The sequence below is a fragment of the Pseudovibrio japonicus genome (assembly GCF_014651595.1).
Lineage (GTDB): Bacteria > Pseudomonadota > Alphaproteobacteria > Rhizobiales > Stappiaceae > Pseudovibrio > Pseudovibrio japonicus.
Genome location: NZ_BMXE01000004.1, coordinates 284,307 through 399,649 on the forward strand (window position 1 = coordinate 284,307; position 115,343 = coordinate 399,649).

The 115,343-nt window shown below is 53.3% G+C and carries 92 protein-coding genes and 8 tRNA genes (1 of these 100 only partly in view); 31 read left to right on the forward strand and 69 right to left on the reverse strand.

Annotated features, from left to right (window positions below; all coding sequences use genetic code 11):
- Positions 1-331 precede the first annotated feature (331 nt).
- The 7 genes from IE076_RS12930 (at position 332) to IE076_RS12960 (ending at position 11,044) form a co-directional block, all read left to right on the forward strand.
- Positions 332-1,660 carry a CmpA/NrtA family ABC transporter substrate-binding protein gene (locus IE076_RS12930; protein WP_371871508.1) on the forward strand — a complete coding sequence of 443 codons (1,329 nt, stop codon included), beginning with the start codon at positions 332-334 and terminating at the stop codon, positions 1,658-1,660.
- A 76-nt stretch (positions 1,661-1,736) separates the two neighbouring features.
- Positions 1,737-2,813 carry an ABC transporter permease gene (locus tag IE076_RS12935; RefSeq protein WP_189437207.1) on the forward strand — a complete coding sequence of 359 codons (1,077 nt, stop codon included), beginning with the start codon at positions 1,737-1,739 and terminating at the stop codon, positions 2,811-2,813.
- A gap of 9 nt (positions 2,814-2,822) precedes the next feature.
- Positions 2,823-4,586 (forward strand): ABC transporter ATP-binding protein, encoded by a 1,764-nt coding sequence (locus IE076_RS12940; RefSeq protein WP_189437208.1) that lies wholly within the window; start codon positions 2,823-2,825, stop codon positions 4,584-4,586.
- Positions 4,587-4,598: 12 nt separating this feature from the next.
- Positions 4,599-7,046 (forward strand): nitrite reductase large subunit NirB, encoded by a 2,448-nt coding sequence (gene nirB / locus IE076_RS12945; protein ID WP_189437209.1) that lies wholly within the window; start codon positions 4,599-4,601, stop codon positions 7,044-7,046.
- The gene (gene nirD, locus IE076_RS12950; protein WP_189437210.1) at positions 7,043-7,378 is read left to right on the forward strand and encodes a nitrite reductase small subunit NirD; all 336 of its coding nucleotides are present in this window, start codon (positions 7,043-7,045) and stop codon (positions 7,376-7,378) included. Before nirB ends, nirD begins: the two co-directional genes overlap by 4 nt.
- On the forward strand, positions 7,378-10,056 hold the full coding sequence (locus IE076_RS12955; RefSeq protein WP_189437445.1) for a nitrate reductase: 2,679 nt from the start codon (positions 7,378-7,380) through the stop codon (positions 10,054-10,056). The genes nirD and IE076_RS12955 overlap by 1 nt, the downstream gene beginning before the upstream one ends.
- A complete protein-coding gene (locus IE076_RS12960) occupies positions 10,028-11,044 on the forward strand; it encodes a siroheme synthase (RefSeq protein ID WP_189437211.1) in 1,017 nt (338 codons plus the stop codon). Before IE076_RS12955 ends, IE076_RS12960 begins: the two co-directional genes overlap by 29 nt.
- A 307-nt stretch (positions 11,045-11,351) precedes the next feature.
- Here the strand turns inward: IE076_RS12960 and glmS are convergent, their stop codons facing one another.
- Complete coding sequence (gene glmS, locus IE076_RS12965; RefSeq protein ID WP_189437212.1) at positions 11,352-13,178, reverse strand: glutamine--fructose-6-phosphate transaminase (isomerizing); 1,827 nt, start codon at positions 13,176-13,178, stop codon at positions 11,352-11,354.
- A 170-nt stretch (positions 13,179-13,348) separates the two neighbouring features.
- Complete coding sequence (gene glmU / locus IE076_RS12970) at positions 13,349-14,707, reverse strand: bifunctional UDP-N-acetylglucosamine diphosphorylase/glucosamine-1-phosphate N-acetyltransferase GlmU (RefSeq protein WP_189437213.1); 1,359 nt, start codon at positions 14,705-14,707, stop codon at positions 13,349-13,351.
- Between the two features lie 230 nt (positions 14,708-14,937).
- Between glmU and IE076_RS12975 the strand changes: the two genes are divergently transcribed.
- A complete protein-coding gene (locus IE076_RS12975; RefSeq protein WP_209009081.1) occupies positions 14,938-15,921 on the forward strand; it encodes an SPOR domain-containing protein in 984 nt (327 codons plus the stop codon).
- Between the two features lie 100 nt (positions 15,922-16,021).
- A complete protein-coding gene (locus IE076_RS12980; RefSeq protein WP_209009082.1) occupies positions 16,022-16,954 on the forward strand; it encodes a DMT family transporter in 933 nt (310 codons plus the stop codon).
- Positions 16,955-17,030: 76 nt separating this feature from the next.
- Here IE076_RS12980 and IE076_RS12985 read toward each other — a convergent pair whose 3' ends face one another.
- The 4 genes from IE076_RS12985 to IE076_RS13000 form a co-directional block, all read right to left on the reverse strand.
- Complete coding sequence (locus IE076_RS12985) at positions 17,031-17,768, reverse strand: cytochrome c biogenesis CcdA family protein (protein WP_189437214.1); 738 nt, start codon at positions 17,766-17,768, stop codon at positions 17,031-17,033.
- 224 nt (positions 17,769-17,992) lie between these two features.
- Positions 17,993-18,430 carry a universal stress protein gene (locus tag IE076_RS12990; protein WP_189437215.1) on the reverse strand — a complete coding sequence of 146 codons (438 nt, stop codon included), beginning with the start codon at positions 18,428-18,430 and terminating at the stop codon, positions 17,993-17,995.
- A 40-nt stretch (positions 18,431-18,470) separates the two neighbouring features.
- Positions 18,471-21,086 (reverse strand): TRAP transporter permease, encoded by a 2,616-nt coding sequence (locus IE076_RS12995; protein WP_189437216.1) that lies wholly within the window; start codon positions 21,084-21,086, stop codon positions 18,471-18,473.
- A gap of 128 nt (positions 21,087-21,214) precedes the next feature.
- Positions 21,215-22,174 carry a TAXI family TRAP transporter solute-binding subunit gene (locus IE076_RS13000; protein ID WP_189437217.1) on the reverse strand — a complete coding sequence of 320 codons (960 nt, stop codon included), beginning with the start codon at positions 22,172-22,174 and terminating at the stop codon, positions 21,215-21,217.
- 767 nt (positions 22,175-22,941) lie between these two features.
- Between IE076_RS13000 and IE076_RS13005 the strand changes: the two genes are divergently transcribed.
- From IE076_RS13005 to lhpI, 3 genes are all read left to right on the forward strand, one after another.
- Positions 22,942-23,017, forward strand: a tRNA-Lys gene (locus IE076_RS13005).
- 254 nt (positions 23,018-23,271) lie between these two features.
- Positions 23,272-24,420: an iron-containing alcohol dehydrogenase gene (locus tag IE076_RS13010; protein ID WP_189437218.1), complete on the forward strand. Its 1,149-nt coding sequence runs from the start codon at positions 23,272-23,274 to the stop codon at positions 24,418-24,420.
- 179 nt (positions 24,421-24,599) lie between these two features.
- Entirely contained in the window at positions 24,600-25,556 is a 957-nt protein-coding gene (gene lhpI / locus IE076_RS13015) for a bifunctional Delta(1)-pyrroline-2-carboxylate/Delta(1)-piperideine-2-carboxylate reductase (RefSeq protein ID WP_189437219.1), read from the forward strand.
- A gap of 20 nt (positions 25,557-25,576) precedes the next feature.
- On the opposite strand, the gene IE076_RS13020 is transcribed toward lhpI, so the two are convergent.
- On the reverse strand, positions 25,577-26,368 hold the full coding sequence (locus IE076_RS13020) for a transglutaminase-like cysteine peptidase (protein ID WP_209009083.1): 792 nt from the start codon (positions 26,366-26,368) through the stop codon (positions 25,577-25,579).
- 51 nt (positions 26,369-26,419) lie between these two features.
- Positions 26,420-27,799, reverse strand: a complete 1,380-nt coding sequence (locus IE076_RS13025) for an HlyD family type I secretion periplasmic adaptor subunit (RefSeq protein ID WP_209009084.1) — start codon at positions 27,797-27,799, stop codon at positions 26,420-26,422.
- 186 nt (positions 27,800-27,985) lie between these two features.
- Here IE076_RS13025 and IE076_RS13030 point away from each other — a divergent pair, with 186 nt between their 5' ends.
- A complete protein-coding gene (locus IE076_RS13030) occupies positions 27,986-30,319 on the forward strand; it encodes a type I secretion system permease/ATPase (protein ID WP_209009085.1) in 2,334 nt (777 codons plus the stop codon).
- Positions 30,320-30,328: 9 nt separating this feature from the next.
- On the opposite strand, the gene IE076_RS13035 is transcribed toward IE076_RS13030, so the two are convergent.
- The 6 genes from IE076_RS13035 to tpiA all read right to left on the reverse strand — a co-directional run bounded on the left by IE076_RS13035 (position 30,329) and on the right by tpiA (position 36,622).
- Positions 30,329-30,727: a hypothetical protein gene (locus IE076_RS13035; RefSeq protein WP_209009086.1), complete on the reverse strand. Its 399-nt coding sequence runs from the start codon at positions 30,725-30,727 to the stop codon at positions 30,329-30,331.
- A gap of 10 nt (positions 30,728-30,737) precedes the next feature.
- Positions 30,738-32,165 carry a TolC family outer membrane protein gene (locus IE076_RS13040; RefSeq protein ID WP_189437223.1) on the reverse strand — a complete coding sequence of 476 codons (1,428 nt, stop codon included), beginning with the start codon at positions 32,163-32,165 and terminating at the stop codon, positions 30,738-30,740.
- 534 nt (positions 32,166-32,699) lie between these two features.
- A complete protein-coding gene (locus IE076_RS13045; protein ID WP_209009087.1) occupies positions 32,700-33,554 on the reverse strand; it encodes a VOC family protein in 855 nt (284 codons plus the stop codon).
- Positions 33,555-33,577: 23 nt separating this feature from the next.
- Complete coding sequence (gene pyrG, locus IE076_RS13050) at positions 33,578-35,206, reverse strand: CTP synthase (protein ID WP_189437224.1); 1,629 nt, start codon at positions 35,204-35,206, stop codon at positions 33,578-33,580.
- A gap of 178 nt (positions 35,207-35,384) precedes the next feature.
- Positions 35,385-35,750, reverse strand: coding sequence for a preprotein translocase subunit SecG (secG, locus tag IE076_RS13055; RefSeq protein ID WP_189437225.1), 366 nt, complete (start codon positions 35,748-35,750; stop codon positions 35,385-35,387).
- Positions 35,751-35,872: 122 nt separating this feature from the next.
- Positions 35,873-36,622 (reverse strand): triose-phosphate isomerase, encoded by a 750-nt coding sequence (gene tpiA / locus IE076_RS13060; RefSeq protein ID WP_189437226.1) that lies wholly within the window; start codon positions 36,620-36,622, stop codon positions 35,873-35,875.
- Positions 36,623-36,867: 245 nt separating this feature from the next.
- Here tpiA and IE076_RS13065 point away from each other — a divergent pair, with 245 nt between their 5' ends.
- The 6 genes from IE076_RS13065 to lexA all read left to right on the forward strand — a co-directional run bounded on the left by IE076_RS13065 (position 36,868) and on the right by lexA (position 43,482).
- On the forward strand, positions 36,868-38,754 hold the full coding sequence (locus IE076_RS13065; RefSeq protein WP_189437227.1) for a SurA N-terminal domain-containing protein: 1,887 nt from the start codon (positions 36,868-36,870) through the stop codon (positions 38,752-38,754).
- A gap of 143 nt (positions 38,755-38,897) precedes the next feature.
- Positions 38,898-39,935, forward strand: coding sequence for an anthranilate phosphoribosyltransferase (gene trpD / locus IE076_RS13070; protein ID WP_189437228.1), 1,038 nt, complete (start codon positions 38,898-38,900; stop codon positions 39,933-39,935).
- A 13-nt stretch (positions 39,936-39,948) separates the two neighbouring features.
- Entirely contained in the window at positions 39,949-40,740 is a 792-nt protein-coding gene (gene trpC / locus IE076_RS13075) for an indole-3-glycerol phosphate synthase TrpC (RefSeq protein ID WP_189437229.1), read from the forward strand.
- A 55-nt stretch (positions 40,741-40,795) separates the two neighbouring features.
- Positions 40,796-41,299 (forward strand): cyclic pyranopterin monophosphate synthase MoaC, encoded by a 504-nt coding sequence (gene moaC, locus IE076_RS13080; protein WP_189437230.1) that lies wholly within the window; start codon positions 40,796-40,798, stop codon positions 41,297-41,299.
- Positions 41,296-42,510 carry a molybdopterin molybdotransferase MoeA gene (locus IE076_RS13085; protein ID WP_189437231.1) on the forward strand — a complete coding sequence of 405 codons (1,215 nt, stop codon included), beginning with the start codon at positions 41,296-41,298 and terminating at the stop codon, positions 42,508-42,510. Before moaC ends, IE076_RS13085 begins: the two co-directional genes overlap by 4 nt.
- Before the next feature lie 249 nt (positions 42,511-42,759).
- Positions 42,760-43,482: a transcriptional repressor LexA gene (lexA, locus tag IE076_RS13090; protein WP_189437232.1), complete on the forward strand. Its 723-nt coding sequence runs from the start codon at positions 42,760-42,762 to the stop codon at positions 43,480-43,482.
- Here lexA and IE076_RS13095 read toward each other — a convergent pair.
- Positions 43,378-45,930, reverse strand: a complete 2,553-nt coding sequence (locus tag IE076_RS13095; protein ID WP_189437233.1) for a ComEC/Rec2 family competence protein — start codon at positions 45,928-45,930, stop codon at positions 43,378-43,380. The genes lexA and IE076_RS13095 overlap by 105 nt on opposite strands.
- Positions 45,931-46,054: 124 nt before the next feature.
- Here IE076_RS13095 and gltX point away from each other — a divergent pair, with 124 nt between their 5' ends.
- The 4 genes from gltX to IE076_RS13115 all read left to right on the forward strand — a co-directional run bounded on the left by gltX (position 46,055) and on the right by IE076_RS13115 (position 50,331).
- Complete coding sequence (gene gltX, locus IE076_RS13100) at positions 46,055-47,479, forward strand: glutamate--tRNA ligase (protein ID WP_189437234.1); 1,425 nt, start codon at positions 46,055-46,057, stop codon at positions 47,477-47,479.
- A gap of 231 nt (positions 47,480-47,710) precedes the next feature.
- On the forward strand, positions 47,711-49,003 hold the full coding sequence (gene gltA, locus IE076_RS13105; protein ID WP_189437235.1) for a citrate synthase: 1,293 nt from the start codon (positions 47,711-47,713) through the stop codon (positions 49,001-49,003).
- A gap of 190 nt (positions 49,004-49,193) precedes the next feature.
- Positions 49,194-49,646, forward strand: coding sequence for a hypothetical protein (locus tag IE076_RS13110; protein ID WP_189437236.1), 453 nt, complete (start codon positions 49,194-49,196; stop codon positions 49,644-49,646).
- Between the two features lie 199 nt (positions 49,647-49,845).
- A complete protein-coding gene (locus IE076_RS13115; protein WP_189437237.1) occupies positions 49,846-50,331 on the forward strand; it encodes a hypothetical protein in 486 nt (161 codons plus the stop codon).
- 14 nt (positions 50,332-50,345) lie between these two features.
- Here IE076_RS13115 and IE076_RS13120 read toward each other — a convergent pair whose 3' ends face one another.
- Positions 50,346-50,819, reverse strand: coding sequence for a GNAT family N-acetyltransferase (locus tag IE076_RS13120; protein WP_189437238.1), 474 nt, complete (start codon positions 50,817-50,819; stop codon positions 50,346-50,348).
- Between the two features lie 313 nt (positions 50,820-51,132).
- Here IE076_RS13120 and IE076_RS13125 point away from each other — a divergent pair, with 313 nt between their 5' ends.
- Positions 51,133-51,591: a hypothetical protein gene (locus IE076_RS13125; RefSeq protein ID WP_189437239.1), complete on the forward strand. Its 459-nt coding sequence runs from the start codon at positions 51,133-51,135 to the stop codon at positions 51,589-51,591.
- 117 nt (positions 51,592-51,708) lie between these two features.
- A complete protein-coding gene (locus tag IE076_RS13130) occupies positions 51,709-52,164 on the forward strand; it encodes a hypothetical protein (protein ID WP_189437240.1) in 456 nt (151 codons plus the stop codon).
- Positions 52,165-52,355: 191 nt separating this feature from the next.
- Here IE076_RS13130 and lpxB read toward each other — a convergent pair whose 3' ends face one another.
- The 14 genes from lpxB to rpsB form a co-directional block, all read right to left on the reverse strand.
- A complete protein-coding gene (lpxB, locus tag IE076_RS13135; protein ID WP_189437241.1) occupies positions 52,356-53,552 on the reverse strand; it encodes a lipid-A-disaccharide synthase in 1,197 nt (398 codons plus the stop codon).
- Between the two features lie 3 nt (positions 53,553-53,555).
- Positions 53,556-54,425, reverse strand: a complete 870-nt coding sequence (locus tag IE076_RS13140) for an LpxI family protein (RefSeq protein WP_189437242.1) — start codon at positions 54,423-54,425, stop codon at positions 53,556-53,558.
- Positions 54,426-54,442: 17 nt separating this feature from the next.
- On the reverse strand, positions 54,443-55,243 hold the full coding sequence (gene lpxA, locus IE076_RS13145) for an acyl-ACP--UDP-N-acetylglucosamine O-acyltransferase (protein ID WP_189437243.1): 801 nt from the start codon (positions 55,241-55,243) through the stop codon (positions 54,443-54,445).
- An 8-nt stretch (positions 55,244-55,251) separates the two neighbouring features.
- Positions 55,252-55,725 (reverse strand): 3-hydroxyacyl-ACP dehydratase FabZ, encoded by a 474-nt coding sequence (gene fabZ, locus IE076_RS13150; RefSeq protein WP_189437449.1) that lies wholly within the window; start codon positions 55,723-55,725, stop codon positions 55,252-55,254.
- Positions 55,726-55,847: 122 nt separating this feature from the next.
- Complete coding sequence (lpxD, locus tag IE076_RS13155; RefSeq protein ID WP_189437244.1) at positions 55,848-56,912, reverse strand: UDP-3-O-(3-hydroxymyristoyl)glucosamine N-acyltransferase; 1,065 nt, start codon at positions 56,910-56,912, stop codon at positions 55,848-55,850.
- A 67-nt stretch (positions 56,913-56,979) separates the two neighbouring features.
- On the reverse strand, positions 56,980-59,361 hold the full coding sequence (bamA, locus tag IE076_RS13160; RefSeq protein ID WP_189437245.1) for an outer membrane protein assembly factor BamA: 2,382 nt from the start codon (positions 59,359-59,361) through the stop codon (positions 56,980-56,982).
- A 200-nt stretch (positions 59,362-59,561) separates the two neighbouring features.
- On the reverse strand, positions 59,562-60,698 hold the full coding sequence (gene rseP / locus IE076_RS13165) for an RIP metalloprotease RseP (RefSeq protein ID WP_189437246.1): 1,137 nt from the start codon (positions 60,696-60,698) through the stop codon (positions 59,562-59,564).
- A gap of 37 nt (positions 60,699-60,735) precedes the next feature.
- Positions 60,736-61,908, reverse strand: a complete 1,173-nt coding sequence (gene dxr, locus IE076_RS13170; RefSeq protein WP_189437247.1) for a 1-deoxy-D-xylulose-5-phosphate reductoisomerase — start codon at positions 61,906-61,908, stop codon at positions 60,736-60,738.
- A gap of 57 nt (positions 61,909-61,965) precedes the next feature.
- Positions 61,966-62,856 carry a phosphatidate cytidylyltransferase gene (locus tag IE076_RS13175; protein ID WP_189437248.1) on the reverse strand — a complete coding sequence of 297 codons (891 nt, stop codon included), beginning with the start codon at positions 62,854-62,856 and terminating at the stop codon, positions 61,966-61,968.
- Entirely contained in the window at positions 62,856-63,629 is a 774-nt protein-coding gene (locus IE076_RS13180; protein ID WP_189437249.1) for an isoprenyl transferase, read from the reverse strand. Before IE076_RS13180 ends, IE076_RS13175 begins: the two co-directional genes overlap by 1 nt.
- A 23-nt stretch (positions 63,630-63,652) precedes the next feature.
- Positions 63,653-64,210: a ribosome recycling factor gene (gene frr / locus IE076_RS13185; RefSeq protein ID WP_189437250.1), complete on the reverse strand. Its 558-nt coding sequence runs from the start codon at positions 64,208-64,210 to the stop codon at positions 63,653-63,655.
- Positions 64,211-64,307: 97 nt separating this feature from the next.
- On the reverse strand, positions 64,308-65,027 hold the full coding sequence (gene pyrH, locus IE076_RS13190; RefSeq protein ID WP_054664728.1) for a UMP kinase: 720 nt from the start codon (positions 65,025-65,027) through the stop codon (positions 64,308-64,310).
- Positions 65,028-65,092: 65 nt separating this feature from the next.
- Complete coding sequence (gene tsf, locus IE076_RS13195; protein WP_189437251.1) at positions 65,093-66,016, reverse strand: translation elongation factor Ts; 924 nt, start codon at positions 66,014-66,016, stop codon at positions 65,093-65,095.
- Between the two features lie 169 nt (positions 66,017-66,185).
- On the reverse strand, positions 66,186-66,989 hold the full coding sequence (rpsB, locus tag IE076_RS13200; RefSeq protein WP_189437252.1) for a 30S ribosomal protein S2: 804 nt from the start codon (positions 66,987-66,989) through the stop codon (positions 66,186-66,188).
- A gap of 357 nt (positions 66,990-67,346) precedes the next feature.
- Between rpsB and IE076_RS13205 the strand changes: the two genes are divergently transcribed.
- On the forward strand, positions 67,347-68,033 hold the full coding sequence (locus tag IE076_RS13205; RefSeq protein WP_189437253.1) for a hypothetical protein: 687 nt from the start codon (positions 67,347-67,349) through the stop codon (positions 68,031-68,033).
- A gap of 70 nt (positions 68,034-68,103) precedes the next feature.
- Here IE076_RS13205 and dnaE read toward each other — a convergent pair whose 3' ends face one another.
- The 28 genes from dnaE to IE076_RS13345 all read right to left on the reverse strand — a co-directional run bounded on the left by dnaE (position 68,104) and on the right by IE076_RS13345 (position 96,599).
- Positions 68,104-71,538 (reverse strand): DNA polymerase III subunit alpha, encoded by a 3,435-nt coding sequence (gene dnaE, locus IE076_RS13210; RefSeq protein ID WP_189437254.1) that lies wholly within the window; start codon positions 71,536-71,538, stop codon positions 68,104-68,106.
- 592 nt (positions 71,539-72,130) lie between these two features.
- Entirely contained in the window at positions 72,131-72,865 is a 735-nt protein-coding gene (locus IE076_RS13215) for an ABC transporter ATP-binding protein (RefSeq protein ID WP_371871502.1), read from the reverse strand.
- Positions 72,862-74,085: a lipoprotein-releasing ABC transporter permease subunit gene (locus tag IE076_RS13220; protein ID WP_189437450.1), complete on the reverse strand. Its 1,224-nt coding sequence runs from the start codon at positions 74,083-74,085 to the stop codon at positions 72,862-72,864. Before IE076_RS13220 ends, IE076_RS13215 begins: the two co-directional genes overlap by 4 nt.
- 223 nt (positions 74,086-74,308) lie before the next feature.
- Entirely contained in the window at positions 74,309-75,634 is a 1,326-nt protein-coding gene (gene proS, locus IE076_RS13225) for a proline--tRNA ligase (protein WP_189437255.1), read from the reverse strand.
- Between the two features lie 645 nt (positions 75,635-76,279).
- Entirely contained in the window at positions 76,280-76,558 is a 279-nt protein-coding gene (locus tag IE076_RS13230) for a DUF1467 family protein (RefSeq protein ID WP_189437256.1), read from the reverse strand.
- Positions 76,559-76,755: 197 nt separating this feature from the next.
- The gene (gene mce / locus IE076_RS13235) at positions 76,756-77,160 is read right to left on the reverse strand and encodes a methylmalonyl-CoA epimerase (RefSeq protein WP_189437257.1); all 405 of its coding nucleotides are present in this window, start codon (positions 77,158-77,160) and stop codon (positions 76,756-76,758) included.
- A 234-nt stretch (positions 77,161-77,394) separates the two neighbouring features.
- Positions 77,395-79,062, reverse strand: a complete 1,668-nt coding sequence (locus tag IE076_RS13240) for a ribonuclease J (RefSeq protein WP_189437258.1) — start codon at positions 79,060-79,062, stop codon at positions 77,395-77,397.
- A 134-nt stretch (positions 79,063-79,196) separates the two neighbouring features.
- Complete coding sequence (locus IE076_RS13245) at positions 79,197-79,970, reverse strand: biotin--[acetyl-CoA-carboxylase] ligase (RefSeq protein ID WP_209009088.1); 774 nt, start codon at positions 79,968-79,970, stop codon at positions 79,197-79,199.
- Between the two features lie 9 nt (positions 79,971-79,979).
- Positions 79,980-81,422: an NADH-quinone oxidoreductase subunit NuoN gene (gene nuoN, locus IE076_RS13250; protein ID WP_189437260.1), complete on the reverse strand. Its 1,443-nt coding sequence runs from the start codon at positions 81,420-81,422 to the stop codon at positions 79,980-79,982.
- A gap of 18 nt (positions 81,423-81,440) precedes the next feature.
- Entirely contained in the window at positions 81,441-82,967 is a 1,527-nt protein-coding gene (locus IE076_RS13255; protein WP_189437261.1) for an NADH-quinone oxidoreductase subunit M, read from the reverse strand.
- Entirely contained in the window at positions 82,967-84,946 is a 1,980-nt protein-coding gene (gene nuoL, locus IE076_RS13260; RefSeq protein WP_189437262.1) for an NADH-quinone oxidoreductase subunit L, read from the reverse strand. The genes IE076_RS13255 and nuoL overlap by 1 nt, the downstream gene beginning before the upstream one ends.
- A gap of 7 nt (positions 84,947-84,953) precedes the next feature.
- Entirely contained in the window at positions 84,954-85,262 is a 309-nt protein-coding gene (gene nuoK / locus IE076_RS13265; RefSeq protein WP_189437263.1) for an NADH-quinone oxidoreductase subunit NuoK, read from the reverse strand.
- A 112-nt stretch (positions 85,263-85,374) separates the two neighbouring features.
- On the reverse strand, positions 85,375-85,989 hold the full coding sequence (locus tag IE076_RS13270; protein WP_189437264.1) for an NADH-quinone oxidoreductase subunit J: 615 nt from the start codon (positions 85,987-85,989) through the stop codon (positions 85,375-85,377).
- Positions 85,990-86,064: 75 nt separating this feature from the next.
- Complete coding sequence (nuoI, locus tag IE076_RS13275) at positions 86,065-86,553, reverse strand: NADH-quinone oxidoreductase subunit NuoI (RefSeq protein ID WP_057465605.1); 489 nt, start codon at positions 86,551-86,553, stop codon at positions 86,065-86,067.
- Positions 86,554-86,675: 122 nt separating this feature from the next.
- Positions 86,676-86,912 (reverse strand): hypothetical protein, encoded by a 237-nt coding sequence (locus tag IE076_RS13280; RefSeq protein WP_189437265.1) that lies wholly within the window; start codon positions 86,910-86,912, stop codon positions 86,676-86,678.
- Positions 86,909-87,988, reverse strand: coding sequence for an NADH-quinone oxidoreductase subunit NuoH (gene nuoH / locus IE076_RS13285; RefSeq protein ID WP_189437266.1), 1,080 nt, complete (start codon positions 87,986-87,988; stop codon positions 86,909-86,911). The genes IE076_RS13280 and nuoH overlap by 4 nt, the downstream gene beginning before the upstream one ends.
- A gap of 13 nt (positions 87,989-88,001) precedes the next feature.
- Positions 88,002-90,098 carry an NADH-quinone oxidoreductase subunit NuoG gene (nuoG, locus tag IE076_RS13290; protein ID WP_189437267.1) on the reverse strand — a complete coding sequence of 699 codons (2,097 nt, stop codon included), beginning with the start codon at positions 90,096-90,098 and terminating at the stop codon, positions 88,002-88,004.
- Positions 90,095-90,532, reverse strand: coding sequence for a hypothetical protein (locus IE076_RS13295; RefSeq protein WP_189437268.1), 438 nt, complete (start codon positions 90,530-90,532; stop codon positions 90,095-90,097). Before IE076_RS13295 ends, nuoG begins: the two co-directional genes overlap by 4 nt.
- 3 nt (positions 90,533-90,535) lie before the next feature.
- A complete protein-coding gene (nuoF, locus tag IE076_RS13300) occupies positions 90,536-91,837 on the reverse strand; it encodes an NADH-quinone oxidoreductase subunit NuoF (RefSeq protein WP_189437269.1) in 1,302 nt (433 codons plus the stop codon).
- 3 nt (positions 91,838-91,840) lie between these two features.
- Positions 91,841-92,641, reverse strand: coding sequence for an NADH-quinone oxidoreductase subunit NuoE (gene nuoE / locus IE076_RS13305; RefSeq protein WP_189437270.1), 801 nt, complete (start codon positions 92,639-92,641; stop codon positions 91,841-91,843).
- Positions 92,641-93,825 (reverse strand): NADH-quinone oxidoreductase subunit D, encoded by a 1,185-nt coding sequence (locus IE076_RS13310; RefSeq protein ID WP_189437271.1) that lies wholly within the window; start codon positions 93,823-93,825, stop codon positions 92,641-92,643. Before IE076_RS13310 ends, nuoE begins: the two co-directional genes overlap by 1 nt.
- A gap of 14 nt (positions 93,826-93,839) precedes the next feature.
- Positions 93,840-94,442: an NADH-quinone oxidoreductase subunit C gene (locus IE076_RS13315; RefSeq protein WP_189437272.1), complete on the reverse strand. Its 603-nt coding sequence runs from the start codon at positions 94,440-94,442 to the stop codon at positions 93,840-93,842.
- Between the two features lie 104 nt (positions 94,443-94,546).
- Complete coding sequence (locus tag IE076_RS13320) at positions 94,547-95,131, reverse strand: NuoB/complex I 20 kDa subunit family protein (protein ID WP_189437273.1); 585 nt, start codon at positions 95,129-95,131, stop codon at positions 94,547-94,549.
- Positions 95,122-95,487: an NADH-quinone oxidoreductase subunit A gene (locus IE076_RS13325; RefSeq protein ID WP_189437274.1), complete on the reverse strand. Its 366-nt coding sequence runs from the start codon at positions 95,485-95,487 to the stop codon at positions 95,122-95,124. The genes IE076_RS13320 and IE076_RS13325 overlap by 10 nt, the downstream gene beginning before the upstream one ends.
- A 653-nt stretch (positions 95,488-96,140) precedes the next feature.
- A tRNA-Asp gene (locus tag IE076_RS13330) sits at positions 96,141-96,217 on the reverse strand.
- A 46-nt stretch (positions 96,218-96,263) separates the two neighbouring features.
- Positions 96,264-96,340 (reverse strand) — tRNA-Asp (locus IE076_RS13335).
- A gap of 45 nt (positions 96,341-96,385) precedes the next feature.
- A tRNA-Asp gene (locus IE076_RS13340) sits at positions 96,386-96,462 on the reverse strand.
- Positions 96,463-96,522: 60 nt separating this feature from the next.
- Positions 96,523-96,599 (reverse strand) — tRNA-Asp (locus IE076_RS13345).
- A 378-nt stretch (positions 96,600-96,977) separates the two neighbouring features.
- Between IE076_RS13345 and IE076_RS13350 the strand changes: the two genes are divergently transcribed.
- Together IE076_RS13350 and IE076_RS13355 are read left to right on the forward strand one after the other, a co-directional pair.
- Positions 96,978-98,165 carry a peptidoglycan-binding domain-containing protein gene (locus IE076_RS13350; protein WP_189437275.1) on the forward strand — a complete coding sequence of 396 codons (1,188 nt, stop codon included), beginning with the start codon at positions 96,978-96,980 and terminating at the stop codon, positions 98,163-98,165.
- Between the two features lie 301 nt (positions 98,166-98,466).
- Positions 98,467-99,591, forward strand: coding sequence for a peptidoglycan-binding domain-containing protein (locus IE076_RS13355; RefSeq protein ID WP_189437276.1), 1,125 nt, complete (start codon positions 98,467-98,469; stop codon positions 99,589-99,591).
- Between the two features lie 112 nt (positions 99,592-99,703).
- On the opposite strand, the gene IE076_RS13360 is transcribed toward IE076_RS13355, so the two are convergent.
- The 11 genes from IE076_RS13360 to IE076_RS13410 all read right to left on the reverse strand — a co-directional run bounded on the left by IE076_RS13360 (position 99,704) and on the right by IE076_RS13410 (position 111,118).
- Positions 99,704-100,204: a hypothetical protein gene (locus IE076_RS13360; protein WP_244649670.1), complete on the reverse strand. Its 501-nt coding sequence runs from the start codon at positions 100,202-100,204 to the stop codon at positions 99,704-99,706.
- A 323-nt stretch (positions 100,205-100,527) separates the two neighbouring features.
- A tRNA-Val gene (locus IE076_RS13365) sits at positions 100,528-100,603 on the reverse strand.
- Positions 100,604-100,636: 33 nt separating this feature from the next.
- Positions 100,637-100,712: transfer RNA gene (locus tag IE076_RS13370), tRNA-Val, on the reverse strand.
- A gap of 258 nt (positions 100,713-100,970) precedes the next feature.
- Positions 100,971-101,246, reverse strand: coding sequence for a non-specific DNA-binding protein Hbs (gene hbs, locus IE076_RS13375; RefSeq protein ID WP_008546789.1), 276 nt, complete (start codon positions 101,244-101,246; stop codon positions 100,971-100,973).
- Positions 101,247-101,438: 192 nt separating this feature from the next.
- Positions 101,439-103,868 (reverse strand): endopeptidase La, encoded by a 2,430-nt coding sequence (gene lon, locus IE076_RS13380; RefSeq protein WP_189437277.1) that lies wholly within the window; start codon positions 103,866-103,868, stop codon positions 101,439-101,441.
- A gap of 460 nt (positions 103,869-104,328) precedes the next feature.
- The gene (gene clpX / locus IE076_RS13385) at positions 104,329-105,594 is read right to left on the reverse strand and encodes an ATP-dependent Clp protease ATP-binding subunit ClpX (RefSeq protein ID WP_189437278.1); all 1,266 of its coding nucleotides are present in this window, start codon (positions 105,592-105,594) and stop codon (positions 104,329-104,331) included.
- Between the two features lie 257 nt (positions 105,595-105,851).
- On the reverse strand, positions 105,852-106,487 hold the full coding sequence (gene clpP, locus IE076_RS13390) for an ATP-dependent Clp endopeptidase proteolytic subunit ClpP (RefSeq protein WP_054667034.1): 636 nt from the start codon (positions 106,485-106,487) through the stop codon (positions 105,852-105,854).
- Positions 106,488-106,836: 349 nt separating this feature from the next.
- Positions 106,837-108,183, reverse strand: coding sequence for a trigger factor (tig, locus tag IE076_RS13395; protein ID WP_189437279.1), 1,347 nt, complete (start codon positions 108,181-108,183; stop codon positions 106,837-106,839).
- Between the two features lie 232 nt (positions 108,184-108,415).
- Positions 108,416-108,498: transfer RNA gene (locus tag IE076_RS13400), tRNA-Leu, on the reverse strand.
- Between the two features lie 415 nt (positions 108,499-108,913).
- Positions 108,914-110,434: an NAD(P)H-hydrate dehydratase gene (locus IE076_RS13405; protein WP_209009089.1), complete on the reverse strand. Its 1,521-nt coding sequence runs from the start codon at positions 110,432-110,434 to the stop codon at positions 108,914-108,916.
- Between the two features lie 231 nt (positions 110,435-110,665).
- Positions 110,666-111,118 (reverse strand): VOC family protein, encoded by a 453-nt coding sequence (locus tag IE076_RS13410; protein WP_209009090.1) that lies wholly within the window; start codon positions 111,116-111,118, stop codon positions 110,666-110,668.
- Between the two features lie 407 nt (positions 111,119-111,525).
- Between IE076_RS13410 and IE076_RS13415 the strand changes: the two genes are divergently transcribed.
- The 3 genes from IE076_RS13415 to tyrS all read left to right on the forward strand — a co-directional run.
- Positions 111,526-111,864: a P-II family nitrogen regulator gene (locus IE076_RS13415; RefSeq protein ID WP_189437281.1), complete on the forward strand. Its 339-nt coding sequence runs from the start codon at positions 111,526-111,528 to the stop codon at positions 111,862-111,864.
- Between the two features lie 211 nt (positions 111,865-112,075).
- Entirely contained in the window at positions 112,076-113,485 is a 1,410-nt protein-coding gene (gene glnA, locus IE076_RS13420; protein WP_189437282.1) for a type I glutamate--ammonia ligase, read from the forward strand.
- Positions 113,486-114,545: 1,060 nt separating this feature from the next.
- On the forward strand, positions 114,546-115,343 hold the 5' portion of the coding sequence (gene tyrS / locus IE076_RS13425; RefSeq protein ID WP_189437283.1) for a tyrosine--tRNA ligase. 456 nt of this gene lie beyond the right edge of the window; the window shows 798 of its 1,254 coding nt (coding positions 1-798); it begins with the start codon at positions 114,546-114,548; the stop codon falls past the right edge of the window.

The window sequence follows — 115,343 nt, forward strand, 5'->3', positions numbered from 1 at the left end:
AAAACAAGCAGAATTTTACCGCGACATGAATCGATCTGAAATTTTAAACATACATAACACATTGTATTATTGAAGCTTTTACGTATCCCCTCAAGTTGGCACGCATCCTGCAAAGATAGGGGCGTGATGAATTTCTGTGTCCAATGACGGGCACCCCAGGCAAAGCCGCCAATCAGACTTGCTTGCAGCTCTCCCCTCCCGATGAGCCGCAGGCAGCCTCTGTTGGCGGTTTTTTGTTTGCGCGCTTTCCCGCGCACCACCCGAATTTGAGGAGATTGTTTATATGTCCTTTGACAACACCAACATTGTGAAGCTGGTAGCCGGCGTCGTGATGCTTGCGAGCTCCAGTCTCATGTCTCCAGCACAGGCAGAGATGCTAGATGTTGAGAAAGACGAGTTGAAGCTCGGCTTCATCAAACTGACCGATATGGCACCTCTCGCCGTAGCTTATGAGCTTGGGTATTTTGAAGAGGAAGGCCTGTTCGTCACCCTTGAACCTCAGGCGAATTGGAAGGTCCTTCTGGACCGTGTGATAACGGGCGAGCTGGACGGCGCTCATATGCTGGCAGGCCAGCCACTTGCAGCAACTATTGGCTACGGCACTCAGGCACACATCGTCACGCCGTTTTCAATGGACCTGAACGGCAATGGTGTCACCGTTTCCAATGAGATCTGGAAGATGATGAAGCCGCATATTCCAATGGACGAGGATGGCAAGCCGGTGCACCCGATCAAAGCAGATGCGCTTAAGCCGGTTGTCGAGCAGTTCAAGGATGAAGGCAAACCCTTCAACATGGGCATGGTCTTTCCCGTCTCCACCCATAACTACGAGCTGCGCTATTGGTTGGCAGCGGGGGATATTCACCCTGGCTTCTATTCACCAACGGACATTTCCGGTCAGCTGCAGGCAGATGCTCTGTTGTCTGTGACGCCGCCTCCACAAATGCCCTCCACTCTGGAAGCAGGCACTATCTATGGCTACTCCGTCGGCGAGCCTTGGAACCAGCAGGCCGTGCTCAAAGGCATTGGGGTGCCGGTGGTGACCGACTACGAAATCTGGAAGAACAATCCGGAGAAAGTGTTTGGACTGACCAAAGAGTTCACCCAGCAATACCCAAACACCACCCTCGCCCTCACTAAGGCGCTCATTCGCGCTGCAAAGTGGCTGGACGAGAACGACAACGCGAACCGTCCTGAAGCGGTGGAGATCCTGTCACGCTCTGAGTATGTGGGGGCGGATTATGAGGTGATCGCCAACTCCATGACTGGCACCTTTGAGTACGAGAGAGGCGACAAGCGTGCGGTGCCGGACTTCAACGTATTCTACCGCTATTTCGCAACCTACCCCTACTACTCAGATGCTGTTTGGTATCTGACGCAAATGCGTCGTTGGGGGCAGATTGCCGAGCCTAAAAGCGATGCTTGGTTTGATGAGACCGCAAAGAGCGTTTACCGCCCAGACATATACCTGAAGGCAGCAAGAATGCTGATCGAAGAAGGGTATGTGTCCGAACAAGACTTCCCTTGGGAAACAGATGGCTACCGCCCACCAACGCCGGTTGAGGACATCATTGACGGTGTTCCCTACGACGGCAAGAAGCCGAACGCTTACATCGACAGCCTGACCATTGGCTTGAAGTCTTCGGACATCAGTTCATGAACGGCACTGCCTGCAAACATGGAGTGGGCGTGCTGAGGCCCGCTCCCCTTTTCAAAGAAATCGGGATTACTTCGTCATGACCAATATCTCGGAGAGTGCGCCCACTGCTGCCAAAACTAGCAACGAGCGCCTCCGTTCATCCTTACGCAAAGCAGCAAACCTGACGGAGGTGTTGGGTCTGGCTTGGTTCGTTCCAGTGCTCCGCCTTGCTGCGGGTGCCCCCCCCAAAGAGCAGCTTTCGGCACTCAATCGTGTGCTGGTCATCCCGCTTATCGGGGTGCTGTTCTTCTTGTTCGTTTGGGGCGTCACAGCGCCTCGCATCCAAACCTCGCTTGGCGCTATTCCCGGACCTGTTCAGGTATGGGAGCAAGCGGGTAATCTGTGGGCCGATCATGTGCGCGAGCGGGAGAAAGCAGCGGCTTTTTATGAACGTCAGGACCAACGCAACGCCAAGCTTGAAGCTGCTGGTAAGCCCGACAAGATCAAACACCGCACCTACACGGGCAAGCCCACCTATCTGGACCAGATCGTTACCTCGCTCTTCACCGTGAGCCTTGGGTTTATCATTGCAACGCTCGTGGCCGTGCCGCTCGGCATCACCTCGGGACTATCGCGCACGTTTAACGGAGCATTGTCGCCGCTTATTCAGATCTTCAAACCGGTCTCCCCGCTGGCCTGGCTTCCCATCGTGACCATGATTGTCTCTGCCACCTATGCAAACCCATGGAGCTTTATGCCCAAGTCCCTTTTGGTTTCTGCGGTGACTGTGACGTTGTGTTCACTCTGGCCAACGCTCATCAACACCGCGCTCGGTGTGGCGTCCGTTGACAAAGACCTGATGAATGTGGGCCGCGTGCTTCAGCTGTCCACGCTGAAGACGGTCACCAAATTGGTGCTGCCCTCCTCCCTGCCGTTGATCTTTACAGGCCTGCGCTTGTCATTGGGTGTGGGTTGGATGGTGCTCATCGCAGCAGAAATGCTGGCGCAGAATCCGGGGCTCGGGAAGTTCGTTTGGGACGAGTTCCAGAATGGATCCAGTCAGTCCCTTGCGAAAATCATCGTGGCAGTTCTGACAATCGGCATCATCGGCTTCTTGTTGGACCGGGTCATGTTCGCTCTGCAAAACCTGTGCAGCCATGACAGCGGACGATAGGAGGCTTTGATGACGATCCTTGAGATTTCAAGCCTGTCCGTGGGCTTTGGAGATGGTGCAGACCGACGCAACGTATTAACCGATGTGAACCTGAAGGTGCAGGAGGGCGAGTTTGTTGCCATCGTTGGGTTTTCAGGCGCGGGCAAAACAACGCTGATCTCTGCGCTCGCAGGCTTGATCAAGCCAGACAAAGGCGGCGTTATCTTTCGCGGTAAAGAGGTGACAGGGCCAGGGCCCGAGCGCGGAGTGGTGTTCCAGTCTTACTCGCTGATGCCGTGGCTCACGGTGAAAGATAATGTGGGCCTCGCGGTGGACAGCGTGTTTCCGCAAAAACCCCGCGCTAAGCGGGCCGAGCTTGGCGCAGACTATATCGAGATGGTTGGCCTTTCTCACGCTGCGGACCGCCGACCAGCCGAGCTTTCTGGTGGCATGCGTCAGCGTGTGGCCGTGGCACGTGCGCTGGCTATGCAGCCGAACGTTTTGCTCATGGACGAACCGCTTTCGGCGCTCGATGCCCTGACCCGCGCCAAGCTTCAGGATGAATTTGCGGGCATTTCGCAGAAAGAGAAGAAAACCATCATCCTCGTGACCAACGATGTGGATGAGGCCATCCTGCTGGCTGACCGCATCATCCCACTGAAACCCGGACCAGAAGCGACCTTTGGGCCAGAGTTTAAGGTGAACCTCCCTCGCCCACGCGATCGCGGAGCCATGAACTCGGATGCGGAGTTTATGCGCCTGCGCGGTGAGATCACCGATTACCTGCTCGAAATTGGCGCGTCTGCAAGCGGCTCTGCTGAGGAAGATGGCATCAAGCTGCCAAATATCGTTCCGTTTGCACCGAAGACCGGAGCAGATGGCGGGCTTCCAACCGCTTATAAGCGGGAGGCGGAAAGCCCACACAGTGACCGGTTCCTTGAACTTAGTCAGCTGACCAAAGTTTACCCAACACCTAAGGGACCACTCACAGTCGTGGACGAGCTTTCCCTGAAAGTGAACAAGGGCGAGTTCATTTCGCTGATTGGTCATTCAGGCTGCGGCAAGTCTACGGTTCTTTCCATGGTGGCTGGGCTTAATGAGGTCACCGAGGGCGCAATCATTCTGGACGGCAAGCACATTACGCAGGCCGGGCCAGACAAAGCGGTGGTGTTTCAGGCCCCTTCCCTTTTGCCGTGGCTGACAGCCTACGAGAACGTGGCACTTGGCGTAGACAAAGTTTACCCCAATGCAACTGCCACTGAGCGTGAGGATGTGGCGCGTTATTACCTCTCCCGCGTGGGCCTTGGGGATGCAGGTGATACGCTGGCGGCAGACCTTTCCAACGGTATGAAGCAGCGGGTGGGCATCGCACGCGCCTTTGCGCTTTCTCCCAAGGTGCTGCTGCTGGACGAGCCATTCGGCATGCTCGACAGCCTCACACGGTGGGAGCTTCAAGACCTTCTGATGGATGTTTGGAAACGCACGCAGGTGACTGCGATCTGCGTAACGCACGACGTAGATGAAGCGATCTTGCTGGCGGACCGCGTGGTGATGATGTCCAACGGTCCCAATGCGACCATCGGAAACATTATGGAAGTGGACCTGCCGCGCCCGCGCAGCCGGAAAGCACTGCTCAATCACCCTGATTACTACGCCTATCGTGAGGAACTTCTCGATTTTCTTGAGGCGTATGAAGGCGGGGCAAACCCAAGCGAAGAGCAGCTGCGTTCCATCCAGCAAAAACGTGCCATGCGTCTTGATCGCCAGAAGGCGGCAATTGATGCAGCAGAATGAGGGCATGAGATCATGACAGAAAAACTTGTAATTGTCGGCAATGGCATGGCACCGGGGCGGATGCTGGAGCATCTGCTGGAGGCTGATCCAAATGCCTATGACATAACCATTTTCAACGCAGAGCCGCGTGTGAACTACAACCGGCTCATGCTGTCTCCGGTACTCTCCGGCGAGAAGAGCTATGAGGACATCATTACTCACGATGACGACTGGTACGCTGACCACGGCATCACCCTTCACAAAGGCCAGATGATCACCGCAATTGATCGCGCTGCAAAGACGGTGACCAGCGCTGGCGGCATTACAGTAAGCTACGACAAGCTTGTGATCGCCACAGGATCCTCTCCGTTTATCATTCCCATTGAAGGAAAAGACCTGGACGGGGTACTGGTTTATCGGGACCTGGATGATGTGGAAGCCATGCTGGCAGCTGCAAAAGCCGGTGGCCGTGCTGTGGTGATTGGCGGCGGTCTGCTGGGACTTGAGGCAGCAGCGGGACTGAAAGAGCAAGGCATGGACGTAACCGTCCTGCACTTGATGCCCACACTGATGGAACGCCAGCTTGATGAAGCATCCGGCTACCTTCTTGAGAAAGCCTTTGCTGATCGTAGTATCGAGGTTCTGACAAAAGCCAATACCAAGCGCATTTTGGAGAGCGAAGGCAAGGTTGCTGGCGTTGAGTTGGAAGACCGCACAGTGATCGAGGCCTCCATTGTTGTCATGGCCGTTGGCATTCGCCCGTCCACCCAGCTGGCGCAGCAAAGCGGTTTGGACGTCGGGCGCGGCATTCTCGTTTCCGATGACATGCGCACCTCTAACAAGGATATCTTCGCCCTTGGTGAGTGCGTGGAGCATCGCGGCCAATGTTACGGTCTGGTGGCACCGCTTTACGACATGGCGAAGGTGATCGCGCAGAACCTGCTTGGCGGGACGTCAGCTTACAAGGGCTCCGTGACCGCCACCAAGCTAAAGGTGACGGGCATTGATCTTTACTCCGCCGGGGACTTTGCCGAAGGAGAAGGTCGCGAGGAAATCGTACTTCGGGATGCGACTTCGGGAATCTATAAGCGCCTGGTATTGCAAGACAATCGCATCATCGGCGCAGTTCTCTACGGTGAAACCACTGACGGGCCCTGGTTCTTCGATCTTCTTAAGAAGGGCGAAGATATCTCCGAAATGCGCGATACGCTCATCTTTGGGCAGGCGTATCAGGGAGGTATGCCGCTGGACCCCTCAGCAGCCGTTGCAGCCTTGCCGGATGATTCAGAAATCTGCGGCTGCAACGGCGTTTGTAAAAGCACAATTACCTCTGCCATTACAAGCAAAGGCCTGAGCTCACTGGAGGAGGTGCAGGCCCACACCAAGGCAAGCGCGTCCTGCGGAAGCTGCACCGGCCTTGTGGAGCAGCTCATGGCTGCAACGCTTGGGGATGCTTATAACCCGGCAGCCGTAACGCCAGTGTGCGGCTGTACGGATCTGGGTCACGATGATGTACGGCGATTGATCGTTGCCAAGGAGCTGAAAACCATCCCTGAAGTGATGCAGGAGCTTGAGTGGAAGACCTCCTGCGGATGCGCCAAGTGCCGCCCTGCCCTCAACTACTATTTGGTCTGTGAGTGGCCGGAAGAGTATGCGGACGACTATCAAAGCCGCTTCATCAACGAGCGGGTGCACGCCAACATCCAAAAGGATGGAACATACTCTGTGGTGCCGCGCATGTGGGGTGGCATGACCTCCTCCGCCGAGCTGCGTGCCATTGCCGATGTGATCGATAAATACGAGATCCCCAGTGTGAAGTGCACCGGCGGTCAACGCATCGACATGCTGGGCGTGAAGAAGGAAGACCTCCCAGACGTTTGGGACGATCTGGGTAAGGCTGGCTTTGTCTCCGGCCATGCCTACGCTAAGGGCCTGCGCACCGTGAAAACCTGTGTGGGCACAGACTGGTGCCGATTTGGTACGCAGGATTCCACCGGGTTCGGCATTCGGCTGGAAAAGTTCATGTGGGGATCATGGACGCCTGCAAAGCTGAAACTGGCTGTCTCTGGCTGTCCGCGCAACTGTTCAGAGGCTACCTGCAAAGACATTGGCGTTGTGTGTGTCGATAGCGGCTACGAGATCCACTTTGGCGGTGCCGCTGGCTTGCACATTCAAGGCACCGAGGTACTTGGGACCGTGGCCACAGAGGATGAGGCGCTGGAACACATTGTGGCACTGACCCAGATGTACCGCGAGCAAGGCCGCTATCTGGAACGGATTTACAAATGGGCGAAGCGCATTGGCTATGACGAGGTGCGCCGCGTGATCATGGAGGATACGGACAGGCGGAGAGCTTACTTCGACAGGTTTGTGGCCTCGCAGAAGGTTGCCCAGGTGGACCCGTGGTCCGAGCGGGTTTCCGGCAAGGATAAGCATGAATTCAACCCAATGAAAGTTGTAAAGCTGGAGGCCGCAGAATGAACGCACAGACAACCACCTTTGTAGAGATCGGCAGCCTTGGTGACATCCCTATACGCGGGTCGCGCCGCGTGGAGCTCAATGGCGAGCGCATTGCCATATTTCGCAGCGCAGCGGATGAAGTCTTCGCGCTAAAAGACGAATGCCCGCATAAGAAGGGACCGCTATCGGAGGGGATCGTCCACGATGGATGTGTCACCTGCCCGATGCACAACTGGGTCATTTCGCTTGAAACCGGTGAGGCACAAGGGGCGGATGAAGGCCGCGTCCTGCGGTACCCCGTGAAGATCAAAGGCAACATGGTGCTGTTGGGTGTGACACCGGAGGGCGCATGATGGAGGGCACAGTACGCACCACCTGCCCCTATTGCGGTGTCGGCTGCGGAGTCCTTGCCACGCCTCAACCAGATGGCACAGTCCACATTGCAGGCGATCCGGAGCACCCCGCCAACTTCGGCAAGCTTTGCTCCAAAGGCGCAGCCCTTGGAGAAACGCTTGGATTGGAGACCCGCCTGCTCCACCCGCAGGTAAACGGCAAACGGTCGAGCTGGGAGGATGCGCTTGATCTGATCGCGGACAAGTTCAGCACCGCCATCAAAGAGCATGGGCCTGACAGTGTCGCGTTTTATCTTTCAGGGCAGATCCTGACCGAGGACTATTACGTTGCAAACAAGCTGATGAAGGGGTTCATCGGCTCTGCCAACATCGACACCAACTCCCGCCTTTGCATGGCGTCCTCCGTTGCCGGACATAAACGGGCCTTCGGCTCAGACACAGTGCCTTGCTCCTATGAAGATCTGGAACAGGCAGATCTGCTCGTTCTGGTGGGCAGCAATTTGGCGTGGTGTCATCCCGTGCTTCATCGGCGGATTGAAGAGGCCCGCGCAAAACGCCCCCAAATGAAGCTGGTGGTGATTGACCCTCGCGAGACAGCAAGCTCAGAAGGCGCTGACCTGCACCTTGCGATCAAGCCCGATGCGGACACGGCTCTGTTTGGTGGCCTACTCGCGTACCTGGCAAAGAACGGCGCGTTGGACACAGACTACATCCAGCAGCACACGGTAGGATTCAGCGAGGCATTAGAGGCGGCACAAGCGTGGGGTGGCGAAGCACTAAAACGCGCAACACGCCTGTCGCACGCGGAGCTTGAGGTGTTTTACCAGCTCTTCGCAAACACCGAGAAATCCGTGACGGTCTACAGCCAAGGCGTCAACCAATCCAGCCAAGGCACCGACAAGGTCAATGCTATTCTCAACTGCCATCTGGCAACGGGTCGGATCGGCCGCGCGGGCATGGGTCCCTTTTCCATCACCGGACAACCCAACGCCATGGGTGGGCGTGAGGTAGGTGGCCTTGCCAACATGCTGGCCGCGCATATGGAGCTGGGTAATCCAGAGCACCACTCCATCGTCGAACGCTTCTGGACTGCTCCAAAGCTGGCACGCGAGCCCGGCTTGAAGGCCGTCGAGCTGTTTGATGCGGTGGCCGATGGACGCATCAAGGCGCTCTGGATCATGGGCACCAACCCGGCTGACAGTTTGCCCAATGCAAGCAAGGTGGAAGCAGCGATTGCCAGCTGTCCTTTCGTGGTTGTTTCCGAAGTTGCCCAGCAAACGGACACGAGCCGCCATGCAAATGTACTGCTCCCTTCTGCGGCATGGGGCGAAAAAGCTGGCACTGTAACCAACTCAGAACGCAGAATCTCAAGGCAACGGGCGTTTCTGGACCTGCCTGGCGAGGCCAAACCGGATTACTGGCAGCTGACACAAGTGGCGCAGCGCATGGGGTTTACTGCTGCGTTTGAGTATGGCTCACCAAGCGACGTCTTTTGCGAGCACGCAAAGCTCTCGGCCTTTGAGAACAACGGAAAACGCGACTTTGATATTGGTGCGTACGCCGAACTTTCCGAAGAAGCCTATGACGGACTGGTTCCATTCCAATGGCCCGCACCCGATGGGGCCAAACCAGATGCAACGCACTTTTTTGGCAACGGCGGCTTCTTCCATGCCGATCAAAAAGCACGGTTCATTGCTATGCAATGCGCTTCAACTTCAACCTCAACGTCTTACGACCAGGAGCCACTCACACAATCCGATCACTTGACCTTGAACACTGGCCGCCTGCGCGACCAATGGCACACCATGACCCGGACTGGCCTTTCGTCTCGCCTGTGCGGGCATATGCCGGAACCGTCGCTGGACATCTCGCCAGTCGATGCGGAGGCTCTAGGCCTAGCCTCAGGAGATATCGCTCGTGGGCGCAGCGAGCACGGTGAAGTCCTGCTGCGGGTTGTAGCCACGTCTCGGCAGAAGGCGGGCACTGTGTTCGCGCCCGTACATTGGACGGACCAATTCTCCTCCAATGCCCGTATCGATAAGCTGGTGGCAGCTGAACTGGACCCCATTTCCGGACAGCCTGCCTTCAAGCAAAGTAAAGTCTCCGTTGAACGGTATGCGGGCAAAGCCTACGGTTTCGCGGTGACGCGCCAGAAGCCCGAGGTAAAAGGCTTTGACTATGCCGCTGCCGTGCCATGTGCTGGCGGATGGAGGCTTGAGTATGCTCATGATCGCCAAATGCAGCATGCTGAACTCCAGATTGCACTGGGTCTAAGCGGGGCCAAAGATGTACAGTGGGTTCAATATACTGATAGCGCGGGTGGACGACGTGCAGCCGCGTTTGAGGGCGACCAGCTTCTGGCTGTTTTCATGGAAACTGCCCAGCCCGTCGTCTTATCCCGCTCCCACCTGATTGCGGTCTTCGAACGTCCGCGATGGGAAGCCGCAGATCGCCTCTCCGTTCTTTCCGGTTGGCCGTCCGCAGACCAGCCCGCAAAGGGCGCGATTGTTTGTTCCTGCATGAATGTTGGGGTCTACGAGATCCAGAAGAGCATTGCAGAAGGCGCTCACTGCACGAACAGCATCGGCGCAGCCACGGGCGCTGGCACCAATTGCGGTTCTTGCTGCTCCGAACTTTCAAGGATTTTGCATGACCAGTCACAGCTTGCAGCCGAATAGCCGCGCGCAGATTACTCGCTTTCCAAGATCCAAACCCCGCCAACGGATTGGAGCTTTGGCGGTGCTTCCGGTTTTCTTCAAGCTCACCGGAAAAGATGTGCTTGTGATTGGTTCCAGCGATGCAGCGCACTGGAAGGCAGAGTTGCTGGCGGCGACGGGAGCCCGCGTCCATGTCATTGCAGAAGCTGCGTCCTTATCGAGCGGGTTTCGCAAGTACCTCACCACACCAACTGGCAACAGCGTGCGATGGCATGATCGGAAATGGTCGGAGGAAGACCTGAGCGGAAAGGCGCTTGCGGTTGCTGATTTGGATGAGCCAGAAGAGATCGCATACTTTAAGGCCGCTGCAGGCGCTGAGGGGTGTCCCTCCAACGTGATCGATCAGCCAAAGTTCTGCGACTTTCAGTTTGGTTCCATCGTAAACCGCAGTCCCTGCATCATCGGCATTTCAACGGCAGGCGCTGCGCCTGTGCTGGGCCAAAGCATCCGCGAACGCATCGAAGCCCTTCTCCCCCTTTGGCTTGCGGATTGGGGCACGCTTGCTGAGAAAATACGGGCAGAGGTCATGACCGCATTGCCCCAACCTTCCACCCGCAGACGTTTCTGGAAAACATTTGCACAAAAAGCGTGGCGCTCTGTACCTTTACATGATGAGCTGCAAAAGATTTCGCAGGACCTACAGAGCACTATATCTGACGAACATCCAGAAAAGGACAGTCGGATCACCGAGGTTTTTGTCCCTCCCTCGGGGATCGACGACTTAAGACTCCGCGACCTGCGCGCACTGCAAAGCGCGGATATAGTTTACAGCGAACCCACAGTTGCTGACGAGGTCCTACAACTTGCCCGCCGCGAAGCCGTGCACCACCCCCTGATGAACCACCCTGTTTGCCATTCCGACAAAATCGTCGTGATCGTTCGCGAGACGACGGATAAACCGGAGCATTTGTACTTCGCTATGCCATTCCATCAACAAAGGCACGGATAGTTGGAGATCAGATAGCAGATGATGGGTTCTCTGCGAATTTTGATCGAAGACACGATGTGCTTTTCCAAGGGCCAGCAAGTCCCGAACTGTCAGCCAGTTTTTTATATTCCGGATACACACTACCATCTCGGCGCGCTTTTTGCATTTTGAGAATTTGTCATCCAAATACACTTGGCTCTTAGCTGACATAAAAGAACCGCCACTCGTTGCTTGCAATGCAACGAGTGGCGGTTTCAGTATGCTAGTATATGACTTAGTATGATACTTTATTACTCTCCCACACTTCTACACCTTTTCTACGGACCAATTATTCGACAGTAACAGACTTGGCCAGATTGCGTGGCTGGTCAACATCCGTGCCCATGAAGACCGCAGTATGGTAGGCAAGCATCTGCAATGGCAGCGCATAGATGACAGGTGCCAAAATTTCAGGAACTTCCGGCAGAATAATCATCTGATCCGGCGCAACACCGACCGCTGCCGCACCTTTTTCGTCCGTGAACAAGGCAATCTCACCACCACGCGCTGCCACTTCCTGCATGTTGGAAACGGTTTTCTCGTAAACACCATCAAACGGCGCCACAACGAGAACCGGCATATTCTCATCAATCAGTGCAATCGGGCCATGCTTCAACTCACCAGCCGCATATCCTTCGGCGTGAATATAAGAGAGTTCTTTCAGCTTCAGCGCCCCTTCAAGTGCCAGTGGGAAGTTGGTCCCACGACCGAGGAACAGCGCATGATGCTTCTTCGACATCCACGGTGCCATCTTCTCAATCTGCGGCTCCAGCTTCAAAGCCTGCATTGTGTGCGCTGGCAGCTCTGACAAGGCACCTACCAGTTCCTTCTCCTGGTCTGCACTTATATGTCCGCGCTGGCGGCCCGCGAGTACCGCTAAGCTGGCAAGAACGGCCAGCTGGCAGGTGAAGGCTTTCGTGGACGCAACACCAACTTCAGCTCCGGCAAAAAGTGGAAATACCAGATCAGATTCACGGGCAATTGTGCTTTCAGCCACATTCACAACAGCACCGATGGTCATGCCCTGCTCTTTACAATAGCGAAGCGAGGCAAGCGTATCTGCCGTTTCACCGGACTGAGAGATAAACAGAGCCAGATCACCTTCCGCAAGTGGCATCTCCCGGTAGCGGAACTCAGAGGCAATATCGATATCAACCGGAAGCCGCGCGTACTTCTCAAACCAGTACTTCGCAGTCAGGCCAGCATAATACGCAGTACCACAAGCAGAGATCACCAGACGGTTGATCTTGGAGAAGTCAAAATCATTACCCTCCGGCAGACTAACCTGCCCCTCACTGAACTTCAGATACTGGGAAAGTGCATGCCCCAAAACCTCAGGCTGCTCATGAATCTCTTTGTCCATGAAATGACGGTAGTTTCCCTTATCCATCATGGAGGAACTAACGCTGGAAGTCTGAACCGCACGCTCTACAGCAGTATTGTTCTCATCAAAGATCTGGGCGCCAGCGCGCTCAACAACCACCCAGTCGCCTTCTTCAAGGTAGCTGATACGGTCCGTGAACGGCGACAGCGCAATCGCGTCAGATCCAAGGAACATCTCACCTTCGCCGTACCCTACAGCCAGTGGGGAACCGCGGCGTGCACCAATCATCAGGTCATCATGTTTTGCAAACAAAAAAACCAAGGAGAAGGCGCCTTTCAACCGGCCAAGAGCAGCTGCAACCGCGTCCTGCGGAGATTTGCCGCTTTTTACTTCAAGGGAAACAAGGTGCGCAACGACTTCACTATCTGTCTCGGTGGAGAGGCACACACCGGCGCCGCGAACATATTCCTGCAGTTCAAGGAAGTTCTCGATAATACCGTTGTGCACCACCATGATACCGTCAGAGGCGTGCGGGTGTGCGTTCTCAACGGTCGGCGCGCCATGGGTCGCCCAACGGGTGTGTCCAATACCGCTGTTGCCGGAAAGCGGATCGCTCTCAAGCAAAGCTTCCAGATTACGCAGTTTTCCCTTCGCACGCCGGCGAGCCAGCTCGCCATTCTCTACAGTTGCAATACCTGCAGAGTCATATCCGCGATATTCAAGCCGTTTCAGCGCGTCAACCAGCAATGGTGCAACAGGTGTCTGCCCCAAAATACCTATAATACCGCACATATATGTTCTCCTTGAAATCCCCTCTCGCAACTGATGCGAGCACCTTTAGTTTGGCTAGTCTTTAGCCCGAAGCCTCTTTGCGAGGGAAATCAATCCGTGTTTCGTTTCGTTACAACTTGAGGATAAATGATATGAACACTGCTCTAATCGGCAGTGTGCAGCACCACTACTCAGCCCTTTCTTAAAGCCTTAGCCGCAGATAGCTTCTTGCGCATGAGGGTCGCGCGGCCTTCTTTGTTCACCTGCTGGCTTCTACTGATAGCCAATGCATTTTCCGGTACATCGGCAGTCACCACAGATCCGGCAGCAACAAACGCACCGTCACCCAGCTTCAAAGGAGCAACCAGAACGCTGTTTGACCCGACGAAGCTTCCCGCACCAATATCTGTGTGATGCTTTAGATAGCCGTCATAGTTGCAGGTGATCGTCCCCGCGCCGATGTTGGACTTTTCACCAATGCGCGCGTCACCAATGTAGGAAAGGTGATTAACTTTGGCGCCTGCTTCCACTTGAGCATTCTTTATCTCAACAAAGTTGCCCACATGAGCCCCTTCGCCAATCTCAGCACCCGGACGCAGCCGTGAGTAGGGCCCAACCATTGCATCTGAGCTCACATGGGCCTTTTCCAGATGCGAAAACGCACGGATCCGCGCGGCGCCATCCACCTTAACACCTGGACCAAATACAACGTTCGGCTCAACAACTACATCAGGCCCAATCTCAGTATCGTAGGAGAAGTAGACAGTCTCAGGCGCCTGTAAAGTGACCCCGTTCTCCATAAAGGTTTCGCGCTGTGCCTGCTGGAAAACCGCTTCACACGAGGCAAGCTGAGCGCGGTTGTTGATACCCTGAACTTCCTTCTCATCAGCAAGTTCAGAAACAACCCGCATCCCTTTGCTACGCGCAACTTCAACAGCATCGGTGAGGTAATACTCACCTTTGGCGTTGTCGTTTCTGATCTCAGCAATCAACTCAGGCAACACTTTTCCGGTAAACGCCATGATACCTGAATTGCAAAGATTGACGCTGCGTTCATCGTCGCTTGCGTCCTTTTCCTCTCGAATCGCTACAAGTTCTCCATCATTCTCCAAAAGCCGTCCATACCCGAAGGGGTTTGCAGCCTCAAAACCGAGCACCACCACATCAGCACCGCCAGACAGCCGCTTGCGCAGACGGTGCAGCGTTTCTGCAGTTATGAGCGGTGCATCTCCACAAAGAACCAGAACATGATCAGAAGTATCACGATAAGCTGTTTCAGCCGCCTTCACTGCATGCGCAGTACCCAACCGATCCACCTGCACGTGGCAGCTCGCGTGCGGCACATGGCTCAAAATATGCTCTTCCAGCTTGGGCATCTCAGGCCCAACGACAACGGCCACCTTATCCGCGCCGGCACCGACAACCGAGTTCAGCACATGGCCCACAAGCGGAAGCCCACCAATTTCATGCATCACCTTTGGCAGGGTCGAACGCATACGCGTTCCTAATCCAGCAGCCAGAACAATTGCCAAACAAGAACTATTGGACATGCAAACCCCTTGGGTAACCTAGAATTATAAACTGACAGGCAAATTGCACGAGACCTTTGTTATTTCAAAGAATAACCCGGCGCTTTCACCAAGAAAATCAGCGCACCCCGAGAAATAGCAGGCAGAGCTTAAAAGTTCCTCCAGAGCTGCGTTTGCATTTTGTTAACCATAAAACAACAAAGTAATCCATAGTATTACAATAAGATTCGATTTGGAGGCGACTGGAAGCGTTGCTGCTCCCTCATAAAATCAACGAGTTACGAGAAAAGCCCAAAGTACTGCAAGAACGTGTGACCGTGCTTGCATGGGGTATTGCTGCACTCTCGTTTGCGGCCCTTGCTGCCTCTGCAATACAAATGCCGGGTAAGTTTGCGCATCAGGCTCCTACTTATGAGCCCGCAGCACTTCCCCTCCCATTGCCCGGCCCGGTCACCACAACAGCCTCAACAGGCAGAACGGAACCACTGACCGCGGTCCAGATGTATGACAGCACCAGAAAAGTCGAATCGGAAAGTGACCTGCAAAACTCACGTGAGCTACATGCGATACGGGAGGAAATTATCTCACTACGCCGCTCCCTGCTACGCATCACTGAGCAAAATCGCAGACTGTCACACCAGCTCAAAACGCTTGAAGAAGCTACCAAACATGCAAGAGCAGAGCCCAAGCCAAATCTACTACCGCCTAGGAAAGCCGCTAACACCGGGCAGGATCATGTTGCACCAGTTGAAACTCTCCCGGCACCTGAGCTTTTACAGAAACAACAACCTTCTGACACAGCGGGCCCAATACCCGAGATGATACTCTCCAAAGTCGTAGCAGTTCCGAACGCCACACCAACAAAAGAAGCTGCACCTGAACCTGTTGTCGCGGAGCCCTTAAAGACGATATTACCCGCACTGCCCAAGTTTCACAAAACCCCTGCAGCAGGAAAATTACACCAGTCTGGTGCTGGCAAAATCACACGCACGTCCTTCGCAGTTGATCTGGGTAATTTTGATAACGCCACGTCGGTTGAAAGCCAATGGCGTGAGCTGACGGAATCCAAACCACTGCTGCTGGGAGACCTGACAAAACGCGTCTCTGCAACGAGCACGAATGGCGCAACGCAGTACACCCTGACAGCAGGACCCTTTTACAACGCGGCTGACACCGCTCTGGTCTGTGCTAGGCTGGCGAGAGAAAAAGTCAATTGCGCACCCACCACTTTCTAATAGATTCCCAGCATCGTTTACACCTTAGATCTAGGAATGACGTATTTGACGAGCAGCTGAGCTTGTTCTACGCCGCCCAGATCACATTGGAATATTACGCGTGCCAAATTCATCTACGAACTCCTATGGGCCTTCGACCTACGCCCTGTTGTTTCTCATGCCCATATTCATGAGTTCCAATATCATTATTGCCAAGCCCGCCCTGACGCATACAGAGCCATGGACCCTTGCCTTTTTCAGGTGGGGCCTTGCCGCACTTATCCTGCTGCCGTTCACCTACCGCGAATTAAAAGCCTGCCTGCCCCTGATCCGCGAAAACCTCAAGCTCCTCAGCTTCATGGCGTTTCTGGGTATGTGGATCTGCGGTGCAATTGTGTATCTGGCACTAAAGGAGACCTCCGCCACCAACGGCACGCTGATCTACTCTGCAGCCCCCGCCTTGATCCTCGCACTTGAATGGCTCTTTAGAGGCCGCACTGTGGCCCTGCGAGAGTTTGTAGGCATCTTACTCGCAATCGCCGGAGTGTCTGTCATTGTCACTAAGGGCTCTCTGGGCAATCTGCTCGGCCTGCAGTTCAACAGCGGGGACCTGCTGTTTGCGCTATGCACATTGAGTTGGGCAATCTATTCAGTGCTCATCAAGAAGAGCCAGCTTCAGGGCATGTCAACGGTCCCTCTTTTTGCGACCATTGCCATTTTTGGCACCATCATGTTGGCGCCGTTCGCAATCGCAGAAATGGCAATCACGAAGTCAGTACCCAACACCGGTGAAGTCTGGACGTCCATTGCTGGCGTTGTTCTTATTGCTTCTCTTGCATCGTTTCTGACCTACCAGTTTAGCATTCGCGCCGTTGGCCCCTTTGTTGCTGGCATGTTCATGTACCTGATGACACCCTACGGTGTTGCAATGGCAGTTTTGTTTTTGGGCGAGCGACTCCAGACATTCCACTACCTTGGCTTCGTACCCATCATGGCGGGTCTTATGCTGGCAACCCTACCCGCAAATACGCTCAGACGAAGGGTGAGCGCGTAACGCCCTCTCCAATGACCGGACAACAAAAAAGCAGGCCCAAGGCCTGCTTTTCTTATCTCGATATCTGACGGGTAACCTAGCCGATCTGAGAGAAGATCGGGAAGGTATCCAGCAGCCAGAAAGAGAACGCCTGAATGTAGCCAGTTAGGAAACCAACGCCGGTGAGCACCAAGAAGGCACCCATAACCTTCTCAACTTTGCCCATGTGCTTGCGAAAACGTGACATGAAGCCCATGAACGGCCCGGCAAACATCGCGGCAATCATGAACGGCACACCAATACCCAACGCATAGGCCGAAAGCAGTATGACGCCCTGATTAACAGAGGCCTGCGTCCCAGCAATCAAAAGAATACTCGCCAGAACCGGGCCGATGCATGGCGTCCAACCAAAGCCGAACGCAAGGCCCATCAGATAAGCACCACCAAAGCCACCCGGTTGACGGTCAATCTGCACACGCGCTTCACGGTAAAGGAACCCAATCTTAAAAGCTCCGAGGAAATGCAAGCCCATGATGATGATCATGGCACCGGCCAAATAGGCAAGGTACTGCGAGTATTGCAAAACATACTGACCAAGGAACGAGGCACTTGCGCCAAGCAGCACGAACACAGTAGAGAACCCGGCTACAAAGCACATGGCAGCAATCATGATCCTGTTGCTCTGCGCTGCGCTCTTCTTGTGGCTCGTCACCTCTTCAATGGATAGACCAGCGATATATCCCAGATAAGGCGGCACCAGCGGTAAGACGCAAGGTGAAACAAAAGACAAAATGCCGGCGAAAAATGCACCCCAAAGGGTGATGTCTTGCAACATATAGCTTTCCTAATTCCGTTTGGAATGCATCTGCACGATCCAGCGTATTCGCAAAAAGACTGCGTGCTAACATCATAGACCTGCACAGATGAATAACGCTTATATATACAATTTTGCCGGAAGTTGGATGTGTTTTGTCAAACAGGCAAGAAAATCTGCGACACTTTTTGGTGAACGGCAATCAAAAATACCTGATTGCCGTTCACAAATTCAGCGAGTGACCCTTAGGCCTTGTCCCTAACAACCAGAACAGACTGGTTGGCATGACGTACAACGCGGGCAGCGTTTGGCCCAAGAAGGAAGTCCTTAAGCTCAGGACGATGTGAAGAAAGAACGATCAGATCAGTGCCCAGCTTGTTCGCTGCGCCGGTGATCTCTTCATAGATTGTTCCATGGGCAATATGCCCTTTCACATCCAGCTCATCATCAGGAAGCTGGGTATCCAGAAACTGTTCCAGAGCTTCACGCGTACGCTCCAGAGCCTCAGTTTCAAACTCTTTGGCAAAGAAACTACCCACAATCGATTTTCCAAAATCGGGCAGAACCGTCACCACATGAAGCTGGGCTTTATAATAACGAGCCAGATCAACAGCCACGGGAAGCGCAGTTTTCCAGCTACTTTCTTCGTTCAAATCCAAAGGCAGCAAGATATTGGAGTACATTTCCCAACTCCTTAAAATTTATAGTTTGTGGCACAGCCCGCTAAAAAGCGGGCTGTGTTTGGCGTCGGCGTTGAAGCATAACGACCAGCAATAGCAAGAGCAAAGCAGGAATATAGAACAGCTCCTGTGGCATCCGTTCTGCATCAACCTGTGTGCTTACAATCTGAACCGGATTATCCGCGTAAAAATCAAAGTCCTGCAGTTTTTCGGCAAACTCAGTACCTGGGAATGGTTCATCAACCGCCATTGTACCGTTATCATCCATGGTGATCAAACCAGCCGCTTCAAGCCGTGCTTCAGCGCCCTGTTCATCTCCGATAGTGAGCGGCAGTGTCAATGTCAGCATCTTGTCCATGTCGTCAAAATCGGGACCTGCGAGGTTTAGACGCACCATATCACCCGGCTGTGCCTCATCAATCATCTCAACAATGCCGGGACCGGTCGCAGTCACATACGGGCTCTGAACCTGATTGAGCCAGAAGTCCGGACGGAACAATGTGAAGGCGATCAGCAGAAGTGCTGCAGATTCCCATAGACGGGAGCGAGCAAAGAAGTACCCTTGCGTCGCCGCTGCAAACAACATCATGGCGACCACAGCGACAATGAAGACAAAGACTGCCTGGACAGCCGTTACGTCAATCAGAAGCAGATCAGTGTTGAAGATGAACAGGAACGGCAGAGCCGCTGTACGCAGCGAGTAAATGAAGCCCTGAACACCGGTCTTGATCGGGTCACCACGGCTGATCGCCGCCGCAGCAAAGGCCGCAAGCCCCACAGGAGGCGTCACGTCCGCCATAATACCGAAGTAGAAGACGAAGAAGTGAACCGCAATCAGTGGCACAAGGAAACCAGTCTGTTCCCCCAGATCCACAACCACAAGCGCCATTAGCGAGGACACAACGAGGTAGTTTGCAGTAGTTGGCAGACCCATACCAAGGATCAGGCTCATCACAGCAACCAAAACCAGCATAAGCAGCAGGTTACCGCCGGACAGGAACTCAACAAGCGCAGCAATCATCTGGTGCATACCGGTCAAAGACACAGTACCCACGATGATACCAGCAGCAGCCGTTGCAACCGCAATACCGATCATGTTGCGCGCGCCGCCAATCATGCCTTCGACAAAATCAACGATACCCTGCCATGTACGGCCAGCCTGGGAGTCACCGCGGAAGAAGGCCTTCAGCGGATGCTGTGTCACGACGATGAAGATCATCGCCATGGTTGCGTAGAATGCAGAAAGTGACGGTGAGAAGCGCTCAACCAGAATACACCAGATCAGAACAACGATCGGCAGGATGAAGTAATAACCGGTACGGCCAACATCACCAGCAGCCGGGAGTTCTTTTATCGGTGCGTTCGGGTCATCAACCTCAAGGTCAGGAACCTGAGCAGCAATGTAAGCCAGAATGATGTAACCAGCCGCAAACAGCAACAGAACAATAGGGAACGTCAGAGACGGGAACGCAGTCTTGGTCCAGCCCAGACCATAATAAACGGCCAGCCCCACAATGGTGATGCCGATAAAGCCGGTCAGAACGCCGATCAGACGTTGCATGACGGTGACATGCGTAGGTGGCTTAGGCAGACCTTTCAGGTTCATCTTCAGCGCTTCAAGGTGCACGATATACACCAGAGCGATATAGGAGATAACCGCTGGAACAAAGGCATGAACCACAACCTGATGGTAGCTGGTACCAGTAAATTCGGCAATCAGGAACGCAGCTGCACCCATCACAGGCGGCATCAGCTGGCCATTCACAGAGGAAGCCACTTCAACGGCACCCGCTTTTTCAGCCGGGAAGCCGGTCCGCTTCATCAGTGGAATGGTGAAAGTACCGGTGGTCACAACGTTTGCAATGGAGGACCCTGAGTAAAGGCCACTCATTGCAGACGCAAGAACAGCCGCCTTCGCAGGACCACCACGCAGGTGACCAAGAAGCGCAAAGGCAGCTTTAATGAAGTAGTTGCCTGCCCCGGCCTTTTCCAGCAATGAGCCGAAAAGAACGAACAGGAATATCATGGAAGCCGAAACGCCAACGGCCACACCAAAGACGCCCTCCTCCTGGATCCAGTAGTGCCACATGGCCTTACCATAGGAAGCACCACGCCACTGAATCACTTCCGGCAGCCACGCGGAATTACCGAACATGGCATACGCGACGAAGATACCCGCAACGATAACCAGCGGCAAACCAAGGCTTCTGTAAACCGCGATCGCAAGCACAGCCAGACCTGTGGTGGCTGCAACCAGATCCATCTGAGTTGGGAGGCCAGCGCGATCGGCGAGCTGGTCACGCATGAACACAAGGTACAGACAAGACGCAGCACCTAAGAACGCGAGGATCCAGTCGTACCAGGGAATGGTATGACGGGGACTGCGGGAAAAGAGAGGGTATGCAAAAGCGGCAAGGACCAGACCAAACGCCAGGTGAATATTGCGCACGTCAGAGTTGTCGAAGATAAGCCTGATGCCGAATGTGTCATACAGCCAGAATGGCACGTTTGACGCCACATACAGCTGAAAGGCTGACCAAATAAAGGCAATGGCCGCAACCATCACGCCTAGGTTACCAGTTAGGTTTCGTGCACCGGTATCTGCCTGAGCGACCAGTTCCTGCGCATCAACTTGCGCCTTGTGTCGTTCTGGACTCATTCGCACCCCCAAATAAAGCTCCTTCTTTGCCTTAGTTGTAAAGGCAGAGCAAGGAACCTACTAAATCTCGTAGAAGCCAAAAATGCGGGGCAACATTGGCCCCGCATCCTAAGGAAAACTCGGTTAGATTACATCCAGCCGCGTTCTTTGTAGTACTTGACTGCGCCGTCATGAAGTGGAGCTGTCAGGGAATCCTTGATCATCTCTTCTTCTTTCAGGTCTTTAAATGCAGGGTGCAGCTTTTTGAAGTCGTCAAAGTTATCGAAAACAGACTTCGTGATGGTGTAAACCACATCATCCGGAACAGCTGCAGAGGTAACAAACGTTGCGCCGACACCAAAGGTGTTGATGTCTTCTTCGTTGTTGTACATGCCTGCTGGGATCGTAGCTTTACGGTAGAAGGAGTATTTGTCAACCAGATCGTCGATTGCAGGACCTTCAACGTTCACCAGCTGCGCATCACAGGTGCTGACAGTTTCCTGTGTAGATGCGGATGGGTGACCAACTAGCCAGTAATAAGCGTCGATCTTGCCGTCACAAAGAGCGGCACCAGCTTCAGAAGACTTCAGCTCGGTTGCCAGAGACAGATCATCAGTGCTGACAATGCCTTCTCTTTCAAGAAGCTGCCATGTAGCGTACTGACCGGAACCTGCGTTACCGATGTTAACTTTCTTACCCTTAAGGTCAGTGTAGTTGTTTACACCAGAACCTTTGGTTGCAAGCATTGTTACTGGCTCTGGATGCACAGCAAACACTGAGCGCAGATCACCATATGGCTTGCCTTCCCACTGAGAGCGACCGTCGTATGCGTTCGCCTGAACGTCAGACTGAGCAACGCCGAACTCCAGCTCACCATTCTGGATGGTGTTGATGTTGTAAACAGAACCACCTGTAGATTCCACGGAACAACGAATGTCGTGTTCGCGACGAGTTTTGTTTACAAGACGACAGATCGCGCCACCGGTTGGGTAGTAAACACCAGTCACACCACCAGTGCCGATGGATACGAAACGAGTTTCTGCCGAAGCACCAGATGCAGCACTCACCGCAATCAACGCAGCCCCAACTGCAACATTGCTAAATTTCATACGAACCTCCACTTATGTTGTAATTGCACGATCCCGTAGCTCACGGTACCGCTAATAGGAATTCCTGGTGTCTTAACCACCGGACACGTCTATTTCCCACTGGCACAGAATGAAAGATGCCAAAAGCGGGGAAATACGTACACACCTATTCCTTGGATTGCCAGCAAACTCTTAAAGTCACCGAAAACGACCAAGCTGAGCATCGATTAAGTTAACGACCTGATTTAAAAATATTTTTTGAGAAATATAAGCATCGTGCATATTTGAAAGCCCCACAGATATTTCATCAAAAAAGGGCAAAATTTAGATAATACTTCAAAAAACTGAGCATGCCTTCCACAAAATAGTATACTAAGGTATTACATTATCTATGAAGTTTCACGTGACATTTTCTCAGATATTTCTACAGAATTTTACGTAGCTAATTAATTTTGAGACCAAAAGAAATAGGAAGCCGTCACAGGTCAAAAGGCACTCAAACACCCGTTCCTTGCAAGCTGCAATCTCTCGATCCGACCGCACTCCCCTTCTCTATGACGTCGCTATCGCCATAAGAGAGGGCGGATCAAGCCAAACACGATTTAGCTCCCTCCACGATTAATAAGCGCAGCTCAGTGAAGACCTGAAGACAGGCCGCAATTGACAGAAACCTGTCCCTCCCGACGAAGAAAAACGCTCTGTGTGGAAAATAAAAAAAACCGCTTGCGCTAAGCCCCTGCAATCCTTAGAAGACCCCTCACAGGCAGCGACCTAGCGGTCACGCCCAAGAGCCCGTAGCTCAGCTGGTAGAGCAACTGACTTTTAATCAGTAGGTCCACGGTTCGAACCCGTGCGGGCTCACCATTTAACCTCATGTTGTAAAACGAGGTTTCACAAAAGCTCCCATTAGGGAGCTTTTTGTATTTCAGCCCCCCGACCACAAAGAAACGCAGTTTCTCCGGCATCTCACGCATTTAAGTGAGACCACCGGTACATTTACCACCTCATTCATGCTCGCCTAATCCTCCAGTTAAGTGAATTTGCTTCACTTAGCCCCTTCAAACCCGGAAAAATTGCATTACGTCCTGTCTGCACAATCCAATTTCTCGGGTAATCAAATGAAATTTAATTATAAGAACCCAACCAAACTGCTGTTTGGACAAGGAAAGATCTCTGAAATTCGCGATCAGATTCCAGCAGGAAGCCGTATTCTGCTTGCCTATGGCGGCGGGTCCATCAAAACCAACGGTGTTTACGATCAGGTAATCAGCGCACTCGACGGCTTCACGATCGTTGAGTTCTCTGGCATTGAAGCCAACCCGGAGTTCGAGACGCTCGAAAAAGCAGTAAAGCTTGTCACTGAGCAGAAACTTGACTTCATTCTCGCTGTCGGCGGTGGGTCCGTTATTGATGGCTGTAAGTTCGTCGCTGCTGCTGCTCATTATGACGGTGATCACTGGGATATTCTCACCGGCAAACATCGCGTTCAAAAAGCAATCCCGCTAGCGTCAGTGCTCACGTTGCCAGCCACAGGCTCAGAGTCAAACGGAAACTCGGTCGTCACCCGGAAAGCTACTGGCGAGAAACGTGCGTTCGGCTCCCCGCATGTACTGCCAATCTTCTCGGTTCTCGATCCCGACACCATGAAGACGCTGCCAGAGCGTCAGCTCAAAAACGGCCTTGTCGACGCGTTCATTCACGTCTGCGAGCAATATCTGACCTACCCAGCTGGCAACTTAGTGCAGGATGGCTATGCCGAAACCCTGCTCCGCACACTCGTACAATTGGGAGAGACCTATCAGGATCGAGATTCCGATGAGTGGCGTGCAAACCTCATGTATGCAGCCAATCAGGCACTCAATGGGCTGATCGCTTGCGGTGTACCGCAAGATTGGGCAACCCACCAGATTGGCCACGAGCTAACAGCCTCGTTTGGGATCGACCACGCCCGCACCCTATCGATCATCCAGCCAAGCCTGCTGCGCAACCAGATCGAACCAAAGCGTGCAAAATTGGAGCAGATGGGACGCACCGTCTTCGCTCTGCCTCCTTCCAAGGATCTGGCAGAAAAGACCATTGATGCGATCGAAGAGTTCTATCAGAAGCTGGCCATGCCGATCCGCCTGTCTGAGGCCAACATCACCGATCAATCCGACATTGATGTTCTCCTAAAGACCATTGAAAGCCGCGACTTCCTGAAGGCCATTGGTGAGCACGGCGAGATCACGCCAGAGACAATTAAGGATATTGTTCTTTCAGCGCGTTAATCCGCACGACTAAGAAGCCCGCCGCACACCGGCGGGCTTTTTTTTTGTGCATACAGCGAGCCCCCGGCGAAATCTCAAGTGACAAACATATCTCGCACCCACTACCCCTTGTGAGATATCAGATAATCCGTGTTGTGGGTTCCCAGCACACTTATTACGAACAATGAGGAAGAACGGGTATGTTGCAGCTGTCCGATACTCAAACAAAAACTGCCCTGCCCTTCGGCCCGCTGGTAGAAGCTTTGCGAGCCATGTTCAAAGAAGGCTGCGAAATGCCGGTCCGCCACCACCACACCATGGCGGTACCCAACAAATCAGATGCCACACTGTTGCTCATGCCCGCCTGGCAGTCCGGCTCTTATTTTGGCGTAAAATTAGCAAGCGTCTTCCCAAGCAACGCAGATGTCGGAGAGCCTGCTGTGTCCGCCACATACCTGCTTTCCCACGGTACCAACGGAACCCCACTCGCTCTGATCGACGGCGGTGAACTAACAGCCCGCAGAACAGCTGCCGCCTCCGCACTTGCAGCCGATTACCTCGCCCGCAAAGACGCAAGCATCCTGACCATGGTTGGCACTGGCCGCCTCTCCGCCAATTTAATCGAAGCCCATTTCGCCACAAGGCAGATCGAAAAAGTCTATCTCTGGGGCCGCAATTTTGAAAAGGCAGAGCAAAAAGCCAACGAGTTAACCGCAACACTCGGCTTGAAGGTAGAGGCTGAGCAATCTTTAGAGAATGCCGTTGGGCAAGCCGATATCGTTTCTGTTGCAACCTTGTCCAACGCACCGCTCATCAAAGGAGAGTGGCTACCGGAAGGATGCCATCTTGATCTTGTTGGCGGGTTCACCCCGAACATGCGTGAGGCAGACGACTCAGCAATATCGCGCTCGCACGTGTTCGTGGACACCCGCAGTGGCGCAATGTCAGAAGCCGGTGACCTGACAGTGCCCTTGGCAAACGGCGCACTCAAGCCGAAGGATGTGCTGGCAGATCTTTACGATCTGACACGCGGCCTTCACTCTGGCCGGACTAGTGAAACGGAGATCACCTTCTTTAAATCAGTGGGAGCAGCTCTTGAGGATCTGGCAGGTGCAATCCTCGCCTACGAAAACTCAAAAGAACCTTTGGGAGGCTAAGGGACTCTGGGCACACCTAACTATCCATGACTGTGCCGGGCCCAGAAACGCTGCCGCATCTCTGCGGTTCTAAAATGCGAAAAATGCGCCCCGCGCTGCATGGAAACCACCGGCTGATAGTGCAACAGCTCGATTTCCCTTGCTGGAGTTGATCTCAAACTATCTAAAACGTACTGCTCCCCCTGAAATCTGACAGAAGTCACAGCATGGATGGTCTGGCTGCGACTGTCCTTCACCACGACGAACCGAAGTGCTTCTTCCGGATAGCCCAGCGCAAGCAGACTGAAATACTTGGCAATTGCATAGTCCTCACACTCCCCGTTAGAACCGAGAAGATGCAGCGGTGCACGCCACGCATTCGAAGGCCCAGCGGAACCGGATTGCGGACCGGACCCAACACTCTCATTGATAAAAGAATTGAGCAAAGAAAGCTGCCGAAGCGACTTACTCTGCCCTGCCCTGCGAAGAATACGGGACCACGCCTGAACGGGGCCTACACCTCGAACATCTCCAGCCATGCATTGCTTTAGCTGTTTCAGCTGTTGTTCACACTCCGGCAATACCGACTGCCATTTCCGAAAAGCCCGGTTATCGCCACCGCTGATCTCAACTGAGCCAAACAGCCCAAAATTCTCAGAGTGTTTCTGCGCAGCCGGACGCGCAAATTTGGCAAAGGAGAACAAACGACGGCGGCGTACCTTGTCTGGATAATCCAGCTGCAGATTGTGCGCTTGCCCTTTGGACATGCTAGAGACAATGCCGGTCAAAAAGGCAGTTTTGACAACCATGCCTATAAAGCCGCGCCGCAGCACTCCCTTTTTCCTACGATGTTTGCCCCGGTATTCTGGATGAGCCATATCGCATTACCGTTCTCTAAGCGCCTCCTCACGCACACGATTAACCGGCTTAAGAATGTAGGAAAGCACACTCTTTTCTCCGGTAAGAATATCGACGGAGGCGACCATCCCCGGTAGAATAGGGAGTTTCTTGTTGCGACTTTCTAACTCCGCGCGGCTGGTTGTGACGATTACGGAGTAAAACTGCTCATGAGTAATTTCATCGTAAACAGTGTCTGTAGAAATTCCTTCAACTTTACCCTCCAGCCCACCATAAATTGAAAAGTCATAGGCTCTCAGTTTCACAAGAGCTGGCTGGCCCGGGTGGATAAAGGCAATGTCCTGCGGCTTGACCTTGGCCTCCACCCGCAAAGACTCTTCAACCGGCACAATGGACATCAACGGCTGCACAGGTGACGCCAAACCTCCAACTCGACTAGCATCAGCCCTGTAGACAATCCCATCCATAGGAGCACGGATCACCGCGTGATCAACCGTGTCACTTGCTAGCGTGGAAGCTGCGGCAATAATAGTATCAAGCTGCGCCTGAACCTCTCTCAGTTGCGTACGCGCGGTCTGCCGAAATTCGGTATAAAGCGTTTCAATCTCCTGCTCCGCCTCTTCAACAGCTGTTTTCAAACGCCCTTCCGCGACCCGAAGCGCATTAATCTGCCCCTCAAGATCACCAATCTCCCGCTGTAGCTTCAGCATATCGGTTCGCGGAACAATCTGCTTCTCCGCAAGAGGCGCTTTCAGTTCTCGCTCTTCGTTGGCAAGGCGCAGCAGGTCAACAAGCTTACGCGTCTGGCTTTGGGAGGCCTCCAGTTCCGTAATGCGCTGTGCAACACGGGACTGTTTGATCGCAACTTGTCCCTTCAACCCTTCCAGACTGGCCTGAAATAACGAAAGCTCCGAAGCAACAACCTTTGAGGCTTGTTCCTGATACTGGTCAGAATAGATCAGCTCCTCACCACGCTCTGGCCATACGGACTGGAACTCAAGACGCTCCCGAGCAATCTCCAGTGCCAGCTGCTTTGCAACCAACTCCCCCAGATTGGCGGAGAACCCGGTATCATCAAGGCGGATGAGCACATCCCCTTTGCTCACCAAATCGCCTGTCTTGACCAGAACCTCCTGAATGACGCCCCCTTCAGGGCTCTGAAGAACCTGTATTTTTGCAGAGGGAATAACCCGTCCATCCCCGCGTGTTACCTCTTCCAGCTGTGTCACACTCGCCCATACAAGAAAGGCAATCAGAAGCAATCCGATCAGGACGACCAAAACCCGCACCCGTGTAAATGCTGCAGACTCCAGCCCTAGAGATACCAGCGCAGCCCCGCGTGGAAGCCGCGGGACGGTAGATCCTGATCCGAGCCACTTTCGGATCAGTCCCTTCAATTTCCGCACCAGCGCCTTCGTTTTTTGCTTCAACTGCTTAATCGTTATCAGATGCAAACAGGATCCCCCTAGAAACTCCCCAACAAGTTCCAGAGGCACGCCGCCGACCGGAATCAAGCTATCCTTACCAAAGGTAACCCTCCTTGTTTTTTCTGAATACTACAGGGAGTTATTGCGGAGATTTGCAGGTTGGAAGTGACAAAGACGGCAGAGGCACAAGAACAGAAAGAAGAAACGCCTCCCTCCCAGAATAAGGAAGGGCCAGACACAGCTGATGCGTCTACCACTCCCGAAAATGAAGAACCGCCTAGTAAGCCACCGGCACCCGAGAAAGAACCAGCAGCCAACACGGAAACCAAACCACTCTCTGACGCCAAGCCACGCGTAGACAAGGAGCCCCCGAATACTCAGCAAACAACTGGCACCGAGTTAGACTCCCTGCGCGGATGTCTGGAAATCCTGCTGGTTCAATACAATATGTCAGCCAACTCAGAAAACCTGATTGCAGGTCTTCCCTTGGAGAAGGGCAGGCTCACAGATGACTTGCTGCAAAGAGCGCTGCAACGGGCAGGTTTTTCGACCAAGTCATTCCATCAAAACCTGACAGACGTCTCCTCCCTTCTCTTTCCCGCCATCCTCCTGCTGAAGTCAGGAGGTGCGCTGGTTGTTCTGGAACGATACGACGAGCAATCCTACGCCATCGCTCTGCCTCATGCAGATGGTGGAGCTGTTCTGGCAAAACTTGAGGAGTTGCAGGAACTCTGCAGCGGTAAGGTGATTGTCGCAAAGCCGTTTTACAAACCCAAAGCGGCGCCAGAACCAAATGCGGCAACAGAGAACGCCCATTGGTTCTTCAGTGGTATCAAGGCCGTTGCCCGTGACTACGCCTTTGTTGCACTTGCAGCAGCCTTCATTAATCTACTTGCATTGGCCACACCGCTTTTCACCATGCATGTCCTTGACCGCGTGATACCCAACTCTGCGTTCCCCACACTCTGGGTACTCACCCTCGGTGCCATTGGTGCACTGGTGTTTGACCTTCTTTTGAAATCCCTGCGCGCATCGCTCATTTACTTTGCAGGCAAGCGCGCTGATTTGACTATCTCTTCCAAGCTATTCGATCAGGCCATGAACCTGAACATGTCACACCGCCCCCAAAGCACCGCTGGCTTCCTCAATGATATGCGCGAGTTCGAGACGATTCGCGAGTTCATGACATCTGGAATGATCGCAGCCATCACCGACCTCGCCTTCCTAGGGATATTCCTGAGCCTGATCTGGTACATCGGCGGCCCCATGGTCTACCCCCTCCTCGTTGCGATCGCAGGCACCGTCACAATTGGCATGCTCATGCAGATCCCTTTGAAGAAGGCAGTCAGAACGACCGTTACCGACGCATCCCTGCGCAATACGCTCTTGTTCGAAAGCCTCTATGGTCTGGAAACGATCAAGCTCCAACGCGCAGAAGGCCAACAACTGAACAAATGGGAGACAGCAACCGCCTCCGCAGCCTCTGCGCAGAACAAAGTCAGAGCATTTTCCAGCTGGGCCACCAATCTCACTGGCTTCCTACAGCAGCTGACCACCATTGCCCTCTTGGTCACCGGAGCCTACCTGTTCTCAGAAAAGCTGATCTCCATAGGTGGGATCGTCGCCTGTCTCATTCTGGGCGCACGAGCTGTTACCCCGCTCGCAACGCTCACAAGTTTCCTCGCGCGCTTCCAACATGTCAAAGACGCCTACAGACGGCTTGAGGCCATAAACCAGCTGCCAAGAGAACAACCCTGGGCTTCCTGGCACCTGAGCAAAACCATAGATGACGGGCAGATCACCCTAAAAAATATGAGCTTCACTTACCCCCATGGAGCAAAACCGGCACTGCGAAACCTGAACCTCTCCATCTCCTCAGGAGAACGCATCGCTATTTTAGGTCCAGTCGGCTCCGGCAAATCCACTCTGGGGCGGGTCCTAACCGGCCTTTATGCGCCCGAGGCTGGAAGCTACTCCATTGACAGTCTGCACCATCAGCAATACGCGCCGACAGAACTGAGAAGATCAATCAGCTACATCGGTCAGGATGCCAGCCTTTTTTCCGGCTCAATAAGCGACAACATAAAATTCGGACGGCCTGAAGCATCAGATGCGGAGCTGATCAAGGCCAGCGAACTCGCCGGAGCGTTGGAATTCATTGACGCCCATCCGCACGGCTTTGCCCGAATAATTGAAGAAGGAGGCAGAGACCTCTCCTGCGGGCAGAGACAAAAGCTGCTCCTAGCTAGAGCATTTATGAACTCACCCAAAATCCTTTTTCTGGACGAGCCAACAGGGATGTTGGACAGCCAAAGCGAGCAGCAATTCATCAACGCATTGTCTTCTGCGATCAAGCCAAAGCAAACCCTGATTATCGCAACACACCGCACGGCACCGCTTGCCTTGGTCGACAGACTGATCATCCTCGACAAAGGCCGCATTCTCGCCGATGGCCCCAAGGACAAAGTCATCCATATCCTCGCAAAAAGAACCGGATGATCTGAAAAGCTAATATTCGCGCATATACTCGCGAAAACACAAGCAGCGGTTGACCGCTTCATTATCCCACACACCCTCTTTCATATACCCAAGAGCAACCCCGCACCAATCACGGGCCTCGAGAGCCCAGTCAAACCGGAGCTGGTCAATACTGCTTTGCTGCGCTGAGACCACCACTGTGTTCGCTTCCTCAAAATAGTCGCGCACGCGAACGGAGATTTCTTTATGCAGCTCCCCAGGGTGCTGAAGATTAAAATCGTAACAGACCCCGCCACGGAAATAATCTGGAGAAGCAATTGAATAATCGGCACTCTTCGCTTCTGTTCCACAGAGAAGGAACAGGATAAAGACCACCAGGAAGAGAAGGACCAGATCACCAGCCGGCCGCATAATCCTGACTTTACTCATGAGCCTCCCCTCATAGTTTTGGTTTAGGCTTGGCAACAGGCGTCCCGCGCACCCAACGTGCAGTCACACCAGGCAACGCTTTGCCCGGTAACCAGTCGTCAGTTTCTTTGTCATCTCGCACTTTGCGATAACCAGCTTCTGCCTGAGACGGTGGCTGAACATCAAACGTTTCCAGCAGACCACCCATTGCAGCAAGCAAGCGATAATTGGCGAACGCCTGCGCATAACGTGCCGATATCTCGCTAACTTCCGTAAAAAAGACAGTGTTTTGCGTGTTCAGAACATCCAAGAGCGTCCGCTGTCCAATCGTGAACTGGCTTTCATAAGATATAAGAAGCTGCTGAGAGGCAGAAAGTTGCTTTTTGATGAGTGCCAGCTGCTTGGACAGCTCCACCCTCCTGATCCAGGAAGCCCGTGTTTCCCGCTCAACCTCGCGGTAGGCGCGCTCTGACCGCATGCGTGCCTCTCCCGCCCGCTCTACCTGTTCCGCCCGCCTGTTTTTTGTAATATTGCCGTTAAAGAGATTCCAACGCATCACAACCAGCGCCGCTGCCTGATTGTTCACTCCAGGAAACCCATTGAGATTCTCACCAAGACGGGAAGACACCTCCAGATCAAATCTCGGATAATAGCCCGATTCCGCAATCTTGATCTCCGCATTGGCCGCATCAATGTCAGCTTTGCGAGAGGCAATCAGCGGATTGTTGCGCCGCGCAACATTCAAAACATCTGCAAGCGTACCGGGTATGCGCGGCGTAACGCTGGGAACCCCGCCCAGATGCCCGATCGGCTTACCGACAACCTCAATAAAATTGGCTTCCGCCAGTTCCAACTCTTCAAGAACCTCCTCCAACGCAAGCAGTGCTGCAAAAACCCGTTCAGTGGCCTGCTGCACGTCCGCGACAGAAATAACACCGCGAGACAACCCCGCCCGCATATCCGCGGCAACTTTGTTGTGATAGGCAATGTTCCGGTCAGCCGATTGCTTGACTTCCGACAGCCGGGCAACTTCCACATAGGCACGCACAGCGCTGAGCCCAACAAACTCGGAACGCTCCCATACCCTGAAAGAGGTGGAATCCAGCCTTGCCCGCTGCCGCTCAATCTCATAGGTCGTCGCAAAGCCATCAAAGATCTTCTGGCGCCCGTAAGCTCTGACCTCATAGGGACCAAAGAAGAACTGGCCCCGCTCGCGGGTGAAACTCCGGTCCGCCCATTCCGTTCCCCCACGAAATTCAAGATCTAGACGCGGCAACCACTCGCCTTTCGCCTGTTTCAACTCAAAGCCGATCGCGTTGCGATCAAACACCGCTTCACCAATTTCCGGATTGCTATAGACGGTAAGATTCACTGCGTCTCGAAGAGACATTCCGTAACCTGTTCCGCAAAACAGATTCACGGCGGCAACGCCAAGAATGAGAGGCGTCAAGAACTTCATACAAACGCCCTCTACGCAATACTAAACACAACTGGGCAACAGGAGCTATAAATTACCTGTTTTTAATAAATTGTCATTCCTCACGCAATTAAGTGTAATAAATATCAATAACCAGAAAAGTAATGGCAACTAAAATTCAATAGACATTTCACAAAAGATGGTCATTTATACTTATAGCGCACAAAAGAACCAAATCTAACTGCAGTTATAATGCTATCCCGCCAACTCAGAACCACACTGTTTTAACCTGAGAAAACTGCGTAAGAACTCTGCTTAGGCCGCTTCGCGCAGGAAGTAAGGCTTCGCCAGCACCAGATCTGGTGAAACACAAACGCTGCAAACCCGCAGGCATATCCGGCACAATCAAATGAAGCACAAGAAACACATCAGAATATTGAAGGGCACTTCTGATTATCTGGAGGCATCCTGAGCATTAGTCCGGGCGGGCGTAGAGCAAATCGCCAATCGTACCCGGCTAGTGCACGAGCCCAAAGAATAAACCCCGGAAGTTTCGCTTCCGGGGCCAAAAATTATTTAGCTACAAAAGACCGCAACACCGGCCATCCTGTCAGGTTCAATCACCCAGAAGTCACCGTATTTACGCCCGCCCAAAGCTTGCGCGTAGGCCCCGAACTTCTCAGGGTCATCAGCTTGAAAGCCCAAAGCGGCCAGCTTGAGACCTCTGCGGTCACTCGGAGCGCGAACCCCGAAAAGACTCTCATAAGCACTCGGAGACAGAACTTTGACAGTCCCGCGCGCCGTTACAATCTCAACACCGAGACTGGAAAGCCGCGCAGTGCGCTCACCAATAAAGGCCTTCAGGAACTCATGGTGGTCCGCGGGATCATCAGCCACAAAGACAACATCGCTCAGAGCACTCACAGTGTTCGGGTGCCTCTGATACTCCGCCTTCCAGAAGTTTTCCGGAAATTTGTTGTGACAGGTAAAGAAGCCCATCTCGATGCTGAGCGGATCCGTGGTGAACGTCAAATCAAACGCAACCGGACGCTCTTCGCCTTCAGGGGTTACGGCAATCCGCTCAAAGGAAAAGGGAGCATACTCCTGAAGACCCGCGGCACTATACGCCTTGCGGTCATCCGCAGCATTCGCACTATCCAGCACGAACATGGCGCCCCCCTCGCCCTTCAACAGAAAGTCACGGTTAAACGCCCCAAAGGAGAAAACGCCGTCACTTGGCTCAGTCAACTCGGCACCTTCGCCGATGGCCAGAACCTCAAGAAAACTTCCATCCAGTTGAACAAGGCGGTTTTCAGTGCCCCATGGATGACGCGCAGTTGGCGTTACCCTGAATCCAAGCTGTTCCCAGTGTCTTGCCCCCTCCTGCAAGGAGTTTACAGCAAGAACGATGTGGTCAATTCCCTTGGTCAAAGCGTTTCCCCCAAAACAGCAAGTTAAACCAGACGGCTGTTATCGAGCGCCGCACCTACAAAGGAAGAGAACAGCGGATGTGGCTCAAACGGACGCGATTTCAGTTCCGGGTGATACTGAACACCAATGAACCAAGGATGCCCCTCAATCTCAACAGTTTCAGGCAGAACACCATCAGGTGACGTACCAGCGAAGATCAGACCGGCATCTTCCAGCTTTTCGCGGTAGCTGATGTTCACCTCATAACGGTGACGGTGACGTTCGGAGATCTCAGTAGACCCGTAAATCGCAGCAATCTTACTATCAGCCTTCAAGACCGCATCATACGCACCAAGACGCATGGTACCGCCCAAATCACCTTCAGCATGACGCTGTTCTTTTTCGTTACCGCGGGTCCATTCGGTCATCAGGCCGACAACAGGCTCTTTTGCTGCACCGAATTCTGTTGAACTTGCATCTTTGATGCCAGCCAGATTACGGGCAGCTTCCACCACAGCCATCTGCATACCAAAACAGATACCGAAGTAGGGAATGTTATTCACGCGCGCATGGTGTGCAGCCGCGATCTTGCCTTCAGAGCCACGCTCACCAAAGCCGCCAGGAACGAGAATACCGTTGACATTGGCAAGGAACTCGCTTGGATCTTCCTTCTCAAAGACTTCAGATTCGATCCACTCAAGATTGACCTTGACGCCATTGGCAATGCCGCCATGCACCAGCGCTTCAATCAGGGATTTATAAGCATCTTTAAGAACAGTGTACTTGCCAACAATCGCGATGGTGACTTCACCCTCTGGGTTGAACAGAGTTTTCACGATGCTTTCCCAACGGGAAAGATCAGGAGCTGGCGCACCCGTAATGCCAAACGCATCCAGAACCTGCTCATCCAAACCTTCCTTATGGTAGGCCAGCGGCACTTCGTAGATGCTCTTAGCATCGTAAGCCGGGATAACAGCTTCTTCGCGTACGTTACAGAACTGGGAAAGCTTGCGGCGCTCATTCTCAGGGATCTGGCGATCACAACGAACCATGAGAATGTCTGGCTGAATACCAATGGACCGAAGCTCTTTAACAGAGTGCTGGGTCGGCTTGGTTTTCATTTCACCGGCGCTGGCAATATAAGGCAGCAGTGTCAGGTGAATGTAGACAGCCTGTCCGCGCGGCAAATCGTTGCCCAACTGGCGGATTGCTTCAAAGAATGGCAGGCCTTCAATGTCACCAACCGTACCGCCGATCTCGCAAAGCACGAAATCATAGTCTTCGTTACCATCCAGAACAAAGTTCTTGATCGCATCGGTCACATGAGGAATCACCTGCACGGTCCCACCCAGGTAATCACCGCGGCGTTCCTTGGCAATAATGTCCTGATAGATGCGGCCAGTGGTAATGTTGTCCTGCTTGTTTGCCGGACGACCAGTGAAACGCTCGTAGTGGCCCAGATCCAGATCGGTCTCAGCGCCATCATCGGTCACGTAACACTCACCATGCTGGTAAGGGCTCATGGTGCCGGGATCAACGTTCAAATAAGGGTCAAGTTTACGAAGCCGAACCTTGTATCCGCGCGCTTGTAAAGCCGCACCAAGAGCTGCGGAGGCAAGTCCCTTCCCGAGAGAAGAAACAACACCACCGGTGATGAATATATACCGTGCCATGGATCGCTACCACGTTAGAAAGGGCGGACTTATCAGTAGGGATGCGCACTTGGCGTGGCATTTGATAATCCGATACCCTGGATATTTAAGATATGTCTGAACGCACGAATGACGGACACTGCACAGGCGTGCGGTGCCGTCAAACGCATATTTTGAACTGTTTCTGCTTTACAGCAGATTACTGAGCAGGTGGAACCTGCGGGCCGGACGGCTCACTTTGCTGCTGCAGCTGGTCCAGAAGACCGTTGCCACTGCCCTGCTCGGTACCTTGAGTGGCAGAACCGGAAGGAACCAGATCAAGCAAGGAACCTGGACGCTCGTCGTAACGCGCCAGCAGAGAAAGAGCGAGTGAAGTTGCAAAGAAGCAGATAGCAAGAATTGCAGTACCGCGTGTCAGCATATTCGCTGTGCCACGGCTGCTCATCACGCCACCGCCACCGCCACCGCCAATACCCAATGCGCCGCCTTCAGAACGCTGAAGCAAGACCATTGCTACCAGTGCAACGACGACCATCAGGTGGATAACAATCAGAACGGTTTCCATAGGTATCCGTAGGTTTAATGAATTCGTTAATCGGCCTTCTAACCGAATTTGCTGCGCCTTTCTACCCTAAAGGCGCAGCAAATTGGTGGACTGCGAACAATAATCTTACAATCAGGCGAATATTAGTCGCGATAAGCGGCGGCAATCCCAAGGAAATCCGCAGCTTTCAGGCTAGCACCGCCAACCAGTGCACCATCCACGTTTTCAACCGCAAGCAGTTCTTTTGCATTGGTTGGCTTCACAGAGCCACCGTAAAGGATGCGCATCTTGCCGCCAATCTCATCACCAAACTGCTTGATAAGCGTTGCGCGGATTGACGCGTGAACTTCTGCAACATCAGCTGGAGTTGGCGTCAGGCCAGTACCGATCGCCCATACAGGCTCATAAGCAATCACTGTGTTCTCCGCAGTTGCATCAGCTGGGACAGAGCCAAGAACCTGCTTGGTAACAACATCAAGTGTCGTACCGGCGCGGCGCTCGCTCTCAACTTCACCAACACACACGATCGCAACCAGACCAGCGCGGTAAGCAGCTTCTGCCTTTTCGCGCACGTCTGCATCAGATTCGCCATGATCTTCACGGCGCTCGGAGTGACCGACAATCACGAACTTACCACCGGCATCGCGGATCATCTCTGCTGAGATATCGCCTGTATGCGCACCGCTTTCTTTTGCATGACAATTTTGCGCACCGATCGCAATCTTGTCCTGGGAAGCCAGCTGAGCAACCAACAATGCTGGCGGGCAAATCAGAAGCTCTACTTTTTCGGCAAGTGCTGCGTCGTATCCAGCGCCCATTGCTTCCAGCTCTGCTGCAGAAGCTTTGGTGCCATTCATTTTCCAGTTACCAGCAACGAGTGGCCGATTAGTCATTTGATAGGTTCCCCAAATATGAATTCTAGATTCCCAAATGGAATGGGTGCTCACTAGCAGAAAAAACACTTAAGTCACATAGCCGATTACCGCTAGTGGGATGAACTTCGTATCCGCGACCGAATCTCACAGGCTTTATGTTGTGTAAACTTGCCCCACGGCAAAAGGAACACTATTATCGTTCGGCCTTGCATGCGCGCGCGGGCAAATTGCTCCGCGCCTTCAACAAGAGAACGGATACAATTATGCTCGACGCGCTACGTAATAGCGTAGGTTCCTGGTTTGCAAAACTCCTGATCGGCCTTTTGGTGCTCAGCTTTGCAGTTTGGGGGATCGCTGACGTCTTTACCGGAAACAGCTCTGCAACGGTCGCCTACGTGGGTGACGAGGAAATCTCAGCTGAGGAATTCCAACAAGCTTACACACGCGAACTCGACCAGCTGTCAGCCCGCGTCGGCCAGCCTGTCACACAGGAACAAGCCGCTGCGTTTGGCCTCCCTGCACAGGTACTGGGTCGCCTTATTGCCGAAGCTGCGCTTGATAACGAAGCAACAAAGCTGCGCATCGGCGTTTCTGATGAAGCGATCATCCAAACAATTCAGGAGACACCAGCATTTCAGGGTGTAAATGGATATGATCGCAATCTTCTGGGGCAGGTCCTCTATAGCCTGGGCATGAGCGAAGACGAGTTCGTGATGCAGCAGCAGCTTGTAGCTGAACGTCAACAGCTCGCTGAGGCCATCATTGGTGGCATTACTGTTCCACAGGCCATGCTCGAAGCATTCGACAAATATGCTATGGAAGAGCGCACTGTAGAATATTTTGTTCTCTCGCAGGATTCCCTGACAGATGTCCCAGCTCCAACCGAAGAGGAACTTAACGCCTTCTTCGAGGAGAACAAGGACAACTACCAGGCGCCTGAGTACCGCAGTGCCACATTGCTCGAGATCACCGCAGACAACATCGCAAACCCGGAAAACGTGACTGAGGCGGAAATCGCACGCGAATACGAGCGCACCAAAGACCGCTATCAGACTGACGAACAGCGCCGCATCTACCAGATCCCGTTTGCTACAAGGCAGGAAGCGGAAGCCGCTGTTGTGGAGATGGATTCCGGCAAAACCTTTGAAGATCTGATGAATGAGCGCGACCTGAGCGAACAGGACGTCGATCTCGGACTTATGAACAAGGCCGGCTTCCTTGATGAGAAGATTGCAGATGCTGCATTTGCACTCGACGAAGGTCAAGCCAGCGAAGTAGTTGAAGGCCAGTTCTCTACCGTGGTTCTCTTTGTAAAAGAAGTCCGCCCAGCCAGTGAACAACCACTTGAGGCAATCAGAGACGAGCTCCGCAACAATGTTGCTGCGGCAAAAGCCACTGACGAAGCCGAAGAGCTGTATAACGAGGTTGAGGATGCCCGCGCAGGCGGCAACACACTTCAGGAAATCGCTCAGCGTCTGGACCTGAACCTGATCACCACTCCATCCATTGATGCATCAGGTCACAACGAAGCAGGCGAACCTGTTGATCTTCCGGTCACGGATGTCCTGACGCCTGCGATCTTCGCAACCGATATCGGCGTGGAAAACGATCCACTTGAAATCGGGCGCAGCGGGCACGTCTGGTACGAAGTCAATGAAGTCACACCTGCCCGCGACAGAGAACTCTCAGAAGTAAGAGAGACCGTTATCGCCGACTGGACAGCAGCACGCAGAGCTGAGCTTCTGGAAGAAAGAGCGCAAGCCCTGATTGCTGACACTGAAGCTGGAAAGCCTCTTTCAGAAATCGCAACTGAGGAAGGTCTGACAACTGTCATCTCTGAGCCATTCACCCGTAACGGCGGCGTAGAAGGCCTGTCCGGATCCGCAGTAACAGCTGCTTTCTCCGGACCAACGGGCACAGCAGCTCAGGTTCCTGGCAACAATGAAGACCGGATCCTTCTTGTCCTCACGAACACCACCGCTCCGGCATTTATGAGCGAATCTGAGAACGCGCAGCGTATCAACTCACAGCTGTCAGGCGCACTGGAAAGCTCCTTGCTGAACCAGTTCATCAACCAGCTGGAACAGACAGAAGGCGTTCGTGTAAATCAGGCGGTCTTCAATCAGATAACTGGACTTAATCGCCAGTAGGCAAATCCTTGTCGAAAACAAGCCCGGCACACTTATTAGTGTGCCGGGCTTTTGTTTATCTCCTAGACAGCCCTGTTAAAGCTATCTAATAGTTAGCCTTTGTGCACACTAAGGAATACTAAGAGATTGAGGGGGTTTTCTCCGTGAGCAATTTAAAAAGTCTCATTGGAAGCGTCGCTGACGGAAACGCGCTGGACCGATCCCAGGCCCGAGAGGCTTTCGAGATCATCATGACAGGCGCCGCAACTCCTGCTCAGATCGGCGGCTTTCTCATGGCTCTGCGCCTGCGCGGCGAGACCATCGACGAAATCTCCGCCGCTGTAGAGACCATGCGCGCCAAAATGATCCCGGTAAAAGCTCCTGATCATGCAATCGACATTGTCGGAACTGGCGGCGACGCATCTGGCTCCTACAACATCTCAACTTGTACAGCCATTGTTGTTGCAGGCTGCGGCGTCACCATTGCTAAACACGGCAACCGGTCCCTCTCCTCCAAATCCGGTTCAGCAGAATCTCTGGCCAACCTTGGCATCAATCTTGACCTGAACCCAGACGGCATCAGCCATTGCATCTATGAAGCTGGCATTGGCTTCATGTTCGCGCCAAACCATCATAAGGCCATGCGCCATGTTGGCCCTGCCCGCATAGAGCTGGGCACCAGAACAATCTTCAACCTGCTTGGCCCGCTCACCAATCCGGCAGGTGCAAAACGCCAGATGACCGGCGTATTTGCCCAGCAGTGGGTCGAACCGCTCGCCAATACCCTGAAGGAACTGGGCACCGAAAAAGCCTGGATCGTCAACGGCTCAGACGGTATGGATGAAATCACCACCACCGGCTCCACGTTTGTGGCCGAGCTGAAAGATGGCGCCATCAACACCTTCACCGTCTCGCCGGAAGACGCAGGCCTGCCGATAGCTCAACCAGAAGACCTGAAAGGCGGCGACCCGGAAGAGAACGCGCATGCCCTGCGCGAAGTCCTGCAAGGTGCAAAAAACGCCTACCGGGATATCGTCCTCTTCAATTCCGCAGCCTCCCTGATCGTTGCAGACAAAGTGACCACCCTGCCAGCTGGCGTTGCAATGGCCGCACAAGCCATCGACACAGGCGCTGCCCTCTCACGGCTGGACAAACTCGTTGAAGCCTCCGACGCTGCAACGGCTGCCAACATGACACTCTAAGACCACGGATCCCATGTCAGATATCCTGAAAAAAATCGAAGCTTACAAACGTGAAGAAATTGCCGCTGCGAAAGCGCAAACTTCATTGGCCGATCTGAATGAGGCAATCAAGGCAGCAACCCCGACCCGCGGTTTCGCCAATGCACTGAAGGCCAAACACGCAAACGGCGACTACGCGCTGATTGCGGAAGTAAAAAAAGCCAGCCCGTCCAAAGGCCTGATCCGTGCAGACTTTAACCCGCCTGCACTTGCTAAAGCTTATGAGAACGGCGGCGCAGCCTGTCTTTCCGTCCTGACGGATACCCCATCCTTTCAGGGCAAGCCGGAGTACCTCGTCGCAGCGCGCGAGGAAGTCTCCCTGCCCGTCCTGCGCAAGGACTTCCTCTATGACACCTATCAGGTCCATGAAGCGCGCGCCTGGGGCGCAGACTGCATTCTGATCATCATGGCCGCAATCGACGACGTACTCGCAAAAGAGCTGGAAGACACCGCTTTTGAGCTTGGCATGGATGCCCTGATCGAGGTGCATGATGAAGCTGAACTGGAACGCGCACTGAAGCTGACCTCCCCGCTCGTCGGCATCAACAACCGCAACCTCAAAACTTTTGAGACATCTCTGGAAACCAGCGAACGTCTTGCGCCACTTATCCCTGATGACCGGATCATCGTAGGAGAGAGCGGCCTGTTCACGCCGCAGGACCTGTCCAGGATGGAGAAGTCCGGCATCTCGACTTTCCTCATCGGCGAAAGCCTGATGCGGCAGGACGATGTAGAAAACGCAACAAAAGCGCTGCTCAAACGCTAATACAGCCGCTAAGCACGGGCAGTTACCTGAATAGATTGTGTCGAGAGGCAAGAAAATGTCAGAACCTTCTCCAAAACTCACTCACCTTGATGACAGTGGTGCCGCTCATATGGTCGACATCTCGGAGAAAGAGGTCACCTCACGCATCGCCCGCGCAGGCGGACAGGTGAAAATGCAGCCCGAAACTCTCGACATGATCCTCTCTGGAAACGCCAAAAAGGGTGACGTACTCGGGACCGCACGTATCGCAGGCATCATGGCAGCCAAGCGCACTCATGAGCTGATCCCTCTGTGCCACCCCTTAGCACTTTCCAAGGTTCAGGTTGACTTTACCCCAAACCCGGAGCTACCGGGCATTGAGGTTGAGGTCTTCGCCAAAGTCTCCGGCCAGACCGGCATCGAAATGGAAGCCCTCACAGCCGCCTCCGTTGCCTGCCTCACAATTTACGACATGGCAAAAGCAGTTGACCGGTCCATGGAAATCGGCGAGATCCGCCTTCTGGAGAAAAAGGGCGGCAAGTCCGGTCACTATCTGGCTGAGGAGGATAACTCCAAATGAGCCTGATCAGCATCGAAGAAGCCCTGGACCGCCTTTTAAAGGACGTTAAACCAACCTCAAGCGAGCAACGACCATTGCTCGAAGCAGGTGAACGCGTGCTTGCAAAGGACGTCGCCGCAACACGCACCCAGCCTCCATTCAGCGCTTCCGCTATGGACGGATACGCCGTAAAAGCCGCAGACACGACCAATCCCGAGACCCCACTAAAAGTCATCGGCGAAGTCGCAGCCGGGTACAGTTTCGACGGCACAATGCAGGCTGGCGAAACCCTTCGCATCTTCACCGGCGCCCCAGTACCAAATGGCGCCGATGCAATCCTAATCCAGGAAGACGCCCGCCGCGACGGCGACAACCTTTATTGCCAGGAAAGCGTTCCAGTCGGCAAATTCCTCCGCCCAGCAGGACTGGACTTCAAAGAAGGTCAGGTACTCCTGAAAGCAGGCGACGAACTCGGCTTCCGCGAGCTTTCCCTTGCGGGCGCAATGAACCACGCCGCCCTACCAGTGCGCAAAAAGCCCATTGTCGCGATCCTTGCAAATGGTGATGAACTCGTAGAGCCCGGTCAAACACCCGGCCCGAATCAGATCATCGCCTCCAATCAGGTCGGCATCGCAGAATTCGTCAAAAACTGCGGCGGCACCCCAATGATGCTGGGCATTGCACCAGACCAGCCTGAGGAAATCGCGACCCGCGTCAAGCAGGCAATCCAAGCCAAGGCTGATGTACTGGTAACCCTGGGCGGCGCCTCTGTTGGAGACCATGACCTCATTCAGGACGTGCTTGGCGCAGAAGGCATGGAGCTCGGCTTTTGGCGCATCGCAATGCGGCCCGGCAAACCGCTTATGGCAGGCTCCCTCGGCCCCATGAAGGTGCTCGGCCTTCCCGGCAATCCAGTATCCAGTCTTGTCTGTGCCTTCCTCTTCCTCGGCCCATTGCTTGACAAACTCCTTGGTCGCTCAGTACCCCAGTCCAATCAAGGCGTTATCCGAGCAACGTTGACCTCCGATCTGCCTGCGAACGACCAGCGGCAGGACTATCTGCGTGCCAGCCTGCTCACTGACGAGTATGGTGACCTTACGACGCAGCCATTCAGCAAACAGGATTCTTCAATGCTCGCTTTGCTGGCAAAAGCAGACGCCCTGATCATCCGCCCTCCACACGCACCGGCTGCAAAGGCGGGTGAAAAAGTGGACCTGCTCAAGCTACGCTAAATCCGGGCGCAACGAGTGGGCAACCCCTGTCCACTCACCCACTAAAATCCGAATCCCCCAGTTCTTGCAGGGCTTAACCTCAACAAACCCATTGCAGAACACAATGAGAACAGGTAGAGTACGTTCGTGTTTTGTCCTTCCAATCGCAGAAGTTGAAGTCTTTCAGCTTCTTGGAAGTGCAATTCATTAATGGGTCATCCGTGGCCACTCAATTTCAATCTGCGCTTTACGAGCGAACGGGGATAAAAGATGCTTACACAGAAGCAACACGAGCTTTTGATGTTCATCCATCAACGCTTGAAGGAAGCTGGCGTTCCACCATCCTTCGACGAGATGAAGGACGCGCTGGATCTCCGTTCCAAATCCGGCATTCACCGGCTCATCACAGCTCTGGAAGAGCGCGGCTTCATTCGCCGCCTGCCAAACAGAGCCCGCGCATTGGAAATCCTTAAACTGCCTGATTCAATTTCTCCGGGTCTCAAGCCCGCAGGCAAGGAAAAAGGCTTTGCGCCTGAAGTCATTGAAGGCTCCCTGAACAAGAAGGTCGCAACGCCTCCTCCGCCGCGCACCCCGTCGCCAGATGAAGTTCCAACTCTGGAAATTCCGGTCATGGGCCGCATTGCAGCTGGTGTACCGATTGAGGCAATCCAGACACAGAGTCATTCCATTGCCATGCCTGCTGATTTGATGGGCCGTGGCGAGCATTATGCGCTGGAAGTCAAAGGCGACTCCATGATTGATGCCGGTATCTTCGACGGGGATACCGTGCTGATCAAGCGCGGCGATGCTGCTGATAACGGCGAAATCGTTGTCGCCTTGATTGATGATGAAGAAGCAACCTTGAAGCGCCTGCGCAAAAAAGGTGCGTCAGTCGCGCTTGAAGCGGCCAACCCCGCCTACGAAACTCGCATCTTCGGCCCGGGCCGCGTCCGCGTTCAAGGCAAGATGATCGCGCTCTTCCGCCGCTATTAAATCATTGGTTGCCTGAGGCAATATCGGATTCCAAGGTCTGCGCTGAGCATGATATGCCCAGCGCACTTTTTTTATCTTATTCCCACTTTCTGCGTCCCTTGAAAGCCAGATATAAGCTGAGCCTCGCGCTCCAAAGGTTTGCTGATCGATCACCAGTTCCGCACGACAGGAAGGCGGAGCCTGAACCTGTGTTACCACAATGGTTGCAAGTCGGCAGTCGGCCTCAATAGCATCCACCGTCTTGGGCTGCGCCAGTAAGACCGGTTCCCCACTTATTCTCTCTTGCCGGGGTGACAGCTGCGGGGATACCTTCATGACACAGCCTCCGTCATCGCAAGCACGATCTGGCGCGCGCGCCTTATGTGCCTTGAACGCTTGTGCCGAGTATCCCCCGGCCCGCAGCAGGCTGTCTGCCGCAAATGACATGCGCGAGGAGGTCAGCCGAAATGCGCCGTCCTCGCGGTAAAACGCAATGTGCTTGCCTGCATCCGCCACCACCACATCCGGCGGCCTGTCTGCAACAAAGGCCAGAAAACCTGCCGCAAACACAGGGGCGGAAAACCATTTCAGTCGCAAGGGCATCACACTCAGCTGCACAATCGCGAGGATTACCAGCAGGTAGCCTGTAAGGCTAGCAACCCCGAGGCTGGTCAACCCCTCACTGAGAGAACTCACAGCATAGGCAGCGCGCAGCACCAACGCCAATCCCGCCTCCATCCCGTGCAGGAAGAAGGCATCCGCGCCCAGCGGGATCGCCAACAAGCTCAGGAGTCCAAGGGGCATAACCACAAAGGTCACGACCGGCATGGCAAGGATGTTACCCAAAAGGCCATAGGGCGCCACCTGCTCAAAATGCATCGCTGCAATAGGAGCCGTGGCAGCCCCGGCGATGAGCGAGGTCAAGCCGCAAGCCAGCACCCATTTTAAAGCAGTTCGCCCAACCTTTTGAAACCATGACGCTTTTTCATAACCAAGCCGAGTTCCACTTCCTAACAACCAATCCTTTCCAAGGGAATAAGCCGAGAGTAAAGCCAGCACGGCGATGAACGACATCTGGAAACCGGGTGCCAGAACTTCCTCCGGCCGCAGGCTCAAAAGCACAAGGCAGGCAAGTGCCAGACCGCGCACACTGAAGGCTCGCCGCCCAAGCAGCCCCGCACATAATATCAGCACCGCCATCAGATAAGCCCGCTGTGTTGCCACAGAAGCTCCTGATAAACCGAGATAAACCGTTGCTGCTGTCAGAGCCGACAGACTGGCGTAAACGTGAATATGCCCTTTCAGTGCAAGTGTCTGGCTGAGGGATAAGGCCAAGCGCACCGCCAGAAACACCAGCGAAGTCACCAACCCCATATGCATACCGGATATCGCAAGCACATGAGCTAGGCCGGCCTTGCGCAAAGCATCCTTGTCATCGACGGCAAGATAGTCCCGCTTGCCCACAAGCAACGCAACAGCGAAGGAGCTTTCCGGGCTGTTATCCAACACCCGCCGAATACGCTGCGCAATGCCACTGCGCACATACTCCACTACCTGCCGGAAACTCGTCCCCTCAGGCCCCGGCGTCACAACCGGCTTGGAAAGCGCATAGCCCACTGCCCCAATCCCGCTAAAAAACGCTGTGCGGGCAAAATCATAACCTCCCGGTCGCACCACACCGCCGGGAGGCAATAATCGCGCTTTCAGCTCCATCCTGTCCCCCATCGCGGGCGCAGTTTTCATTCCCTTGATGCTGAGCCGAATACGAAAAGGAAACGAAGTTGTCCTCCCTGTCGAATACGAGACCACCTCAGTCAAAATAACCGAATACGCGCTCTTGCCTGATTGCTTCACCCCGGCAATCACACCCTCCACTTTGCGCGTGACAGGACGCTCCAGTGGGTCGCCACGGGCATATTCAACCCGCAAGTCAGCAAGAAAAAAGCCCACGGCAAAAAACAGAAGCGCAAGCAAACCGACCGACAAGCGCCCCACTCTCCATCTATGAAACACGAATATTGCCAATAAGATACAAGGAGTTCCGCTTAAAACACTGTAAGGCTCGGCAGGCAGTGAAAAGTAAACCAGAACACCCGCCAGATGACTGAGCGCGTACCAGACAAGACCCTGCCCGCGGCTCCAGTCCTGCACGAGAGCAGCACGGGTATAAGTCATCACTGCGGGCCAATCGGGCCGCAGTACAAAACGCAGCCCCTCAAGCAAGACCTGCCACAGCCTCCAGAAGCTAACCGACTGTTTTTCTTCAGGAACTGCCACATTTGCGTCGGTATGTGCGTTTTTTGCGTAAATTTGCGTTTTGGTGCGTTGCTGTGTGGGCCGCTCTTGCAACGCAACATAGCTGTCAAAGGCACCAGCAGAAAACTTATCCCCCTTCACGCAAAGCTCGCCTATTCTGGGAGCACGGCCACCAGATTGCGTCTTGCCTGAGGATGAGTGTTCCTCCCGCACCCTTAAGCCCTTTCTGCCACTTGGGAACTTTTCAATGCTATGGTACACAGCGCGCAGAGCTACGGCGCCCCGCCGTAATTACCCCAAACTATTCGAAGTAACTTGAAACTTTTCCGGACAAACAATGACTAAACCTGTCGTCACACGCATTGCTCCGTCTCCGACGGGCTACCTGCACATTGGCACTGCTCGCACAGCGCTGTTTAACTGGCTTTACGCCAAGCATCACGGCGGCAAAATGCTGCTGCGCATTGAAGACACTGACCGCGCCCGCTCCACCGAAGAAGCTGTTGAGGCCCTGATGGATGGCCTAAGCTGGCTCGGCATGGACTGGGATGGCGATGCAATCTCCCAATACGAGCGCGCAGACCGCCACCGTGAAGTAGCTGAGCAGATGGTCAAAGGCGGCACTGCCTACTACTGCTACAGCACACCGGAAGAAGTGAACGCAATGCGCGAAAAGGCCCGCGCAGAAGGTCGTCCGCCGCGCTATGACGGTACCTGGCGTGACCGTGACCCGTCCGAAGCACCGGAAGGTGTTTCCCCGGTAATCCGCCTGAAAGCCCCACTGGAAGGTGACACCATTGTGGAAGATCAGGTTCAGGGCACAGTTAAGTTTGCCAACAAGGATCTGGACGATCTGGTTCTGGTGCGCTCTGACGGCAACCCAACCTACATGTTGGCCGTTGTGGTGGATGACCACGACATGGGTATCACCCACATCGTGCGCGGTGACGACCACCTGACTAATGCTGCCCGTCAGACCCTGATCTACAAGGCGCTGAACTGGGACGTCCCTGTCATGGCACACGTACCATTGATCTACGGCCCGGACGGCGCAAAGCTTTCCAAGCGCCACGGCGCAACCGGTGCAGAAGCGTACCGTGCTATGGGTTACCTGCCATCTGCCATGCGCAACTATCTGGCCCGCCTCGGCTGGGCTCATGGCGATGACGAAATCTTCTCCACCGAGCAAATGATCGAGTGGTTTGGTCTGGACGCCATCGGCAAGTCACCGTCCCGCTTCGACTTCAAGAAGCTGGAGAACCTGAACGCTCACTACATGCGCTCTGAAAGTGATGAAGAGCTGCTCGGCCACTTCCTCACCTACCTGACCGATGTTGAAGGCGGTGCAGACGTTATGGCGTGGCTGGCTGGCGACGGCAATCAGGACAAGTTCATGGCTGCTCTTCCAGGCCTCAAAGAACGCGCAAAAACCCTTGTAGAGTTGCAGGAATCTGCGCGCTATCTTTGGGTCCAGCGTCCTTTGGATCTGGACGCAAAGGCAGAGAAGATCCTGAGTGAAGACGCTCGCGCTATTCTTGCAAAAGTTCTGCCCGCATTGGAAAACCTCGACCAATGGACAGTGGACAGCACTGAAGCTGCCGTAAAGGCTGTCGCAGAGGCAGAAGAGCTGAAACTCGGCAAAGTTGCCCAGCCACTGCGCGCTGCACTTACAGGTCGCGGGACATCCCCAGGCATCTTTGATGTACTTGCAGTATTGGGAAAAGCCGAATCTTGCGCACGTATCCGCGATTTTGCGGCATAATTCACTGAATTCTAATAAAAACTACCGCTACAAATGCCAGTGCATCGTAGCGGTAGTTACACTTATAACTAAAAGCGATGGTTGCGGACGCTTGCCCCGTCGCGGCAAATGATATAGGCAGTTCCTCGACAACACTCTCTTCCGGGCGGAAACGTCAGATCATGCGATGTATTCAGTTGTACACAAATGAAGCAGGTCGTATGAGGAGATACAAAATGGGGGTTGCCTGATATGAGCGACAAAACAGCGAAACTGACTATTGGAGATGACAGCTGGGATTTTAAAATCCAATCTGGCTCCATTGGCCCTGATGTCATGGACATCGGATCGCTTTACAAAGAAACCGGTCACTTCACTCTGGACCCGGGTTTCACTTCAACCGCCTCATGCGAATCCAAAATTACATACATCGACGGTGATGCAGGTACTCTGCTTTACCGTGGTTACCCGATTGAACAACTCGCCGAGCATGGCGACTTCTTGGAAAGCTGCTACCTGCTGCTGTATGGCGAACTGCCAACACGCGCAGAAAAGGACGACTTTGTTCATCGTGTAACCTACCACACCATGATCCATGATCAGATGAGCTCCTTCTTCAAAGGTTTCCGTCGTGACGCCCACCCGATGGCAGTTATGACCGGTACCGTTGGAGCAATGTCTGCATTCTACCATGACAGCACCGACATCGCAGATCCGCACCAGCGTATGGTTGCGTCCCTGCGCATGATCGCCAAGATGCCAACCATCGCTGCCATGGCCTTCAAATACCACACCGGCCAGCCATTCGTTTACCCAAGAAACGATCTGGACTACGCATCCAACTTCCTGCACATGTGTTTCTCTGTGCCATGTGAGGAATACAAGGTGAACCCGGTTCTGGCCCGTGCTATGGACCGTATATTCATCCTGCATGCTGACCACGAGCAGAATGCGTCCACCTCGACCGTACGTCTTGCTGGCTCTTCAGGTGCAAACCCGTTTGCATGTATTGCAGCTGGTATTGCATGTCTGTGGGGTCCATCCCACGGTGGTGCGAACGAAGCAGCATTGAACATGCTCTCCGAAATCGGTTCTGTTGACCGGATTCCTGAGTATGTTGCACGTGCAAAAGACAAAAATGATCCGTTCCGCCTCATGGGCTTCGGTCACCGCGTCTACAAAAATTACGACCCACGCGCACGCATCATGCAGAAAACCTGTCATGAAGTACTTGCTGAGCTGGGCCACCAGGATGATCCGCTTCTCGAAGTGGCAATGGAACTGGAAAAGATCGCTCTTAACGATCCATACTTCGTTGAGAAGAAGCTTTACCCGAACATTGACTTCTACTCCGGTATCACTCTGCGTGCTCTGGGCTTCCCAACCACCATGTTCACCGTGCTCTTCGCGCTGGCTCGTACAGTCGGCTGGATCGCACAGTGGAAGGAAATGATTGAAGACCCAACCCAGCGCATCGGTCGTCCGCGCCAGCTTTACACTGGCCACGCCGGGCGTGAATATCAGCCAATCGACCAGCGCCGCTAAGCTTTGCGACGCGATCGTAGCTGAAAAATTACTCGACGAAAAAGGAGGCACTTTGCCTCCTTTTTTATTTAAAAATACCGGCACGAAGCAAGCAATTGCCAACCATAAGCCCTGTTAGTTCTGTTCATGCCTGAGCACATCCCTATCCTCAATGCCGGACCAAATATCCCGCTCGAGGAAAGGATGCTTTATGCGCGCTGCCCCCCTACCGTTTGTTGCAGTCTTTGCACTCGTTACTGCAGGCCTGACGTCTCCTTTAGGAGCAAACACAGACGCCGCGCAAGCCTCACGAAATATCAGTATTTCTGAGCTGAGCATGCAGGACGGCTCACCTGATGCCTCCGTCTGCACGCAGCGCTATGGCAACGGGTATACGGTTTCCCCTTCCCAGGACGCCCCAAGACGCATTTTTGTCAGCGATCAAGGCCACACCATTACTCTGGTGGACCGCAGCGAGATTATGGGACAAGGCATCTTTGCCGAGCACGACCGCTTCATGATGACTTTCCCGCCGGACACAACTGAAGAAATTGAGGTCACCCAGTTCGTGACTGGGCTGATCGGCGGCGACGCCTACAGCGGCGTTTTCACAGACGGCACCTGCACCGGTAAGATCATGGCAGGCCCCTGGATGACGCCGTAACGTGCACGAGCCAGCTCGTGCAGCCGCGGAGCCTACAACCACCGATAGCCACCGATTTTCCTCAAACCCACGAAGCTTACGGAAAAATGCATTAAGCGACACCAGTTAAACTGCACAAATGGCCTATGCCATAAACAAAAAGCACTCAAGATTACCGGATGAAAGGTGGGAGACAATAAAGTTTCAAATGGGAGTATTTATGCGCCTTACGACTCAAACGTGCTCTATCATCATTCTCACGCTGATCATGGGAGTGCCCGGTCCCGCCAATGCCCAGTTTATACACCGCGACAATCGCGGCAATCCCTTCACCGACCTGAAGCGTCTCTCCAACTCCCGCCAAATCTCTATTGATGCGTTGAGACCAATATCAGATTCTGTAGACATGGATTTCTGCCTGGAACGCTATGGCACAGGATACACCGTTTCTCCCGACCCCAACGGCGGGCGCGGCCAGTTTGTCAGCGATAAAGGCCATAAACTTCGCCTCTACGCCCGCAGTGAGCAACGCGAGGACGATATTTACGCCGAACACTCCCAGATCCTAGCCATCTTCCCCAATGAACCGGACCAAGAGGTGGAGATTACCCAGTTCATTACCGGCTTCGTGAACTCCAAAATATTCGGCGGAGTTTTCTCGGATGGCGACTGTGCCGGCAGTTTCTCTGTGGTCGATGTCAAATAATCCCACGCTGCGCATTAAGCCACTTGTGCACTGAGCTCAAGGCACTTGTTAACGGCCCCTTCAGAGGTCTTATAAGTGCGAAAACCAATCGACTCGTAGTAGCTTAGCCCTTCAGGGTTCGCAGCACCGATCGTAGCATCAATCTTCTCAAGACCAGCCCCTTTTGCCGCCGCAAGCGTTGCTGCAAACAGCATGCGCCCCACACCCCGACGTGCTGCACTCGGGCGCACATGCGTTCCAATAATGCCCCAGCCCACCGGCAGGTCATAAGCATTCCCAGCCGATGCCCGTTTCAGGATCTGCAGCCCAAGGATCGTCCCATCCTCGTCTTCCACCACCGTGCACTGAATGTTGTCTGCGTGGGAGATATACTGAGAGCGCACAAACGCCTCATCGCTTGGCAACCGGCGCTTTCCCAGTGCAACTAGCTCCTGCAGGAAACCACTGATTTCCGCCGCATCATCCAAAACCGCTTCTCTGGTTTTCATCAAGACCCCAAATTCCGTAGCACGCCCGCAAAGAACCCCAGAACACGGCAAGCGGACAAAAAACAATAACCAATTTCAATAAGGGGAAGAATATCACCGCCCTCAACCTATAGGCTTATTTCACCCGTCAAATTTATAGTTTTCACCAAGGTTTATACGTAGTGCGTTAGAAACTGGCTAAACCCGCCAGCACCCCCAAAACCCATTTTTCATCCTAAGGAAAGTCAAAGCAAATCGGAAACATCTACGTTAACGCTGCCAGACTATTGTTAAGGCGGCTTCAGGCCTGAAAAGGAATAGGTAGCGGCACCCCATGAAGAGATTTCTCATTTCGGCGACCTGTCTCGGCGCGTTGGCACTGACTTATGGCAGCACCGCTGCAGTGGCTGATGAACACGACATCGTCAATGACAACGAATCCGTCGTCTTCTCCGAGCTCACACTGGCCAATGGAACGCCCGATGACGGCACTTGCGCCGAGCGCTACGGGTCAACCGGCTACCGGACCACCGGCAATTCGGAGACTTCGTTGGAGCAAACCGAAAACGTCACGGTAGACGGCCATGACATCGTCATCTCCTCCACTGGTGGCACCATCGGAGATGGCATCCTGTCCATTGAGAATGAGTACGAAATCACCTTTCCCAATGACGAAAACAAAGAGCCGATTGAAGTCAAAATCTTCGCCACCGGCCTGTTCGGCAGCGGATCAGCCTCCGGCGTCTTCTCCGACGGCACATGCCGCGGCAAGGTCACCATCAGCGCCGAATAACACCTGCGCAGCCTCGAGGCTAAAGCCGTAACTATGACGCCGAGTGCAATGTGAAGAACACAAGGATCTGATGAAACAACGCCGCATCATACGAACCACTACGGGATGGAGAAAGCAATGAAAGCCCCCCTGTTTGCAACCATCAGCATCCTCGCGCTTGCTATCGCGAGCACGTCTGCACTGGCGGTCTCACAAAGGTTGGGTCCCGGAAACAAAACAATCACCTTTTCGGAAGTGTCCAGAACCGATGGCACGCCCGATGACGGCACCTGCGCATCCCGTTACGGCGAAAGCTTTACCACCATCAATCATCCAGACTCCACCGACAACGCTCTAAAACGCAGCACAGACAAAGGGCACGACATTCTGGTGACCTCAATCGGCGGCAGCGTCAGCGGCGGCATCTTCTCCATTGTGAACGAATACGAGATCATCTTCCCGGACGACGACACCAACACGCCCGTTGAAGTGAAACTTGCGGCAACTGGCATGGTCGGATCACAGGAAGCCTCCGGCGTCTTTTCAGACGGCGTGTGCCGGGGCAGCTTCCATATCGCGGTAGAGAGCAACTGAGCAGGAAGAGATAAAGGCCCAACATTCAGGTCAGGCCCCTGCTCAAAATCGCATGCTATTCAAGAGATGTAGCAGAGCGCTCGATAGCGCCCTCGAACAAACACGCCGGAAAGCATCACATCATTATAACGGACTTTGTTAGTTATAAATCAGCATATTACACCAACTTGATAAACCAACACTCAAACAACTTAAACTGAAATTCCAGCTGTCCTGAGGATAATCTGCGCAGCTTTTCCTGCCTGACTTTCCCCTTCAGGCAGACGCATCTTTTCATCAATGCGCGCAAATGCATCCAGCTGGGCCCGGCGTTTCGGTGTATCGGAAAGCAGCTCAAGCACCGCCTGACTGAGCGTCTCCGGGTTGGCTTCTTCCTCAATATATTCTTTGATGCTGTGATCCTCCAGCACCAGATTGGGCAGCACAATGGTGTCCACTGTGATAAATCTTATGAACCGGTTGACCTGCTTAAACCGCCGGAAGAACCAGTCCAGCTTATAGGCAATCACCATCGGCACACCGGCAATCGCCAGTTCCAGAGAAACCGTACCACTGGCTGCAAGCGCCGCATTTGCCCGGCGCAACGCAGCAAACTTCTCCGCTTCACCGGTCACAATATGCGGCTTCACTTTCCAGGACCGTACGCCCTCGCGTATGCGCTCTTCCTGATGTGGCACCGCCGGGATAGTCACTTCCACATTCGGATCTTGCGCGTAGATAAGCTCAACTGCCTGACCGAACGGCTCCAGCAAACGAGAAACTTCGCTGGTTCTGGACCCCGGCAGAACCACCAGCTGTTTAGTGCCTGTTCCAAGCTCTGAGCGCTCCCCCTCTGTAGGACGCAGCTCGGAAAGGCGCTCAATCAGCGGATGCCCCACATACTCGCAAGGCGGGCCGCCAAGGCGCTCATGTGCAGCTGGCTCAAATGGAAGCAGTGCAAGCAATTGATCCACATAAACGGCCATCTTCTTGGCACGCCCCGGACGCCACGCCCACACAGATGGGCTCACGTAGTCCACAATAGGGATATGCGGCGCTTTCTTGCGCACCCGCTTTGCAACACTATGGGTAAAATCAGGAGAGTCGATAATAAGTAGCAGGTCCGGCTGCTCCGCAATCACCGCATCAACGGTCAGATGGACACGGCGGATAATTGTCGGCAAACGCTCTAAAACAGCCGTAATGCCCATCACCGCAATATCATGCAGCGGAAAGATGGACTGAACGCCTTGAGCCGCCATGCGCTCGCCCCCAAGACCACAGACCTCAAGACGCTCGCCAATCAGAGCGCGTAAGGACTTTATGACTTCCGCGCCCAGCTGGTCACCAGACTCCTCGCCAACGACAAAAAATACCTTGAAGGGCTTTACGGCTTCCGTATCGCTCATGTGTTACTGATCACCTGTCTCAAAGTCTTCACCACGGGAACAGCCATAAAGAAAGACACCCAGCTCATTGCAAAGACGCTCAACCTCATCACGGTGAGCAACCAGCACACGCCCGGCCTCTACACAAACGCCTTTTAACTGGGCCTCAGCGGCTTTATGGATCGTTTGCGGCCCGATGGTCGGCATATCCAGGCGCAGGTCCTGCTGGGGCTTAGAACACTTCACAAGCACACCTGACGCACCTCTGGACCGCACGCGCCCATTGGCACGCAAACCAGCAACACGCTCGAGCATGGCATCGGTGCCCTCAGCACCTTCTACCGCCACAACTCTCTTACCGACCGCAACCGCGCCCTGCCCGATATCTAAACGGCCAACAGCGTCTACAGCCTCAATGGCCAGCTTCATCGCGATTAAGGCCTTGGCATCGGGCTTTGGCCCTGCCACATGCCCCGGACTTGCGACCAGCCCCGGAGCAACGTCATGTGCACCAACCACGTTCAGTCCCTCTCGCTCAAACAACCCTGCAAGCTTAACCAGCAGATGATCATCTCCACTAAAAAGAGCGGAAATAATACGCGGCAACCGCCACAGCGTTCCAAAATCAACCCAAATCGACGTAAAATCCGGTCTCTTTTGCACCGCGCCGATAAAAACAACATCGCGCACGCCTCTGGCTCTCAGCGTCGCATACAACTTGCCAAACTGACCCCAGCCTAGCTCGATAGGCTCAAACACAGAAAGGGAGGCATCCGCCTCCCCCTTGATTGCGATGGTAACAACATCGCGCCCCTGTTCCATAGCCGATCTTACGACTATGCCGGGCAGATCGCCACCACCAGCAATCACCGCAATAGGTGCTTGTTTCTCCATTAACTCAACACAGATCCTTAATCACCGTTATTGCGCGGGGTACAGAACCGGCGCTTTTCATCTCCAAGCATGAACGATGTCATCGTCTGCACACTTTCAAACTCAGCGTATTTACCTCGTACAGCTTCTGCACGAGACCGCAGTGTACCCTCTTCTCCGTTGAAGACTTCCTTATACGCACCGCGCAGGGCGTGGATTTCTTCGCGGGAAAAGTTTCTGCGCTTCAAACCAATCAGGTTCAAGCCAGCAAGACGCGCCCGGTCACCAATAACGGAACCGTAAGGGATCACGTCAAATTCAACACCAGTCAAACCGCCAACAATGGAATGCGCACCGATCCGGCACCACTGGCGCACAGCAGACAGGCCGCCAAAGATCACATGATCTTCAACCTCAACATGCCCACCAAGCGTCGCATTGTTTGCCATGATGACATGATTACCCAACAGACAATCATGCCCCACATGAGAGCCCATCATAAACAGGCCGCCGTTACCAACGCGCGTCACACCACCGCCACCGGCAGTACCCGGGTTCATGGTTGAATGCTCACGGATCTGGTTGTCTTCACCAACTTCCAACAGCGTGTCTTCACCGGCATACTTCAGATCCTGCGGCTGATGCCCCAGGCTGGCAAACGGAAAAACCTTGGTTCGTGCGCCAATAGTCGTCCGACCGGCAATCACAACGTGAGAAACAAGCTCTACTTCATCGCCAAGTGTAACCCTGGGCCCCACCATGCAGTATGGACCAATCTTGACGTTCTCGCCAAGTACGGCCCCATCCTCGATAATCGCGGTGGGATGAATCTGTGCCATTAAAGACCTCAAATCGGCTCATCGGCATCGACAAGCATCGCGCTGACTTCAGCTTCAGCAACCTTCTGGCCATCGACCATAGCAACACCTTCAAACTTCCAGATGTTCGCACGCTTTTTGATCTTCTTCACATGAAAGCGAACCTGATCCCCAGGAACCACAGGCTTGCGGAACTTACACTTATCAATGGTCATGAAGTAGACATAGGTCGGCGTATAGTTTTCAAGGGCATTGACGCAAAGAGCACCCGCTGTCTGAGCCATCCCTTCGATAAGCAACACGCCCGGCATCACAGGCTGACTAGGAAAATGACCCTGAAAATGTGGCTCATTAATGGTTACATTCTTGATGCCAATACCGGAGTTGTCACCATCCATCTCGATGATACGGTCAATCATCACAAACGGATAGCGGTGGGGCAAAAGCTCCATAACCCGCATAATATCAGCTGATTCCAGCGTGTTTGTCTCTACATCACTCATCATAATGCCTCAGTAATTTCAGGTTGGCTGGCTCCAGTCGCTCTCCAATAATGCGAGGGCAAACCTTCCTCATTCACCAGCCAATCAAGTTAATTATCGTATAACCTCGCGGGACGAGCCCACTACTTCTTGCTCTCCTGAGCAGCCAGGCGACGAAGAGCAAGTTCTTCCCTGACCCAATCGCGGATCGGACGTGCAGGGACCCCGCCGAAGCGCCCGCCGGCTGGAAGATCACCATGCACAATACTCGCACCCGCAACATGTGTGCCTTGTCCAATACGAACATGGCCATTCACACCGGCCTGTCCGCCAATAGCCACGTAATCCTCAAGGATTGCGCTACCGGAGATGCCCACTTGAGAAACAATTACGCAATGCTTTCCAATGTTTACGTTGTGACCAATCTGAACCTGATTATCAATCTTGGTCCCTTCACCCACAATCGTATCACGGTTTGCACCGCGGTCTATACAAGTACCAGAACCGATTTCAACATCACTTCCTATCACAACCCGGCCCAACTGTGGAACTTTCACATGTCCACCAGCGCCCATTGCAAAACCAAAGCCGTCCTGACCCAAGCAAACACCTGGATGGATAATAACGCGGTCCCCAAGCACAGAGTGCTGAACACTGGCATTGGCACCAACAAAGCACTTGTCGCCCAATTGGCAATTAGCAGCGATCACAGCACCAGGACCAATTTGGGATCCTGCTCCAATAACCACGTTTGCACCAATAACAGCGCCAGCTTCAACAACAACACCCTCACCCAGCTGCGCACTGTCTTCAACGTAGGCGCGCGCGCTCACTGAACGCTCATTTGTTGCTGAAAGCGGCCGCATACCAGCCGGGTAAAGCTCCCCCAAAACCGCTGCCAACGAGCGGTACGGGTCTTTCGTCAATAACGGAACGACACCTTCCGGCACCTTGCTCAGATGTTTCTTACTGACAAGACAAGCCGTTGCCTTGGTTGTTTCAAGGTGGTCCAGATACTTGGGATTATCAAGAAATGCAAGCGTTCCGGGAACACCTTCATCCAAAGGAGCTACGCCAGAAATGGTCAGCTCACCATCACCACGAACAATCTCCGCCCCAGCCCACTCAGCAATTTCTCTGACTGTCACTTTCTGAGCATCTGGGAAGAAAACCGGACTAACTTTTGTTTGATTTGTTGGTTCTGTCATAGGATCCTACCAAAAAAAACGGCCGCCGAGGGCTTCGGCGACCGATTATAATCATATTTTGATCAGATCAGAAGCTCGTACCGCCACTGAGTTTGAATACCTGAGTTTCATCAACATCGTTCTTGAGCAGCGGCCAGGCGAAATCAGCCCGTAGCGGACCAAATGGCGACTGCCACAGAACACCAAAACCGACAGAGGCACGAAGCTCAAAGTCTTCAGACTGAATGCTACCCGCTGGAGAATTTGCAGTAGGTGTTGTGATCGCACGCGCCAAGTCGCCATCAACACCCCACAGGGAGCCCGCATCAGCAAAGACTGCACCAGACAATCCAAGCTCTTCAGGGACGACCGGGAATGGGAATTGCCCCTCAACTGTACCAGCAACATAGTACTTACCACCAATAGCGTCACCACCAACGGCATCACGAGGACCGTAACCGTTTGTCGCAAAACCACGAATACGATCAGGCGACCCCTGGAACTGATCCGTCACACGCAGGCGGTTACCAACGGCTTCAATGTACCCACCGGAACCCTGCACAAAGCCTACAAGACCCCACTCAGGATAAAGTTCTTCAAACGCACTTGCCTTAACCTGACCGCGCAAATACTGCGACTGACCGCCAACACCGGCAAATTCCTGTTCCACGGTGGCAATAACGCCATCACGAGGATTTAGGTTATTATCCAGAGTATTGTAGACCAGCGACGTACCAACCAGCGACGTAGTGTATTGACCCAAAGAGTCACAGATACCAAGCGAAACGCCGGCAGCACAATTACCGATATCAGTGGAGTCACTACGGGTCAGATCGCGCTGGAAGAGCTTGTAGAACAAGTTCAACGTCAATTCGTCTTCACGGAGCGGAAGACCGAAGTTGAAGCCACCGCCAGTTGTCTGCTCGTCATAAGCACGCGTGCTGTTCTGCTCGTAGACCCGACGGTATACGTCCAGGCCTGCAGAGATGCGGCGACCCATGAAGAACGGCTCAATGAACTGGAACTCGTACTTCTGGTTATCCGTACCACCACCAACAGCAGCTTTTACGTACTGACCACGGCCGAGGAAGTTACGCTCACTGATGGAGATATCACCGATAACACCGTCAGAAGTGGAGTAACCCACACCGAATGAAACCTCACCGGTTGGCTGCTCTACAACATCCACATTGATGATCACACGATCAGGAGCACTGCCCTGCTGACGGGTGATACGTACATCCTCGAAATAACGTGTGTTGCGCAGACGGCGCTCGGCCTTATCCAGAAGGATACGGTTATAAGCATCACCTTCAGCAAGATCGAACTCACGACGGATCACGTACTCACGTGTACGGTCATTACCACGAACATTGATGCGTTCGACGTAAACGCGAGGACCTTCTTCAATCAGGTAAGTGATAGAAACAGTCTTATGCTCGTAATCACGCTCACCGCGAGGGCGAACCTGAGCAAAAGCATATCCTGCCTTGGAAACTTCCAGGGTCAGATTCTCAAGCGTCTTCTCAACTTCAAGAGAGTTATAGGTCGAACCAGGCTTGGTCTGCACGTATTGGCGCATCGCTTCCGGATCAATCGCGGATAGCGACGTATCGATTTCGATATCGCCGAAATTGTACCGATCACCCTCGTCCACCGTGAAGGTCACGTAAAAGATGTTCTGCTCGCGGTCCAGATCAGCCACAGCGGAGACAACGCGGAAGTCCGCATATCCCTTCTGGTAGTAGAACTGACGCAGCGCTTCCTGGTCCACTTCAAGGCGGTCAGGATCATAAACATCTGTGGTACGCAGCCAGCCAAGAAACCCACTCTCACGAGTTTGAATCTGCTCACGCAGATAGCCGTCGGAAAATGCCTGGTTACCGATGAAGGAAATACGGGCGACCCCGGTTTTGTCCCCTTCTTCGATCTCGAACACCAGATCCACACGATTGTTCGGACGCTCAATAATCTTCGGCTCTACAGACGCCCGAAAGCGGCCGGAGCGACGATATGCTTCCAGAATATTCTGGGCGTCAGACTGAACACGTGCCCGAGTCAGCATGGAACGTTCGGATGAACGGATCACAGACTCCAAAGCCTGATCGTTCAACCGACTATTGCCTTCAAAAGAGATTCTGTTGATGACCGGGTTTTCCTGAACATTCACGACAAGAGTATTGCCCTGCTGCTCAATGGACACGTCAGCGAACAGACCAGTCGCATAAAGCGTGGTCAGGCTCTCATCAATATCGATTGCGGAAAAGGTTTGTCCCGGACGGATAGTCAAGTAGTCACGAACTGTCTCATCTTCGATGCGGGTTGCCCCGTTGACGACAATATTGTTAACCACCGCAGCTTCGGCCACACCCGCTCCGAGGAACGGAACCCCAACCGGAGCAACAGTACTGGTAGCTGCTACGGCCATGGCCAAAAGCGATACACGCGACAGGTTCTTAAATGACTGCATAGAACTGCTATGCCTTTTATTTTCAGCCTAAAGAAGCATTAGTCCCCTGATCCTCAGATCACTAATACGCCTCAGGGTAATGGATAGAATCTGAAACACCTAGGAACTTTGTACAAGGTTTTCAGTGTAAAGCAAGGCGCCATAACTGGATTTAATGCAAATTGCCCAGACCTTTGCCCGACTTTATTTACGTAACTTACCTAAGAGCCGATTATCGACCGCAGATCATTCCAGGTCGCAAAAACCATCAGCAGGAGAACCAGAGTGATTCCTATACGGAAACCGAAATCCTGCAGTTTTTCGCTCAAAGGCTTCCCCCTCACGATCTCGATAATATAGTACATTAAGTGCCCGCCATCTAGCATGGGGACAGGCATAAGGTTGAGTAAACCAATAGAAATTGACAAAACTGCGGTAAGGTTAATTAACGGCAAAATCCCATGGGTAGCAACTTGCCCCGAGATTTGCGCTACGCGAATCGGACCCCCTAATTGATCCGGATCTTCTTTACCTATGAAGAGACCGCCAATATATCCCAACGTCCTATCAAGAATATACCATGTCTCTTTTACCCCTTCACCTACAGCTTCCACGGGGCCAAAACGCTTTACTATGACATCTTCTTGGGAAGTATTCCGCTGAATCCCCAGAATACCAACTTTCTGGGTATTACCGAATCCATCACTGATCTCCTGAAGCTCCGGTGTCGCTGTAAGCTGCTCAACAACGCCGTCGCGCTCCACCTCCATCTCGATCGGAACACCCGCATTGACAGTTACAACGCGCTGCACCTCGCCAAAGCTTTCCACAGGGTTGCCATTAATGGACAGGATAAGGTCGCCCGGCAGGATACCAGCCATGTCGGCAGCACTACCCTCTTGCACCTGATCCACCCGCGGTAGCGTCTCGTACTTCCCTAAAAATCCAAACATCCCCGCGAAAATCACAATGGCGAGGATAAAGTTCGCAATCGGCCCTGCAGCCACAATTGCCGAGCGCTGCCAAGGGTTCTTTGAAAAGAACGCAGTCCGGCGCGTCTCCTCGTCCATCTGGGCTTGCCCATCGCGATCAGGCACACTCGCTGCATTCTCGTCCCCGGAGAACTTCACATAGCCCCCCAGCGGAATTGCACACACCTTCCAGCGCGTTCCGTGCTTGTCTTCGCGACCTATCAGCTCCGGCCCGAAGCCAACTGAGAACGCCAGTACCCTCACTCCGCACCAGCGTGCCACAAGAAAGTGTCCCAACTCATGGAAGAACACGACCACTGTCAGCACGACCAGAAATGGAATGATGACTCCAAGCGAACCACCAAGAACTGAACTCAGAACGTCCATGCGAACAGCCTACCTTGTTTTTAATGGAAGCGCCGGATTAGGCGGCCATCTTCCCAATAACTTCGTTTGCAACTCGGCGCGCTACTTGATCCAACTGAAGAATCTCATCCAGCTGGTCCGGGCAATCTAGCATGTTTTGCGTATGAAGCCGATTCAGAACATCCTCAAGGAGCTCGGGGATCTGCAGGAAGCCGATCTTCCGCCCAAGAAACGCCTCCACAGCCACTTCATCCGCTGCATTAAAAATTGTGCCTGCCGCGTCACCAAGCTCCATTACGTCACGGGCAAGTTTCAGTGCAGGAAAACGCTCTAAATCAGGCTTTTCGAAGTCAAGACGCCCAATCATTCCCAAGTCGAGTTCTGCCACCGGGGCTGTCTTGCGGGTTGGGTATGCCAGACAGTGTGCAATTGGTCCGCACATATCTGGGAGAGACATATGGGCCAATAATGACCCGTCACAATACCTAACCATCCCATGGACAATTGACTGTGGATGGACAACCACATCTAGCTGGTCAGCCGTAATTGGGAATAGGTGAAAGGCCTCAATCAGCTCAAGGCCCTTATTCACCATGGACGCGCTATCAATGGTGATCCGTCGCCCCATGGACCAGTTCGGGTGCCTCAACGCCATCTCGGGCGTCGCAGCACGCATCTGCTCTAGGGAAGACGTCCGGAATGGCCCGCCAGACGCAGTGACAATTACCTTATCAACCGCCTTGGCACTATCGTACTCAAACACCTGAAAAATCGCGTTGTGCTCAGAATCCATCGGCAATAACCGGACATCATGCTTCTCAGCAAGTTCACACACAATCGTGCCCGCACAAACCATGGTTTCCTTATTGGCGAGTGCAATACTGCTACCCGCCTTAATGGCGTCGACAGTCGGCTCCAGCCCGGCTGCTCCCACCATCGCAGAAACCAACAAATCCACTTTCTGGCTTGCCACCTCAAGCACAGCCTCACGGCCAGCAGAAACCTCAATGCCCGTTCCGGCAAGCGCGCTTTTCAGCTCGCTATACTTTCCGGCATCGCCAATAACTGCACGCTTAGCGCCAGTTTGCCGACACGCGCTGGCAAGACCATCAACATTGCTGCCCGCCACAAGTGCATTGACCTCATAGCGCTCAGGGCTGTGGGCGATCACTTTAAGCGTGCTTGTTCCAACCGATCCGGTTGCTCCCAACACTGAGAGAGACTTTGTCATATCAACAACCCTTGCAAATCAACAAAACCGCGAGTGGACGCGGCAACACAAGCAGCATCACGATGCAAACAGCATGAGCCCCGCGTTTGGATTAAAAAGCTGACGACCCAGGACAACTCCAATCACATAGGAGAACACAGCCGCTGCCACAAGCCCGTCAACCCGGTCGAGCAATCCGCCATGTCCCGGAATAAGGCGGCTGGAATCTTTCACTTTAAAGCGCCGCTTCATGGAGCTCTCAAACAAGTCACCCAGCTGCGAGACAGCCGAAAGCACAACAGCCAGGCCGAACGCCCAGATCAGACTTGTCCCGCCAGCAAGTGCTACAAAGCCCATTCCAAGGAGCGAGGCCAAGACCACACCGCCAATAGCGCCGCTCCAGGTTTTATTGGGCGAAACCGCTGGCCACAGCTTGGGTCCACCAAAGCTACGTCCGCAGATATAGGCAGCCACATCAGTACCCCAGACCACAAGGAAAAGATAGATAATGAACAAAAGTCCCTCATCCCCTTCCCGCAACGCCAGAAGCGAAACAAACGTAAGTCCAGCATAAACGTAGCCTTCACTTATCCAGCGCGAAATGCGGTCAAAGCCACCAGCACCATAAAGCACCACAGCGCCCGCAATTAACACGCCGGCAATCCATAGCGGTTCTGCCTGAAGATAAGCATATCCAAGAAACAGAAGAAACGCATAGCCTGCAAGCGCTGCGGGCCGTTGCGCATCCCGCAAAATAATGCTGCACCATTCCCAATAAACAATCAGCATGCCCACAAGCACGAGGCCGGCGAACCAGAAACCACCCGCCCATGTCAGCGCAAGCGCGATAGGAGCCAGAATAACAGCAGAAAGTGCACGTACCAGCAAATCAGGATTTGCGTTCAGTATGCGCCGGACAATCCCCCCGGATGCGCCCTCAGAATTGTTCTGATTGTTTTTGTCAGACATTACGTCCCAGTCGCGTCAGAGCTCAAACCCCCATACCGCCTATCGCGGTTAGAGAACGCCAACAAAGCATCATCAAAAGCACCTGAATCAAACTCAGGCCAGGGCGTAGGAGCAAAATAGAATTCGGCATATGCAGCCTGCCACAACAGGAAATTGGAAAGTCGCTGCTCCCCTCCCGTGCGAACAATGAGATCCGGATCCGGCAAATCACTGGTATCCAGACATGCGCTGACATCATCCTCCCCAATGTCAGCAGCCTTCAACTCACCAGCTTCCACACGTGCAGCCAGTTTACGCACAGCACGGACATATTCATCACGCGCGCCATAGTTAAAAGCAATCACCAGCACCAACCCGGTACAATGTGCGGTTTTCAGCTCCGCATCATTCAAGAGGGTCAGCAAGGATTTATCGAGATTTTCCTTGGATCCGATGACACGGACCCGCACATTGGCCTTAATCAGCTCCTTAAGGTCATCATGCACAAATCGGCGCAGCAACGCCATCAGGAAAGAAACTTCCTGTTGTGGGCGCGACCAATTTTCAGAGGAAAAACTAAACAGCGTCAGGTAGGAGATCCCGCGCTTTTGTGCGTGTTTTACGGCTTCGCGCAGTGTTTTCACACCGCGCCGATGCCCTTCAGTACGCGGAAGACCACGGCTTTGCGCCCACCGGCCATTACCATCCATAATGATCGCGACGTGACGAGGCACACTCATAAGTCCGATTTCCGAATTTACATCAACTGCCTCGAATTCAACCGTCGCCGTCATATAGTCCCCGCTCTCAAACAGGATTAAACCTGCTTGATCTCCTGTTCTTTTTTGGCAAGAACGGAATCGATCTCACCGATGATGTCGTCAGTCATCTTCTGAACCAGGTCAGAAGCGGACCGCGCATCGTCCTCGCCCATATCACCAGCTTTTTCAAGCTTTTTAATGGTGTCCATACCGTCACGACGCACATGACGCGCAGCGATCTTTGCCTGTTCCGCATATTTATGCGCAACTTTGACGAGTTCTTGACGACGCTCTTCGTTAAGCTCAGGAATCGGCAGGCGAAGGAACTGTCCATCCACAACCGGGTTCAGGCCCAGATTGGATTCACGGATTGCTTTCTCGGTGGCAGCAACCATACTCTTGTCCCAGACTTGGACAGAAATCATGCGAGGCTCCGGAACACTCACTGTCGCGACCTGGTTGATCGGCATTGGTGCGCCATAAGCCTCCACAGTGATTGGGTCCAGCATACTTGCAGAAGCACGACCAGTACGCAGACCAGCAAACTCATGCTTCAAAGCTGTGATCGCACCATTCATGCGGCGGTCAAGATCGTCATAGTCCAGCTCTGACATAATTTCCTCTTTCACCTATCATTTAACGGACCGGCTCCCCGAAACTGAAAACCGGCCCGGATCATACTAAAAACATTAAAGCACCTGTCGGCACCTGTCAGTCTTCAATGACCGTAAATAGCCCCTGCCCGCGCAGCACATTCACGAGCGCGCCGGAGGTCTTGATGGAAAAGACAACTACAGGAATAGAGTTGTCCCGGGCAAGTGCAATCGCGGTCGCATCCATGACTTTCAGGTTCTTTTCAAGAACTTCCCCCGGTGAAAGCGTCTCATAACGCTTTGCATCGGGCTTTAGTTTAGGATCAGCATCATAAACGCCATCAACACTGGTGCCCTTAAGGAACACATCGCACTGCATCTCAGCCGCACGCAAAGCTGCACCAGAATCAGTGGTAAAGAACGGATTACCCGTACCACCCGCAAATAAGATGACGTCCCCGTCTTCCATGTAACGCTCTGCACCGCGCTGCGTAAAGCTCTCACAAATGGAAGGAACCGGAACAGCGGAGAGCACACGCGCCTGAATGCCGCGCTGACGCAACGCATCGGCAAGCGTGAGAGAATTCATGATGGTTGCCAGCATACCCATATGGTCGCCGGTCACGCGGTTTCCGCCCTTTGCGGCCAGAGCTACACCGCGGAAGATGTTACCACCACCAACGACGATGCCGAACTGGGCACCCAGGTTTACAGCCTCTGAAATTTCCGCAGCGACCCGCTCAACCACCTTTGGATCAATACCAAAGTCCTGGTCGCCCATTAGCGCTTCCCCTGAAAGCTTCAGGAGAACTCGTTTCCAGCGAACACCCTCAGACATAGTAAACCTCTTATTATGCGTCCAGATACAAAAAGGGCGTCGACTGAGTCGACGCCCTCAAAAAATTAGCTACCAGCTGCAGCAGCAACTTCAGCTGCGAAATCTGTTTCTTCTTTTTCAATACCTTCACCAAGGGCAATGCGAACAAAGCCGGTGAGTTTGATTGGAGAACCAATTTCTTTAGCTGCTTCTTCAACGGCCTTCTCTACTGTCAGATCAGGGTTGATAACGAAAGACTGCTTAACCAGTGTAACTTCTTCATAGAACTTACGCAGGCGACCTTCAACCATCTTTTCGATGATGCTTTCAGGCTTACCGGACTCACGAGCCTGCTCCATGTAAACAGTGCGCTCACGCTCAACAGCATCTGCGTCCAGCTCGTCAGTGTTCAGCGCCATTGGGTTGGTTGCTGCAACGTGCATTGCAATCTGTTTACCCAGAGCTGCCAGCTTGTCTGCATCACCTGCAGATTCAAGACCAACAAGAACACCAATTTTACCGAGGCCTTCGCCAGCAGCGTTGTGCATGTAAGAAGCAACAACACCTTCAGAAACGGAAAGACCAGCAGAACGACGAAGGGTCATGTTTTCACCGATGGTGCCAACAGCTTCCTTCAGCTCGCCTTCAACGGTCTTGTCAGAACCTGGGTAAGGAGCAGCAGCAAGCTTTGCAACGTCACCATCAACAGTCAGCGCGGTTGCAGCGATATCGCGAACCAGCTTCTGGAAGTTATCGTTACGGGCAACGAAGTCTGTTTCGGAGTTAACCTCAACAACAACAGCCTTATTGCCTTCTGCTGCAACTGCAACAAGACCTTCAGCCGCAACGCGGCCAGCCTTTTTAGCAGCCTTTGCAAGGCCCTTGGTGCGCAGCCAGTCAACAGCTGCTTCCATATCGCCGCCTGTTTCTTTCAGGGCAGCTTTACAATCCATCATGCCAGCACCGCTTGTTTCGCGGAGCTCTTTTACCATAGCAGCGGTAATGCTCATCGTACGCCTCATGGACGGGAGTGTGTCATAAAAAATCAGAGGAAGCCGACTTCCCTACGGATCCATCCGATTTATCGCATAGCGACCGTGACCTTTCGGAGAGAAACACTCGAAAAATCACAAGAAAACTGGTGGGGAAGCGCACAAATGCGCTTCCCGAGAGAAAACCTTAGCCTTCGCTCTTGCCTGCTTCAGCAACTTCCTCAGAAGCTGCTTCTTCAGCCAGAGCTGGCTCTTCAAGGAGTTCTTCAGATTCGCCAAGATCGATACCCATGGAACCGGATGCGCGCGCGATGCCGTCAATAGCAGCGCGAGAGATCAGGTCAGCGTAAAGAGTAATTGCACGACCAGCATCGTCGTTACCCGGAACCGGGTAAGTAATGCCATCTGGATCACAGTTGGAATCCAGGATCGCAGCAACCGGAATGCCCAGGCGACGAGCTTCCTGAATTGCGTTAGCTTCACGGTTGGTGTCGATAACGAAGATAAGGTCAGGAGTACCGCCCATATCCTTGATACCACCAAGGTTACGCTCAAGCTTTTCACGTTCACGGTTAAGGAACAGGCGCTCTTTCTTGGTCATGCGGTTCGCATCACCACCTTCGAGCAGCTCTTCAACCTTGCGCAGACGCTGGATGGACTGAGAGATCGTCTTCCAGTTGGTCAGCATGCCGCCGAGCCAACGAGCGTTTACGTAGTACTGAGCAGAGTTGCGTGCAGCTTCTGCAACAGCTTCCTGAGCTTGGCGCTTGGTACCAACCAAAAGCACGCGACCACCAGCAGCAACAGTATCAGACACAGCCTTAAGAGCCTGGTGCAGAAGCGGAACTGTCTGACCAAGATCAAGAATGTGAATGTTGTTACGAACACCGAAGATGTAGTTGTTCATCTTTGGGTTCCAGCGGTGCTTCTGGTGACCAAAGTGGACGCCTGCTTCAAGAAGCTGACGCATAGTAAAATCAGGCAAAGCCATGCCTTTATTCTCCTTAGTTTTCCGGTTTAATCCTCCGCAGGGCAGCACAACCGTGCAACTCTCTAACCGGATGGAGCTCGCCACATGGACAAACCCCGCCCTGCGTGCGGGATGGGGCGCTTATAGAACCCCTTTTCAAGAAGATCAAGCGCTCAGAGATTAAGATCAACATATAGACCTTCTATGGCCAAGAAGAGGCTCTCCAGCTCCGCCTCCACAACTTGAAATTTCACTCACCTGAAAACGCTCAACCTGCCGCCCAATCAATTTGTGAGTATGCATATTACACATTAGATTTTCCGAAAAAATATAGTTAACAAACAGACAACAAAAAACCCAATTCTGGACACATTTAAAATGGCACTCAAGAAACTGGTCGTGGCGACACTCATCGCCGTGACACTCGGCGGCTGCGCAAAGACAATCAAACTGTCAGATATTGATGCACAAAATGTCGCCAACGCTTCCGTCAAGCCAATCAAAAACCGGCATATCAGGGAAAAGCATATAAACACCCAAGGCATGCAACACGGACTGCTCGGCGTTGTCGTTACCACCACGATGAATGTAGCATCTGGCGCTTATAACGAAATGGCCTCAGTACCCGCTGCGAAAGTTGACCCGCAGACCTCCATGCGCGAGCGCCTGACGGCGTACCTGCAAAGCAGCCGCAACTTCCGCTTTAAGGGCACAATCAATGGCCCATACAGCAAGCCAACCATCAATGAAGAAAAGCGAGCCGCAGCCCTTACGAAATTGGCACAAGAAACAGGTTACTCCGGCTACTATCTGGACATCGCAACCGTTTCCCACCAATCAACAATGAGTGGTGCCGGTTGGTTCGCGAGCATTGCTCATAATTATAGAGGCCGCGCACTCCTCGTTTCCGCTCAGGATGGAAAGATCCTCGCTGCTGCAACTTGTTCCGTCAACCAGAACTCAGATCTGACTGAACTTGCAACTTCAGGGCAGGAAGGCGTCGATCTGGTTGCCAGAGAAATCGGCAATGCATGCGCCGAACAAGTCAACCAGAGGATCTTCTGATTCCTATAGAAACAACAGACCCCGCTGAAGGAATTCAGCGGGGTTCTTCTTGATCACTGCACAAAAGTCCCTAAGACATCTGAACGTCCATCACACCGGGTAACGTTTTAAGTGCCCCGGAGAGCTGCGGTGACAGCTGATAGTTGCCCGGAAGCTTAACCTCCACTTCGCGCTGGCCGTTATCTAGCAGCACGACACAGCTCACCTCGCCATCCCCACCGCGGCGAAGCTGCCGCTGCAAGCTCTTGATCGGTTCATCGGAGCCAAGGAAGATTCGAAGGGTCCGGTGCACCCTGCCCGCCACTTTTTCCAGCGGCTCTACCTGATTGATCCGCACGCTGACTTCATCATCGCGCATATCGGCCTGCGCCAGCAGCACAACGGACTGCCCCGGCTCAAGCAGATCACGGCACTGGTTCAACGTCTCGGAGAACAGCACAGCCTCATATTGGCCGGTCGGATCAGAGATGCGCACGATGCCCATCTGATTGCCGGTCCGTGTCTTGCGCTCTTGTTTGGATGTCACTGTGCCCGCAAGACGCCCCGCTGATGACCCTGCCTTCACGGAGCGTTCAAAGTCCTTCCAAAGCTGCACACGCAGCTTGCTGAAGAGCTCTCGATATTCATCCAGCGGGTGTGCGGAGATATAGAACCCGACCGCAGCATATTCTCTTTGCAAACGCTCTGAAGGAAGCCATGGGTCCGTTGGATTGAGGAGCAAGGGTTCAGGTGCATTGTCTCCGCCAAAGAAATCGTTCTGGCCGGAAGTCTTGTTCTCTTCTGTACGCTGCGCCATCCCGATGATGCGATCCAGACCATCCAGCAATTGGGCGCGGTTCGGGTTCAGTTCGTCAAAGGCGCCAGCGGCAATAAGGTTCTCGATTGTACGCTTATTGAGGACCTTCGGGCTGATGCGGCTTGCAAAGTCCCCCAAGTCCTTGAAAGGCGTATCGCCGCGCACCTCAACAATATGCTCGACCGCCTGCTCCCCCACGCCCTTGATCGCACCCATGGCGTAAACGATCTTGCCGTCTAGCACATCAAAATGCACACCGGACTTGTTCACCGACGGCGGCACCACTTCAATACCCATACGCAGGGCTTCCTGACGGAAATCGCTCAGCTTATCCGTATTCCCCAGATCAAGCGTCATAATACCGGCAAGAAACTCAACCGGATAGTTCGCTTTGAGCCATGCAGTTTGATAGGCCACCAGCGCATAAGCAGCCGCGTGCGATTTGTTAAATCCGTAGTTCGCGAACTTGGCCACCAGATCATAGATCATACCGGCCTGATCTTTATCAACGTTCTGCGCCACAGCCCCCTCAACGAAGCGAGCGCGCTGGATCTCCATCTCAGAGGCGATCTTCTTACCCATCGCACGGCGCAGCAAATCCGCTTCACCAAGAGAATAACCAGAAAGCACCTGAGCGATCTGCATCACCTGTTCCTGATAAACAATAATGCCGTTGGTCTCGGTCAGGATCGGCTCCAGCAGCGGATGCAGATAATCCGGTTCCTGCTCGCCGTGCTTCACCGCGTTGTAGATCGGAATATTGTCCATAGGCCCGGGACGATACAGCGCCACCAGAGCAATAATGTCCTCAAACCGGTCAGGCCGCATACCAGCAATAGCCCGGCGCATGCCCTGACTTTCCAGCTGAAAAACGCCAACCGTCTCACCCGCAGCCAAAAGCTTATAGGTCGCCGGATCATCAATCGGGATTTCTTCGATTTTAACGTCAATGCCGCGCTTTTTAATGTGCGCGACCGCCGTATCAATCACCGTCAGCGTTTTAAGGCCCAGAAAGTCAAACTTCACAAGACCTGCCGCTTCCACCCATTTCATGTTGAACTGGGCAACAGGCATGTCAGAACGCGGGTCTCGGTAAAGCGGCACCAGCTGCTCAAGCGGGCGGTCCCCAATCACCACACCAGCGGCGTGGGTCGATGCATGCCGGTAAAGACCTTCCAGCTTCTGCGCCATCTTCAGGAGGCGATCAACAACCTCCTCCTGCTTGGTCGCTTCGCGCAGTCGGGGCTCCTGTTCCAGCGCCTCCGCAAGTGTCACCGGATTGGCTGGGTTACCCGGAATCAGTTTACTTAACCGGTCCACCTGACCGTATGGCATTTGCAGAACACGGCCTACATCGCGCAGCACAGCCTTCGCTTGCAACGTTCCGTAGGTAATGATCTGCGCCACTTGCTCACGACCATACTTGCGCTGCACATACCGGATCACTTCTTCACGCCGGTTCTGGCAAAAGTCGATATCAAAATCCGGCATGGACACTCGGTCCGGGTTCAGGAAGCGCTCGAACAGCAACGAGAACCGCATCGGATCAAGGTCAGTAATGGTCAGCGACCATGCGACAAGCGAACCCGCACCCGAACCACGGCCCGGCCCCACGGGAATGTCTTCGTTCTTCGCCCATTTGATGAAGTCCGCAACGATCAGGAAGTACCCAGGGAACTTCATGCGGATAATGATGCCAAGCTCATAATCCAGACGGTCCCAGTAATCTTTCTCTTCAAGATCCGGCGCTAGACCATGCAGATCAAGACGCGCCTGCAGGCCTTCTTTCGCCTGCCGCGTCAACTCTTCCGCCTCGGCCCGTTCCGCTTCTGCAGCATCAGCATCCGCACCTGCAAAGCGCGGCAAGATAGGTGCGCGCGTCAACGGGCGGTAATGACACCGCCGCGCAATCGCGACAGAGTTCTCAAGCGCCTCTGGAAGATCGGAGAACAGCTCCATCATTTGCGCACGGGTCTTAAAACAATGGTCAGGCGTCAACTGGCGGCGGTCGGTCTCAACAATGACCCGCCCTTCAGAGATTGCGATCAGCGCATCATGTGCTTCATAATCATCCGGATTAGGGAAAAACGACTCGTTGGTCGCAACGATTGGAATATTCAAATCATAGGCAAGGTTCAGGAGCTCAGGCTCGACATCTTCCTCGCCCTTCATGTTGTGGCGCTGCAGCTCCACATAAAGCCGGTCACCAAACGTACCAAGCAACAGCTCAAGCCGGGACTTGGCCAGATCAAGATGCCCCTCGCGCAGCTGCGAGTTGATTGGACCCTCACTGGCCCCAGTCAGCACAATCAGACCACCCGACTTATCCAGCACCAGCGAGATCGGCACATTCGCCTTCAGACCCGGCTCCGTATCAAGGAACGACCTTGAGACAAGATCCATCAGGTTCTCGTAACCCTCCTCACTCGTGGACAGGAGAACCAGATCACTAACCGCATCATCCCCTTTAGCATCGGGCTGGTCTTCGAAATTAACGGCAATCTGACAGCCAATGATTGGCTGCATGCCTGCCCCAAAGGCTTTTTCCGAGAACTCCAGCGCACCAAATAGGTTGCCACTGTCCGTAACAGCTAAGGCAGGCTGCTCATCCTTTGAGGCAAGATCAATCAGCTTCCCAAGCGGCAAAGCGCCTTCCAGCAAAGAGTAAGCTGAGTGAACACGGAGATGGACGAATCCTGGAGATGACATCTTGAGCCTTTTGGTTCGCAAGGTGTGCGCGACAATAGCACCTCATTTGGAGGAGCCAAAAGCAAAATGCAATTCCCAGCCAAATCGCACCACCGGTTATCCCGAGTTTCCCAACCCCTAGTCCTCAGGAATATCTAGGGAAGCATCTGGGTCAAAGCATCCCCCCACATCAGAAAGCTGCTTGCGAAAAGCACAATGGAACCGAATGCTGCTGCTTCACGAAGTACGAATGACATAACAAACACCCTATGTTTGAACCCTGTTTGTATTTGTTATGTTCCACAATTGTTCTCATGCACACAACCCCTATTTTGAGCGGGCAAAACTCATAGTTAATGACTCGTATACGCGCAGAGCGCACTAACGCTCACACCCAACAACTACAAGATTCTTTCGTCGCGATATCAATATCTTGTAGGATGTTTTTAAGTTAATGCAGAAAGCAATAGACGAGACGTAGAGCCCCTAACCTGTACCAACACACACTGTGAACAACAGGCACCAAAACAGGAACACGGCCGCCAAAACGAAAAATGCCAGCGAACAGGTCGCTGGCATTTGAGTCGCAAATAGTCTGAAATTGAACTCCCTCTTAGGGAAGTTCCACCACTTTACCATCCTGCAGAGTAATGCGCCGGTCCATCTGCTTGGCAATTTCCATATTGTGGGTCGCAAGCAAGGCCGCCACGCCGGAGGCCCGAACCAAGGCCGTCAACGCCTCAAACACATACTGAGATGTCTTGGGATCCAGGTTGCCTGTTGGCTCATCCGCGAGTAGCACACGCGGTGCGTTAGCAACCGCACGGGCAATCGCCACCCGCTGCTGTTCGCCACCGGAAAGTTCTGAGGGACGATGGGATTCACGCTCGGCAAGACGCATATAGGAAAGCAACTGGCGAGCCCGCTCTTCAGCATCCTTACGCTTCAGCCCGCAAATCATCTGCGGTAGCGCAATGTTCTCCAGCGCTGTGAACTCGGGAAGCAACTGGTGGAACTGGTAGACAAACCCCACTTCGGTGCGCCGAATAGCCGTGCGCGCCTCATCATTGAGCTTGGAACACTCCCGCCCGCCAATTACGATCTCACCGCTCTGCGGCATCTCCAAAAGGCCTGCCAGATGCATCAGCGTGGATTTGCCGGCACCAGAAGGCGCCACAAGTGCAACCATTTCCCCTTCATAAAGGTCAAGGTCCGCGCCCTTCAAAATCTCCAGCTTGCTGTTGCCCTCATCATAGCTGCGCACAACATTTTTCAAACTTAAGACAGGAACGCGATCCTCGCCCTTAAGCGGGGCGTCAAAAATCGGTTTTGTTGGTTGATTCATCATTCGTAGCGCAAAGCCTCAACAGGATCGAGCCGGGCTGCGCGCCAGGCAGGGTAGATTGTAGCAAGCAAACTCAAAACCAAAGCCATGATAACAACGCTGGCCGTCTCGCTCGGATCCATCTCCGCTGGAAGCGTGGAGAGGAAATAAAGCTCAGGTGAGAACAGCTCTGTCGCCGTCAGCCAGGAAATCCCCTGACGAATACTCTCAACATTCCAGCACACAATAGTACCCAGAACAAAACCGGCGAACGTGCCGATGGTCCCGATGCTTGCGCCGGTGATAATGAACACCCGCATCACAGCACCCCGGGTTGCTCCCATGGTGCGCAAAACAGCGATGTCACGGCCCTTGTCCTTCACCAGCATGGTCATGCCGGAGATGATATTCAGAGCCGCCACAAGAACAATCAGCGTCAGAATAAGGAACATCACATTGCGCTCAACCTCAAGCGCCGAGAAGAACGTCACATTGCGCTGGCGCCAGTCAGAAACATAAACAGGCCGCCCGGCGTCTTCCTCAATGAGCGGACGCAGTGGCCCAACCGCATCCGGATCATCTGCATAAACCTCAATGCCGGTCGCCAGACCTTCCTTGTTAAAATATAGCTGCGCCTCTTCAAACGGCATGAAAGCAATCGTACCGTCATATTCGCTCATACCAATCTGGAAAATAGCAGAGACAGGATATCCCTTCACGCGTGGCGTCATCCCCATGGGGGTGATGCTTCCACGCGGCGTAATAACACGAACCGTATCGCCAACCGTCACACCAAGCTGACTAGCAAGGCGTGAGCCAATAGCAATGCCCTCGCTGTCATCAAAGCCATCCAGAGTGCCCAACAGCACGTTTCCGGAAACCAGATCCAGCTTATCAAGGTCAGACTTATGAACCCCGCGGAACAAAGCGCCCAAATCAGCACTCGGACCGGAGATCATCGCCTGTCCTTCAACGAACGGCATGGCAAACTTAACGCCATTGATACCAGCAAGCCGGGCAGCAACATCATCATAATCATTGAGTGGACTGTCGATGGGCTGCACCAGCACATGCCCGTTGATGCCAAGAATTTTGGTCAACAGCTCTGTGCGGAACCCGTTCATCACCGCCATAACGATGATCAGTGTGGCCACACCCAGCGTGATCCCCAAAAAGGACAAGCCTGCAATGATAGAAATAAAGGTTTCTTTGCGTCTGGAGCGCAGATAACGCCCTGCCAGCATCCACTCAAAGGGTGCAAACCACCGGTTCTTTCCGGGATGAGCCGCCTGAATCTCTGCCGTCATACTAGACTATTCTCCGTTTCCGCCTGATCAACTACTCCCAGAATATAGGGAGCATGAAGAGCAGGTGCCATAAGCGCTGGCCAAAAGGCCCGGCAGCGACAAAACCGCCGGTACCTAGCATACCATTAAAGCTACTGAGTTACCCCAAGCTTCGCTTCTATCAGCCCTTTAAGGCAGAAATCAGTTTGTTCACAGCAGCTTCCGGGGTCAACATTTCGCGAGCCCCTGTTGAACGGTCCTTCACTTCCACTTCACCGGTCTTCAAACCGCGTGGTCCAACAACCAGCTGATACGGCAAACCGATCAGGTCCATACTTGCAAATTTCTGGCCTGCACTGGTCTTGCGGTCATCATAAAGCACTTCAACACCAGCCTTTTCAAGCTCAGCATATACGCTTTCACAAACCGCGTCACATTCGGAGCCAACCTTCATGTTGATCAGGCCAACATGGAACGGTGCTACCTCTTTAGGCCAGACAATGCCATCATCATCATGACACGCTTCAATGATCGCGCCCAGCAGACGGGACACACCGATGCCGTAAGAGCCCATGTGAACAGGCACTTCCTTGCCCTCAGCTGTCATCACCTTCGCGCCCATAGGCTCGGAGTATTTGGTGCCAAAGTAGAAGATATGACCAACCTCAATACCGCGCGCAGAAACCTTTTTCTCTTCCGCAACAGCTTCAAATGCAGCTTCATCATGCATTTCATCTGTTGCAGCATAAGGAGTGGTCCACTGCTCGATGATACCGGAAAGATCGCCGCCAAAGTCAGTATCTTCACCCGGAATTGGCAGACCAAGAATGTCCTTATCAAGGAACACTTCGCTTTCACCGGTAGACGCCAGCACGATGAACTCATGCGACAGATCACCGCCGATCGGGCCGGTGTCTGCTTTCATCGGAATAGCCGTCAGCCCCATGCGCGCAAAGGTGCGCAGGTAAGCCACAAACATGCGGCGGTAAGCTTCTGTTGCCCGCTCCTTGTCCAGATCAAAGGAATAAGCATCCTTCATCAGGAATTCGCGGCCACGCATCACGCCAAACCGAGGACGCACTTCATCGCGGAACTTCCACTGCACGTGGTAAAGGTTCAGCGGCAGGTCCTTATAGGAGCGCACATAGCTGCGGAAAATGTCTGTGACCATCTCTTCGTTGGTAGGACCAAACAGCATGTCGCGCTCATGACGATCCTCAATGCGCAGCATTTCCTTGCCGTATGCATCATAGCGGCCACTTTCGCGCCACAGATCAGCAGGCTGAATGGTTGGCATAAGCAGCTGGACAGCACCGGAGCGGTTCTGCTCTTCTTCAACGATACGCTGAATTTTGTTAAGCACACGGTGGCCAAGCGGCAGCCATGCATAAATCCCGGCTGACTGCTGACGGATCATACCCGCACGCAACATCAGGCGGTGCGACACGATCTCGGCTTCTTTCGGAGTTTCCTTCAAAATAGGCAGGAAATATCGGGACAAACGCATTAGTTTAACTCTTCAGGTTTTAAGGCTCGCAAGCTCAGATTCATCACCAAGCTTTTATCAATGCCTTCTTAGCAAGCACAACGCCCGTTGTAACTGCCAACATGGCTATATGCCAATTTTCTAAGGCATATTTCCCCATGCACACAGCTTTTGACCTGCACCTTTGGCACCAGTTTGCAGATTTCCCAAAAAATCATAGCTAAAATTTTAGGCAAGCAAAAAATTGAGGCGAATTGATACAAAATGATGACAAACTCATGTGATTACGCTAGTGTCACCTCAACAACAAAAACAGCACCCTTATGCGGTGCTGCAAGGTATCGCGATCTTTAGTCTTGGGAGGAAGGTTCTCGGGCGCCCGTTTTGGTTGCTGCCGGCACTCTACGCAAGTGCAATGAGAACATTTAGACGCGGAACTCGTTCTTATAGCAAGGCTTCGGCCTTGCTTTTTTTTTGCAAATTTCCGCCGGTATCGCTGAGTGAAATTTCATGATTGCTTCACTCAGAAAGAGCCAACTCTTCCCCGCAGACCAGCGCCAGAAACGCAAAAAAGTGATCCCGGAAAGAATCACTTTTGCGAAGCTGATGTTTTTACTCACTAACTCTCGGATTCATCTCCACAGGCAAGCTGTGCAAAACCAGAGATCAAGACGGCGCATTGCCCATCAGCTGATCAACCAGCGGGAATAGGTGTGCCCCAAGCCCGGACTCCAGGAACCAATAGACCCCAGCAAACACAATCGTCGTCACAATCGTGTTGATGATCACCTTCTTGAGCATCTGCGGATGCTTGGGTGCGCTCTCGGCAGTCCCGGGAACCACCTCTCCCTCTTCCGCTTGGGTACGAACCCCAAATGGCAAGATGGCCAAAAACAAAATCCACCACATCATGAAATAAAGGGCAACGAGTAGCGGTGTAGCCATAGGTCTGCTCCAGGAGTTTCTTGTTCTATCTGCAGCTGGTCGCTCTCACAAAAGCAACCAGCCAACCATGGTATTTTCCGAAAAGCGCCTTCCGGCGATCACACGAACGTATACCATACTGATTTCTACCTACAAGAAATAGGTGCAGACCGAAAGTCTTCCGGTTTTTGCAAACCACAAGTCTTTGAAAAATCGCCTTAAGCCTGTTCCAGTTCTGTCAGCGTGCCAAGGAAGTCTTTGGGATGCAGGAACAGAACCGGTTTGCCGTGTGCACCAATCTTTGGCTCGCCGTCGCCCAGAATGCGGGCACCATTGGCAACCAGCTGGTCACGGGCAGCAAGAATGTCATCGACCTCGTAACAGATGTGATGAATGCCGCCCTGCGTATTGCGCTCCAGAAACTTGGAGATGGGAGAGTTCTCGCCAAGCGGCTCCAGCAGCTCAATCTTCGTGTTTGGAAGCTCAATAAACACGGTAGATACACCATGATCCGGCTGCGCCACCTTTTCTGAGGCAATACCGCCAAGCGTATCACGGTACACTTTCAACGCCTCATCCATATCCAACACGGCAATCGCAACGTGGTTCAATCGTCCAATCATGACGGTCCTCCCAAAAATTCTTCACTCTGGAGCGCATCCATTTGAATGCACACAATCAAATGGCAGGATTTTGCTCAAACAAAGAAGTCAAAGCACACTGCATGAATGCAAATGAACGCGGATGAGTTCTAAGGAACAGATTTCCCTTGCAAAGTCTATTGGATCAAAAGTCAAAGGCCGCAGGCGATCTCCTCACCTGCGGCCTCAAAATCTCATAGGACACGGATCAATAGATCAAACGCGCTGAACCAAAGCCTTACAAAGCGGCTTCTTACCCCAATGCTCCACAACAGCATAGCGCCCTGCCCGTCTGGCAGCCTCACGCACCAGTTCCACATCACGGCGGCGGCTTTTTGGAATTGAAATCACCGCCCCATAGACCGCATCTCGCACAGCATCTTCAAACGGCGTCCCATCCTCGGTCTCGTCGGGCATACCAAACAGCACCACATCAATATCGCCAAGCAGCTCGCCGCGACCATCCAAAATCAGCGAGATCGTCACGCTGCCAGCAAACGAAAGCTTGCGCCGTTCCTGAACACCAGTTTCCTCTGGCGCAGCAGTCAGGCGACCATCGCGAACCAGAATACCAGCAGGCGCTTCATCAATCACATCAAGCTTCCCTGGATGCAAACGGACCATATCGCCATCGCGAATGATCTTCACATCCTTTACGCCTTTGCCCTCGGCAAATTCCTTGTGGCATTGCAAATGCAACGCTTCACCATGAACTGGCAAAACCTTCTTCGGGCGAACCAGATTGTAAACCTGATCCAGCTCCCCGCGCCGCGGGTGACCTGACACATGCACCAGCGCATCACGGTCAGTCACCACATGCAGGCCCTGCTGGGTCAGCTGGTTGATAATGCCGTAAACGGCCTTCTCGTTGCCTGGAATGGTACGACTGGAAAAGATGACCATATCGCCAGATGACAGTGCAATCTGGCGGTGCTGGTCACCGGCAATCCGCGCCATCGCAGCCCGTGCTTCACCTTGAGACCCAGTACACAGCGCAACAACCTTATCGCGCGGTAAGGAACCGTAGGTCTCTTCATCGCGGAACGGGGCTACACCATCAAGATAACCAAGATCACGCGCAATCTCCACGGTGCGCAACATGCTCCGACCAATCACAACAATCTCGCGCTCTGCCGCCATCGCTGCTTCGGCAACCGCACGCATACGCGCAACGTTGGAGGCAAACGTGGTCACGGCAACCCGGTGCGGCGCCTCTTTGATGATGCGAGTCAGTTCTTCCTTCACGTCCGCTTCACTCGGGCTCACCCCGTCACGGACCGCATTGGTGCTGTCACAGACAAACACATCAACGCCTTCATCACCCAGCTCACGCAAGCGCTGCAGGTCAATCGCCTTGCCAACACCAGGCGTCAGATCGATCTTCCAGTCACCGGAATGCAGCACCAGCTGACCGCCAACACGAATTGCCAGCGCACACGGCTCTGGAATCGAGTGGGTCATGGTCACCAGCTCAACATCAAAGACACCAGCCTTAAACCGGTCTCCCTGATTGACCACGGTGACAGGAATTTCATAGTCAGCACCGTCCCCAATCAGCTTGGCTTCCAGCAGACGCGCAGTAAACGGCGTCGCATAGACTGGCAGCTCCAACCGCTTCCATAGGTAGGACAGCGCACCGTAATGGTCTTCGTGGGCATGGGTAATAACGATACCGTCGATGCGGGAGCGCTCTTCTTCCAGAAAACGGATATCCGGCAAAATAAGATCTACGCCCGGCATATCCGGTCCGGCAAAGGAAACGCCGAAATCAACAATCAGCCAGCGTCGGTCGTCCTCAGGTCCATATCCATAAAGACCAAGGTTCATTCCAATTTCGCCAACACCGCCCAAAGGCAGGAACACGAGCTCTTGAGTGCTCGACATCTAAGACTCCTTTAAAGCGTATTCCCGAAAAATGGTTCCGGTTCTTAAAAATAAGAATACGCGTATCAACTCAAGGTCCTGACAGACATGCGGCCACTCTCTCAGTGGCTCGGCAAAACGTGCTCTACACGTCTTCAGGAAAAGAAAACATCACCGGCTGTCACCAGCCGCTCGCCGCCATGATCCAGTTTCACAATCAGGCGGCCCATTTGGTCGATGTCCATAAAGACACCGGAAAATTCTTCGTTGCTCAGGCGTACGCGGATTGGTTTCCCGCGCCCTACGGCGCGTCGCAGCCATGCAGATCTGATCACCTCAAATCCGCTGGCAGCTTTCCACGTCTCCAGCCATCGTGCAAAACTTTGCGCAAGTGCGTCAAACACCAAGCCTGGCTCACACATGTATCCCATGCTGCGTAAATCTGTAACCGCATAATCACTCAAATCCGGGTGATGGGACACGTTGACACCAAAACCGCACACAAGGCACAGCTCACCATTAGGCCCACTTTCGCTCTCAAGCAATATGCCGGAGACCTTTTGTCCGTCAATCAGCACATCGTTGGGCCATTTCAGCTGCGCCAGATCATGCGCTCCTGTGGCCCGCTCCAAAGCTTCACCCAATGCAAGCGCAGCCACGAACGGTAACTGTACGATCTTCTCACTATGCTCATCCATCCGCAGCAAAACGGAGGCAAACAGATTACCAGACTCAGACGTCCATGCCCGCCCCCGTCGCCCACGACCACTCACCTGAATGTCGGAGCGAACCCACAAATTGCCCGGATGTCCTTCCCGTGCCTTTTGCAGGCCGTAAGAGTTGGTGGAGCCGATTTGATCGTAATGCTTAAAACAAAAGCCCGGCGCAGAGCGCACCGGGCCTTCGTCAACTAATTGTCCAATCGTCATCATCGGCAACTAGAACAGAACGCTGGCCGCATTGGCCGCCGCATTCATGATTGGTTCCGGCATGATGAAGAACAGACCGACAACCGCACTGGACAGTCCCAGTACAATCTTCATTTCACCAGACATTGGTAGAAATTCGCCGGTTGCATCATCAAAGAACATGACCTTGATCACACGCAGGTAATAGTAGGCTGCCACAACGCTGGCCACCAGACCAATGACCACCAGTGGAACAAGACCAGCCTCAACCGCAGCAATGAACACGTAGAACTTACCGAAGAAGCCAAAGAGTGGTGGCAGACCGGTCAGGGAGAACATGATCACGGCCAGCAACACCGCCATTGGCAGATTGGTCTTGGAAAGACCGGCCAGATCAGAAATCTCCTCAACCATACCTTCCTTGCGGCGCATGGAAAGGATGCAGGCAAACGCACCCAGTGTCATCGCAAGGTAAGCGGTCATGAACACAATAACGCCTTCGATACCAGCTTCTGTGCCAGCAGCAAGACCAACAAGTGCATAGCCCATGTTACCGATGGAAGAGTATGCCATCAGACGCTTGATGTTTCGCTGGCCAATCGCTGCAAAGGCTCCAAGACCCATGGACGCGATGGCAATGAACACAACAATCTGCTGCCAGTCGGTGGTCACCTGACCCAGTGGCTCAACGAGCACACGGATCAACATACCAAACGCGGCAACCTTCGGAGCTGCTGCAAAGAAAGCAGTTACCGGAGTTGGCGCACCTTCATAAACGTCCGGGGTCCACATATGGAATGGAACCGCAGAGATCTTGAAGGCGATACCCGCCAGCATGAACACGATACCGAACACCAGACCAAGGGAGGCACGCTCTTCTGTCAGAGCAGACGCGATACCCGCAAAGTCGGTGTGACCAGTAAAGCCGTAGATGAAGGACATACCGTAAAGCAGCATACCGGAAGACAACGCCCCAAGGACGAAGTACTTCAGGCCCGCCTCGGTGGAGCGAACAGAGTCACGGTTGATCGCCGCAACCACATAAAGCGCCAGAGATTGCAGCTCGATACCCAGATACATGGAGATCAAGTCATTGGCAGAAAGCATCAGCATCATACCAACGGTCGCGATCACGATCAGGATCGGGTACTCAAAGCGGTCAAAGTTCTGCGAACGTGCATAGGCAACAGACATTGCAATGGCAAAGCCCGACCCGATCAGCACCAGCACCTTCAGGTACTGGGAGAATGCATCCTGTACGAACGCACCATTGAAGGTCTCACCGTAATGCGGGCTAACCAGCAGGATCAAACCTGCAACAGTTAGCAACGCAACACAGATACCCGTTACCAGTGGAGTAGATTTCTCTCCACCAAAAGCCCCAACCATCAGCAGTACCATTGCGCCGATGATCAAAAGGATCTCGGGCAACACTGGCATTAGATCAGGCATTGCTAGAAGCTCAGCAGTCATGAGTGCGCAGCTCCCCTGTTAATGGCTGGACACTGCAGCGGCTGCATGGGCAAGCCCACTCGCATCAAGCGCTGCATTGTAATTGGAGATAAGGGCATCAACGGACGCGGACGTCACATCCAGCACTGCTGCTGGGTAGAACCCGAAGAAGATAGTCAAAATAATCAGCGGAGCCAGGATCAGCTTCTCACGCGCATTCAAGTCCAGCATGGATTTGAGGCTTTCCTTCTCCAGCGCGCCAAACACAACGCGGCGGTAAAGGAACAAAGCATAAGCAGCTGACAGGATCACACCGGTTGCAGCGAAGAACGCCACCCAGGTGTTCACCTGGAACACACCGACCATCGTCAGGAATTCACCCACGAAACCGGCGGTACCTGGCAGGCCAACGTTAGCCATGGTGAAGATCATGAAGGCAACCGCATACCGGGGCATGTTGTTGACCAGACCACCATAGGCAGAAATCTGACGAGTGTGCATACGGTCATAGATAACACCAACGCACAGGAACAGTGCACCGGAGATCAGACCATGCGCTAGCATCATGAAGATCGCGCCTTCAATACCCTGCGCGTTGGCAGAGAAGATACCCATGGTCACGAAGCCCATGTGAGCAACGGATGAGTATGCAATTAGCTTCTTGATATCTTCCTGTGCCAACGCCACCAGTGAGGTGTAGATGATCGCCACGATCGACAACGTAAAGATGAACGGCGCGAACATGTCACTGGCAATCGGGAACATCGGCAACGAGAACCGTAGGAAGCCGTAACCACCCATTTTCAGCAGGATCGCAGCAAGCACAACAGAACCAGCCGTCGGTGCTTCCACGTGCGCATCCGGCAACCAGGTGTGAACCGGCCACATTGGCATCTTCACCGCAAAGCTTGCAAAGAACGCCAGCCACAGCCAGGTCTGCATCTGAGCTGGGAATTCACTCTCATTCAGAAGAGTTGGAATATCCAGCGTGCCAGCCTGCCAGTACATGGCCATGATAGCCGCCAGCATCAGCACGGAGCCGAGCAAGGTGTACAGGAAGAACTTGTAGCTTGCATAAACGCGGCGCGGACCACCCCAAACACCGATGATAAGGAACATCGGAATGAGGCCAGCCTCGAAGAACACGTAAAACAGAACCAGATCCAAGGCACAGAACACACCGATCATCAGTGTTTCCAGAACCAGGAAGGCGATCATGTATTCTTTTACGCGGTCCTGAATGCTCTCCCAGCTTGCCAGAATGCAAAGTGGCATCAGGAAGGTGGTCAGGATAACGAACAGCATGGAAATGCCGTCCACACCCATGTGGTAGGTGAAGGTATCACCAAACCAATTGTACTTCTCCACCATCTGGAAGCCAGGGTTCTCATTCGTGAACCCACCCCAGATGAACAGGGAGGTGATAAATGTGAAGGTCGTTGTAATCAGCGCCACGCGCCGAATATTCGTCTTCGCATCTGGGTCATCTCCCCGCACCAGCAGGATGAAGAAGACACCTACCAGTGGGAGAAATGTTGTGATGGAAAGGATGGACCAGTCGTTCATTAATGAACTCCCCCACCGGAGAACATGGCCAGGGTGACGAAGAAGGCGACCCCGATCAACATGGCGAATGCGTAGTGATAGATGTAACCAGACTGCAGGCGAACAACCCAACCGGTAACCTGCTGAACGCGTGAGGCAACACCATCGGGACCAAGTCCGTCAATGATCGTGCCGTCACCGCGCTTCCACAGGAAGCGGCCAAGTGCCATGGCAGGCTTCACAAACAGGAAGTCATAGAGCTCATCGAAGTACCACTTGTTCAGGAGGAACTTGTAAAGTGGCTGATGGCGCTCTGCCAAAACCTTCGGCATGTCTGGTTTTGCGATGTAGAACATGTAAGCGACAATGAAGCCGCCGATCATGGCGAGGGTCGGAGACAGAGCAACCATCCAATGCACATGGTGCATTTCTTCAATGACTGCCAGCTCGCTGTTTGTGCCGCCAAAGACGCCTTTCCAGAAGTGTCCGTAGTCGTGACCCATGAACGCTTCTTTAAAGACCATACCTGCAAACAAGGCGCCAATGGACAGAAGAAGCAATGGGATCAGCATGACCCATGGGCTCTCGTGAATGTGTTTCATCACATCAACGGAAGCACGCGGCTTGCCATGGAAGGTCATGAATACCAAACGCCAGCTGTAGAAGCTCGTCAGCAACGCAGCAATCACAGTCGCCCAGTAGGCGTAGCTTGCAAAGGCGTTATGGCCAACATAAGCCGCTTCGATGATCGCATCTTTGGAAACAAAGCCAGCTGTTCCGATACCAATAAACGGAATACCAAAACCTGTCAGCGCCAGCGTACCAATCATCATGGTCCAGTAGGTCCATGGAATGTGCTTGCGCAGGCCGCCCATCTTACGCATGTCCTGCTCGTCGGAAACCGCATGGATAACGGAACCGGCGCAAAGGAACAAAAGCGCCTTGAAGAAAGCGTGTGTGAACAGGTGGAAGATACCAACGCCGAACGCACCAACACCAAGAGCCACGAACATGTAACCCAACTGCGAACAGGTGGAATACGCAATCACGCGCTTGATGTCGTTCTGCACACAGCCAATGGTCGCTGCAAAGAACGCGGTGGTCGCACCAAAGAAGGTCACAACGGCCATCGCAGTTGGAGCAAGCTCAAAGACTGGAGCAAGACGCGCTACCATGAACACACCAGCTGTCACCATGGTCGCTGCGTGGATCAGCGCGGAAACAGGCGTCGGGCCTTCCATCGCGTCCGGCAACCAGGTGTGCAGCAGAAACTGCGCTGATTTACCCATGGCACCCATGAAGAGCAGCAGACACACAACGGTCAGCGCTCCTTCAGGCATCAACTCAAAACCAAGGAAGTTCAGAACCGGCTCTGTCCCCTCAAGAAGGGTCGGACCACTGCTGAAGATCGAGGTGAAGTCGATGGAACCATAAAGGTAGAAGACACCGAAGATACCAAGTGCAAAACCAAAGTCACCAACACGGTTGACGATAAACGCCTTCATCGCGGCGGCATTGGCAGAGGGTTTCTGGTACCAGAATCCGATCAGCAGGTAAGAGGCCAGACCAACACCTTCCCAACCAAAGAACATCTGCAACAGGTCATCAGCTGTGACCAGTGTCAGCATGGCAAAGGTGAAGAGAGACAGGTAGGCAAAGAACCGTGGCCGATGCGGGTCGTGGTGCATGTACCCGATAGAGTAGATGTGCACCAGACAGGAAACGGAGTTCACAACCACCAGCATCACTGCGGTGAGTGTATCCACACGGATGGTCCAGTTAACCGCAAGATCGCCCGAAGTGATCCAGCGGAAAATTGTCACAATTTCCGTAGTTTCCGACCCGAGGCCGTATTGAAAAAACACCACCCAGGAAAGAAGGGCTGCGACAATCATAAAGCCGCTGGTGATGTACTCGCTGGCTTTGACCCCAAGCCGATTGCCGAACATTCCGACAATCAGGAAGCCAAGCAACGGCAGAAAAACGATTGCTGAAAACATCCGCCCCTCAGCCTTTCATCATATTGATGTCTTCCACGGCGATAGAGCCGCGGTTACGGAAGTAAACAACCACAATAGCCAGGCCAATGGCCGCCTCTGCTGCTGCAACGGTAAGAACCAGGAGCGCAAAGATCTGACCAACCAAATCCTGCATAAAGTAGGAAAATGCCACCAGGTTGATGTTAACTGCGAGCAATAACAGCTCGATAGACATCAGGATCACGATGACGTTCTTTCGGTTAAGAAAGATGCCAAAGATCCCGATCGTGAATAGGATCGCTGCGACCCCGAGATAGTGCGCTATGCCAATTTCCATGGGCGCCTCTCAGTGCTCCCCGTGTTCTATTCAAACTCCGGAGAAGGAACCTTCTTTATGAAGGCCATTTCTCCGGTACGAATTAATGTCAAAGACCCGTTACGAACGCGTCTTACAACCCCTTGCCACTTTCAACTTTGACCACTTCGATCGAAGTTTCAGGACGACGGGCTACCTGCTCAGAGATGTTCTGACGGCGAACGCCCGGCTTGTGGCGGAGGGTCAATACGATCGCACCGATCATTGCAACCAGCAGCACCAGTCCAGCAATCTGGAACCAGTAAATGTAGCGGGTGTAAAGCAATTCACCGATAGCGGCGATATTCTGTGTCTGCTCAACAGGAGGTATCGGGGCGGACCCCTCACCCAAGAGGCCAGGAGCGATGTACCAACCACTCACGACCATCAGAAGCTCAGCCAGCAGAATTGCACCAATCAGCGCGCCGATCGGCAAATACTGCAAGAACCCCTGACGCATCTCGGCAAAGTCAACATCCAGCATCATGACCACGAACAGGAACAGCACCATCACCGCTCCCACGTAGACAACAACCAGAAGCATTGCCAGATACTCGGCACCAATCAGCACAAACAACCCGGCTGCATTAAAGAAGCACAGGATGAGGAACAGCACTGAGTGAACCGGATTGCGAGATGCAATCACCATGAAGGCAGAGGCCACCGCTAGTGCGGCAAACAGATAGAAAAACAGGGCCTGCAAAACCATTTTTAGGTTGCCTTTGTCCTATTGTCTCGCCCGGTTAGTGCAAAGCTTCAACCGGACACATCTTAACTCCCCGCCTTAACGGTAAGGAGCATCCAATTCGATATTGCGAGCGATTTCACGCTCCCAACGCTCCCCATTCGCAAGCAGCTTGTCCTTGTCATAGAACAGCTCTTCCCGCGTCTCGGTCGCAAATTCAAAGTTCGGGCCTTCTACGATCGCATCCACCGGACACGCTTCCTGACAGAACCCGCAGTAAATGCACTTGGTCATGTCAATGTCGTAGCGTGTGGTACGGCGTGTACCATCGTTACGACGAGGTCCAGCTTCAATCGTAATGGCCTGCGCAGGGCAGATCGCTTCACACAGCTTACAAGCAATGCAGCGCTCTTCTCCGTTCGGATACCGGCGCAAGGCGTGTTCACCGCGAAAACGCGGACTTACAGCACCCTTTTCAAAGGGATAGTTGATCGTCGGCTTCGGCTTGAAGAAGTAACGCATGGCAAGAAAGAATGCCGACACGAACTCCTTCAAAAGCAACGACTTTGCGGCCTGTCCCAGTCCCATAGCCTTTACAGCCCTTTCTTGATCGAACATGCCACCGGCATGGATGATCGATTACAATCCAAGAGAACCAGCGATGACTTCAGTGAAGTCATACAAGGTTCTCGTTACCCTTTCCTCTCGAATTAAGGAGCAATGCTAGCTCCGGCGAGATATCCGATAATCGGGATCCCGATTATCGTCAGGGTAAAAATGACTTTGCGGATCATCGGTTCCGCCAGCTCAACCCAACCTTTGTCGGCTGGGTTGCGCTCTCGATCCTTGTTGATGGCTGCCTCCATAAATCCAAGAAGGAGACGGTAGTTCAGCCATCCAAGGCAAATTCCCATCACACCACCGATCAGACCGGCGATGGAAATCATGCTCCGGCTCCGAACCCGCCAACTGGTGGGGCCCAGCCCATGAACATCAGCACGAAGGCCACGATGAACACCATTGCCAGCGACAGCGGCAGGAAGACTTTCCAACCCAGACGCATCAGCTGGTCATAGCGGTAACGTGGAACCATCGCCTTCGCCATGGAGATGAAGAAGAACACCAGCAGACACTTGAGCAGGAACCAGATGATCCCCGGCACCCATGTGAATGGTGCAGCGTCAATTGGTGGCAACCAGCCGCCCATGAACAGGATCGTCATCAGACCGCACATCAGGGAGATAGCAACATACTCACCCAGCATGAACATCATGTAAGGGGTGGAGCCATATTCAACCATGAAGCCCGCAACCAGTTCAGATTCCGCTTCCGCCAGATCGAATGGAGGACGGTTTGTTTCTGCCAGTGCAGAAACAAAGAACACCACGAACATCGGGAACAGCGGCAACCAGTACCAGTTCAGGAACGACAGCCACGGAACGCCCAGTGTATAGGCAAGGCCGCGAGACTGTTGTGCGTAAACGATCTCAGAAAGGTTCAGCGATCCAACGCAGAGCAGAACGGTCACGATAACGAAGCCGATAGACACTTCGTAAGAAACCATCTGAGCTGCAGAACGCAGAGCTGACAGGAACGGGTATTTTGAGTTAGAAGCCCAGCCACCAATGATTACGCCGTAAACACCAAGTGAACTGATTGCCAGAATATACAAAATACCAACATTGATGTCTGCAATCACCCAACCGCTCGCAACCGGGAGAACCACCCAGCCGGCAAGAGCCAGGACCACTGTAACCAGCGGCGCAAACAAAAACAGGAACTTGTCAGACCCCGATGGGATCACCGGCTCTTTCAAAACGAATTTCAAAAGATCCGCAAAACTCTGCAGCAGGCCCCAGGGGCCAACCACGTTAGGACCACGACGGATCTGGACAGCAGCCCAGATCTTACGGTCCGCATAAAGAATGTAAGCAACTATCAGCAGCAGCACGACCATCAAGAGCAAGCTCTGCGCAAGCATTATGATCAGCGGCCAGCCGTAATTCCAGAAAAAATCTTCCATGCTCACCGTCCCCTTATTCCGCCGCCTCAGCTCGGCGCTGCATGGCAAGTGCGGAACACTCGGCCATCACCGCTGAAGCTCGGGCAATCGGGTTGGTTAGATAAAAATCACTGAATGCCTGCGCAAAGCCGGCACCACTCATATCACCACCACGAGCCGCCAGCTTGGAAATATCCGAAGCCATACCGGTCGCGATGCCGTTTACATTCGCCATATGAGGAACAGCTTCAACAACCGCTGCGCGCAGCTGCGCGAAGGTGTTAAAGGCAAGAGGCTTACCAAGCGCACCGGAAAGCGCACGAATGATCGCCCAGTCCTCACGTGCATCCCCTGGAGGGAACGACGCGCGGCTTGCCAGCTGCACACGGCCTTCAAGGTTCACATAGGTGCCTGATTTTTCGGTATAGGCCGCACCTGGCAGAATAACGTCAGCACGGTGTGCACCACGGTCGCCATGCGTACCGATATAAACGACGAACGCGTCACCGAAGGAAGACATGTCCAGTTCATCTGCGCCAAGCAAGAACACAACATCAACGTCACCCTTGGCAGCTGCATCCTGAATACCACCAGTGCTCAGACCGCCCTCACCCGGAACAAATCCCAGGTCCAGACCGCCAACACGGCTTGCAGCAGTGTGAAGAACGTTAAAGCCGTTCCACTCATCGCTCACAGCACCAATGTCTTGCGCCAGCTTTGCGGCAGCAGCCAGAACAGCAGCGCCGTCTTCACGGGCAATCGCGCCTTCACCAACAATGATCATTGGCCGCTTCGCGCCCTTCAGCACATCAGCAAATGAATTCTTGCCAGCAACAAGCTCTGCCAGAGTGTCAGGGCCTGCGCCCAGATGGTCAACGTCGTAAGTCAGATCAACCGGCTCACCAATCAGACCAACCTTCAACGCGCCGCGACGCCATGTCTTGCGGATACGGGCATTCAGCACTGGCGCTTCAATCCGCGGGTTCGCACCTACGATCAAAATTGCATCAGCGTCTTCAATGCCTTCCACGGAAGAGTTAAACAGATACGTTGTCCGGCCCAAAGAAGGATCAAGCTGCGCGCCATCCTGGCGACAATCCATGTTTACGGACCCGATGCTCTCCATGAGAGCCTTCAGCGCAAACATGTCTTCAACAGAAGCAAGGTCACCGGCAATTGCAGCAGTCTTTGCGCCGCCAGCCGCTTTCACCTTGGCCGCCACCGCGTTCAGCGCATCGGTCCAGCTCGCAGCAGCCAGCTTACCGTTCTGCTTCACGTATGGGCGATCCAGACGCTGTGTCTTCAGACCATCCCAGATGAAACGAGATTTGTCTGAGATCCATTCCTCGTTCACCTCTTCATTGAGGCGAGGCATGATGCGCATGACTTCCTTGCCGCGTGTATCAACACGAATGGCGGAGCCAAGAGCGTCCATCACGTCGATGCTTTCTGTCTTCACCAGCTCCCATGGACGAGCGTTGAACTCGTAAGGGGCAGAAGTCAGAGCACCAACCGGGCAAAGGTCAATCACGTTGCCCTGCATCTCGGAGGAAAGCGCTTCTTCCAGATAACTGGTAATTTCCGCATCTTCCCCACGGCCAATCAGGCCAAGGTCGGAAACACCGGCAACTTCGGTCGTAAAGCGAACACAGCGCGTGCAGTGAATGCAGCGTGTCATGATCGTCTTCACAAGCGGACCGATATATTTATTTTCAACTGCGCGCTTGTTTTCATAAAAACGCGAACCATCTACACCGTACGCCATGGCCTGATCCTGAAGATCACACTCACCGCCTTGGTCACAGATAGGGCAGTCCAGCGGGTGGTTGATCAGGAGAAACTCCATCACACCTTCACGCGCTTTTTTCACCATTGGAGACTTTGTAAAGATCTCTGGTGGCTGTCCCTCTGGCCCCGGACGCAGATCGCGCACGCCCATTGCACAAGAGGCAACCGGCTTTGGCGGGCCGCCCTTCACTTCTACAAGGCACATGCGACAGTTGCCGGCTACGGAGAGCCGGTCATGAAAACAGAACCGCGGGATTTCCGCACCGGCCTCTTCACAGGCCTGCATAACGGTATATTCCGCAGGAACGTCAATTTCTTTGCCGTCGACGACAAGCTTGGTCATGCGTTGACCTCTTTTCTAACTGCTCTCAGGGCGTCTGCCATTTTGCCACCATAGTGACTTTGACCGCCCGAACAGAACCATTCATTCTGAGAAAGATACTCGCGATGGTAGCGGAGTTGATCCCGGACGCAGTTGCGCCAAGCTTGTGACTTCGGCAACACTTCGAGCATTTGCTCACATGCATTGAGCATATAGGAAGCAAACCACTCATACTGTTCGAACTCCCGATCGTTGCTAGGCATCTTTCCAGACGCCCAATCTGGGTTTTGAACGGCGAGTTTCAGATATTCAGCATAAATCTGATTAGCAACCGCCTCACGCTGTATCAAACGTGCAAGCTTTAATTGCCAAGCAGCTGCAATGAATGAGCCACCTGCAAACAATGCGCTAGCAATGGAGACGATTTGAGTTATTTCCAATGCCCCGAATTCCATCCCTTACTCCGCAGCGATTTTATCGGTCGGGGTCCGCTGCGTAGCAACGAACTGGTCGATCCGGTCTTCAATCACAGGGCGGAAGTTCTTGATCAAACCCTGAATAGGCCATGCAGCCGCATCACCAAGCGCGCAGATCGTATGACCTTCCACCTGCTTGGTCACCTTGAACAGCATGTCGATCTCTTCATAAGAGCTCTCGCCCTTAACCATCCGCTCCATCACGCGCCACATCCAGCCCGTACCTTCACGGCACGGCGTACACTGGCCACAGCTTTCGTGTTTGTAGAAGTAGGACAGACGCGCAATCGCTTTGATGATGTCCGTGGATTTGTCCATCACGATCACAGCTGCCGTACCCAAGGAGGAGCCAACGTCGCGCAGACCGTCAAAGTCCATCTTCGCGTCGCGGATATCTTCACCCTTCACACAAGGAACAGAAGACCCACCCGGAATAACCGCCAGCAGATTGTCCCAGCCACCGTTGATACCACCGCAGTGCTTTTCAATCAGCTCCTTGAACGGAATACCCATCGCTTCTTCAACGGTGCAAGGCTTGTTCACGTGTCCAGAAACACAAAACAGCTTGGTACCAGCGTTGTTCTCACGTCCGATACCAGCAAACCATGCACCGCCGCGGCGCAGAATAGTCGGCGCAACAGCAATGGATTCCACGTTGTTCACTGTGGTTGGGCAGCCGTAGATACCCATATTTGCAGGGAACGGAGGCTTCAGGCGCGGCTGACCTTTTTTACCTTCAAGGCTTTCCAGCAGTGCAGTTTCTTCACCGCAGATATAAGCCCCGGCACCATGGTGCACGTAGATATCAAAGTCGTAGCCGTTCTTGTTGTTCTTACCGATCAGGCCAGCATCATAAGCCTGATCAATCGCAGCCTGCAGGCGCTCACGTTCACGAATGAACTCACCGCGCACATAGATGTAAGCCGCAATAGCACCCATCGCGAAACCAGCAAGCAAACAGCCCTCAACCAGATGGTGAGGATCATGACGCATGATTTCACGGTCTTTACAGGTGCCCGGCTCGGACTCATCGGCGTTGACCACCAGATAGGCTGGACGGCCATCGCTTTCCTTCGGCATGAAGGACCACTTCAAACCAGTTGGGAAGCCCGCACCACCGCGACCACGAAGACCCGAGTTCTTCATTTCGTCGATGATCCAGTCACGACCTTTTTCGATAATGTCTTTGGTACCAGACCATGATCCGCGCTGACGTGCTCCTTCGAGCCCCCAGTCATGCAGACCATAGATATTGGTGAAGATACGATCGGAATCGTTCAGCATCGCTTACCCCTCACCTTTCGCTTTGGCTTCCTGCGCCTTGCGGTGGTTCTCAAGGAACTCCGCAACGCCAGCTTCAGCTGGACGAGGAACACCGGTATAACCAGCACCGCCGGTATTCAGAGCAGCACCTGCATGGTGCTGGGACGCAGCATCAGACCCGTCAACCACCATTGCTTCCTGAGGTGCACCCTTTGTGGTGTCCTTAATCTCCAGAAGCGTGGTCGGACCACCCTCAGGTGCCGCAAAAATGCGATCCACACCCTGAGGACCCGGCAGAACCGGTTTTCCGCCTGCGATGTCATCAAGAAGCTTTTCAAACTTCTCAACATCCAGATCCTCATAGAAGTCTTTGAAGATCTGCACCATCGGCGCATTCACACAAGCCCCAAGGCACTCAACCTCTTCCCAAGAGAAATTTCCATCCTCAGAAATGGTGTGCGGTGTCTCGGCAATTTTGCTTTTACAAACTTTGATAAGCTCTTCAGAACCGCGCAGCTGGCAAGGAGTGGTGCCACACACCTGAATGTGTGCTTTTTTACCCACCGGCTGCAGCTGGAACATGGTGTAGAAGGTTGCCACTTCCAGAACGCGGATACGGGGCATGTCCAGCATTTCCGAAATAACGCGGATTGCTGGCTCGGTCACCCAACCGACCTGTTCCTGAGCGCGCCACAAGATAGGCACGACAGCAGATGCCTGACGCCCCTCAGGGTAACGCGCAATAACCTTCTTCGCCCACTCCAGATTTTCTGGCGTGAACTCAAAAGATTCTGGCTGTTCGTGATGAAGACGACGCACTGACATTACCGGTCAATCTCCCCAAATACGATATCGATGGAACCAAGAACAGCGGCAACGTCAGCCAACATATGGCCGCGGCACAGGTGATCCATCGCCTGCAAATGAGCAAAGCCGGGAGCCTTGATCTTGCAGCGGTAAGGCTTATTGGTTCCATCAGAAACAAGGTATACGCCGAATTCGCCTTTTGGCGCCTCAACGGCAGCATAAATCTCGCCCTCAGGAACTTTGTAGCCCTCGGTGTAAAGCTTGAAGTGGTGGATCATGGCTTCCATGGAGCGCTTCATCTCGCCGCGCTTTGGTGGAACCACTTTACCATCAGTAGAAGAAACAGGACCTGTTTCCTTACCCAGCATCTCCAAACACTGCTTCATGATGCGCACAGACTGGTGCATCTCGAACATGCGGATCAGGTAACGGTCATAACAGTCGCCGTTCTTGCCTACTGCAATGTCGAATTCCATTTCATCGTAGCACTCGTAAGGCTGCGACTTACGCAAATCCCATTTCGCGCCGGAACCACGAACCATCACACCGGAAAAGCCCTCTCCCCACGCTTCATCAAGATCAACAACACCGATATCGACGTTACGCTGCTTGAAGATACGGTTATCGGTCAAAAGGCCTTCGATGTCGTCAAGAGTCTTGAGGAACGGGTCGCACCAGTTCCACATGTCATCGAGCAGATCCTGCGGCAGATCCTGGTGAACACCACCCGGACGCACGTAAGCCGCGTGCATACGTGCACCACAGCCGCGTTCGTAAAAGCCCATCAGCTCTTCGCGAGGCTCAAAGCCCCACAGCGGCGGTGTCAACGCACCAACGTCCAGCGCCTGCGTGGTCACGTTCAGAAGGTGTGACAGCAAACGTCCGATTTCGGAATAAAGCACACGGATCAGCTGACCGCGCTTCGGCACTTCAATGCCCATAAGACGTTCAACAGCAAGAGCAAAAGCATGCTCCTGGTTCATCGGTGCCACATAGTCCAACCGGTCGAAGTAAGGCACAGCCTGCAAATAGGTCTTGTGCTCGATCAGCTTTTCAGTCCCGCGGTGCAGCAGACCGATGTGCGGATCAACACGTGTGACCACCTCACCGTCCAGCTCCAGCACCAGACGCAGCACACCGTGCGCCGCAGGGTGCTGCGGACCAAAGTTGATATTAAAATTTCGTACCTGAGCCTCAGCCATTCTCTACCCGTGCCTCAGTTCGATGCTTTTTCATCACCAGGAAGCACGTATTCAGTGCCTTCCCATGGTGAGAGGAAGTCAAAACTACGGAATTCCTGAGTAAGCTGCACAGGCTCATAAACAACACGCTTCTTGGTGTCGTCGTAGCGAACCTCTACATACCCTGTCAGAGGGAAATCCTTGCGAAGCGGGAAACCGTCAAAACCGTAGTCAGTCAGCAAACGCCGCAGATCCGGGTTACCGGTGAACAGAATGCCGTACATATCGTAGGCTTCACGTTCAAACCATTCAGCACCCTTGAAAATAGGAATAACAGATGGAACCGGAGTGGTTTCATCTGTCTGAACCTTCACGCGAATGCGCAGGTTCTGCACGGGGGAAAGCAGGTGGTACACAACGTCGAAACGTTTTTCCCGAGCCGGCCAGTCCACACCGCAAATATCAACCAATGCCACAAAGCCGCACCGCGCGTCATCGCGCAGGAAACGCAAAACATTGATAATATGATCATGGGACACATTAAGGGTCAGATCGCCATAAGCAACCGACCAACCCTCAACCTTGTCTCCAAGCGTTAGCCCGATAAATTCACCGAGTTCGCTAAGCGTCTCGTCCATTACCTTGTTTCCTATAGGTTGGACATCTCACAATTGGCAGGGGGACCCCATGCCAGCAATGTCAAAAAGGCCGCGCACCGCGAAGGGGGCGCACGGCCTGCAAACTATCTTTCGATCGTACCCGTACGGCGGATTTTCTTCTGCAGCAGCAGCACGCCATACAGCAGCGCTTCAGCAGTTGGAGGACAACCCGGCACATAGATGTCAACCGGAACGACCCGATCACACCCGCGTACAACAGAATAGGAATAGTGATAGTAACCGCCGCCATTCGCGCAGGATCCCATGGAGATCACATAGCGAGGCTCTGGCATCTGGTCATAAACTTTACGCAGCGCAGGCGCCATTTTGTTTGTCAGCGTTCCAGCAACAATCATCACGTCAGACTGACGTGGAGAGCCACGAGGCGCGAAGCCAAAGCGCTCTGCGTCATAACGCGGCATCGACATTTGCATCATCTCTACCGCACAACAGGCAAGACCAAATGTCATCCACATGAGAGAACCGGTACGTGCCCACTGGATCAGGCTTTCACTGGAAGTAACCAGGAAACCTTTGTCAGAGAGCTCGTCATTCACATTCATGAAGAATGGATCATTCTCGCCCACCGGGCGACCTGTGTTGGGATCAATGATCCCTTTCGGAGCTTGAGAGACAAGAGGCTTGGAGCCGTCAGAGATCAATCCCATTCCAGCGCTCCCTTCTTCCATTCATAGATGAACCCAATTGTGAGCACGCCCAGGAAGATCATCATGGAGGTGAAACCGAACCAACCAAGCCCGCCATAGGCAACAGCCCATGGGAAGAGGAAAGCAATTTCGAGATCGAAGATGATAAAGAGGATCGATACCAGATAAAACCGGATGTCGAATTTCATTCGCGCGTCATCAAAGGCGTTAAAGCCACACTCGTAAGCAGAAAGCTTTTCAGAATCGGGATCCTTGAAAGCAACAATAAATGGGGCAATCAGAAGCGCGAGGCCAATAACGAGGGCAACACCGATAAAGACGACAATCGGGATGTACTCCCTGAGGAGGTCTTCCATTTGAATATCCGTCCCTGGACGTAACAGGTCATGCGACCAATAAAACTCTTGGTGCACTGCACACACTGCAGAAGATAGGGCGTTAGGATAGGAAGGACACCCTAGGATCCGGTGTATCTAGTCGCACCGCAACGCACGATTAGCTTAGCCCCACAATCTGCGCAAGACCTTACAACAGAGTAAATCAGGTAGGAAAGACTGCCTTACGCCACGAGAAGATCACATTCTCGGCAAGCAAGCACCAAAAAGCCGCAAAAAACCTAGGGATATATATTATGAGTATCACACTCATATTAAAACAGAAAAATGATGATTTCTAACAATTGCTTGGGAAAACTACTCAAGACTTAAAATCAAACCCCAAAACAGGCATAATATCCTGCGTAGTTCTGCTTAAGTAGTCAAAATACCTCAACAGAAGAGTCGCAGCGCAACATTGGCAAGATAGGAATGCAGCCCTACGTTTTAAAGGGCCTCCTTAGAAAAATTTTAAACTAAATCAGAAAAACGACACAGCACCCCTGCCCCACAAAACCTCTGGGAGCAGACACCACCATGATACAATGGGATACACACCCAAACCCGAGTCCAAACACACGAAAGCACGGCGCGCTATTCAAAGCGATCACCGTGCTTCTCGTTGTAAATGAAAGTGGCGCGAGTGACGGGACTCGAACCCGCGACCTCCGGCGTGACAGGCCGGCACTCTAACCAACTGAGCTACACCCGCAACTCTCATTTATATGTTTGTTATAGCAGCTACTTCCAAAAGGAAGTGGCGCGAGTGACGGGACTCGAACCCGCGACCTCCGGCGTGACAGGCCGGCACTCTAACCAACTGAGCTACACCCGCAGCTATAACGGTTTGCTTGGACTGAACACCTCTTCCCAAGGGAAGTGGCGCGAGTGACGGGACTCGAACCCGCGACCTCCGGCGTGACAGGCCGGCACTCTAACCAACTGAGCTACACCCGCACAATCCAAACTATCAACAACAACACCGTGTTACATCCGCACCGCCCTCCCGAAGAAAAGTGGCGCGAGTGACGGGACTCGAACCCGCGACCTCCGGCGTGACAGGCCGGCACTCTAACCAACTGAGCTACACCCGCTTGGGTCAGCAACGTTGCGTCGTTGTTGGTGGCGCTGATTTACGGCGGGGGCGGGTCCAAGTCAAGCGCAGTTGGATGCTCTTTGCGAGTTTTTCCTGAATAACTTGTTTTCACAGTCAAAATTGCCCTTCAAAAGCGCTCAGATGTGGAAAACAGGGTCGTATAAGACGCATTTATCCCCTTATGGACTCAAGGATAATTGGGCTGCCTCGGGAAAAAATTCGAAATCGCCCTGCGGGAATTTTCCAAAACCACCTCAAAAAGACCCAGTCAAGTATTACTACTTAGCTAGAGCCAGCTCCTGCGATACACTCAGCACGACAAATCACAAGCAAAAGACAAAGATTGGCAGTCCAAATCATTTCAAGGACCGGATTTATGGGCACATCTTTCAAGGCGCTTGCTCTGGCAGCAACAACAACTATCGCAATACCCTCCACCACACTGGCCGATGCAGGAGGCTTCATTATCGGGCTCGGTGTAGGCGCCATTGGAAAAACCATCATTGACCACGCAGGAAGCCAGCAGCAAACACCTCAGGTCATCGCCCCCCCACCCCAAACAGTGCCCAACACACCCCGTGTCCCAGCGCAGCAGACCGTAAACCTCAGCCGCATCCAGCTGAAGGATGTCCAGTACCGCCTGAACTTGCTTGGCTACAGCGCAGGTTTTCCTGACGGGGTAGCCGGAAAACGCACCCGCCGCGCCATTGGAAAATTCCAGCACTCATTGGGTTACGTGGCAACCGGACACCTCACCCGATCCCAACTGGAAGAGCTCTATGCGCGCACACAGAGAAAACGCCACTCCGTAACCCGGATCGATCAGGCAAAACCCGCTCCACCTCAACCACCCCTCCCCCAATCCAACCCCGGCCCGGTAATGGAGGTGGCTAGGGAAAAACCAGCCGTAGTGGTAGAGGTTGTGAAGGAAAAGCCGACAGTTATGGAGGTGGCTACTGAAAAGCCAATTGTGAAACCACCAGAACCGATCAAAGTTACGCTGGACCCGAACAACCCACCCAACATCTACGGCCTGGTTACTGGAATGCACAGCGACCAAACAGCAGACCATCTGAAGACCGAAGGCTATGAGACCTGCGTGGAAACGGTCGGACTGACCACTTGCGAGAAAGCCTCCATAAACCTTGAGGAAACCGTCAGCGTAAACAAGGTGGGGAGCATCATATTTGGGATCACCCGCAGCGTGAGCTTTAAAACAGGAGCGCCGCGAGCAATTGTCACAAGCAAACTGGAAGAAGCCTACCCCAATCTCACGCGCTTTGAGAAGATGGCAACCTCAACTTCCTCCGCCTGTCTCGAACACTACACCAGCGATGCAAGTAGCCTGCTTGCACCAGCAGACGCCAATCCCTCAGACGCGGAAACGCTCCAGACGCTCACCGAGAACTGTCCCGACCTCTATGCTATCGAACTGGAAGGCAACCGTAACCTCACATCCATGAGCATCGTGCTTTACGACAGCCAACCGATCCAGCTCGCCGCAGACCAACAAACCGGCATCTTCAAGATCGCAACTGAAGCAGCCGACGAGTTAAAGTTTTAAGAGCCGCCACCATGTGCAAGCAGGTCAGCTCCCCCAAACGGCGAACTTGCAGCCGCACCCTTCCCCCTGTCATATTTCCAGCATTGGAAAAACCCGCTCCTTAAAGCAGTTCCCAAATGCGAGAGTTCGCTTTGGGAACTTGCGGAAATACAACCGTTTGCAGCAGTAGATCTACACAATCGCTAAACGGGTGTTTTAGATATTTTCAACTTACAATTTATTAGAGTTTGAGATAAATGTACGATAGCGAGTTCATTTCTCTCCGCTTATTTGAGTATTTTTTTACGTGCAAGGCAACAACATGCGCAAAACGACAAAGCTTACTTCCGCTCTCTGCCTCTCTCTGGCAATCAGTGCCACATCCGCCCGTGCTGGCTCTGAAGATTTCATCTTTGGTCTTGGCGCCGGTATTATTGGCAGCGCGATCGTAAATGGAGCCAAACAGAACGGCTCCCAGCCACAACGCAGAACCACAACGCGCAGAAGCAACTTTTCAGCAGAAACTCAGGACATCCAGATGCGCCTGAACATGCTGGGTTTTGACGCAGGAAGACCTGATGGCGTCTCCGGCCGCCGCACCCGTCAGGCGATCCGCCATTTCCAGATCTCCATTGGCGCCTACGCAAGCGGAAAACTCGACAACAGACAAATCGCCAAGCTTTATGAGCTGACAACACCACAGCAGCCAGTAACTACCGTAACAACACCCGTAGTGGCTGCACCTGTTGTGGCCGCACCTGTTGTTGTCGCCCCTGCCGCAGCTGTGGCGCCCACACAGCAGATCAACATCACCGTACCGGCAGTCGCCGCAACGCCAGCAGCAAGCGAACCGGAAGCCCCGGCCGAGCCTGAACGCCTCGCTCTTGACCCGGCCGACCTGCCCGCAATCCACGGTCTGACTGTTGAGCGCTTCGAACATGATGTCATGGGCCTGCTGAAGAAGGTCGGCTATCAGAACTGCGCAGTTGATGCGACAAAGACTGTCTGCACCCTTGAAAAAGAGTCGCTTTCTGAAACCATCAGCGTTCTGACACAGGACGAAAACATCTACGGCCTGCAGCGCGAAGTCAGCTTCAAGAACCCGGCCCCACGCGCAGCCATCATGGGCAAGCTGTTGAAGGCATACCCTACCCTCTCCCGCTTTGAGAACATGACAGCGTCCGACGATCAAACCTGCCGCATCACCTATCTGGGCAACAGCGGTGAGCTCCTCAAAGACGCACTGGCGACACCAGCCTATGCAGAGGCACTGCGCCAGCTGGCAGACAACTGTAGCGACTACCACAGCCTGGAAGTCTTTGGCGAAGATACAGTCAGCGGCCTGCGCTTTGTGTTCTACAGCAGCCAGCCAATCAAAGACGCGATCGAAAACCGCAAAGGCGCATTCCAGATCTCTTCAAAATCTGCACAGGACCTGACCTTCTAAGGAACCATGCAAGAAAAGGCTTGCGCGCAGTCATCCAAAAAACTGCAGCACAAGCAATAAAAAAGGCGGAGCTCAATGCTCCGCCTTCTTTGCATCCATGACGACGCGGCGCCTACCAGCCCTCGCGGATACGCACGACCAAAGCAGTCATAAAGCCAAAGATCATGTGACCGACCAGCGAAGCCCACGTCAGCGTGATAAAGCCGAGGAACGGTGGCAGACCAGCAATCAGATGCGCCATGACATAAAGCGCAAAGACCCAAAGACCCACACCAAAGCAAGGACCAACAATCCACCATGGCAGCGGTGGGATAATCACCCGTGCCAGCGGACGGGCAATATAGAGATATCCAATGGGATAGAACACCACACCAACAATGGCATGAATAACCTCAGCCCAGAACCAGTTGCTAAAACCAAACACAGACTGCACAAGCGCAGCCGGTTGCAGCGGGCCACCAACCCAGAACGGCGTTATAAAGCGCGCCCAGATCTCCCAGCTCACATCAGCAGCAAGGCCAGCCAGAATAATGGTACCCAAAGTGTGCCACACAAGCGGCGGACAAACTGGGTGCTTATGAGTTGTCTCACTCACAGGACGTGATTCATTCATCAGGGTACGCGCCTCCACGCAAGTCATCCTTTTTCACGCGGAGAGGAAAGGTTCCTGGCTCAACAGCTGCCCTCAGCAAACCGCAGAAAAAGAGCACACGCTCTGAGAACAAACTCCACGCATTTCTACCAGAAGCTTAGCTGCGAGTTCCTGAAAACACCCTTTTGTTTTTGCTCGAATTCTGGCGTAGCCCTACAACCTTAAGAAACCAAGTTCGGAAAGGACCCGTTATGCTTTAGATCGGGTCGCGAGCAGACTATATGGGACAAACAACAAAAAAGCCTCCGCGGCACTCCGGGAGACTTGAGGTCCTCAAAGAGGAATGGTGGGCGATGAGAGACTCGAACTCCCGACATCTTCGGTGTAAACGAAGCGCTCTACCAACTGAGCTAATCGCCCATCCGGCGGTTATGACACCCTCTCAAGAGAGGATGGTGGGCGATGAGAGACTCGAACTCCCGACATCTTCGGTGTAAACGAAGCGCTCTACCAACTGAGCTAATCGCCCCCGCTAGGGTGGTACGCCGTGTGGCGTGGGGAGCTATTTAGCCGCCCTCCCCACCCTTGGCAAGGCCTGAGATTGAAAAAAAACAGTTTACCAGCAAAAAACTTGAACCAGCCACCCAGCCTGTGAATTACCTGATTAAACAAAGGCTTGTCCACATAGCGAAAATCCCGGAGCACTCTCGAACCTGCGCATAAAAAAAAGCCCCTACCGCTCCAAAAAAGCAGCAGGGACTTCTAAACCCAAAACAAACAAGCCTAATTAGGCGTTGACTGCGTCTTTCAGGCCTTTACCAGCTTTGAATTTCGGCGTTTTGGAAGCCGGAATCTGGATGGTTTCGCCTGTGCGTGGATTACGGCCTTCAGTTGCTGCACGAGCGGAAACTGAGAAATTGCCAAATCCGATGATCCGAACTTCATCGCCGCTCTTGAGCGTTTCAGTGATTGCTTCGAAAGATGCTTCTACTGCTTCGCCTGCCTGTGCTTTGGTCAAGCCAGTTTTTTCTGCAACGGCCCCGATCAGATCATTCTTGTTCATGACAGTCCCTTTCTAAAAATATCGTGGGGAATGCGTTAGATTCGCGCTGCACTCCTATTTCGGACATTCGTGCGAAAATGCGATCAAATCAAGTTACAAACCGCAGAAAACTGCCATTTTCTGTGTAGTATCAACCAAAAAAAGCCTCGGAGCGGGTCCGAGGCTTTTGTATCCACAAGCTGACTGTCAGGATCAGTGGGCAACCACCCCTGACCCCTTGTTATCTTTGACTAATGCTTCTGAGCTGGATTTATCTTCCTCTTCGCTCCATTCGATTGCCTCAGGCATCCGAACCAAAGCATGTTCAAGGACTTCATCCATGCGCGCGACTGGAACAATTTCCAATGCATTTTTCACATTGTCAGGAATATCCGCCAGATCCTTCGCGTTGTCCTGAGGGATAAGAACCTTCTTGATGCCGCCACGTAGCGCCGCCAGAAGCTTCTCTTTCAGACCACCGATCGGCAGCACGCGACCACGCAATGTGATCTCGCCTGTCATCGCAACGTCACGGCGAACCGGAATACCGGTCATCACAGAGATGACGGTGGTCGCCATGGCGATACCGGCAGATGGACCATCCTTAGGTGTCGCGCCTTCCGGAACGTGAACGTGCAGCTCACGCTTATCGAACAGTGGAGGCTCAATACCGAAGTCTTCGGAGCGAGATCGTACATAAGACGCAGCTGCAGAGATAGACTCTTTCATCACATCACGCAGATTGCCCGTTACAGTCATCTTGCCCTTGCCTGGCATCATGACACCTTCAATGGTCAGCAGCTCACCGCCAACCTCGGTCCATGCCAGACCGGTCACAACGCCAATCTGATCTTCTTCCTCAACCTGTCCAAAGCGGAAACGTGGAACACCGAGGTATTCCTCAACCATGTCCTCATCGACAGTAACAGACTCCTTGTCAGAGGTAAGGATGTCTTTCACAGCCTTACGGGACAAAGTGCTCATTTCACGCTCAAGGTTACGCACACCCGCTTCACGGGTGTAAAGACGGATCACCTTCTGCAGAGCAGCATCAGTCACCTCGAATTCACCTTCCTTCAGACCGTGGTTCTTCACAGCCTTTGGCAACAGGTGACGACGACAGATCTCGATCTTCTCGTCTTCGGTGTAACCGGCAATACGGATGATCTCCATACGGTCCATCAGCGGGCCAGGAATGTTCAGCGTATTAGCGGTGGTCACGAACATCACGTCGGAAAGATCGTATTCCACTTCAAGGTAGTGATCCATGAAGCTACCGTTCTGTTCTGGGTCAAGAACCTCAAGCAGAGCAGAAGACGGATCACCGCGGAAATCCATGCCCATCTTGTCGATCTCGTCGAGCAAGAACAGCGGATTGGACTTCTTCGCTTTCTTCATGGACTGAATGACCTTACCCGGCATGGAGCCGATGTAAGTGCGGCGGTGACCGCGAATTTCAGCCTCGTCCCGCACGCCGCCAAGGGACATGCGCACGAACTCACGCCCGGTTGCCTTCGCAATGGACTTACCCAAAGAGGTCTTACCAACACCTGGAGGACCAACAAGACACAGGATCGGGCCACGCAGCTTGTTAGCACGCTTCTGCACCGCAAGGTACTCAACAATGCGTTCCTTGACCTTCTCAAGGCCAAAGTGGTCCGTATCCAGAACCTGCTCAGCAAGCGCCAGATCGTGCTTCACCTTGGACTTGCGAGACCATGGAATACCAATCAGCCAGTCAAGATAATTGCGAACCACAGTCGCTTCTGCGGACATCGGGCTCATCTGCTTCAGCTTCTTCAGCTCAGCATTGGCCTTCTCGCGCGCTTCCTTGGACAGCTTCGTCTTTTCAACGCGCTCTTCCAGCTCAGCAAGCTCATCACGACCGTCTTCGCCATCGCCAAGCTCTTTCTGAATGGCTTTCATCTGCTCATTCAGATAGTACTCGCGCTGGGTCTTCTCCATCTGGCGCTTCACACGCGAGCGGATGCGCTTTTCCACCTGCAGGACAGAGATCTCACTCTCCATCATGCCCAGCACCTTCTCAAGGCGCTCTGTGACCGCCACAGTACCAAGCAGAGCCTGCTTGTCGTGGATCTTCACAGCAAGGTGGGAAGCAATGGTATCAGCAAGCTTCGAGAAGTCGTCAATCTGGTTAACAGCGCCGAGAACTTCCGGAGACACCTTTTTGTTCAGCTTCACGTAGTTCTCGAACTCGGAAATTACTGAACGACCAAGAGCCTCAACTTCAACCTCGTCACCCTCACTCTCTTCAAGAATGACAGCTTCTGCTTCATAAAGGTCATCGCGATCGGTGAACCCGCCAATCTCAGCGCGTGCAACGCCTTCAACCAGAACCTTTACGGTATTATCAGGCAGCTTCAGCAGCTGCAAAACTGTTGCAAGAGTACCGACCTTGTAAATCTGATCGGTATCTGGATCGTCATCCGCCTCGTTCATCTGGGTCGCAAGCAAAATCTGCTTGTCAGAGTTCATCACCTCTTCCAGAGCACGGATTGATTTCTCGCGCCCTACAAACAGCGGCACGATCATATGAGGGAATACGACGATGTTGCGCAGAGGGAGAACAGGAAAAACAGCGTTTTCCGTTTCCTCTACCGGGCGCATTTCATTGTCAGCCATCTCTATTCCTTTCAAATAGCGGCTTTCCACCGAAAGCCACGAAAAAGCGCAACGTAAAAATCAACTAAAGCCTCTCAGGCACTCGTTAAATTTCGAAGGCCGAACTCCCCCGCCCCTAAACCGGGCACGAACAAATTCGCCAAGCTGCGAACTAGACCTATTAGGTGGAGACACCGCCCCCACCTGTCAAGAACTCCCCACTCATGTCTTTCAGCGATCTGTTGATATTATAAGCATTTTTTCCTGCTTACCGGAAAAAATAACACCAATTGATCACCTCATATGGGAGCTGGGACTCAGTCCTTTTCAGCCTTGGTTCGTCCATTACGCAGAAAACTCATAGGCACATCATGCAAGATGCATAAGACAAAAAATGGGCGGCACTCTTATTTCAAGTTACCGCCCAAATTCAACTCAATACTGCGAGCGACGCATGCTGGCTAATCAGTCACGCAACGCCTCAGGCGCTGGTTGCAGAATTCTCCGCACGATCCTCATAAATGTACAAAGGACGTGCCTCACCATCGACAACTTCAGCAGAAATCACGACTTCCTTGACGCCTTTCAGTCCAGGAAGCTCATACATGGTCTCCAGCAGAATTGCTTCAAGGATAGACCTCAAACCACGAGCACCGGTCTTGCGGTCGATCGCCTTGCGGGCAACCGCCTTCAAGGCTTCTTCATGGAAGGTCAGCTCAACATTTTCCATCTCGAAGAGACGTTGATATTGGGCAACCAAAGCATTCTTAGGCTGGCTCAGAATTGAAACCAGAGCATCTTCATCCAGATCTTCCAGAGTAGCGATCACTGGCAAGCGACCGACAAATTCCGGAATCAGACCGAACTTGAGAAGATCTTCAGGTTCCAGCTCCGAGAACAGCTCACCTGTCTTACGATCTTCAGGTGCCAGAACAGAGGCACTGAAGCCGATCGAGGTAGAACGACCACGGTCAGAAATGATTTTGTCCAGACCAGCAAAAGCACCACCGCAGATAAACAGAATATTTGTTGTATCTACCTGCAGGAACTCCTGCTGCGGGTGCTTGCGACCACCCTGCGGTGGAACAGAGGCAACAGTTCCTTCCATGATCTTCAGCAGTGCCTGCTGAACACCTTCCCCGGAAACATCGCGGGTAATGGATGGGTTTTCTGCCTTACGGGTAATTTTGTCCACCTCATCGATGTAGACAATACCGCGCTGTGCACGCTCAACATTGTAGTCAGCTGCCTGGAGCAGCTTCAAAATAATATTTTCTACGTCTTCACCAACATAACCCGCTTCAGTCAGCGTGGTTGCGTCAGCCATCGTAAACGGAACATCCAGAATTCGGGCGAGCGTTTGTGCCAGATGGGTTTTACCACATCCGGTAGGACCAACCAGCAGGATGTTGGACTTTGCAAGTTCAACATCGTTGTTCTTGGACGCATGATTGAGGCGTTTGTAGTGGTTGTGCACCGCTACGGACAGAACCTTTTTGGCTCGGCCCTGACCAATCACATAATCATCCAGGACGCCACGAATTTCCTGAGGTGTCGGGATCCCATCACGAGACTTCACCAGCGAAGATTTGTTTTCTTCGCGAATAATGTCCATGCAGAGTTCAACGCACTCATCGCAGATGAATACGGTCGGACCCGCAATCAGCTTACGGACCTCATGCTGGCTTTTTCCGCAAAACGAGCAGTAAAGCGTATTCTTGCTGTCGCTGCCGCTGGCTTTGCTCATGAGATATAACCCCGCATCGTTTCAGGGGACGCAGCCCCTGCTAGAATTCTTAACTCGACAGCGAAACGTTCGCTTCGACATTCTATTGACTTATCGCGTTTCGCGTTCCGCTTCCAGAGGGAAGCTTTGGAATTTACGAACAGCCATTCTCTTATCCGATATTTGGCCCGCAATAATCAACATTCCTTTAAGCCACGCACGTAAAGTTCATTCCCTGTTAAAAAAACTTTCACGTGCGTTACTTTTTACAACCAGCGTTAAGCAGGTTCGATAACGTTCAAACTCTCGCGATTTTCGATAACGTTATCAACCAGACCGAACTCTTTCGCCGCATCTGCACTCATAAAGTTATCACGCTCGAGCGCTTCTTCAACAGCTTCAAGTGTCTGACCTGTGTGAGACACATAGATCTCATTGAGGCGACGCTTCAGCTTAAGGATCTCCTGTGCATGCAGCATAATGTCTGCTGCCTGCCCGCGGAAACCACCGGAAGGCTGGTGAACCATGACGCGGCTGTTAGGCAGAGAAAAGCGCATGCCCTTCTCACCGGCAGCCAACAGCAAGGACCCCATACTTGCGGCCTGACCGATACAAAGAGTGGAAATCTTTGGCCGGATAAACTGCATAGTGTCATAAATAGCAAGACCACTGGTCACAACGCCACCCGGAGAATTGATATAAAGCGCAATTTCTTTATTCGGGTTTTCCGCTTCCAGATAAAGCAACTGGGAACAGACCAGCGTCGCCATTGTATCTTCCACAGGACCAGTCAGAAAGATAATGCGTTCCTTCAGCAGCCTTGAGAAGATGTCATAGGCCCGCTCACCCCGGTTGGTTTGCTCTACAACCATTGGCACCAGGCTGTTCGTGAAATACTCAACAGGATCGGTCATGCGTCATCCATTTTAAATATGCAGAAAGCTTACGTAAGCTCTGTAACTTATCCGGCATTCCGGCAAGCCTGCAAGAAACTTATGTCGAAAAAAGCGACATGCCCACCCATGGGATGTCGCCCTTGTCTTAACGGCACTTGCCAAAAGGTAAAGCCACAAGGTTTATGGAGTGTTTCCATAAGACCCGATAGTCTTATCCCAATTATAAGGGAGCTTAAAGACCACAGGCTCGCGATGCACGCAAGACGTTCTCAGATATCTTGGCTTTCCACCTGAAATTTCAATATGCCAAACAAGAAAAAGGGGACGCAAGGCCCCCTTTTCCAAATTTCTCGGACAATCCCGAAAATTATGCTTCGTCTTCGTCCTGAGCCAGAAGCTCGTCCTTGGAGACGACTTTGTCAGAAACTTTAGCAAGTTCCAGGATGTAGTCCACAACCTTCTCTTCGTAGATTGGGGCACGCAAGGAAGCGAGAGCCTGCTGGTTGTTCTTGTAGAATTCGAACACCTGCTGCTCTTGACCTGGGAACTGACGAACGCGGTCAAACAGAGCTTTCTGAACTTCTTCATCAGAAACCTGAATGCTGTTCTGCTCACCAACTTCAGAAAGAACCAGACCCAGACGCACGCGGCGCTCGGAGATCTTGCGGTATTCCGCTTTGGACTCTTCTTCGGTTGTGTTTTCGTCTTCGAACGTCTTGCCGGACTGCTCCATGTCAGCCTGAACCTGCTTCCAAACACCATCAAACTCTGCTTCCAGAAGTTTTTCAGGCAGTTCGAAAGTGTACTCTTCGTCCAGCTTGTCCAGAAGAACGCGCTTCACTTTCTGACGGGTCGCTGCACCGAACTGGCTTTCAATCTGGCCACGAACGATTTCTTTCAGCTTGTCCAGGGACTCAAGACCCAGCTTGGTTGCCATTTCATCGTCAATAGCAACGTCGCCCGGAGCTTCAATGCCCTTAACGTCGATGTCGAAGGTAACTGCGCGGCCAGCGAGGTTTGCTGCGCCATATTCTTCAGGGAAGGTCACGTCGATGACTTTCTTGTCACCAACCTTCATGCCAACAACCTGCTCTTCGAAGCCAGGAATGAACTGACCAGAACCCAGAACCAGCTGACCGTTCTCGTCTTCACCACCTTCAAACGGCTCGCCGTCAAGCTTACCCAGGTAGTGCATAGTGACGCGGTCACCGTCTTCAGCAGCAGCGCCTTCTTCACGCGCTTCAAATGGACGGTTGCTTTCTGCGATCTGCTTAACCTGCTCGTCGACTTCCTCTTCAGAAATCTCAACGATTGGGCGCTCAAGTTCAATTGCGGAGAAATCTACGATTTCGAACTCAGGCAGAACTTCGTAGGAAATGGTGTAAGCAAGATCTGCTTCGCCAGCCAAAACCTTTTCTGCATCATCATCAGGAAGATCGATTTCAGGCTGAAGAGCTGGCTTTTCTTTGCGCTCTTCGATGGTCTTAGCAGTGGTTTCGTTGATCAGGTTACCGATCAGCTCACCCATTGCCTGACGGCCATGAACTTTCTTCAGATGTGAAAGGGGAACTTTACCCGGACGGAAGCCGTTAATGTTTACCTTTGACTTCATGTCATTAAGGTATTCATCGAGGCGGGTCGCCAGATCCGTCGCCGGGATAACGACTTTGAGTTCGCGCTTTAGGCCCTCGGCCAGGGTTTCTGATACCTGCATTTGCTTTGCTTCGTCCTTGATTTAGGACGTGTACCGACAAACCAATAATGGTTTGCCCCAGGACGGAGAACAGTCACCAATTTCGAAGGAAGAGTTTGTGCTTAAGGTAGAACCCTCAGCTCTTATCCGCCTGGCGAAAAGGTGAGCATAAACCGAACTTCGACAACGCCCTCAACTTTTCCGTTTCCGATAAGCTACGGTCGTTTATCTATGCACCGTATCACCGGGGATATGGTGCGGCTGGAGGGACTCGAACCCCCACGGTCTCCCGCCAGAACCTAAATCTGGTGCGTCTACCAATTTCGCCACAGCCGCGTTGGAGGGGTAGCTAAATGGGAACCCGAGAGAAGTCAACCACCTAATGCGTTGTTTATGCCCAGTTCTTGGTTTTCCACGCCATTTCTACCAATGAAGCTGTGCATTACGTCATTCAGGCACTTATTTCTCCAAGGAAAGATCGCATCACATTGTTTTTTCTGTTCTGGCAACCGCCTTATCGATCAGCGTGTGCCTGCCATTTTACCACAAAGCAGCAAAAGAGCACACCATGCGAAAGCCGCCGCGCTGTCCGTAAAAGACAACCTCCGGCGGCCATCACCTGCTTTATCACCCTCAAGACGGGCATTCTTATGACGGTCAAATAGATCTATGCGGCCCAAACGCCTCCCCAGACGACGACAAAGCGCCATCCAACGGAACGCCCATCACAGCCGGATCGATCGAAGATGCCCTAAAAATCGCTCATGAACTCGGCCAGCTCGCTCACCACATCCGGCAGGCACGCAATCAGATCTTCTGCAATGAGCCCGGCTCCGGCAAGCTCCGCAGCCCGCCCATGCACCCACACGCCTTTTGCCGCAGCTTCAAATCCAGTCAGCCCCTGCGCCAGATACCCGCCAATCACACCGGCAAGCACATCACCAGATCCGGCAGTGGCAAGCCACGGCGTGCCACTCGTATTGATTGCCGCCTGCCCGTTGGGATCCGCAATGACCGTATCCGCACCCTTCAGCACAACAACGGCCCCGGCCCGCTCAGCCGCCTTTCTGGTCCGCTCCACTTTGCAATCAGTGGAAGCCCGGCCCAACAGATCAGGGAACAGCCGCCGAAACTCCCCCTCATGCGGCGTCAACACCACACGCCCAGCGCTCCCGGCCTCAGCAATATATCCGAAGAGGTCCTCTGGATTATCCTCAAAGGACATCAGCGCGTCCGCATCCAGCACCACCCCGCGCTCACCAGTAAGGCACTCGGCCACACGCTCCTGCGTTTCCCGTCCAATACCCGCAGCGGGACCAATCACCACAGAGTTCAGACGCTCATCTTCAAGAATGCGCTCAAAGTCGGCAATGCGCTCCGCTGGACGGATCATAACGCTCGTCAGATGCGCCGCATGCACCAGCGCCGCCTGCTCACGGGCCACAACCGTAACAAGTCCACTCCCCGCCCGCTGCGCACCCAGCGCGGCAAGACGGCTGGCACCGGTAGAAAATTTGGGCCCACTCACAACAATCGTGTGCCCTCTATTATATTTGTGGCCAGCAATCCCGGGCTCATCGGGAATATCACCCCAAAGTGTATCGCAGTTATAAGAGGCCGTTGGTCCAACCTGCTTTAACACAGCATCCTCAAGACCAATCTGCTCAACAACCACCTCACCACAATGGGCCCTGCCCGGATAAAGATAATGCCCCGGCTTGGCCCGAAAGAATGTAACGGTAAGATCCGCGTGCACAGCCTCACCCAGCACAGCCCCGCTCCGGCCACTCACACCTGACGGCAGATCAACCGCAACACACTGTGCCGGACTCTCATTGATTTGCTGCACAAGCTCCAGAATTTCATCATCAAGCGGACGGGACAGACCAGCGCCAAATAAGGCATCCACGATCACATCATCCTCGCTCAACTCATCAAGGGCGGCTCGCATGTCCTCCATAGACGTCAGATCAAGATCCATTTCGTCGTAAGCCAGCTCCGCATCACCTTCCAGTGCCTTCGGATCACACAGCAACCCAACACGAACAGAAAACTCCTCATTGGCCGCAAGCTGCGCCACGACAAAGCCATCTCCGCCATTATTGCCCGGACCACAAAAAACAAGAATCCGCGAGTTGGCATGCAGGAGCTGACGCATTGCATCAAACACGCCTCTACCAGCGTTATGCATCAGCTCAATACCGGCAATACCACTCTCAATAGTTAGCCGGTCCGCCTTCTTCATCTGTAGGGGTGTCAACAACTCATGCATAACGCTCTCCAACTCCCAAACGCGCAGACTGCGGGAAATTCATAAATAATAGAGACCCGCCTCCGCACAGCACTTATCTGCTCGCCGCAAAAGCCGGGCAAGCAAACCGAAAGGCAAAACAACAATCGCGAAGCAGCATCTCAACAGGACCAGCACAAGACACATCCTCAAGGACGCCCAACTGCACGCAATACCTCGTCAACACAGCAGCGACGCAAAGGCGCTGGCACGCTAGCGATTAGACTTTGGCGCCGTCTTCTTTGCACCCTTCCCGTTTACCCGGTCATCACTGGCAATCACCACATCCTGAGGCTGGGAAAGCTCAATCAGATTGCCATCGGGGTCACGGATATAAACGGAAAGGATTGGAGAGCTGGCACCGGTCCGAAACGCCGGCCCCTCCTCTATTATCACAGAGGCCGCATTCAGCCGTGCGATAGCAGCATCCAGACTTTCAACGAGGAAGCACAGGTCAGCAGTGCCCGGCACCTGCTCACGGGCCAGCGGCTCATGCGCAATATCAACCGGCTGTAGGTTGATCTTCTGCTGTCCAAAATGCAACGCCCGTCGCCCACCTCCAAATACGATCTCCGTCATACCCAGTACGTCCTGATAAAAACGACTGGTACGTTCAACGTCATGAACGGTAAGCACGACATGATCGAGAGAAACCAACCTCATCACTCGCTCCTTTAACCGCGCGGCCCCAAAATTGCCTTGCGGCACTGGAATAAACACGCGCGAGAAACTGCATCAGCGTTTGCAACACCAACATAACCCTGCCTTGCACAGGGAACCAACACCTAGTTTCTGCCGAGATGAATAAATCGTGCACTGCCCAAATTTTAACCAACCTGCACAGTGCTTGTGCACCAGATATATTTCAGGTGCATTCCCCCCTTATTATTCACGGAGCAAACTGCCCGTTTTCGCGGCTTTTTATGAAAATTTCAAAACTGGCACGGTTTCTGCATTCAAAATACCAAAAGTTTTGATGCACGAACTTTCTGCACACGCGCTGGTCATTTTTTTAGAGCATGCCAGACCAGCAGCGCAGGCAGATAACAAGACGAACTGAGAGTGTGACGACCATGAAGAAAATCGAGGCGATCATTAAGCCGTTCAAACTGGATGAAGTGAAAGAAGCACTTCAGGAAGTTGGCCTTCAGGGGATCACCGTCACCGAGGCAAAAGGATTTGGCCGCCAGAAGGGTCATACAGAGCTCTATCGCGGTGCTGAATACGTGGTCGACTTTCTGCCAAAGGTGAAGGTTGAGATCGTACTCAACGACGATCTTGTTGAAAAAGCAGTAGAAGCCGTGCGCGATGCCGCACAGACCGGCCGCATTGGTGATGGCAAAATCTTTGTTTCAAACATCGAAGAAGCCATCCGTATCCGCACCGGCGAAACCGGTGAAGACGCCGTTTAAGACATTTTCCTGCCCGAAACCGTGAAGACTTGGATCAGGGAACGGGCCGAACACAGATTTAGAGTTTCCTGCATGAACGCAACTCACCGCGGGCGAACTCTAGGACTTAATAGGGGACCGGTGACGCGTTGGGGGGAGCACTCCCGCCAGGCTTGGTCTTCAGCAGAACAACACGACGCCACTGGCGAATTTATAAGAGGAATAGGAAGTTATGACGACCTCCGCTGATGTCTTGAAAGAAATCCAGGAAAAAGACGTAAAGTTCGTAGATCTTCGTTTTTCTGATCCACGCGGCAAGCTGCAGCACGTCACCATGGATGTTTCCCAGGTGCACGAAGACATGTTCGCTGAAGGCGTTGCATTCGACGGTTCTTCTATCGCTGGCTGGAAGGCGATCAACGAATCCGACATGATGCTGATGCCAGATCCGGAAACAGCTCATATCGACCCATTCTTCGCGCAGTCCACCATGTCCGTCTTCTGTGACGTTCTGGACCCACGCACAGGCGAAGGTTACAATCGTGACCCGCGTATGACAGCTAAGCGCGCGGAAGCCTATGTAAAAGCATGTGGCGCAGGCGACACTGTATACGTTGGCCCGGAAGCTGAATTCTTCATCTTCGATGACGTTCGCTTCGCATCCGATCCATACAACACCGGCTTCAAGCTGGACTGTTCCGAACTGCCATCAAACATGGACAGCGAGTATGAGTCCGGCAACCTCGGTCACCGCCCTCGCACAAAAGGCGGTTACTTCCCGGTTCCTCCAATCGACAGCGCTCAGGACATCCGTTCTGAAATGCTTTCCGTGATGACCGACATGGGCGTTAAGGTTGAAAAGCACCACCACGAAGTGGCAGCTGCTCAGCACGAACTGGGTATGCAGTTCCAGACCCTGACCACCATGGCTGACCACATGCAGATCTATAAGTATGCGGTTCATCAGGTTGCTCACGCTTATGGCAAGTCCGCGACCTTCATGCCTAAGCCAGTCTTCGGCGACAACGGCACAGGCATGCACTGCCACTTCTCCCTATGGGACGACGGCAAACCAACCTTCGCAGGCAACCAGTACGCAGACCTTTCCGAGAATGCTCTGTACTTCATCGGTGGCATCCTGAAGCACGCGAAATCTCTGAACGCATTCACCAATGCGTCCACCAACTCCTACAAGCGTCTGGTGCCGGGCTATGAGGCTCCAGTTCTTCTGGCATACTCTTCCCAGAACCGTTCTGCATCCTGCCGTATTCCATTCACATCTTCTCCGAAGGGCAAACGCGTTGAAGTTCGCTTCCCGGATCCTTCTGCAAACCCATACCTGGCGTTCGCTGCACAGCTGATGGCTGGCCTTGATGGCATCCGTAACAAGATCCATCCTGGTGAAGCAATGGATAAGAACCTGTACGATCTGCCAGCGGAAGAACTCTCCGAGATCCCAACCGTTGCAGCATCCCTGCGCGAAGCTCTGGAATGCCTCGATGCAGACCGTGAGTACCTCAAAGCAGGCGGCGTATTCGACGACGACCAGATCGACGCTTACATCGAACTGAAGATGGAAGAAGTCATGCGCACAGACATGACCCCTCACCCAGTTGAGTTCGACATGTACTACTCCGTCTAAGACAAGACAGGCCTGCTCTAACTCCAATGCAAACGGCGTCCCTTTATGAAGGCCAGAGGCTGGCTTTCAAATAAGGAGACGCTGTTAAAGAGCGGCCCCGTCATTTAGGCAAAAATAAAACCCCGACTGACCACAGTCGGGGTTTTATTTTGCCTGACATTCACCAGCCAGTCCGATGATACAATCCTGCATCAGAACACCGCCACATCACTCACGGCACCCCCAAAAGCTTTGCATAAATTTTCTTCACCAATCAACCGATCCCGCGACCAATAAAAGATTTTTGCCAGCCATTCCCACCTTCACATATCAACGCAGCAAAACCCTAAATAACGCAAACCAACGCACATTTGCGCGCAAACGAAATTCACCCACATCAGGCAGCAGAACTCTTTTTCATTTCAAGGTGTTTCTCCCCGCCTGAACGCACTAAAAAAACTCCCAAAAACCAACAAAATAATTCCGCCAACACACTCATCTTCCTAGGGTTTTCTATGAAACCGGCGAGTTCCGGCAAGCAGCCGCTAATTATTTTTTGCCCCATCTCTTGAAAGCAGGCTCAGCTATTCCTATCTTAATTTCAGGTCAAGAAAAGGAGAATGAATGACTCCACCAGACCTGCATGTTGCATGGTTTTGATAAAGGCAAAAATGCGTTTATGAAGACCCTCTACAAGGTGCAAAATTTATCAGAACTACCAAACGGCCTGAGCGACCGCGCGTCATCAGACGGTAAGCATGGATCGAACCCGGACGTACACGGGCGGAAATCAAATAAAACGCCCCAGCATATAGCCTTGAAACGGTAAATCGCGGCGATCCAACTACAAAAGCAAGACCCCGCAAGTCCTTCGAGAAGGACGCGGGGTTTTCTTTTGCCTGCAGCTAACTCCCCTTCCTCACAACCACAAAAAGCTCCCCTACGAGCGAAACTGTCCGCACAATTCCACCCCTTCCGCATAGCTTTTGGGCTTTCCTGAAAAAACGAGTGAATCCCAGCAAAAACTCAGGTATAGACCTTTCAACTTGGAAATACTCAGTAAATTGAACAGGCTTGACCAATGAGCTCATATAAATCCGAATTTATGCGGACAATGGAAGAACGCGGTTTTCTGCACCAACTCTCCAACGCCGAAGGGCTGGACGAATTGTGCGCCAACGAGACCGTAACCGCATATATTGGCTTTGACTGTACCGCGACCAGCTTGCACGTTGGCTCCCTCGTTCAGATCATGATGCTGCATTGGTTCCAGAAGACCGGCCACCGCCCGATCACCCTTATGGGAAGCGGCACCACCCGCGTTGGCGACCCGACCGGCAAAGACGAAAGCCGCAAGGTTCTGACCGATGAGGACATCGAGCGCAACAAGGACGGCATCAAGCAAGTCTTTGAAAAGTTTCTGACCTTTGGCGACGGCCCATCTGACGCTATGATGATGGACAATGCCGACTGGCTGCTCAAACTCAACTACATGGACTTCCTGCGCGATGTAGGCCGCTACTTTTCCGTCAACCAGATGATCCAGCGCGACAGCGTTCGCCTGCGTCTGGAACGCGAGCAGCACCTGTCGTTCCTAGAGTTCAACTACATGCTGCTTCAGGGCTACGATTACCTCGAAATCCACCGCCGCACCGGCTGCCGCCTGCAGATGGGTGGTTCCGATCAGTGGAGCAACATCCTCTCTGGCGTGGACCTTGGTCGCCGTCTCGCAGACAAAGAACTGTTCGCCCTTACCACCCCGCTGCTGACCACAGCCTCCGGCGCCAAAATGGGTAAAACCGCAGCAGGCGCTGTCTGGCTCAACGCCGACATGCTCAGCCCCTACGACTACTGGCAGTTCTGGCGCAATACCGAAGAT

What these genes read in the sequence shown, in the direction of transcription:
- nirB (WP_189437209.1), top strand. Translation starts at nt 4,599, where the DNA reads ATGACAGAAAAACTTGTAATTGTCGGCAATGGCATGGCACCGGGGCGG.
- clpP (WP_054667034.1), bottom strand. Translation starts at nt 106,487, where the DNA reads ATGACCGATCCTGTTGAGTATTTCACGAACAGCCTGGTGCCAATGGTT.
- IE076_RS13065 (WP_189437227.1), top strand. Translation starts at nt 36,868, where the DNA reads ATGCTCGACGCGCTACGTAATAGCGTAGGTTCCTGGTTTGCAAAACTC.
- glnA (WP_189437282.1), top strand. Translation starts at nt 112,076, where the DNA reads ATGACGACCTCCGCTGATGTCTTGAAAGAAATCCAGGAAAAAGACGTA.
- IE076_RS13405 (WP_209009089.1), bottom strand. Translation starts at nt 110,434, where the DNA reads ATGCATGAGTTGTTGACACCCCTACAGATGAAGAAGGCGGACCGGCTA.
- nuoH (WP_189437266.1), bottom strand. Translation starts at nt 87,988, where the DNA reads ATGGAAGATTTTTTCTGGAATTACGGCTGGCCGCTGATCATAATGCTT.
- IE076_RS12960 (WP_189437211.1), top strand. Translation starts at nt 10,028, where the DNA reads ATGACCAGTCACAGCTTGCAGCCGAATAGCCGCGCGCAGATTACTCGC.
- IE076_RS12990 (WP_189437215.1), bottom strand. Translation starts at nt 18,430, where the DNA reads ATGTACTCCAATATCTTGCTGCCTTTGGATTTGAACGAAGAAAGTAGC.
- lhpI (WP_189437219.1), top strand. Translation starts at nt 24,600, where the DNA reads ATGTTGCAGCTGTCCGATACTCAAACAAAAACTGCCCTGCCCTTCGGC.
- IE076_RS13035 (WP_209009086.1), bottom strand. Translation starts at nt 30,727, where the DNA reads ATGAGTAAAGTCAGGATTATGCGGCCGGCTGGTGATCTGGTCCTTCTC.
- IE076_RS13205 (WP_189437253.1), top strand. Translation starts at nt 67,347, where the DNA reads ATGGCACTCAAGAAACTGGTCGTGGCGACACTCATCGCCGTGACACTC.
- IE076_RS13140 (WP_189437242.1), bottom strand. Translation starts at nt 54,425, where the DNA reads ATGGAGAAACAAGCACCTATTGCGGTGATTGCTGGTGGTGGCGATCTG.
- gltA (WP_189437235.1), top strand. Translation starts at nt 47,711, where the DNA reads ATGAGCGACAAAACAGCGAAACTGACTATTGGAGATGACAGCTGGGAT.
- lpxD (WP_189437244.1), bottom strand. Translation starts at nt 56,912, where the DNA reads ATGACAGAACCAACAAATCAAACAAAAGTTAGTCCGGTTTTCTTCCCA.
- IE076_RS13120 (WP_189437238.1), bottom strand. Translation starts at nt 50,819, where the DNA reads ATGAAAACCAGAGAAGCGGTTTTGGATGATGCGGCGGAAATCAGTGGT.
- IE076_RS12935 (WP_189437207.1), top strand. Translation starts at nt 1,737, where the DNA reads ATGACCAATATCTCGGAGAGTGCGCCCACTGCTGCCAAAACTAGCAAC.
- proS (WP_189437255.1), bottom strand. Translation starts at nt 75,634, where the DNA reads ATGCGTTTGTCCCGATATTTCCTGCCTATTTTGAAGGAAACTCCGAAA.
- IE076_RS13130 (WP_189437240.1), top strand. Translation starts at nt 51,709, where the DNA reads ATGAAAGCCCCCCTGTTTGCAACCATCAGCATCCTCGCGCTTGCTATC.
- lpxB (WP_189437241.1), bottom strand. Translation starts at nt 53,552, where the DNA reads ATGAGCGATACGGAAGCCGTAAAGCCCTTCAAGGTATTTTTTGTCGTT.
- IE076_RS13175 (WP_189437248.1), bottom strand. Translation starts at nt 62,856, where the DNA reads ATGTCTGACAAAAACAATCAGAACAATTCTGAGGGCGCATCCGGGGGG.
- clpX (WP_189437278.1), bottom strand. Translation starts at nt 105,594, where the DNA reads ATGAGCAAAGCCAGCGGCAGCGACAGCAAGAATACGCTTTACTGCTCG.
- IE076_RS13220 (WP_189437450.1), bottom strand. Translation starts at nt 74,085, where the DNA reads ATGCTGGCAGGGCGTTATCTGCGCTCCAGACGCAAAGAAACCTTTATT.
- IE076_RS12955 (WP_189437445.1), top strand. Translation starts at nt 7,378, where the DNA reads ATGGAGGGCACAGTACGCACCACCTGCCCCTATTGCGGTGTCGGCTGC.
- IE076_RS13240 (WP_189437258.1), bottom strand. Translation starts at nt 79,062, where the DNA reads ATGTCGAGCACTCAAGAGCTCGTGTTCCTGCCTTTGGGCGGTGTTGGC.
- IE076_RS13125 (WP_189437239.1), top strand. Translation starts at nt 51,133, where the DNA reads ATGAAGAGATTTCTCATTTCGGCGACCTGTCTCGGCGCGTTGGCACTG.
- pyrH (WP_054664728.1), bottom strand. Translation starts at nt 65,027, where the DNA reads ATGTCTGAGGGTGTTCGCTGGAAACGAGTTCTCCTGAAGCTTTCAGGG.
- glmS (WP_189437212.1), bottom strand. Translation starts at nt 13,178, where the DNA reads ATGTGCGGTATTATAGGTATTTTGGGGCAGACACCTGTTGCACCATTG.
- IE076_RS13415 (WP_189437281.1), top strand. Translation starts at nt 111,526, where the DNA reads ATGAAGAAAATCGAGGCGATCATTAAGCCGTTCAAACTGGATGAAGTG.
- IE076_RS13310 (WP_189437271.1), bottom strand. Translation starts at nt 93,825, where the DNA reads ATGGCTGAGGCTCAGGTACGAAATTTTAATATCAACTTTGGTCCGCAG.
- dnaE (WP_189437254.1), bottom strand. Translation starts at nt 71,538, where the DNA reads ATGTCATCTCCAGGATTCGTCCATCTCCGTGTTCACTCAGCTTACTCT.
- IE076_RS13040 (WP_189437223.1), bottom strand. Translation starts at nt 32,165, where the DNA reads ATGAAGTTCTTGACGCCTCTCATTCTTGGCGTTGCCGCCGTGAATCTG.
- IE076_RS13355 (WP_189437276.1), top strand. Translation starts at nt 98,467, where the DNA reads ATGCGCAAAACGACAAAGCTTACTTCCGCTCTCTGCCTCTCTCTGGCA.
- IE076_RS13115 (WP_189437237.1), top strand. Translation starts at nt 49,846, where the DNA reads ATGCGCCTTACGACTCAAACGTGCTCTATCATCATTCTCACGCTGATC.
- mce (WP_189437257.1), bottom strand. Translation starts at nt 77,160, where the DNA reads ATGATTGGACGATTGAACCACGTTGCGATTGCCGTGTTGGATATGGAT.
- trpC (WP_189437229.1), top strand. Translation starts at nt 39,949, where the DNA reads ATGTCAGATATCCTGAAAAAAATCGAAGCTTACAAACGTGAAGAAATT.
- IE076_RS13295 (WP_189437268.1), bottom strand. Translation starts at nt 90,532, where the DNA reads ATGGAATTCGGGGCATTGGAAATAACTCAAATCGTCTCCATTGCTAGC.
- IE076_RS13010 (WP_189437218.1), top strand. Translation starts at nt 23,272, where the DNA reads ATGAAATTTAATTATAAGAACCCAACCAAACTGCTGTTTGGACAAGGA.
- lexA (WP_189437232.1), top strand. Translation starts at nt 42,760, where the DNA reads ATGCTTACACAGAAGCAACACGAGCTTTTGATGTTCATCCATCAACGC.
- IE076_RS13245 (WP_209009088.1), bottom strand. Translation starts at nt 79,970, where the DNA reads ATGACGATTGGACAATTAGTTGACGAAGGCCCGGTGCGCTCTGCGCCG.
- pyrG (WP_189437224.1), bottom strand. Translation starts at nt 35,206, where the DNA reads ATGGCACGGTATATATTCATCACCGGTGGTGTTGTTTCTTCTCTCGGG.
- nuoL (WP_189437262.1), bottom strand. Translation starts at nt 84,946, where the DNA reads ATGTTTTCAGCAATCGTTTTTCTGCCGTTGCTTGGCTTCCTGATTGTC.
- IE076_RS12995 (WP_189437216.1), bottom strand. Translation starts at nt 21,086, where the DNA reads ATGAGTCCAGAACGACACAAGGCGCAAGTTGATGCGCAGGAACTGGTC.
- lon (WP_189437277.1), bottom strand. Translation starts at nt 103,868, where the DNA reads ATGGCTGACAATGAAATGCGCCCGGTAGAGGAAACGGAAAACGCTGTT.
- IE076_RS13215 (WP_371871502.1), bottom strand. Translation starts at nt 72,865, where the DNA reads ATGATGAATCAACCAACAAAACCGATTTTTGACGCCCCGCTTAAGGGC.
- IE076_RS13280 (WP_189437265.1), bottom strand. Translation starts at nt 86,912, where the DNA reads ATGATTTCCATCGCCGGTCTGATCGGTGGTGTGATGGGAATTTGCCTT.
- nuoG (WP_189437267.1), bottom strand. Translation starts at nt 90,098, where the DNA reads ATGACCAAGCTTGTCGTCGACGGCAAAGAAATTGACGTTCCTGCGGAA.
- IE076_RS13000 (WP_189437217.1), bottom strand. Translation starts at nt 22,174, where the DNA reads ATGAAATTTAGCAATGTTGCAGTTGGGGCTGCGTTGATTGCGGTGAGT.
- moaC (WP_189437230.1), top strand. Translation starts at nt 40,796, where the DNA reads ATGTCAGAACCTTCTCCAAAACTCACTCACCTTGATGACAGTGGTGCC.
- nuoK (WP_189437263.1), bottom strand. Translation starts at nt 85,262, where the DNA reads ATGGAAATTGGCATAGCGCACTATCTCGGGGTCGCAGCGATCCTATTC.
- frr (WP_189437250.1), bottom strand. Translation starts at nt 64,210, where the DNA reads ATGTCAGAGCTGGACTATGACGATCTTGACCGCCGCATGAATGGTGCG.
- IE076_RS13230 (WP_189437256.1), bottom strand. Translation starts at nt 76,558, where the DNA reads ATGGCTACACCGCTACTCGTTGCCCTTTATTTCATGATGTGGTGGATT.
- rpsB (WP_189437252.1), bottom strand. Translation starts at nt 66,989, where the DNA reads ATGGCTTTGCCTGATTTTACTATGCGTCAGCTTCTTGAAGCAGGCGTC.
- IE076_RS13360 (WP_244649670.1), bottom strand. Translation starts at nt 100,204, where the DNA reads ATGAATGAATCACGTCCTGTGAGTGAGACAACTCATAAGCACCCAGTT.
- gltX (WP_189437234.1), top strand. Translation starts at nt 46,055, where the DNA reads ATGACTAAACCTGTCGTCACACGCATTGCTCCGTCTCCGACGGGCTAC.
- IE076_RS13320 (WP_189437273.1), bottom strand. Translation starts at nt 95,131, where the DNA reads ATGGGATTGATCTCTGACGGCTCCAAGCCTCTTGTCTCTCAAGCTCCG.
- nuoE (WP_189437270.1), bottom strand. Translation starts at nt 92,641, where the DNA reads ATGTCAGTGCGTCGTCTTCATCACGAACAGCCAGAATCTTTTGAGTTC.
- nuoF (WP_189437269.1), bottom strand. Translation starts at nt 91,837, where the DNA reads ATGCTGAACGATTCCGATCGTATCTTCACCAATATCTATGGTCTGCAT.
- tpiA (WP_189437226.1), bottom strand. Translation starts at nt 36,622, where the DNA reads ATGACTAATCGGCCACTCGTTGCTGGTAACTGGAAAATGAATGGCACC.
- lpxA (WP_189437243.1), bottom strand. Translation starts at nt 55,243, where the DNA reads ATGGCACAGATTCATCCCACCGCGATTATCGAGGATGGGGCCGTACTT.
- IE076_RS12930 (WP_371871508.1), top strand. Translation starts at nt 332, where the DNA reads ATGCTTGCGAGCTCCAGTCTCATGTCTCCAGCACAGGCAGAGATGCTA.
- IE076_RS13180 (WP_189437249.1), bottom strand. Translation starts at nt 63,629, where the DNA reads ATGACGGCGACGGTTGAATTCGAGGCAGTTGATGTAAATTCGGAAATC.
- IE076_RS13315 (WP_189437272.1), bottom strand. Translation starts at nt 94,442, where the DNA reads ATGGACGAGACGCTTAGCGAACTCGGTGAATTTATCGGGCTAACGCTT.
- IE076_RS13350 (WP_189437275.1), top strand. Translation starts at nt 96,978, where the DNA reads ATGGGCACATCTTTCAAGGCGCTTGCTCTGGCAGCAACAACAACTATC.
- tsf (WP_189437251.1), bottom strand. Translation starts at nt 66,016, where the DNA reads ATGAGCATTACCGCTGCTATGGTAAAAGAGCTCCGCGAAACAAGCGGT.
- dxr (WP_189437247.1), bottom strand. Translation starts at nt 61,908, where the DNA reads ATGACAAAGTCTCTCTCAGTGTTGGGAGCAACCGGATCGGTTGGAACA.
- nuoI (WP_057465605.1), bottom strand. Translation starts at nt 86,553, where the DNA reads ATGGGACTGGGACAGGCCGCAAAGTCGTTGCTTTTGAAGGAGTTCGTG.
- bamA (WP_189437245.1), bottom strand. Translation starts at nt 59,361, where the DNA reads ATGCAGTCATTTAAGAACCTGTCGCGTGTATCGCTTTTGGCCATGGCC.
- rseP (WP_189437246.1), bottom strand. Translation starts at nt 60,698, where the DNA reads ATGGACGTTCTGAGTTCAGTTCTTGGTGGTTCGCTTGGAGTCATCATT.
- nirD (WP_189437210.1), top strand. Translation starts at nt 7,043, where the DNA reads ATGAACGCACAGACAACCACCTTTGTAGAGATCGGCAGCCTTGGTGAC.
- glmU (WP_189437213.1), bottom strand. Translation starts at nt 14,707, where the DNA reads ATGTCCAATAGTTCTTGTTTGGCAATTGTTCTGGCTGCTGGATTAGGA.
- IE076_RS13255 (WP_189437261.1), bottom strand. Translation starts at nt 82,967, where the DNA reads ATGAACGACTGGTCCATCCTTTCCATCACAACATTTCTCCCACTGGTA.
- IE076_RS13085 (WP_189437231.1), top strand. Translation starts at nt 41,296, where the DNA reads ATGAGCCTGATCAGCATCGAAGAAGCCCTGGACCGCCTTTTAAAGGAC.
- IE076_RS12940 (WP_189437208.1), top strand. Translation starts at nt 2,823, where the DNA reads ATGACGATCCTTGAGATTTCAAGCCTGTCCGTGGGCTTTGGAGATGGT.
- IE076_RS12985 (WP_189437214.1), bottom strand. Translation starts at nt 17,768, where the DNA reads ATGTTGCAAGACATCACCCTTTGGGGTGCATTTTTCGCCGGCATTTTG.
- hbs (WP_008546789.1), bottom strand. Translation starts at nt 101,246, where the DNA reads ATGAACAAGAATGATCTGATCGGGGCCGTTGCAGAAAAAACTGGCTTG.
- IE076_RS13270 (WP_189437264.1), bottom strand. Translation starts at nt 85,989, where the DNA reads ATGGTTTTGCAGGCCCTGTTTTTCTATCTGTTTGCCGCACTAGCGGTG.
- fabZ (WP_189437449.1), bottom strand. Translation starts at nt 55,725, where the DNA reads ATGAGTGATGTAGAGACAAACACGCTGGAATCAGCTGATATTATGCGG.
- tig (WP_189437279.1), bottom strand. Translation starts at nt 108,183, where the DNA reads ATGCAGGTATCAGAAACCCTGGCCGAGGGCCTAAAGCGCGAACTCAAA.
- IE076_RS13110 (WP_189437236.1), top strand. Translation starts at nt 49,194, where the DNA reads ATGCGCGCTGCCCCCCTACCGTTTGTTGCAGTCTTTGCACTCGTTACT.
- IE076_RS13325 (WP_189437274.1), bottom strand. Translation starts at nt 95,487, where the DNA reads ATGGAAGACCTCCTCAGGGAGTACATCCCGATTGTCGTCTTTATCGGT.
- nuoN (WP_189437260.1), bottom strand. Translation starts at nt 81,422, where the DNA reads ATGACTGCTGAGCTTCTAGCAATGCCTGATCTAATGCCAGTGTTGCCC.
- secG (WP_189437225.1), bottom strand. Translation starts at nt 35,750, where the DNA reads ATGGAAACCGTTCTGATTGTTATCCACCTGATGGTCGTCGTTGCACTG.